Source organism: Microbulbifer marinus, assembly GCF_900107725.1.
Classification (GTDB): domain Bacteria; phylum Pseudomonadota; class Gammaproteobacteria; order Pseudomonadales; family Cellvibrionaceae; genus Microbulbifer; species Microbulbifer marinus.
The window spans coordinates 789,800-905,142 of the sequence record NZ_FNQO01000001.1; the positions used below are offsets into that span (position 1 = coordinate 789,800).

The window sequence follows — 115,343 nt, forward strand, 5'->3', positions numbered from 1 at the left end:
GCATTGCCGCGTCCTGCGTCGAATACAGCCGCGTCTGCCTGCATGAGGCCATCGAGTGGGCACAGCAGCGTGAGACATTCGGCAAGCGGCTGGCGAACCACCAGGTAATCCGCCACAAATTCGCGCAGATGCTGCAGCGCATCAATGCGACCCAGTCGTATCTGGAACTGTGTGCCTGGGCCGAGGAACAGCAGCAGTTGAAAGTCGCGGATGTGGCCCTGCTCAAGGTACAGGCAACCGAGACGCTGGAATTCTGTGCGCGCGAAGCCATGCAAGTCATCGGCGGCGCCAGTTACATGCGCGGTAGCCGCACAGAACGGATTTACCGGGAAGTCAGGGTCAACGCCATCGGCGGCGGCTCAGAGGAAATACTGCGGGATCTGGCAGCGCGGCAGATGGGAATTTAATCAGGCACGCGCTGGAGACCCTCGGTTTCCAAGCGCGGTGCTGGAGGGCGCCATAAACGACGGGCTAAATCAACGGGCGTCCCCATCCCAGACGCCATGCTCTATCCCCTTAATGTCATACTTGCGCGCATCGAACACCGGTTCGACGATCCCTTTCGCCCGCTGCGCCTCGTAATCTCCCAGCACCTTAAAGGCCACGCCCGACAGCAGTAGTATCGCCAACAGGTTTGCCGTGGCCATAAAGCCCATGGACATATCGGCCATATTCCACAGCAGTGCAAAGTTCTCCGAACTGCCACTGTACGCAACCCATGCACCAAACAATATGAACAGGATGTAGAGCGCCCGGTAGCAGAAAATCGAAAATCGCGTGTGCCACAGGTAGAAGATGTTGGTTTCCGCGTAGTAGTAGTTGGCGATGATCGACGTGAATGCAAAAAATATCAGTGCGAGCGCGATAAAGCCGCCGCCCCAGGCGCCCAGCTCACTGGCGAGCGCGTCCTGGGTCAGGGTCACGCCCTCAACATTGCCCACCATATGCACGTCGGCCAGCAGGATAATCGCCGCCGTCGCCGTGCAGATCAGAATGGTATCGAGAAACACCGAGGCCATCTGCACATAGCCCTGTACCACCGGATGTTTCACATCCGCCGCGGCGCCGACGTTCGGGGAAGAGCCCATACCCGCCTCGTTGGAAAACAGGCCGCGCTTGATGCCATTGGCCACCACGGCGCCGAAAGCCCCGGCCCCGGCCTCTTCATAGCCGAACGCGTTACCGAAGATCTGCGCGAAGACCTGCGGCAACTCCCCGAGATTCATCAGCACCACGACAAAAGCGATGGCTAGATAGGCCAGCGCCATAAACGGCACCACGATACCGGCGAAACGGCCGATCGAGTGAATACCACCAAATACAATAATCGCAGCGAGCAATGCGACCACGACACCTACCAGCAACGGGTTGACACCCCAGGCACCGTGAATGGCCGATGCCATCGCATTGGACTGCACCGCGTTGAAGAAGAACCCGAAGCAGATGATCAAAAAGATCGAGAACAATACCGCAAGCCACTTCCACTGCTTGCCGAGCCCCTTCTCGATGTAATAGGCCGGGCCGCCGCGGAAGGTACCGTGCTCTTCGCCACGCTCCTTGAAGGTCTGCGCCAGCGTGTTCTCGATAAAACTGGTAGCCATGCCAACCCAGGCGACGATCCACATCCAGAAAACCGCACCCGGCCCGCCCGCGGTGATCGCAACCGCGACACCGGCGATATTGCCGGTGCCGACACGGGCGGCGGCACTGGTGGCAAACGCCTGAAAGGCGGAAACGGAATCGTAGTGCTCTTTGTGAAAGCTGCGCTTCATCACCATCAGCATGTGGCCGAAATGGCGAAACTGGATAAAGCGGCTGTGCCAGGAGAAGTAGAGCCCCGCCGGCAACAGGCCGGCAATCAATATGCCGAGCCACCAGATGCCGCCGATGCCTCCCCAGGTGATCGAATTACCCCAGCCGACAAAGCTGGCGAGGGTGTCCAGAAAGCCTTGCATCGCCTGCTCCCGCCAATGACTGCACTAGATGCCAGCGCGACTGGCGCAGAAAATTACGTTCTGTATAAAGCCTAGTCGAGAAGCGAAAAAAGGAATGAAATAGGTGTGGCCCGGCGGTCGGCAAAACGCGACCGCCGGAATTGCGCAGGATTAAAGGAAGATTTCGCGGGCCCGCTGTGGGGATACCACCTTGCGCCCGCACTCCTCGGCGACACCGACCAGGGTCTCGATCAGCTGGCCGTTGCCACTGGCGCGCTCGCCACCGGGCAGGTAAAAGGTGTCCTCGACGCCGCTGCGCAGGTGGCCGCCCAGCTCCGCGGTCTTGCGGTGCACCGGCCAGATTTCCTCGCGGCCGATCAGGGTACTCTGCCACAGGGCACCTGGCTTCATATATTTCGGCAGCAGCTGCAGCAATTCCACATCTGCCGGCATACCGGAAGCCACGCCCATCACCAGGTTGTAGTTAGGCTTTTCCACCATGCCAACCTCACTGAACATACCCACCGAGCGCACTATACCCACGTCGAAACACTCGAACTCCGGCCGGGTGCCGGTCTCGCGACAGACCGCCAGCAGCTCCTCCACCTTGTCCACCGGGTTTTCGAACAGCATCGGCGGCCAGGCCCAGGTGCCGTTGGAGCGTACCTTGAGGTAATTGAGACTGCCGGCGTTACAGGCGGCGATTTCCGGGCGCCCGGCGCGAATGCAATCCAGCGCCCCCTGCTGATCGCGGCCGATTGTGCCGGTAGTGAAATTCAGGATGACATCCGGACAGGCCGCGCGAATGGCATCCGCTATCGCCAGCGCCACCTGGGGATCCCAGCTGGGCAGGTGCCCTTTACCCGGCTCCTGCGCGCGAAAATGCACGTGCATCACCGAGGCGCCGGCATCGTAGGCTTCCCGCGCCGACTGCGCCATCTGTTCCGACGTTACCGGCACCGGATGCTGCTCTGGATTCGTGAGTACGCCGGTCAGGGCACAGGTAATCACCACTTCATCCGACATCACTGGCTCTCCTGAATTATCTTTATTGCGATTGCGCTGGCACCGTGCCGGATTATCGTCCGACGCCGATTTGGCACCAAGCGCTTGCTTGGTCAAGTCAGACTAGCACAGGCGACCTAGCAGAGAAAGGCGCCTTGTAACGCCCCACACAGCCCGGCAGAATGCGCGGCAAAATCGAAGAAGGAAGCGAGGCCATGAGTGAATCCCCGGCGGTAACCACAGCCCCCTACGGCAGCTGGAAATCCATCATCGGTGCCGAACTGCTGGTCGAGGGCAGCGTGCGCTTGAGTGAAGCCAGCCTGGTGGATGGGTGCTGTTACTGGCTGGAATCACGCCCGGCAGAAAAAGGTCGCTCGGTGCTGGTGCAGTACTGTCCGCAGCGCGGCCGCCGCGACCTGCTGCCGACCCCGCTCAGCGTTCGCTCCAAGGCCCATGAATATGGCGGTGCCAGCTACCTGGTCAGCGGCAACACCGTTTACTTCGTACTGGCGGAAGACCAGCGTATTTACCGCATGGATCTGGACTCGCAGCTGCCGGAACCGATTACCAGCGAGGGGCACTTTCGCTACGCCGACCTGGTCCTCGACCACAAGCGACAGAGGCTGCTGTGCGTCCAGGAAGACCACACCCCCTGCGACAGCGGCGGCGAAGCCCGTGCGCGCATTCTGGCCATCGACCTGAACAATCCTCTGGCTAACCCGCCGCAGATACTGGCCGAAGGTGCCGATTTCTATTCGAATCCGGCACTGAGCCCGAATGGTGGACGCCTGAGCTTCCTGCGCTGGCACCACCCGAACATGCCCTGGGACGCCACCGAACTCTGTATCGCGGACCTGGATGTCGACGGTATCGCTGTGGAAACCAAAGTCGTCGCCGGCGGTGACAATGAATCCATCTTCCAGCCGCAATGGTCGCCGGAGGGTGAACTCTTCTACGTTTCGGATCGCAACAGCTGGTGGAATATTTATCGCCAGGCCAGCGACGAACCGCTGTGGGACAAACACGCCGAGTTCGCCACACCGCAGTGGGTATTCGGCATGTCCACCTACGGCTTCCTGACCTCGGACGAGATCCTCTGCACCTTTACAGAAGAGGGTCGCTGGCACCTGGCCAAAATTGATATTCACAGCGGTGAACATCGCGTACTCAAGCAGCCTTACTGTGATATCGAGAGCCTGCGCTGTGAGAGCCATCGCGCCGTGATGATCGCCGCCAGCGCCGACAGTTTTCCTGCCGTGGTCACCTACGACAACCACGGCGGCAAGCTGGAAACCATCGCCAGCAGCAACACCAACAAGCTGCCGGAAGACGTGTTTTCCGTGGCACAGGAAATCGAGTTTCCCACTGGCGAGCGCTGCGTCTACGGTTTTTACTACCCGCCGCACAATCCGCAATACACTGGCCCCGATGGGGAAAAACCGCCGCTGATCGTGTTCAGTCACGGCGGCCCCACCGGCGCCACCTCTGCCGGCCTAAATCTGAAGATACAGTACTGGACCAGCCGCGGCTTTGCGATTCTCGACATCAACTATTCCGGCAGCACCGGCTACGGCCGCGACTATCGCGAGCGTCTCAAGGATAGCTGGGGCATCACCGAAGTGGAGGATGTCTGCGCCGGTGCCGAATACCTGGTCGCCAAGGGCCTGGCGGATCCGGAACGGTTACTTATCAAGGGTGGCAGCGCCGGCGGCTATACGGTATTGGCGGCCCTCACCTTCCACAACACTTTCAAGGCCGGCGCGAGCCATTACGGCATCGGCGACCTCACCACGCTGGCGCGCGACACGCATAAGTTCGAGTCCCGCTACCTGGACAAACTGGTTGGGCCATGGCCGGAGTCCGAGTACATTTACCGCGCCCGCTCGCCGATCAATCACGTCGAGCAGCTCAATTGCCCGGTGATATTCTTCCAGGGTCTTGAAGACAAGGTAGTGCCGCCGAACCAGGCCCAGACGATGGTCAACGCACTGAAGCGCCGGGGCATCCCCGTGGCCTATATCACCTTCGCCAGTGAGGGGCACGGCTTCCGCAGCGGCGACAGCATCAAGCTGGCACTGGAGGGAGAGCTGGAGTTTTACAGCCGCATCTTCGATTTCCCGCTGCCGGAACCCGGCCCGGGCATCACCATCGAAAACCTGCAGTAACAGGAAGAACGCATCACTATGGGAAGATGGAGACCACCACGCCCGCGCGGATCCCGCTATATCACCCCGGAAGGGGCACAGCGTATGCGCGCCGAGGTCAAACAGCTGTGGGAAGTGGAGCGTCCGCGGGTAACCCAGGCGGTCAGCGATGCGGCCAAACTCGGGGACCGCTCGGAAAATGCCGACTACATCTACGGCAAGAAACGCCTGCGCGAGATCGACAGTCGCGTGCGCTTCCTCACCAAGCGCCTGGAGGAAGTCACCGTGGTGGACCGCATCCCGGAAGATCGCGACAAGGTCTATTTCGGAGCCTGGGTAACCCTCGAAGACGACGATGGCAAAACCGTGACCTACCGAATCGTCGGCCCCGATGAGTTCGACGTGAAGGCCGGGCTGATCTCCATGGACTCGCCGGTTGCCCGCGCGCTGCTCGGTCGCCGCCTCGATGACGAGGTGGAACTGCGCAGTGGCGACGAATGGGTCACCTATTACGTGGTCGATATCCGCTATCAGGATTAAGCGCGACAAGCATTCACCATTGCCAGCTCTCGCCAGGGCTTTCTCTCTCAGGCAACGCTTCCACCTGGCGCGTCTGTTTCGCAGACACAAATTAAATGCCGCGCCTGCTGTTTATTTTGTAGACATATCGACACCGCACGGACGTTCAGGCCAGGCCATTGTGTCGCCAGGCTTACGACTCGGCTTTGCGCTTGCAGACGTCCACCAGTCCCGCTCCTGTGGTACTTCTGGACCCATCCGCATTACTCGCGCAAGCCACGCACGGACAAAGTGAATAACAAAAGTTAACGCGCCGGCGATCCAACAAATATTCTCCGCATCATGAAAATCACAGTCCGGCGCCGCGGCATATGTACGGGTTGTGAATTCCAATGCGCAATTTACAGCGGTGCCTATGGCACCAATTCCTGGCGCCCGGTTAAAAACCTGGGAAGACAGCATCATGTACGGCCGCCAGTCCGAAGCCTTTGACACCGTGTCGGAGCAGGCGCTGCGCCAGGTACTGCGCTGTTGTGCCTCCTCGGACGACAGCACCGCCCTCTGCGCCAGCTTCCGCAGTGAGTTCGCAACCTTCATGGAAGAATACCAACCCTACAAAAAGTGCTTCGGCTCCTGTGGCATAGGCCGACAGGAAGGCTGAACGCGTCCATTACAACGCCAGATATCCCGCACCCCCGGCGCGGGCGCTGGCCCGCGCGGCGAGCCATACCGCCGTCAACCTTGCCCGGCTGGCTATTCACTAGAATTATTAACCCGGCAACCAAATAGGTTGGCGTGAACCCGTGGAATACCAGTAGATTCGTATATCTGCGCCAGTATTTCGCGGGCGACAATGAAATAGATGAGGATTCATCTATTTCATTGTCACGTAGATAGTGCATAGCGGAACGTAAAACAGGCGCCAGCGGACCAGATACCAATGCAAGACGCCCCCTCGGCCAACGCTGCAGGTGGAATCCCCGACCCCCTGAAAGTCTTCGTCGACCCGGAGAGTGTCGTCGCGCTGGTTATTGCCCTGGGTTTGGGACTGCTGATCGGCCTGCAGCGCGAGCGGACCTCCGATCGCCTCGGCGGCATCCGCACCTATCCGCTGATCGCCATGTTCGGTGCCCTGACCGCGCGTCTCGCCCAACTGGAAGACAACTACTGGCTGGTGGCGGCCGGCCTGCTGTGCCTGACAGTAGTGATCGTGCTCGGCAACATAGAGCGGATGCGCGGCGAACAGGAAAGCACGGGGATCACCACCGAATTGGCGGCACTGTTGATGTACCTGTTGGGCGCCTTCCTGGTACTGGGTGAGCGGACCGTGGCTGTCGCCGTGGGCGGCACCATAGCGCTGCTGCTGCACCTGAAACCCACCATGCACAAATTTGCGAGGCGCCTGCCGGAAAAGGACCTGCATGCAATCATGCAGTTTGCGCTGATCTCCCTGATCATATTACCGGTGCTGCCGAACCGGACTTTCGGGCCCTATGACGTCCTCAATCCGTTCAAGATCTGGCTTTTGGTGGTACTGATCGTCGGCATCGGGCTCGGGGGTTACGGCGCTTACAAGCTGGTGGGCGCGCGCGCCGGCACCCTGCTCAGCGGCCTGATCGGCGGGCTGATTTCCTCGACCGCCACGACCGTCAGCTATGCGCGCCGCGCGCGGGTGGAGAAAGGCGTTGCCAGTATGGCGGCGCTGGTGATACTGATCGCGTCGACCAGTATGTTTATCCGCATGTTTGTGGAGATTGCCGTGGTGGCACCGCGGATGCTGCCGCAGCTGCTGCCACCCCTGGCCGCGGTAATGGCCGTCAGCGCCATTACCTGCGCGGTCGGTTATCGTATGGTGGAACACCGACACAGTGAGATGCCGGAACCGGGCAACCCGGCCGAACTGATCCCGGCGCTGGTATTCGCCGCACTCTACGCCGTGATCCTGCTGGGCATTGCCGCCGCGCGGGAGTATTTCGGCAATCGCGGCATTTACGTGGTCGCGCTCATCTCCGGCTTCACCGACGTAGACGCCATTACCCTGTCCACCGCCAACCTCGCCGACAGCGGTTCACTGGAGGCCAAAGCCGCCTGGCGCGCGATGATCATCGCCACGCTCGCCAACCTGGTCTTCAAGGCCGGTGCCGCCGGTGTGCTGGGCGGCTGGCCACTGTTGCGCAAGATTTTGCTGCTGTTTGCAGTGCCCTTTTTCGCCGGCGTGGCCACCATTCTGCTGTGGCCGTGAGAGCGGCCTATTGGGCTGACGCCAGTTTTCAGCGCTATGGCGCCTCCCCTGTCGATCCGGGCAAGCCGCCGGAACCCTACCCCCAGATCACTTGATTAACGTCATCGCAACAGATACAAATGGGCATGCAGCTGTTAGCCCCTGTATTGCACGGCTCGTGTACAGGCTACAGATCCACTCATTAAACAATCAGAACAATAACAATGAAGAATTGGCATCACGCAGTGATCAGCGGCGGCGGCAGCGGTCTCGGGCTGGGTATCGCCGAGCGCCTGCTCCGCCGCGGCAGCCGCGTCACTATTCTGGATCTCGCCCTTCGCGACGAACCGCGCCAGCTGCTGGATCGCGCCTGCGCTGAGGGCAAGTCGGACTGGCAATTCATTGCTGCGGATGTGACCAGCGCAAGCGAGCTGAAAACTGCCGTCAACGCCGCGGTTGCGAGCTTTGGCGCACCGCAGCTGGCTTTGAATTCCGCCGGTATCATCATCAACAAGGCCTTCGCGGACCTCAGCGCCGAAGAATTCCAGCGGGTGGTCAGTGTCAACCTGAACGGCAGTTTCCACTTCGCCGCTGCAACCCTGCCCCATATCCCGCCCGGCGGGCGCCTCGCCCTTATCGCCTCTATGGCCGGCCTTACCAGTAACTACGGTTACGCCGCTTATGGGGCGTCAAAGTTCGGCGTCGTCGGGCTCGCCACTACCTTACGTTTCGAATATGAACCTCTGAACGTTGGCGTCAGCTGCATCTGTCCGGGGGAAGTGCGCACCCCGATGGTGGCCGGCGAGAACGCCACCGGTAATCCCATTTCACTGGAACTGAAGAAGCTCGCCGGTTCCCTCGACGTGGACACCGCCTGCAACGAAATCCTGGCCGGGTTGGACGCCGGCCGCTGGCAGATTATCCCCGGCAGGCAAAGCAAACTAACTGCATTTCTCAGCCGTCATTTTCCGGGGTTGTTTTACCGGATGTGTCGCGGCTTGCTAACGAAGACGGTCAAGAAGTTTGAGGCCGGCACCTAGGTTTGCGGTGATGTCAGCAAGCCTGGGGCGCGGCACTTGCCTACCTGCAGTTTCGCGAGCGGGAACCCGGCGTAGACACCCTGCTGCGGCCCGCTTCTCCCCGCCGGGAGAGCGCCAGGAATTTTCCGATTCCCCACCTTCCCCCAACCAACACTTTCTGGCATCTATTGTGTCCCCTGCAGCTATTGCGCTTGTGGCGCCGCACTTCCTCAACTAGCTTTGCCGCTGACCAGCCGTCTGCGAACTCACCAGGCTTCCGGGTGATGCGCTGCCATTTGGTCGGGTCGCGCCAACGTTCGCCCCCAAACAATCATTTTTTCGGGTTGGCCGTTAAGGAAAACGGCAACAGCAATGATCGCGACCCAAATCAAACCACAACGAACCCACCCTCTTGGAATCTGGTCATGGATCGACACCTCTCCGTGCGGGCGCTGCTCCCGCTTATCTTCGTCCTCCTCTTCTGTTTATCCGGCAACGCCGCTGCCGCCTGCGGCGGCCTGAACCAGCGCGCCTGCTGTTTTCTCGAGCGCCTGCCATCCTGCGACCCGGGCCTGATCGAGGTGGCTGCCGGCGAGTACCCCGAGGCCTGCGGTATTTTCCCGGCCGGAACCTGCGTATTGCCCACTCCCTGCGGTGGCCCCGGAGAGCGCGGATGCTGCAACGGTCTGGCCGAACTGAGCGATATAGGCGGCGTATGCGACACGCGCAGCCTTGCGCCACTGGAGGGATGTGTTGGCGAGAATTGCTGGTGTGCCGGGGCCGGCGGTTTCTTTGGCGGTAAATCGCTGCACACCTGCGCCCCCGAGCGCGCCCAGGGCTGCGGCGGCGAGGGTCAGCGCGCCTGCTGTGTGATCGAGGGCGGATTGCCCTGCGTGTCCGGAACCACCCAACAGATCGACGGCTGGGCCGACGAGTTCGTGGCGGTAAGCGGCGATGCCACCTGTACCGACGGCATCACCTACAACCGCTCCATTGGCACCTGTGTGAAGTCCAGTCCGGCCGATATCGGTGAACCGTCGAGCGGTTGGAATCCACCAGAACGGCTGAGCGGCAGCCCGATGCGCGGCTACCTGGATTTGCACCTGCACCTGCTGGCAGACAAAGCCCACGGCGGCGGCGTGTTCGTGGGCGAACCGGCGCCGCGGGACGCCAACGGAGAATTTACGCTGAATGCGACTTACAACATCAATAGCGCCCTCTCACCGGAGGGTGATCTCGCGATTCACGAGCATTCCGATCACGGTCTCGGGCGCGACACCATCGGTGACGGCACCAAGGACGGAACGCGCTCCCAGTATGGCGCCCCCTATTTCAGCGGCTGGCCCAAGTGGACCAGCACCACCCATCAGCAGGCCTATTACGCCTGGCTGGAGCGGGCCTGGCGCGGCGGCCTGCGGGCGGTCTCCATGCTGGCGGTGACGAACGAGGCGCTGTGCAAGAGCACCAATGGCATCGATCGCTGGGGGAATTGCGAAAACTCCATGGGGCCCATCATCGAGCAACTGCAGGCGGCGTGGAAATTCCAGGCCTTTATCGATGACCTGGCGGATGGGGAGATCAACAGCAACGGCGCCGGTGAGGGCTGGTTCCGTATCGTCACATCACCGCAACAGGCGCGCGAAGTTATCGCCAGCGGCAAGCTCGCCGTGATACTCGGCATCGAAGTGGACAACCTGTTCAACTGCAAGGAGAGTGGTTGCCCGGAAAATTTCGGCCTGCCGGTTGAAGTGACCGGTATCGCAACACCCACCAGCGTCGAAGAGGCGGTAGACGTGATCTACCAGATGGGCGTGCGGCATGTGTTCCCCGTACACAACTTCGACAACGCCTTTGGCGCCGCGGCGACCTGGCAGGATGCCATCGGTGTCGGCCAGGCCGTTTCAGAGCAGCGCTGGTGGGAGGTGGAGGACTGCGGGAATAACAAGGGCGAATACGGCTACTGGATCGACAATGCAGTGCAGTTTTTCATCAACCTATTCGGATTCGGCGGCGCAACACCGCCGATTCCCACCTATACCAACGGCAACTTTTCCACCGGCTACGCCTCCTGCAACGCGCTTGGCATGCAGTTCGGCGACGAGGAAAACGCGGGCCTCGGCCAGCGTCTCGTCCAGGCTTTGATGCAAAAAGGCATACTGATCGATATCGACCATATGTCACGGAAATCGATCAACGACATGCTCGCGTTGAGCAAGGGCGCCCCCGGCAGCGAAGCGCAGCCCTACCCGCTGATCGCCAGCCATGTGCAATTTTTCGATCGTTATAAAAAAGAGTTTGAAGGAAATAAAGGACGCCATGAGCGCATGCGCACCCGCGCGCAACTGGAAGCGATCCGAGATAGCGGCGGCATGATTGGCGCCATGCTGAAAGACGACGTACAGGACACGGACCTGTTCGGCAAAAGCTTCAACGTCGCCTACGGCAATCCCGAGTACGGCAACGCGATTGCCAACGACTGTCGCTACTCGTCCAAGACCTGGGCGCAGGCCTACCAGTATGCGGTGGACGTAATGGACGGACCGGTAGCAATGGGCAGCGACTTCAACGGAGTAGCCGGACACCTGGGCCCGCGCTTCGGCAGCGATGCCTGTGGCGGCTGGGAAGCGGACAACGGCAGCGAGCGGGCCAAGCAGGAAGTGGCCCGGAATGCGCTGTCCTACCCGTTCGAACTGGCGGGATTCGGCGTCTTCGACAAACAGACCACAGGGTTCAAGCACTTCGATTACAACGTCGACGGGCTGGCCCATATCGGCCTGCTTCCGGACTTTGTCGCGGACCTGCGCGGAATCGGTCTCGACAACCACTACATGGACAAACTGTTCTGCTCTGCCGAAGCCCTGGTCAGGGTTTGGGAACGCGCCGAGGCGCTCGCACAGGGGCAACCGGATCCAGCCAACGAGTGGCAGTGTGATAAGGAGGACGCGGTACCGCCGGTAACGACAGCCACGCTCACCCCGTTCCCATTTGCCAGTGGCTGGCATAACGGACCGGTCGAGGTTGCGCTGCAATCCACAGACATCGGCACCGGCGTCCACTCAATCAGCTATCGCACTTCGCTGGCAATTACACTCAGCAATGAACAGACGACAGATCTGCTCAGCATCACCCTCGGCAGTCAGGGCGTTACCCGCTTTGACTTCTTCGCCACCGACAAAGCCGGCAACGTGGAACCGCTAAATACACTGAACCTGCTGATCGACTCAGTGCCACCGCAGATCGTTGGTTCGCGCGAGCCGGAGGCCAATGAATATGGCTGGAACAATACCGACGTTGCCGTGAGCTTTGTCTGCGACGATCTCGATCCAGACACCGGCATCGCCGGCTCCGGAGTCCCGCTGTCACAGTGCGGGCCGAGCCAGCTGGTCACAGGACTGCCGACGGGCCTCGAGTTCGTCAGTGTCAATGGCCATGCGCAGGATCTCGCTACCAACATAGCGACGACAGCAGTGGGCCCCATCCGCATCGACAAGGTGCCACCAACGGTCAATGCGATGGCATCCCCGAGCGCCAATGCCGCCGGCTGGAACAATACCGACGTGCTGGTGAGCTTTGCCTGCGCGGATGCGCTGTCGGGCATCCAGTCCTGCGCGGAGCCGATTCTCTTGGCGACCGAGGGCAGCGGCCAGTCGGCAACGGGGGCAGCGACAGATCGCGCCGATAACTCTGCCAGCACCACGCTGACACAGATCGCCATCGACAAGACGCCGCCCGAGGTCCAGATTACCGGTGTCAGTGCCGACAGCGTCTATATCCTTGGTGACATACCAAGCGCCGGCTGCTCCACCGCAGACGGCCTCTCCGGCGTCGAGGTGGAGGCCGTACCCATTGTCAGTGGCGGCACTGCCAACGGCGTCGGTCGTTTTACCGCCTTGTGCACCGGCGCACAGGATGTGGCCGGCAACACGGCACAGACCTCACTGCAATATGAGGTGCATTACCTCTTCAGCGGTTTCTTCGCACCGATCGAAAATCTGCCTGTCAACAATAGCGCCAGGGCCGGCCAGACCATACCGATCAAATTCGGCCTCGCCGGTAACCACGGCATGGATATTCTTCCCGGCGGCTCCGCCATGAGCGCGGCTGTCAGCTGCTCTGCAGATCTGGTTAACGAACTGGAAGAGGAAACGTTCACCTCAGGCAGCAGCCAGTTGCAATATGATGCCGCCACTGATTCCTACCAGTACAACTGGAAGACCGATAAAGCCTGGAGAGGCAGCTGCCGACTACTGCGCCTGTCGCTGGATGATGGCACCGTGCATGAGGCTATGTTTGCCTTCAAGTAAGTTGCCCGTAATTCAGACGTAGAGAAAGAGAGATCCGCCGCATCTTTTTCGGCAAATGCTTTCCACGAGAGGTGCGGCTACCTTTAACTAAGCTGACGGGATCACCGATGGATGACCAGATAGGAAATAGGCTAACAATGTACGCACGTATAACCACTTACAAAGTCAAACCGGCCGACTACGAAGCTATCGATAAAAGAATCGAGGTATTAACGCCGGAAATCATGTCGATTCCCGGGTTAAAGCAGTGGATCAGCTGCGGAGATGAAAATGGCGAGCGAGTGATTATCGGCATCTACAAGAGTAAAGAAGACGCCGACCAGGCCACCGGTAAGGTCAAAGAGTTGTTCGCCAAATTCGAAGACTATTACGATGAAGTGCCCAAGCCGCACGGCTACGAAGTACTGCGCCTGGAGTCCAATTAGCCCGGCAAAGCGCGACCGGCACAACGGCTGAACAACCATTGTGCCTACGCAACCCTTTTGCGGCTTAGTATGCCCGCCGACGGTAGTGGCGGTAGTTCGGGGTCCAGAAGTTGCGCTCGATCGCGCGTTCCAGTTTCTGCTGGTCGACTACCGGCGCGACTCCATCTTCCTGGGCCTGCTTGCCCACGGCCAATGCGATACTCTTGCTGACCGCACGGATGTCCGACAGGGATGGCAGCAGTGCCCCCTCGCCGCTTTTCACCACCGGCGACTCCTCCGCCAGGGCGTTTGACGCAGCCATCAGCATATTGTCGGTAACGCGGGAGGCGCCAGCGGCAATCACACCGAGACCGACGCCGGGGAATATATAGACATTGTTGCATTGGGCGATGGGAAAACTCTCGCCCTGCAGCTCCACCGGAGGGAAGGGACTGCCGGTGGCTACCAGGGCCTCGCCGCGGGTCCACTCCAGTATCTCGGCCGGCGTCGCTTCGGCACGCGAAGTGGGGTTCGACAGCGGCAGCACCAACGGGCGCGAACAGCCGGCGTGCAACGCCTCGATGACGGACTGGGTAAACAGGCCGCCCTGCCCCGATACACCGATCAGGACGCTCGGCTTGATGTTGCCAATCAGCGTGGCCAGATCCCATTCACCCACACCCTCGAGCTTCTGCGGATCCTGAGCCAGGCGCGCCTGGAAACCGTGCAGCCCCTTCATGTCCGATGTCACCAGACCGTAGCGATCGAACATAAAGATCCGCTCGCGCGCTTCCACTTCGCTGAGGCCGCCCTCTACCATCGCACAGACGATCTGCTCGGCGATACCGCAGCCGGCAGAGCCGGCCCCGACCACGACCACGCGCTGCTCGGCCAGGGTTTCCTGGCGGGTCTTGCAGGCGGCGAGGATAGTACCAAGGGCGACCGCCGCGGTGCCCTGGATATCGTCATTGAAGCAGCAGAGGTCGTCGCGGTAGCGCTCGAGTAGCGGCATGGCGTTTGTCTGGGCGAAGTCCTCGAATTGCACCAGCACCTTCGGCCAGCGGCGTTTCACTGCGGCGATAAACTCGGCCACGAATTCGTCGTACTCCTCCTGGGAAATACGCTCGTGGCGCCAGCCCATATACATCGGATCGTTCAACAGGGTGCGATTATTGGTGCCGACATCCAGTGTCACCGGCAGCGTGTAGGCCGGGCTGATTCCGCCGCAGGCGGTGTACAGGGACAGCTTGCCGATCGGGATACCCATGCCGCCGATACCCTGGTCGCCGAGGCCGAGGATCCGCTCGCCATCGGTGACAACGATCACCTTCACATTTTCCTTGGTGGCGCTGCGCAGGATATCGTCCATATATTCGCGGTCGGGATAGGACACGAACAGGCCGCGGTGGTTGCGGTAGATATTGGAAAATTCCTCGCAGGCGTCCCCGACCGTCGGCGTGTAGATGATCGGCAGCATCTCCTCGATGTGCTGTTCGATCAGGTGAAAAAACAGGGTCTCGTTGTCATCCTGTATCGCGCGCAGGTAAATATGCCGCTCCAGATCCGTGCGGCACTGCTCGTACTGGTGATAGGCGCGGCGGGTCTGCTCTTCGATGGACTCGACATTGTTCGGCAGCAGTCCGACCAGGTTAAATTCGATACGCTCTTTCAGCGTAAAGGCGCTGCCCTTGTTCAGCAGCGGCATTTCCAGCAGCGAGGGGCCGGCGTGGGGAATATAAAGTGGACGCTTGTCTTTGTTGCTCATAAACCTGCTTACGTCTGATGCAGTGGGATCGCCTGTGCGGCGGAAAAGGCGGTGTAGGCACAGCCGGCATTAATGACCGAAACAGTTAATTTCAGTCATTAATAGCGCACAAGTGCCGGTGCGGCAAAGGCCGGAAGACTAGCGATTGCGCCTCAAGATAACAAGGCCTCGGGATCGTCCAGCTTCGACGACGGCGCTATGCCTTCAACCTCCACCGTCAGATGGAACACCTGCGGGCAGCGCTCCTTCAGCTCCGCTTCCAGCTCGTCGACAATGCGCTCGGTTCGCTCCAGCGTCGCCTGTACCACGGCGCGCGTCTCCGCATACTCGCGCACCCGGTCGTTCAGCCGTTCCTCCGGCACGCGCGCCAACAATGCGCGCTCGTGCGCATCGATACGCACGCGCAGATCGCCCACCAGCCGCTCCTCGCGCACCTCCACCTCGGCCACCACCACCGTATGGGTCTCGTCGACGATGACCGACCGGATATCGTGGTAGCGCTCAATTTCTGGATGGGTGCTACAGATGTCCTTGAATGCGCGCTCGGCCTCCTGGTCGCGAATACTGGTCAGAAAACGCATATTGATCATGCCCAGGAAAATGGCCGTGACGCCGAGCATCGCCGCGATGATCACGGAAAAGCCAATATCCCAGAGTTTGTTGCCGGTCACCTGGGTCATCGCGATGCCGGTGGCGGCGAGGATCACACCGGTGACGGCGATGGTGTCCTCCAGCAACACCGCCAACAGGGTCGGATCGTCGGCCTCGCGCAGATAGCGGAACGGGTTCTTTCTGCCGGCAGCACGCATGCGCAGTGCGAATTCCTTTGCCGCCACGAGCAGTACATAGCCTTCCAGTACCAGGGCGATCGCCAGTACCACTGCCGAGATCCATATCGGCGCTATGTCCAGCCCCAGAACCGCAACGGAGGTCGGCCGCTCAAACACATGTAGTTGATGATAAGCGTGCCAGGCATGGGCCAGGCCGAGTCCACAACCAATCGAGAACAAGCCGATGGCGCTCCAAAGGTTCCACAGGTATTTCTTCTGTCCGTGGCCAAAGGCGTATTCGCGATCTGCCGGTTTCCCACCTCTAATCAGGCCCACCAGCAGAAACACCTGGTTGAGCGTGTCCATGAGGCTGTGCACCGCCTCATTCATCATAGCCGCCGAGTGCGTAGCCAGTGCCGCCATACCCTTCAGAACAGTGACAATCGCATTGACGCAGATTGCGTAAAGAACCGCTTTTTTTGAACCCTGGGCCATAGCTTCTCCTGAAAATCCTGTGCGGCCTGCTGCAACTAGTTGTGTCGGTGGATCATAACGCGAAGTCCGAGGCTATTTCACGCGCCTATTCGAACACAAGAAGAAATGGTAACGGCCTTCTTTCATGAGTGAGGTATCCGGCGAAAGAACTTTACCGCGCCACTGCCGTACGCCTTTGCATAGCCGTCTACAAAGCCAATGACGCACCAGTAATCCGTCACCGCTAGCAAGACACTCCGCTCTGCTATTACTGATAAGCGGATATGCTACGGCCCGCAACCACATCAAGCGAAACCACTTCCCACGGAAGCGCATGAGGCATGCAATGCGACAGTTCTACCCGATCCTACTCCTGGTTTCTTCCCTGGCTGCCTGCGGTGGCGACCGCCACGATCAGGAAGGCACTGTCGAAGACCGCGGCTCTGCGGACGAACAGATTGTCGGCGAGGAGTTCAGCACTGCCACCCCGGACTCGAAGGATATCTCCACCAAAGACAACTCCTATTCCGCCAGCGAATCCGACACCCAGCCTGCTACCGGTTCAGCCACCGATACCGCATCCGCTACTTCCGCCGACTACCCGAACAATGTCTATTTCGGCGATAGCCATGTGCACACCGGCTGGTCCGCCGATGCCGGCATGGATGGCGCCATCGTGACGCCGGAAGACGCCTACCGCTTTGCCCTCGGCCAGGAAGTGAAATCCAATTCCGGCCTCAAGGCAAAACTCAACCGACCCTATGATTGGTTCATGATCACCGACCACTCCGATGGCATGGGCGTCATCAATGAGATTATCGCCGGCAATCCGGAGATGCTGGAAGATGCGACCATCAAGAAATGGAGCGAAGCGCTGAATTCCGGTGACCCGAAAAGGGCCGCCGAAGCCAAGAGCGAACTGATCACGATGCAGTCCGAAGAGCGGCTACCGAAACAGGTGACGGACCCCAAGTGGATGAAGTCGGCCTGGGAGAAAACGGTCGATGCCGCCGAGAAATTTTACGAACCCGGAGAGTTCACCACCTTCATCGCCTTCGAATGGACGGTAAATGCGGACGGCGGCAACAACCTGCACCGCAATGTCATTTTCCGCGACGGTGCCGACCGCACCCGCAGCCTGCTGCCACTGACGACATTCCAGACCCAGGATCCAATGAAACTCTGGGAATGGATGCAGGCGTACGAGCAGAAGACCGGCGGCCGCGTACTAGCCATTCCCCACAACGGCAACCTGTCCAATGGCCGCATGTTCGAGGAGCAGCAGTTCGACGGCTCAGCAATGACCAGCGAGTGGGCTGAAATGCGTGCGAAATACGAGCCGCTATTCGAAGTCACCCAGATCAAGGGCCAGAGTGAGTCTCACCCCTCCCTGTCTCCAGAGGACGAGTTCGCCAACTGGGACCTGTGGGACCGTGGCAACCTGATCATGGTACCGAAGCCCAAAGGCGCAGTAAAAACCGAGTACTGGCGCGAGGCATTGAAATCCGGCATGCGCCTGCAGGACGAACTCGGCACCAATCCGTTCCAGTACGGCGCCAACGCCGCCACCGACACCCACACCGGCCTGTCCACCGCCGATGAAGATAATTTCTTCGGCAAGTTCAAAACGCTGGAACCCAGTAACAAGGAGCGCTGGAACTTTCCACTGATCGAGGGCAAAAGCGGCGATTTTATGGGTTGGGAGCAGGCCGCTTCCGGGATCATGGGGGTCTGGGCGAAAGAGAATACCCGCGAGGCCATCTGGGACGCGATGATGCGCAAGGAAACCTTCGCTACTACCGGTCCGCGCATGAAACTGCGTTTCTTCGGCGGTTTCGACTTCGACGAGCGGGATGCCGAAGGCGATATTGCCGCGTCCGGCTATGAAAAAGGCGTCCCCATGGGCAGCCGATTGAATGGCGCCGAGAGTGGCCAGCGGATGACCTTCCTGGTGGCTGCGATGAAAGACCCCATCGGCGCCAACCTCGATCGCGTACAGATTGTCAAAGGCTGGGTGGATGGCAACGGCGAGACCCACGAAAAGGTTTATAACGTGAAGTGGTCTGGCGATCGCAAGAAGGATGGCCAGGGGCATATTCAGAAAGTCGGCAATACCGTCGACTTGAAAACAGCCAAATACACCAACGATATTGGCGCTCCGCAGCTGATCGGCTATTTCGAAGACGAGGAATTCAACCCGGCACACAAAGCGGTGTATTACGTCCGCGTTCTGGAAATCCCAACACCGCGCTGGACGCTATACGACAAGGTGCGTTTCGGCGTCGACATCGACAAGAAGGTGCCGATGACACATCAGGAGCGCGCCTTCTCCAGCCCGATCTGGTATACGCCCTAACTGCGCATTCAACAGGCACCGGCCCAAAATGCCCGATAGAGTCTGCAGGTTTCGCGGTGGGCGGTTGTTCCGATAAAACTTATCCACTGCCGCGAGGCGAAGCGTGGGGCTTTCGAGAAACGCTCGTGAAATCTCTAGACGGATACCCACTGTACATCTGCATCGCCCTGTTACTTTCTTCGCTTCATGTGTCCTGCGGACAACAGAAGGCTGGTGCCGATAAATTTCTGCGCACAGACACCATAGTGCGACACATGAACGCGGATAATCACGTACGCATCTATGCGAAGAAACGCGATGAAGGAGATTATGTGGTCATAATCCCGTCGCTCGGCCGCGGGGTTGAGGATTACACAGAGCAGTACCATTCCACCATCACCACAAGGCTCGCGGAAGCCGGCTATCAGGTTGTGTTGATCCAACCCCGTGGAGCCGGCAAAAGCAGTGGCGATCTGACACCGGCAAACGCATCGATGAGCATGTTCGCTCAGGATATCAAGGTCGTTCTAGATGACCTAAACATCAACAAGGCGAACTTTATCGGCCACGCCTTCGGCAATCGACTCGCGCGCACCTTTGCCACCCTCTACCCGGAATATGTGGATCACCTGGTACTGATGGCTTCCGGCGGAAATTTTACGATGGATGAGAAGCAGGAGACCTGCCTGAAAAACTCATTCAATCTCAAGCTACCGGACGAGGAACGCGTCGGATATATCGATTGTGCATTTTTCGCTAAAGGCAATGATGCCAGTATCTGGCTTACCGGCTGGTATCCGGAGCTGGCCGCGGCACAGATGCTGGCAGCCAATATGATCAATCCGGACTTCTACAAGAAAGCCGGCGGCAAATCCTTTCTGCTGATCCAGGCGGCCGAGGACTTTATCGCGCCCCCGGAAAACGCTGGCCGCCGTCTCAAACAGGAACTCGGTGATCAAGTCACCTATATCGAAATCCCGGATGCCGGCCACGCACTGAGCTCCGAGCAACCCGATGCGATCGCTACATACATAGTGAATTACTTAAACCAGTGATTCCCGCCAACCTATATATCACTCTGATATCGGCCTGCTATCGTTCTGCATCCAGGCACTGCTCAAGTGCCCGAAGGGTTCGAAATTGGCTTCTCTGCCAACAGCCCGCCGTCTACAACCTCTAGCCAAGCAAAAAGGGCGCCTTGAGCACTTCAAAAAGCATGGGGAGGCAAGTACACGCCCCCGCAGCAACGACTAAAAACCTGGCGCCTGTAGTATCGGATCGACATTTACCACTGGAAAGCCCGCCAAAAGTAACCGATGCCAGATTTACATCTGCCTCTCATTTGCAGGGAATTGGCGAGCTATCATTTCATATCTAACGCTACTCGTTGAGTTTTTCATCGACTTTGAACTGACCAAGAAAGATGCAATTCAATAACTCCAACATGTGAAAAAATGCATCTTCTAGTGAAAGGGGTTTATCTATGCGCCTTTTCTATTCCGCTTTGCTGTTTTCGGCTTTGCTGGCTGCATGTGGCGGTAAGGACGAAGATGCGGGCCAAAAGCAGGAAACTCGGGACCGCGCAGTAACCGCCGAGGCCGCGACCGCACAACAGCCCGCACAGATGCAGGACACGCTGCCAGACTCAAAACCGTCGCCGGCGCCACAGACGACGCCCGAAGCGACCACAACGGCACAATCTCCGCCGGCCCAAAGGCAGGCTCAAGCTGCTAAGCGTGCAGATAGCGCAGGCAGCAAGCCAAATATCCTGGTAATCTTCGGCGATGATATCGGCTGGACGAACCTGACCGCCTATGAACACGGCGTCATGGGCTATCGCACGCCGAACATCGACCGCATCGCCGAAGAAGGCGCCCTGTTTACCGATCACTACGCACAGCCCTCCTGCACGGCCGGGCGCGCGGCGTTCCTTACCGGCCAGTATCCAATTCGATCCGGCATGACTACCGTCGGCCAACCCGGTGACAAACTGGGTTTGCAGCCGGAATCCCCCAGCCTGGCGCGAGTGCTGAAATCCGCCGGCTACCGCACCGGTCACTTTGGCAAGAACCACCTTGGCGACCGTAACGAACACCTGCCGACCGTGCACGGGTTCGACGAATTCTTCGGCAACCTTTATCACCTGAACACCCAGGAAGAATCGGAACAGCGCGACTACCAGAACTTCGGCAAGAAATTCTCCGGGGACTTGGAAAAATACGAGCAGAGTTTCGGCACCCGCGGCGTAATCCATTCACTCGCCACCGACGACATGGACGATACCGAGGACCCGCGCTTCGGCGTCGTCGGCAAACAGAAAATCGAGGACACAGGCCCACTTACCCAGAAACGCATGCATAACTTCGATAGCGAGGAGGTCATCCCGCGCGCGCTGAAGTTCATGGAGGCGTCAAAGAATGAGGGTAAGCCATTTTTCGTGTGGCTAAATACCAGCCGCATGCATCTCTATACCCGTATCGACGACGAATGGCTGCAAAAGGTGGAAAAATACACCAGTGAAGCCGACTACCACGGCGCCGGCATGTTACAGCACGATCACGATATCGGCGTGGTGCTGGACTGGCTCGATAAGCAGGGGCTCGCGGACAACACCATCGTCATCTACAGCACCGACAATGGCCCGGAACACAGCAGCTGGCCCCATGGCGCAACCACGCCATTCCGCGGCGAAAAGATGACGACCTTTGAGGGCGGAGTTCGCGTGCCGATGATGGCGCGCTGGCCGGGACATATCCCCGCGGGCGCGGAACTGAACGGTATCCAAGGCCACCAGGATCTGTTTACCACGCTCGCAGCGGCGGCTGGCGTACAGGATGTGGCCGAGAAAATGATGCAGGAGAAAAAGCAATACATCGACGGGGTCAACAACCTGCCCTACTGGCTGGGTGAATCCAAGCAATCTGCTCGCGACTACATCTTTTACTACTACGAAAGCAAACTGACTGCGGTGCGGATGGGACCGTGGAAATTCCACTTCTCCACAAAGGAGGACTACTACGCAAACCTGGTGCCGCGCACGGTTCCGCTCGTGTTCAACATCCGCATGGACCCCTACGAAAGCTATGACTCACCGGATTCCTACGGCCATCTGATGCAGAAGGTCTCCTGGCTGATCCAGCCGATGGGCGCACTGATGCAGCAGCATCTGCAATCACTGAAGGAGTATCCGCCGGTCCAGGGTGGCAAGAGCTTCGATATGTCGAACGTGGTCGAAGAGTTTATCAACAAGGCGCCACAGTAACGGCGTTTGACGCGGACGAAGCAATCACTTTTGGGGCAAATAGATCGGAACGGCCCCGCGACAGTATACCGACAGGCACGTATTCCCGCGCCCGCTGCAGAATCCTAGCCACTGGTCAGAGCCGGTACGAGCACATGACGAAGGCGCTCGAGGAACAGGGCGTTAACAGTCCAATCGCGACGGGTAACTAGCCCCAAGAGTACCCAGCGGCAGAGCGTAAAAAGGCCTGTGCCGTTTCCGGCACAGGCCTTTGCGTTTGATTACCAGCCGTATTTCAGCCGATATTGACTCTGATAGCACCCCTCTTAGTTACTGCCGCCAGCGCCAGCCTCCAACTGCTTCTGAATTTTCTCCAGATTAAACGAGCCCGGAGTCTGGCTAGGCGGGTAATCTTTCATCGTCTGCAAGAACTCCCCGGCCATCTTCTGTAGAGGCACCAGTACGAAGGCCCGCTCGAGCAGCCAGTCGTAATAGGTGTTGGCATTGTGCTGGGCGCGCTCGAAAGGATCGCGGCGCAGGTTGAAGATCAACGGCACCCGCAGTTCGGTGAAGGGTTCCATCCATACACCAAAGGCTTTTCCCCGGTTCTCCAGGAACACCGCCTTCCACGCGTCGTAACGCATCGCCACAATCTGGCCGTCGTCATTGACGTAGATAAATTCATGCCGGGGTGACTTATCCGTATTGCCACTAAAGTATTCCAGCATGTTGTAGCCGTCGATATAGTTGCGATACTTGCGACCGTTCAGCCGCACACCGTTCAGCAGTTGTTTCTTGATATCGGCATTGCCACCCACTGCCGCGAGCGTCGGCAACCAGTCCTCGTGCGAGACGACTCCATTCAACGTCTTGCCCGCAGGGAACTTGCCCGGCCAGCGGACGAAGGCCGGCACGCGGTAAGCACCTTCCCAGTTCGAATTCTTCTCGCTGCGGAACGGTGTGGTCCCAGCATCGGGCCAGGTATTGAAGTGCGGCCCGTTGTCGGTGGAGTAGAAGACGATGGTGTTGTCTGCAATGTCGAGTTTATCCAGTGTATCCAGCAGTTTACCCACATGCTGGTCGTGCTCCACCATGCCATCCTGATATACGTTGCTGTTAGGTCCGGCGAGATTCTTGTGCTCCTCGCGTACATGGGTGCGGAAGTGCATCCGGGTCGCATTCCACCAGACGAAGAAAGGTTTTCCGTCATTGTGGGCTCGCTCGATAAAATCGATCGCGGCGTTCACGGTTTCGTCGTCGATGGTTTCCATGCGTTTCTTGGTCAATGGACCGGTATCTTCGATAGCCCCACCAGCTTTAGAGCGGATCACGCCGCGCGGACCAAAATTCTTGCGAAATTCCGGATCTTTCGGATAGTCCCGATTCTCCGGCTCCTCCTCCGCGTTCAGGTGGTAGAGGTTGCCGAAGAACTCATCAAAACCGTGGTTGGTCGGCAGGTGCTCGTCGCGGTCGCCCTGGTGATTCTTGCCGAACTGGCCGGTGACATAGCCGAGGCTCTTCATTACCGTGGCAATAGTCACGTCGGATTCCTGCCAACCCTCCTTGGCGCCGGGAAGACCGACTTTGGTCATGCCCGTCCTCACCGGTACGTTGCCGCCGAGGAAGGCCGCGCGTCCGGCAGTACAGGACTGCTGGCCGTAGTAGTCGGTGAACGACAACCCCTCCTTGGCGATGCGGTCGATGTTCGGGGTCTGGTAGCCCATCAGGCCGCGGCTGTTGAAGCTGATATTGGTGATGCCGATATCGTCGCCCCAGATCACGAGAATATTGGGCTTTTCCTGCGCCTGTACGGCGCCGTGGTAAAACAGCAGTAGTGATAATGGGACGAGCAGCAACCCGCGCAGTGAGGACAAATACATCATTTCCTCCCGGAATCCAGCCTGCCCCGGATACGGCCTTCCGGGAGTAGCAGGCGGGCTCCCGGGAAACTTCAAAAAATCCTATTGTCGAGGTGTGCCCTGTCGATCACCCCAGGGGAATATCACCTTCCAGTCGTTCTTCATATCGACGACCGTCCAACCCTCTTTCGATGCAACATCGAGGGCCTTGTTGAGCTGACCGACATGGGACTTGCGATCGTAGGACCACTCGCGCTCCGCATCGGTGTGGTGGAGCAGCAAGCCGAAACGCGGCCCACGGCCGGCGGTGGTCCACTGCAGCATCTCGAAATCCCCATCGGAATTACCGGACGCGAAGATGGGACGGCGGCCGATATTCTGGTAGATGCCGACAGGCTTACCAGCCTTATCGTCGATCAAATCGACCTCGGGAAGCTTGACGATAGCCGGTTTGTCACCGCGCATTTCGTACTTGGCTTTTAGGCTGCTACCGACAACCTGCTCGGGGGGAATGCCATAAGTCGTTTCCGCGAATGCACGCAGAAAATCGATGCCGCCACCAGAAACGATAAACGTCTTGTAGCCATTTGCCCTCAGGTAACTCAATAGTTCCAGCATCGGCTGGTAGATCATCTCGGTGTAGGGTTTGCTGGTTTCCGGATGCCGCGCCGTGGCCAGCCACTTCTTCACGCTTTGCTGGAACTCTTCTCCGGTCATCCCGGAATGGGTTGCAGCAACCAACTGCATCAGGGCCGGTTTGCCGCCTTCGAGTGCCTTCTTGGGATCGCCATTCAATATCGAGGCAAACGGCTCCTGCTGTTTCCACTCCGGGTGCTGTGGGGCGAGCTCCTTAACCTTGTCGATCACATAGAGCAGTTGGAAATAGATCGGCTTCTCGGCCCAAAGGTTGCCGTCATTGTCAAACGTAGCAATGCGCTGTTCGGGTGGCACGAAGTCGGAGGCCCCTTCCTTCGTCGTCTTTTCTACGAAAGAGATAATGGCCTGCTTGGTCTCGCCATCATTCCAAGACGGCAGTGGATCCGCGGCCTGCGCGGCACCAAAGCTCGTGAGCCCGGCAAGGGCGAACCCCAGGGCGAGAACGGTACGTAGCAAGCGCCAAGACTTCATGGTTACAACTCTAATTCGATTGCCGCACGGACGAAGGCGCCACCGGTCCGTGGCACTTAATTTCACCATAGACTGATTTCTGAAAACTGCGTGCCAGAACTGGGATAGGAACCTGACAGTCACCAGAATCAGCCGCATGCCGGCACCACACTACTGATTGAAGTCACGATTATGTGGAAGCTGGCCTGAACCGCGAAAGGCTGGCAGCCGCTACGGCAGGCAGATCTTCACGCCAATTCTCATCCACAGGGACCAGATCCGGCGCCAGTCCGAAAGTGACTGGGCTAACCTTGGATCAAATAAGACGCCACGTCGCCAGACGTGACCACAGGCTCAATAACGAATGCGCCGCAGCGCATCGGCTGCCACGCGCCGCCATGGCACCACCCGGAATGCATATGCCGACACTCACCAGGTTTCTGCTGTTCACACTGCTGCTCGCCGGTTGTGACAAAAACAACCTGCCCGATCAACAGCAGCGTGTGAAGGCGGGGACCGACGCCGTCGCTTCGCTGCAACAGGGCTCTGTCGCTAACCGGGACACGACCAGCACCGACAGCAAGCCGTCCGCCGGATATGTCGGTAGCAAGCAATGCGCATCCTGCCACCAGCAGGAGTTCCAGTCCTGGCGCGGCTCCCACCACGATATGGCCATGAAAGAGGCCAGTGACAGCACTGTCGCGGGCGATTTCAACGATACGCAGTTCGATTATTACGGCACCGTGTCCCTCTTCTTTAAAAAGGACGGCAGATTCTTCGTGCGCACCGATGGCCAGGACGGCGAACTGCACGATTTCCCGGTCGCCTACACCTTTGGCGTCTTTCCCCTGCAGCAGTACCTGGTTGAGTTTCCCAATGGCAAGCTGCAGGCACTGAGTATCGCCTGGGACAGCCGCAGCAAAGCCGAAGGCGGCCAGCGCTGGTTCCATCTGTACCCAAACGAACAGATCAAACCCGGGGACCCGTTGCACTGGACCGGTATCAACCAGAACTGGAATTTCATGTGCGCCGACTGCCACTCCACCAACCTGCAGAAGAACTACGATCTCGGCAACCAGACCTACGACACTGCCTGGTCCGAGATCAATGTCGCCTGTGAGGCCTGCCACGGCCCGGGCTCCAACCACGTGCAGTGGGCAAATCGCCCTGCGCCCGACATCGCCGACAAGGGCCTTGCGGTCTCCTACGCCGGGCGCAGCAAGGCCGCCTGGGCCATGGATGCCGAGAGCGGTATCGCGCGTCTCACTCAGGCCGCCGACACACCAACAGAAATAGAGACCTGCGCCCAGTGCCACTCACGCCGCTCGACCGCGTTCCCCGGTGCCGAGGCGGGAGGTCGCCTGCTGGACCACTTCAATCTGTCACTGCTTGCAGAACCGCTCTATCACGCCGACGGCCAGATCAACGACGAGGTGTACGTCTACGGTTCCTTTCTGCAGAGCAAGATGCACGCGGCCGGCGTGACCTGCAGCAATTGCCACGAGCCGCACAGCCTGCAACTGCGGGTGGCGGGCAACGGCCTGTGTGGCCAGTGCCACCTGCCGGCAAAATTCGACACTGCCGAGCACCACTTCCACCCCGCCGACAGCTCGGGCGCACAGTGTGTCAGCTGTCATATGCCGGCCAAGACGTATATGCAGGTGGACGCGCGCCGCGACCACAGTTTCCGCATTCCGCGCCCGGATCTGTCGAACAAACTGCAAACACCCAATGCCTGCACCGGCTGCCATACAGAGAAAGCGAATGCTTGGGCCACCGCAGTATTGCAAGACAAGTTCGGCGCGCCCCCGCAGAAGCACTATGGCGAGGCACTATACGCCGGCCGCCACGGTCTGCCCGGTGCCGAGAGCAGCCTGATCGGCCTGATTGCCGACGAGTCCCAGCCTGATATTGCCCGTGCGACTGCGGTGAGCCTGCTGCCGCGCTACCTGTCGCAGACTTCATTGCAAATGCTGCAGGCCATCGCCCAGGGCGATGAGCCTCTGCTCAGCCTGGGCCTGGCGCAGTCGCTGGAGTCGGTGCCGGAACAGATCCGCCCGGCACTGGGTATTCCGCTGCTCTATGAAGATGATCGCGTCACCTCGGCCCTGGCTGCCAATGCACTGTTCAGCCTGCCACAGCACAATTATCCAGACGCAGTTCGACAGCAACTCGCCGGTGCACTCAGGGATTACCTGGCCTCGGAAACATTCAATGGCGACCGGCCGGAGTCGCTGACCAATCTGGCGGGACTGCACGCCCAGCGCGGCAATCCACAACAGGCGGAGGCCTTTTACCGGCGGGCGTTGGCTATCGCGCCCTACTACACGCCAGCCTATATCAACCTGTCAGAGCTGTTCCGCACGGCAGGGCGGGAACAGGACGCCGAGGCGCTGCTGCGTGACGCACTCGAAGACGTCTACGACAAGGCGCCCATTTGGCATTCACTGGCGCTGTCCCTTATTCGCCAGCAGCGCAAAGCGGAGGCACTGAACTACCTGCGCCGGGCCGCCGAGAGTTCCAACAGCAGCGCCCGCTTCATTTATGTGTATGCCATAGCGCTCAACTCGGCAGGCAATAGCGCCGCCGCGCTGGCCGCGCTGGAGCGGGGCCGGCAGCGCTTTCCCGGCAGCCGGGAAATCCTTTCGGCCCTCGCCTCCATCAATCGGGAAACTGGCGACCTGCAGACCGCAAACAAATACGAAAAGATGCTGCGCTGAATTCCACCCGCAATCGGCGTCGCGCCCCGGCTTTGGCCGTTCTCTTCCCGCTGAATAACTACGCTTAACGCTAACGGTTGCCATCGGGCACTTTGTCTGCGGGGTTATCCATGCGCCAGTTCAGCCAGTTATTGCTACTCTCACTCCTGCTCGCCGCCTGCGGTGGCGACCGCAACCAACAGCAGCCAGAAAAAGATTCGACGGCGCCAGCACAAACCGATGAGTTAACTGCTACCGAGACGGTTACCAGGAATGGCACCGGTACAGGAACGGCAAGGGAAATGGTGGCGGAGGAAGACGCCGGCGATACTGCCGGGGAAATTGCCGACAACGTCTATTTCGGCAACTTCCACGTCCACACCAGCTACTCGTTCGATGCCGTGACCAATGGGGCCACCACAACACCGGCAGACGCCTACCGCTGGGCCAAGGGAGAGGCCATTTCCGCCGGCGTACTGGGCGGCGAACTGCGTATCAGTCAACCACTGGACTTTTACGCCGTCTCCGACCACGCCGAATATCTCGGTGTGTTCAAGAAAATGTACGACCCCGACAGCCCGGCGAGCAAGCTGCCGCTCGCCAAGGAAATCACTTCCAAAGATCCCAAGGTGGCCTTCGACGCCTATGCCCGGGTACTGGACTCTATGCAACCAGGCCAATCGGATCCGGCCCTTTCAGACCCCACAATCACCAAGCCCATCTGGCAGGAAATTGTCGAGACGGCCGACAAGTTCTACGAGCCCGGCAAGTTCACCACCTTCCCGGCGTTTGAGTGGACCTCAAACCCCGACAAACTAAATCTGCACCGCGTGGTGGTATTCCGCACCTCCGAGGGCGTTCCGGATATGCCCTATTCCGCCCTGGATTCTGAAGACCCGCGCGACCTGTGGAAATGGATGGGAGCTGTCCGTAAAGGTGGCGCGACATTGTTCGCAATACCGCACAACGGTAACGCCAGTGATGGGCTGATGTTCCCTATCGAAATCGACGGCAAACCCCTAACTGCCGAATATATCGAGGCGCGCGTCAGCAATGAGCCTGTGTACGAGGTATCGCAGATCAAGGGCACCTCGGAAACCTTCCCCAGCCTGTCGCCGAACGACGAATTCGCCGATTTTGAGATCTGGGATTACATCCTCTCTTCCACGAAAGTCGAACGTCCGAAAAACAAGAAAGGCGGCTACGCGCGCCAGGCCTATCTCGATGGCCTGTCCATTGCGGCCAACGGCAAGCAGAACCCCTATGTGTTTGGCCTGATCGGCGATTCCGACACACACAATTCAGCATCTGCAGTCGAAGAGGACAATTACACCGGCAAATTCGGAATCGAAGCCAGCCCGGAACACCGCCTCGACGGCCCCGTCCCCGGTGATGAAGTAAACAACCAGCGGGTACGGGAATTCAGCTCCGGCGGTCTCGCCGCGGTGTGGGCCCCGGAAAACACCCGCGAAGCCATCTGGGACGCCGTCAAGCGCAAGGAAACCTACGCGACCTCAGGCTCGCGGATGAAAGTGCGCTTCTTCGGTGGCTGGGACTACGACGACCAGAGCATGCAGGGCGACTGGGCCAAAGCGGCCTACGCCGGCGGCGTGCCCATGGGCGGCAAGTTGAAGCCGGGCGGCGCCGGCAAGAAGCCGGTATTCCTGGTGCAGGCGATGAAGGACGGCGCGGGAGCCAATCTCGATCGCATCCAGATCATCAAGGGCTGGGTCGATGAAGACGGCGTGCAGCATCAGCAGATTTTCAATGTCGCCCTGTCTGACGACCGCAAGCCCGGCACCGACGGCAAGGTTGAGCCGGTCGGCAATACCGTCAACATCAAAAAGGCGACCTATACCAATACGATCGGCGCGGCTCAGCTTTCCGCTGTCTGGACGGACGAAGACTTCGACCCGGAGCAACACGCCTTCTACTACGCCCGCGTCATTGAGATCCCGACACCGCGTTGGTCCACCTACGACGCCATGCGCGTCGGGCGCAAGCCGCGCGACGACCTGCCGGTATCAATTCAGGAGCGCGCCTGGACGTCGCCGATCTGGTATACCCCGGCAGACTGAACAAGACACTCATAGGGGCAGGTCAGGTCTGTAGCCGGCAACGGCATCCGTCCGGTTTCCGGACATCTGGATTCCGGCCTTTGCCGGAATGACGGATCAATGGGAACATCCCAGCCCCCGGCTAGTCATACCAGCGGAGGCCGGTATTCAGTATGGGGGGGCCGGATTGCGACTAGCCGGCAACTAATAACTGGAACCTGTACGGCCGGCCATTGACCGCGGCAAATGCCGGAGGTTTTACCACGCTCCATCACTTTTTATGCGTCGCTCTCCACTACCGTGGCACATCAGTACGATCAGGATTGCCCACAACGATTTGCGCAACAGTCTAATTGGGCCCTGTCCTATCCTTATCGAATCATGAATACACTGATTCGCTCCACAGCCCTGATGGGGTATATCGAGCTGGTGCAGGAAATGGGTGGCGACCCCGAGGCACTGCTGCGCCGATTTTTGATCGACCCGGAAAAGGTTCGTACGCATGAGGGAGTGATCTCTCACGGAGCCATGATAAACCTGCTCGAGGAAACGGCCAGGGTGCTGGGCCGCCCCGACTTTGGACTGCGACTCTCGTACAAGCAGGACCTTATGGTGCTGGGACCGCTGGCGGTCATCGCACTGAATGCACCGACAGTCGGTCGTGCACTTGAGCAGATCATCCGCTACATGCATTACTACGCACCCGGTGTGTTGATGGAACTGCACTGGGATGTAGAACCCGGAATCTCTCGAATGTCCTTCAATCAGGCCACCAGAATCAAAAAGATCGGGCAGATCATGGATCTCACCCTCGGTGTGGCAGACAACTCATTGAAAATGCTCTATGACAAAAGCTTTCGGGCAGAGAGAGTGCTGATTAGAGGCGATTCTCCTGTCAGCTTTCGCGATTATTTTGTCCGCTTTGACGCGCCCATTTTTAAAGAACAGCAGTATTACGCTCTGATGTTGAAAACCGTGGTACTCGAAAAACCGATCCATCAATCCGATCCAAATATTCACGATATGCTCGAGTCCTTTGTGCAGAATGCGCTGAGCGACCAGCCATTGACCATTCCTGCACAAGTGGAGCACCTGATCGCCGAGTTACTGCCGACCAATTGCTGCAACCTCAAAACCATCGCATCACAACTGGGATTCCAGCCGCGTACTCTGCAACGCCATCTGGCGTCCGCCGGCCTATCCTTCGATGAGTTTCTCGACCGCGCTCGCAGGGAGAAAACGCTGCAGTATCTGGCGGAAAGAGATATGCCGATAGCTCAGGTCGCCTGTCTGGTCGGATATGCCGATTCCACCGCTTTCAGTCGCGCCTGCAAACGCTGGTTCGGCATATCCCCGGTCAAGCGGCGACAACAGCTGTTAAGTAAGCTGTAGAAAGGGCCATCACTCCCGCCGCCGTTGTATTGCCATCCACCAACAAGCGCCCAAATAACGTGACCAGCCAGTACCCGTCCGGACTCTCCCTTCAAAAATACAGCAAAAGAGGCGACACTGCGCAGACAAGAATAAAGACGAATCAGCGAGCTCTCCATGCAGTCACAGCATTTCGACGTACTGATCATTGGCGCAGGCCTGTCCGGCATCGGTACCGCCTGCCATTTGACCCGCGAGTGTCCGGGTAAAGACTTCGCCATTCTGGAGCGGCGCGAGGAGCTGGGCGGCACCTGGGATCTGTTCCGCTACCCCGGCATCCGCTCGGATTCCGATATGTTCAGCTTCGGGTTCAGGTTCCGTCCGTGGAACGGGCTCAAAGTACTGGCCGACGGCCCCGCCATTCGACAATACATCGGTGATACGGCAGCGGAGTTCGGCGTTCGTGACAAAATTCACTTCGGTGTGGACCTGGCCGATGCCAACTGGTGTAGTGAACAACGCCGCTGGACACTACAAGCCACGGACACCAAAACCGGCGAGCCGCGCAATTACAGTTGTGATTACCTGATTTCCTGCACCGGTTACTACGACCATCACCAGGGCTATACCCCGGAGTTTCCCGGTATCGAACAGTTCACCGGCCAGTTCATCCACCCACAGCAGTGGCCGGAAGATCTGGACTATCGCGGCAAGCGGGTGGTCGTCATCGGCAGCGGCGCCACTGCCATCACACTGGTGCCGGCCCTGGCGGACGAGGCGGCCCACGTAACCATGCTCCAACGCTCACCCACCTATGTGCTGTCGATTCCGGCCTACGACAAGATCTCCGAGATCCTGCAGAAGTTCCTGCCGGAACGCTGGGTCTTCCGCATGGCCCGCTGGCGCAATATCAAGTTGCAACGCTGGATGTTCAAGGGCTCCAAGCGCTGGCCGAAGCTGATGCGCGGCCTTTATCTGCGCGGTGTGCGCAAGGGACTGGGGGAAGATTTCGATATGCGCCACTTCACCCCGGACTATATGCCCTGGGATCAGCGCCTGTGCGCGATACCGGACGACGACCTGTTTCAGGCGATCAAGTCCGGCAAGGCCTCCGTGGCCACCGATTGCATCGAAACCTTTACCGCGAAGGGCATTCGCCTGCAGTCCGGACGCGAGCTGGAAGCGGATATTGTCATCTCCGCCACCGGCCTGAAACTGCAGGTACTGGGCGGCATGACGCTGAAGCTCGATGGAGAGCCGGTCGAGATCAACCGCAAGCTGACCTACAAGGCCGTGTTGATGGAGGGTGTGCCAAATATGTCGTGGATATTCGGCTACACCAATGCGCCCTGGACCCTCAAGGCGGATATCGCGGCGCGCTATGTCTGTCGCCTGCTGAATCATATGGAGCGCAACCGCCAAAAGGTGTGCGTGGCGGTGGACCGCGAAGGCTGCGCCGAGGACTCATCGGTAATGAGCGCCTTGCAATCCGGCTATGTACAGCGCGGCAATGGCGTGCTGCCCCGCCAGGGCACCAAGTACCCGTGGCGCCTGCTGAACGATTATGAGAAGGATGCGAAAATCCTGCTCGAGTCAACACTGGAGGACGGTATCCTGCAATTCTACGGTGACGCCGAAAGAGACCGAAGCTTTTCCCTCGGCGCGCAAAGTGTCGCCAGTTGATCCTCTAAGGACTGTACCGGATCGCGTTTCCGCAACCGAGCTACACCATCTCGTAGCTCGGGCATGCGCAAGCCCGGCATCCGGCAGAAAAAAGGCACTTCCGCCCCCCTCCAGCCCCTCCCCGGCCTGCTAGGCTAAACACAGCTCTGTTCATTTTTTAGCCACTCAGATATCCCCCGCATACAAAACACATGCAGCTACCGGCTTAAAAGCGGCACCGGTAATCACGTGAGTCATCAACCAGACCGACTATTTCTTTGCACATGCGCCCTGAGTAACAATGAAGGAATCGATGACTCCCAAGCTGAGTGTGCACTTCATATTTTTGTGGACTTTTTCCACTCTCTTTTTGATTTTGTGCGCTGCACTCTTGCTTTCAACCGTATCGACATTCGTACAATTCTTTCTATCGAGCGGTTTTCTCTACAAAGAACACGAACTACCCAATACCGTTTTGAACGGCATCAGTGACCTGATAATCGCTCTTGCCATATTCGAGTTATACGTAATTTTAAAAATTAATGTTCGAGTGAAACCTCACTCGATGCAGAACCTACTCGAGGTAGCACCGAGGTTTCTCGTCATCGTAAGCGTAGCCCTGGCACTGGAAGGCCTGGTTCTGGTAATAAAACTGGTCCAGCAAGATAAAATCCTAGAACTAGCGGCACCAATAGCCTTGATCATCTGTGCTGCATTACTTCTCATTAGCCTGGGTCTATTCCTTAAAATTTGTCGACGCGAGCTACGGTCCGAGGAAGAAACAGACCGCGACACCGGCTCATCTTCATGACGTGACAGTAATCTAACATTCCGCAACTGTCAGTGGCTCTTTATTAACCGGATACCGTTTCCTCACCCATAGCCGGCATTCCCCTGAAGGCCGATCAGGATCAGGAAGCGGATATTTCCTCCCACTGTGTCTGTCGATTGCTGAATGACTTAGCATGAAACTGCAAAGCCCTGCTGACACCCGCATCGTGGATGACATCCAACACTTCCACGATGACACCCAAACCAACCTGTATTTGTCCATCGAGGCAGAAATTGCCGTCAGCCAATGCTATAAAAGTTTACCGATTCGTACCACAGCTCCGGCGGCTGCGGGCCGGCCTTTGAGCAGAGTCAGGAAACCTGTGCGCTTTCCCGCCTATCCAAGGATCTCCAGGCTGAGCTCAGCCGTATTCTGAAGTTGCGTCTGTTGCCCCGAAAGCCCGGAGAAAATTTCCGCTAAAAAGGGAAATCGTAAGGTTCTGGAGAAGCCGACGCGACAAACAACCTATATCATCACTTCTGTCGTTCGCGACACAAGAAATATAAACCGAAAAAAATGACAGAGAACCCAAAGGCAAAGATATCCACACACAGCGTGTTCGCTTGGATTTTTTCACTGCTTTTCCTGATTCTGTGCGCTGCGATATTAATATCCACCATCTCCACATTTGCACAGTTCTTTTTTTCATCCGCCATTTTCTACAGTGAGAATGAAATCCCCGAAGTCATCATCAACGCCATCAGCAATCTTATTATCGCATTGGCGATGTTCGAGCTGTACGTTGTCATCAAAATCAATATCCATGCGGAAGCGCAGCTGACCGCGCTTCACTCTCTACTGGAATCCGCGCCAAGATTTATCATCGTAGTGTGTGCGGCGCTTGCTCTCGAGGGGCTGGTGCTGGTTATTAAACTGATTCAGGACCAAAAGACTGAGGAATTACTCGCGCCAATTGCAGTGATCTTCAGTGCCGCGGCACTGCTCGTCGCACTTGGTATCTTTCTGAAAATCTGTCCGCGCAGAGTAGGTATTACTGATGCGCCGGACGACACTCGCGAGATCTAACAGTTACTCCTAAGCCCTGCCCCACCCAGCAGATGACGGCCGCAGGCAGGGCACTGAACTATTATTGAGCCACGGATTTCCTGAATTGCCACCTACGTGTATGCCGATGCCGTTACCGCGCGCACTTACCGCAGTAATCTGCACCCTGGCCCTCGCTGCCTGTGATAGCCCCATGAATCAGACTGCCAAGGAAAGAAGTGAATCGAGCGCCCTTCCCCCGGCGACGGAGACGCGGTTGGCCACCAGTATCGGCAACGAAGCCGGGCAACACACCGGCGACCAATCAGGCTTTCACCTGATCCATGAAGGCCCGCAGGCGCTGGTCGCCCGCGCCGTACTGATCGACGAGACAAGCGTGTCGGTCGATCTGCAGTACTACATCTTCAGCGATGATACTTCCGGGCGCATACTCACTGACAAGCTGCTGCAAGCCGCGGATCGTGGCGTCCGTGTGCGCCTGTTGGTTGATGATCTGGGCACACGTTTGAACAATCCCTGGGTAACTCCACTGGACAATCACCCGAATATTGAAGTTCGCGTATTCAACCCGGTGGAAGGCCAAAGTAGAATCCGTCGCGGACTGGAACAGTTATTGAACCTGGGCCGCATTAATCACCGCATGCACAACAAGCTGCTGATCGCGGACGGAATCGCAATGATTACCGGTGGGCGCAATATCTCAGACGGTTATTTCACCAGTGCCGATGTGGAGTTTCTCGACGTCGATACTATCGCGATCGGCGCGATACTGCCCGAAGCCGCAAAAACCTTTGACGAATACTGGAATCATCAGGTATCGGTACCGGCATCGGAATTGGTTCTTGAAAACGAAGACGCGCACACACTGACGGAACTGCGCGACCGGCTGCAGCAGCGCCTCCACGAGGAGGAGGCCTCTGAGTTCTTCCAGGCTGTGAAGGACTCCAGCTTGGCGCAAGATCTGGCACAGGGCAAAGTTTCGTTTGAATGGGGTAAGGCAACGTTACTGGCCGATCCGCCGGACAAGGCCGCCGAACCCGACCGCATACCGATTACCGAGTATCCGGGCTACCAGCTGGAACAGATTGTGCGTAAATTGCAGCAACGACTGCAGATTAGCAACGCCTACGTAATTCCCGGCGAACCCGGCATGAACCTGTTTACCGAACTGGAAAAACGCGGCGTGCAGGTCGATGTACTCACCAACGGACTCAGTTCCACCGACACCGCGGCCGCCCACGGTGGCTATTCGCGCTATCGCAAGCCTCTGCTGCGCGCCGGCGTGCGCCTTTGGGAGCTACGCCCCGCCGCGGAACGCGAGCACCGCATGCACTGGTTCAAGGATAAGTCCCGTGCGACCCTCCACGCCAAGACATTTGTCATGGACAGCGACCGGGGCTTCGTCGGTTCCATTAACCTCGACAGCCGCTCCATCATCCTGAATACCGAGATCGGCGTATTGATCGAAAACCGCGAAATCAACCGACAGTTGCAGGAGCTCTTTCAGACCTGGACGGCACCGGATTCCGCCTGGCGTCTCGAATTGGACAGCGAGGGGGATATCCGCTGGCGGCGTACTGACGACGATGGCGAGGAGATCGTCAAAGACAAGGATCCGAACAGCACGCTTTGGCAGCGCTTCCTGACCGGGATTCTCGCCTACCTGCCGATAGAGTCGCAGATCTAGGTTCTGCCGCTACAGACGGCGCAGAGCCCGGAGCCGGGGCTTGGCGATTCATGCCGAAGACAAACGCGTCCTTACTACTATTTCCGAGGTCAGCGTATTGTGTACCGGGCAGCGGTTGGCGATTTGCAGCAGCCGCTCGCGCTGCTCGCCGGTCAGCTCACCCTCGAGGGTAACCTCCCGCACTATCTCGTCGATCTTGCCGTCTTTCGTCTCGCAGTCCGCGCAATCCTCGGCGTGGACTTTGCGGTGCGACAGGATAGTGCGCACCCGCTGCAGTGGGATCTTCTTGTGATCGGCATACATGCGGATCGTCATGTTGGTACAGGCACCCAGCCCCAACAGTACATACTCATAGGGGCCGGGCCCCTTGTTGTCGCCACCGACATCCTCCGGTTCATCGGCGATCAGCTGATGCGGGCCCGAGGTCAGGGTCTGGGTAAACCTGCCCTCCCCCGCTTCCTCAACAGTCACTACCGTCGGTGTCGGTCCGCCCATCGATTCTTCCTCATGATTTGCTCGAGTTATTACAATTCAAACTGTACCGAAGCGCCAAAGAAATTCAGGGAGTAATCGTCATAGCTACCCTGCAGGCGCGGACTGAACGGCGGCTGGCCACTTTGGTCGATCTTCGGGTCTCCGACCCACGCCAGGGTATAACCCACATCGAGCCTGAGCCCCGGGCAGAGTTCCTTGCGGGCGCCCAGGCCCAGGCGCCAGGTCTTGTCGACCACCACATCGGCCGAGCGACTATCCAGGTCCTCCATACTGCTGTCGTAGGCGACACCGGCGGACAGTGACCAGCCCTGCAACGCACCTGCGTTGTATTCATGCCGAACCCCGAGGGCACCGTGCCAGGTATCGTCGTATTCGCGTTTGATCGTAACACTGGTCTGAGCCGGATTATCGATTTCAAAGCCGATAAAACCGAACTGGCTCCATTCCTGCCAGTTCAAGTTGGCGTACATGGTAGTGGCCATAGAGACACGCTGCTGCAGACTGAGTGTGATCGTCTGCGGGATATTCATGTCTATTTTGGTGCGTGCACCATCCAGATTGGCGACCAGTTGCGAGAACAATGGGCCGAAGTTCCGCAGGCGCAGTCTGTCGCTGAACTCCAGATCCACCTCCGACGTATAAGAAAGACCCAGGGTAGTGATTGCCGTCGGCTTGTAGATGACGCCAAGGTTACCGCCGTAGGCGATATCGGTGTCGTCGTATTTTAGCCGCGCGTCGCCACCGGCCAGCCCCGCGCGTGGACGCGATTCGTATTTGTAATAGCTACCCACGATATTCAGGCCGAGGCCAAACGACAGGCAGTCACTCGCCTTCCAGCTCAGCGAGGGCAGCAGGCTCATGCCGATCAGGCTGGTTTCCGTGACAAAGCGGCGCCCCTTCCAGTTGTCGTCGTAGTCGAGCACTCCGCCGAAATTCCCCGCCATCGCGAGCCCCCAGCCGACACTGTCGGTCAGGCGCCCCGCAGCAAAAAAACCACCACCGGGAAACCACTCGATCGCGTTGCCGCCGTCATTGCCGGGCACATTGCTGTCGCCGCCGTCGTTGAAATCGAGGTGGCCGTACATCAGCTGGCCCGACGCCATGATCTCGGTATTGTCACGCCAGACGGTACCAGCCGTATTGGTATAGGCGGTGGCAGCATCTTCCGGCGTCGCCGCCCAGCCGGCGCCGGCGGTACCCAGCGTGGGCGTGCCGATCTCCCATACCATCAGGCCACCGGCATCGGCGCTCGGCGCCATGGCCAATGCGCAGGCTGCGGAGACCAGTGCGAAATGTTTAGGCAGGGACTTGGGAGGATGCATTACCGACTCCATCCGATGGAAATTACGGTTCAATCCCCCTTGGGGAACAGCAAGATGAAATTGAAACGGAAGCCCATATTGTGGGCGCCGCCATCCGGGCTGTCGGAGTAATAACGCGGCCCGGCCTGTATCTGGTAAGTCTGCTGCCCTACTTGGAAAACCTTGGCGACCAGAAAGGCGACCGGCACATTCCACTGTTCGCTCTCCCAGTCGTAAGTCGATTCCGTTTGCAGGGTGTAGGTCCAGGCACTTGGCGTCGTATAGGCAAAAAACGGTTGAATGAAGGTGCTGTTTACGTCCTCGCGCTTACTGTCTCCAACGAAGGACCAGACATGGTTCACCAGTGCACCGATGGTCCAGCCGCCGGTTTGCTTGAGCACTACGCCGGTGGGGCCGGCGCCCCACTTTTCCGTGCCCAGTTCCGGCTCGGTGGCGGTGGGAATCAGGAAGGCGGGACCCAGGCCCCAGGTGATGCCGTTCACCGGCTCCTGCGGCGAGAAAAACAGACTCTGGGAGGTGTCACCGAGCCCGGTTTTTTCCCGGGTCTGCGGAAAAATATCTTCCTGATTGATGACCGGCACAATGGTGCGGCTGATCAGGTTCCACTTTTCGTTCAGCGTAATCGGGATCACCGGCTGGACATTGAGCGTATAGCGGCGCCCTTGATGAAAGGGCCCCACATCGCGATCGAAATTGCTCTGAAAGGGTACGCTGATCAGGCTGGAGACCGGATTTGCCAGCTTCTTGGCCAGATCTTCGCTACTCTGCGCAAACACCAGCACGGCTGGCAGGTATAGCAACAGAAGCGCGAAAACTCTCGACATCCCTTGCTCCTTCCACGGCACCTGAGAAATGTATCGCTCCTGACAGTCTAGAAAGGAAATCATCGCACTGATGTTTATGGAGCCAGCTTTACTTGCCGGGCAATGGCCCTGACATAAAAAAAGCGGGCTGAGCCCGCTTTTGTGTCGACGCCGGAGTTGGCAATCAGCGCACGCCCTCCAGCAGGTGGCGCGCGATGATCAGGCGCTGGATTTCACTGGTGCCTTCGTAAATGGTGGTAATGCGCACATCGCGGGTCATACGCTCCAGCGGGTACTCGCGTGTGTAGCCGACGCCACCGTGCATCTGCAGGGCCACATAGCAGGCCTCATTGGCTTTTTCACTGGCGAAGAGTTTGGCCATGGATGCCGCCGGGCCGAAAGGCATGCCGGCATCCTTCTGCCAAGCCGCCTGTAACAGCAACAAGCGCGCCGCTTCCAGTTCGGTGTACTTGTCCGCCAGCTGCCACTGCAGTCCCTGGAACTGAGCCAGCTTCTTGCCGAACTGTTCGCGCTCCTGCAGGTAGGCGCGGGCACAATCCAGTGCCTCCAGGCCGATACCCAGTGCCAGTGAGCCGATACCGATACGCCCGCCGGCCAGTTCGCCGGCGGCGATGCGGAAACCGCGGTTCTCTTCGCCCAACAAGTTGGCGGCGGGAATACGGCAGTCGTCGAACGCCACCTCGTTGGTGACCGACGCCTTCTGCCCCATTTTCTCCTCGGCCTTGCCGATGATCAGGCCCGGCGTACCCGCCTCCACCAGGAAGCAGGAAATGCCCTTGCCTTTCGAAGCATCGGGGTCGGTTACCGCCCAGACCACGAACACCCCGGCGAACTCGGCGCTGCTGATAAACAGCTTGCTGCCGTTCAGCACGTATTCGTCGCCGTCTTTCACCGCGCGGGTGCGCATGGCGGCGGCATCGGAACCGGAGCCGGGTTCGGTCAGGCAGAAGGAGCCGGCGGCGTATTCGCCGCTGCAGATTTTCGGCAGGTATTTGTCTTTCTGCTCGTCGTTGCCCACCGCCTGAATCACCTCGGCGACCATGTTGGTCACCGAAGTGGTCGTCGCGGTGGACGCGCAACCGCGTGCCAGTTCGGCGATGGCCAGGCTGAACGCAATGGTGCCGGCGCCGGTGCCGCCGTACCCGGGATCGACATTGATACCCATAAAGCCCAGTTCGGCCAGCTGCTTGAGCTTTTCCAGCAGCAACTCGCGATTGCCGGTCTTGTCCAGCTCGGCGGCGACCGGCTTCAGTTCGCTGTCGGCGAACTGGCGCGCGGCTTCCTGGATCATCTGCTGTTCTTCGGTGAGTGAAAAGTCCATACCGTACCTACTTATATTTATCTGCGGTTGTCGTCATCGCTTGAAAATCAGCCGGCGCAGCAGCCCCTGCTGAACCGCCACGCCGAGCATAATCAAAACCAAGCCGACAATGGTTGCCATTTGAATCTTCTCGCCGACCAAAATCGCAATCAAAAGCAACGAAAGTGGCGGGGAAAGATAAATCAGGTTACTGATGCGCGCCGTGTTGTCACAGTGCATCAGCGCCGCCTGCCACAACAGGAAGGCGATGCCCATTTCGAACAGGCCCACGTAGATGGGCCCCAGCCAGCCGGCCAGGGACGGCCACTGCCAGTCGCCCTGTACCAGCACGGCGCCCGCCAGCCACGGCAGGCCACACAGGAAACTGAGCAGCAGGTTGACCGGCGCGCTGCCGCCGATACGGGTGTTGAGCAGCCAGAAACAGCACCAGATCAGCGTACTGAACAGCGCCAGCGCGACGCCCAGCGGTTGCGCGAATTTCAGCCCGAGCAGGTTGCCACCGGTGGCGATCACCAGCACGCCGCCGTAGCAGATCAGTGCCGCCACCAGATCCTGGGTGCGCAGCTGCTGTTTCAGTATCGGCACCGACAGGAGCGCCAGCAGAATGCCCCAAGTGTAATTGAGAGGCAGCACCTGCTGCGCCGGCAGCATGTCGTAGGCGTAAAACAGCACCAGGTAATAGAGGAAGGGATTGCAGAAGCCGAGCGCGACATACCAGCGCCAGTTGCTGCGCCAGGCGGCACGCAGTTCGCCCCAGCGTCCTTCCCGGGTGACTACGATACTCATCACCAGCGTCGACACCAATGCGGCCACGCTGACCAGCTGCAGCGGCGATACATGCTGCAGCGACAGCTTGAAGGCACTGGCTACAGTGGACCAGCAGAGTACTGCCGCTAGTGCTAACAACAGGGCGCGGCGGTTATCGACCGTCGGTGAATTACCCATAGATCGGTACGGCTATCAATTCTGGGGTTAAGCAGCCTGTCGAACTTAGACGTCCCCTCGCGACGAACGCCTGAGCCCGACAGGCTGCTAAGCTTTTAAAGAGTTTTGTGCGCCAACTGCGCTCAGCGCTTGCCGCTTTTGCTCTTGGGTTCCGGGTCCGGCACCGCCACGGCGGTATCCGTCTTGACCTCCTGGATCACGACATAGGTGTGGGTCTCGCGCACCCCGGGGATGGAGGCCAGCTTCTCGCCGAGGAAGCGGCGGTAGCCGAGCATGTCCTTGATGCGAATTTTCACCAGGTAGTCGAAACCACCGGCAACCATATGGCATTCCTGCACTTCTTCCAGGCTGGAAACATGGTCGTTGAACGCCTCGAGGGCCTCGGTAGCCGTGTCGGTCAGGGTGACCTGGATATAGACGACCAGGCCGGCATGTACCTTGAGCGGATCCAGCAGCGCCACATAGTCGCGGATAAAGCCTTCGCGCTCGAGGCGCTTGACCCGTTCCAGGCACGGTGTGGGGCTCAGATTGACCCGCCGCGCCAGTTCCACGTTCGGCAGGCGTCCGTGGCGCTGCAGGATGCGCAGTATCTGGCGGTCGATACGGTCCAGATCTTCCAACTGTCGAGACATAGCAACATACCCTACTGGTAATCAGGCAAACAGGCGTGATATTTAACCACAACCGGCGGCAAAATGGCGATTAATTCTGAGCACTTTCGCACATAATCCGGTTTTTTATTCTGGCCCTAAATTACAGAGCTTGGGAGACATTATGTCGACAAAATTCGCCGGCCAATCCACCGAACAGCTGCACAGCGCCCGCCAGCGTGCCCGCGAGTATCTACACGCCGACGAAAATCAGTGCGTCAGCGAGCTGCTGGCCGCCCCCCGGCCCAGTGACGCGCTGCGACAGAAAATTCTGCATACCTCGCGTGAGCTGGTGCGTCATTCCCGCCAGCACCGCAGCAAGCGGGGCACCCTGGATGCGTTTCTGCAGCAGTTCGGCCTCTCCAATAAGGAAGGCGTGGCGCTGATGTGCCTGGCGGAGTCCCTGCTCCGGGTACCGGATGCGGATACTGCCGACAAACTGATCGCCGAAAAAGTGCATTCCGGCAACTGGTCCAGCCATCGTGGCCAATCTGACTCCCTGTTCGTGAATGCCTCCACCTGGGGTCTGATGCTGACCGGCAATATTGTCGAGCTGGACCCGGACATCACCGAGCAGCCCTCCAACTGGATGAAACGCCTGGTCAGCCGCCTCGGCGAGCCGATGGTGCGCACCTCCATGATGCAGGCGATGAAGATCATGGGCGGCCAGTACGTACTCGGCCGCACCATCGAGGAAGCGCTGAAACGCGGCCCGGCGGAAAACCTGCCCGGCACCCGCTTCTCCTTCGACATGCTCGGCGAGGGCGCCCGCACCATGGCGGACGCCGAGCGCTACTTCGACGCCTATATGATGGCCATCGAGGCTATCGGCAAGGACAACGACAAGCGCGACGTGGTCGAGGCCAACGGCATCTCCATCAAGCTGTCCGCCCTGCATCCGCGCTACAGCGTGCTGCAGCGCGACCGCGTAATGCACGAACTGCTGCCGCAGGTGAAGCGCCTGTGCGTGGCGGCGGCCAAATACGATATGGGCCTGAACATCGACGCCGAGGAGGCCGAGCGCCTGGACGTGTCGCTGGATATCTTCGAAGCCCTGGCGCGCGACCCGGAACTGAAAGACTGGCAGGGTCTCGGCTTCGTGCTGCAGGCCTACCAGAAGCGCGCGCCCCACGTCGCCGACTGGCTGATCGCGCTGGGCCGTGACACCGGCCGCAAGGTGATGGTGCGCCTGGTAAAAGGCGCCTACTGGGATACCGAGATCAAGCACGCCCAGCAGATGGGCCTGTCCGACTATCCGGTGTACACGCGCAAGTGCCACACCGACCTGTCGTACCAGGTATGCGCGCAGAAGCTGCTGGATGCCCGCGACGCCATCTACCCGCAGTTTGCGACCCACAACGCCTATACCGTCGGCCTGATCCTGGAGATGGCCGGCGACAGCAACGACTACGAGTTCCAGCGCCTGCACGGCATGGGCCACCTGCTCTACGCCCAGCTGGAAGAGGTACACGGCAAGCGCGTGCCGGTGCGGGTCTACGCGCCGGTCGGAGCCCACAAGGATCTGCTGCCCTACCTGGTGCGCCGCCTGCTCGAGAACGGCGCCAACAGCTCGTTCGTCAACCGCTTTATGGATGAGAAGACCCCGGTCGAAGAACTGGTGCAGGACACCCTCGAGCAGAGCGAGGCCTGCAATCCCTATCGCCACCCGCAAATCCCGGTCCCGGAGGACATTTATATGGGCGCAGAGGCTCTGCCACGGAAAAACTCACACGGTATCGAACTGACCGATCCCCTGGCGGTGGAGCCGCTGCTGGAAGCCGTGGAAAAAGCGCGCGGCAAGCATTTCCTCGGCGGCCCGATCGTGGATGGCGTGATGGGCAAATCCGAAGTGCCGGTACACAACCCGGCCACCGGCGAGCTGGTGGGCCACACCGCCAACACCGACAAGCACCTGATCGACCAGGCGTACGCCTCTGCGACCGAAGCGCAGATCGCCTGGGATCGCCTGGGTGGCGAAGCGCGGGCCAAGATTCTCGACAAGATCGCCGATCTGTACGAGAAGCATATCAACGACCTGACTGCGCTCATCTGCCTGGAAGCCGGCCGCACCCTGAACGACGGCATCAGTGAAGTGCGTGAAGCGGTGGATTTCTGCCGTTACTACGCCAACGGCGCGCGCAAGCATTTCAGCGCGCCGACCGAACTGCCCGGGCCGACCGGCGAAAGCAACCAGCTGTACCTGAGCGGCCGCGGCGTCTTTGTCGCCATCAGCCCGTGGAACTTCCCGCTGGCGATCTTCACCGGCCAGGTGGTTGCGGCGCTGGCGGCAGGCAACGCGGTGCTGGCGAAGCCGGCCGAACAGACTCCGCTGATCGCGGCACATGCGATTGAACTGATGCACGAGGCGGGCGTACCGAGCAAGGTGCTGCACCTGATCACCGGTACCGGCGCCGCCGTTGGCGCACCGCTGATCGAAGACCCGCGCCTGTCCGGCGTAGTCTTCACCGGCTCCACCGAAACCGCGCGCCTGATCAACAAACAGCTGGCCGACAAGGAGGGACCGATCACCCCGCTGATCGCCGAGACCGGCGGCCAGAACGTGATGATCGTGGACTCCACTGCCCTGCCCGAGCAGGTTGTGGACGACGTCATCCAGTCCGCGTTCCTCAGCGCCGGCCAGCGCTGTTCCGCGCTGCGTATCCTGTGCGTGCAGGACGTGATCGCGGACAACCTGCTAAACATGCTCAAGGGCGCCTGCGAAGAGCTGACCCTCGGCGATCCGTCCAAGTTGGAAACCGATATCGGCCCGGTGATCGACGACAAGGCCCTCGGCATGCTGGAGGCGCACCGCGAGCGCATGCAGCAGAAGGCCAAACCGCTGTTCGCCTTTGACGCAGACAAGAAGCCGGCCAAGGGCACTTTCTTCGGCCCACAGGTAGTCGAGATCGAAGACTTCTCGCTGCTGAAGCGTGAAGTGTTCGGGCCCTTCCTGCATGTGGTCCGTTTCAAGGCGGAAGAGCTGGAGGACGTGATCCGCCGTATCAACGCCACCGGTTACGGCCTGACGTTCGGCCTGCACTCGCGCATCGAGGGTCGCGCACACGCGGTGTTCAAGCGCGTGAACGTGGGCAACTGCTACGTGAACCGGGATATGGTCGGCGCGGTCGTGGGCGTGAACCCGTTCGGCGGCCAGGGCCTGTCCGGCACCGGCCCGAAAGCGGGCGGCCCCCACTACCTGTTCCGCTTCGCCAACGAAAAGACCAAAACGGTCAACGTAGTGGCCACCGGCGGTAACACCCAGCTGTTTACACTGGGCGAGTAACCGCCGGACAATCCGGCCAACAGCGAAAAGGGCGAACCCTCGGGCTCGCCCTTTTTTTGTGCCCGACCCCGGGTAAAAATGTCAGGCAAAAAAAGAGCCGGGGGTTACCCGACTCAAGCCAAGTCCTGTGAGATTGCCGAATATCAGAGGACGATCATATTGCTTTGACCGCACTGATCAAAAAAAGATCAATTCAGCACGCGATATCCGCGACCGCGAAGACAGTTTCTGGTGACGATATCGGCCTCCACATTGGCACTGGTCACCCCGGAGACACCGCCCATCAGCGCACCGGCACCGGCGCCGGCCGCCGCCGCACTGCTGTTGTCACCGATGATCGCACCCAGCGCACCACCGAGCAGCGCGCCACCGGCAGCACGGGTCACGCCCCGACGCCCCTGGTCACTGCGCGCCGCCACCGCCAGCCCTTTGCAGTCAGCCAGGTCCAGCTGGTACTGGCGCATGTTCACACCATAGGTATCAATAATGATGCCGCCGGCACCAGGAACCTGCTCCTGCTGGGTTGCACAGCCGAACAGCAGCGCACTGCTGAGACTGACGGCGGCCATCAATCTGAATTTCATCCGATACTCCTCGCTAACTGCCCGGCCACTCAGCCCGATGCAGTCCACCGAGCGGATGGCGGGCACAATGTCGCCTGGTTCTTCATTAGGTTTAGCTGGAGGTAGAAGAGCGCGCCAGTCATGGCGCCGGGATTTTCTGACTTTCTGGTCGGATCAAACGTTGGCCATCGTCACTCGTAGCGATAGTCAATCTGCAGCCGCTGGCTCTCGGCGCGGCTGTCGAGCAGATTGACCACCCCCTCGAAGAACAGCAGGCGCCGGCTGTCGGCGCCGTATTCCAGGTAAAGGTCGCCGGCGAAGAGACGCAGCAGTGGCTGTGCCAGATCGACACGAAAACACAGCCTGCCACTCTGGCTGTCGCGACAGGCGGCTCTGCGCGCGCGCAGCTCGATCGCGCGCCCGTGCAGCGGAGAAGCGAAGTCGAACGCCAGCGGCTGGCCCGACACCAGCCTGTCCCAGTGCCTGCGCACAAAGGCATCGAAGCCGGCGTCGATCACATCGATCGCGCCGTCCCCCAGCGCCGCAGTTTCCCAGGCGGTGGATCCAGGCGCCCGGTAACGCATTTCCCAGCGATTGCCGCGGCGGCGGACCTGGCGCTGCTCGCCCTGCCGGTAGTCCCGCTGCAATACCTCGGGCCGGGAATTGTTGCGCGGCGAGTCCCCGCCGCTGGCGATCAGGGTCTTCTCGGCAATGCGAAATCCCTGCGGGCTGTAATAGAGCACCCTGGTGCGATCGTTTTCCGCCGGCAGGTGATACTCGCAGTAGGCCAACTCACCGTTTTGCGGATCCCGCGCCAGGCCGGTCACCCGCACTTCTCCGTCGTAACCACAGTGAGCAGCCGCATTCATCGCAACCGCGACCAGCAGGCTAAGCATGTCGCACCTCGGTAAAAACCTTCTGGCGTGCAAGCCAGGTCGTAAATGGCAGAAACAGCGCCCAGATTATTACGAGGACGATCACCGGTAGGATCACCGGCTGCTGGAATTCGACCGTGCCATTCAGCCAGGCACCGGTCCAGTAACTGAAGGGGCCGAACACGCCGCCGAGCACGGCGGCCAGCCAGGCACTCCTCTGCAGGAAAAACATGCTATAGCGCAGCGCGGTGGCAAAATTCACCCACAGCAGCAGCAGCCAGGGTGGTGGGAACGGGGAACCACTGTCATTGATCAACAGCCCGCTGGAGAACACCGCGGTGTCCATGCTGGCACCACAACACCAGATCACAAGCACCCACAGCCATTCGTTCGGCTTGTTAGCGATAAAGCGCAGGTGAATGACAAGATTCACCAGTGTGAACGCAGCGATTACGGCCACGCTGTCAACGAGCACACAGAGTGGCCAGGCAATATCAAACAGTACCGCGTTGGCGGCAAACCGCCACATGTCAGTAAGCGGCGATTCTGCACCGCGGCTTGGCAAAGACAAACTGCGCGGTACTGATGACCCTCTCCAGGAAACCGCCCTCGCAGTAACAGAGATAGAAATCCCACATGCGGATAAAACGCTCGTCGAAGCCCTGTGCCCGCACCTCGGCAATCTCGGCGAAGAAGGCATCGCGCCAGGCGCGCAGGGTCAGGGCGTAATGCGCAGTAATATCCTCGAGACCGACGATCTGCATATCGGTGTCATCGGCGATATGATCGGCCACCACCTGATTCGAGGGCAGGCAGCCACCGGGAAAGATATAGCGCTGAATGAAATCCACCTCGTTGCGATAGCTGTGGTAACGCTGATCCTGCATGGTGATCGCCTGCATCACCATCAGGCCGTCGTCCTTCAGCAGGCGGCTGCAGCGGGAAAAAAACTCGGCGTAATATTCGTGGCCCACCGCCTCGATCATTTCGATGGAGACCAGTTTGTCGTACTGGCCGCTCAGGTCGCGGTAGTCCTGCAGCAACAGGGTAATGCGGTCCTGCAGACCTTCCCTCTCCACCCACTGCTTCGCGTATTCGTATTGTTCGCGGGAAATGGTCGTCGTCGTCACCCGGCAACCGAAATGCTTGGCCGCATAAACCGCCATGCCACCCCAGCCGGTGCCGATTTCGAGCAGGTGATCAGACGGCTGCAACTGTAACTTGCGGCAGATGCGCTCCAGCTTGTTCAGTGACGCCTCGTGCAGGCTGGCATCGGCACGCGGGAAGACCGCGGACGAATAGAGCATGGTGTCGTCGAGGAACAGGCGGAAAAAGTCGTTGCCGAGATCGTAGTGGGCGGCGATATTCTTGCGCGAGCCATTGCGGCTGTTGGCATTCAGGCGGTGCAAAACCCGCAGTACCGCCTTGTGCAGGAAGCTCCAGCGGGAATCCATGTTTTCCAGCAGCGCCATGTTGTTCACCATCAGGCGGATCACATCGACTAGCCGCGGCGAACTCCAGGCCCCCTGCATATAAACCTCACCGGAGCCGATGGTGCCATTCAGCAGGACCTGGATGTAGGTGCTGTCATCATGCACGTTGATCTGGGCGCGGATATCGGCCTCGCCGGCGGGCTGGCCGAACGTCAGGCGCTCGCCACCTTCCTCCACCACCAGGTGGCCCCGTTCGATAGAGGCGAGCTTGCCCAGCACCAGCTTCCGGGCGAGTCCCGCCAGCCAGTTTGGGCGTTCACCAACAGCACCTGCATCTACCGACTGGTCCCGTATTGCTTCGTCGATCGACTTCATCGTCGCTTGTCTCCTACCTGAACTTCAGCGCTGCGACCTGGATGAGGAAAAACAGGAACGCGCTTCAACCACAACTTCAGCGCCTGCCAGTAAATGGCGCCTATCACTTTTACGGTCATCAGCGGATAGCGGATCAGTATCCCGTTGAGCGATCGCGCGCCTATTTCCTGGCGCTGCAGACTCAGCGTGGCGTCAAAGATTTTGTCGCCGCCAGCGAAAGATTGCAGATAGGCGGTCAGTCGCCGTCCCGGCGTCGTACTGCGCCAGTGGTATCCCTGCTCTATCGGCATAAAGGGTGACACGTGAAAGTCCTTCGCAAAGGATGCTTTCTGTACCGGTGATTCGCTGCGGCAATCCAGCAGATAACTGTGCCGTTCATTCCAGGGGGTATTGTGCACATCCAGCAACAACCAGCGGACTTTCGCGCCATCGCGATCGAAGCAGTAGTAGATACTGATCGGATTCATGTTGTAGCCAAAGTAGCGCCAGTTCGCCAACAGCCGGATCGGGCCGTCCGGGCGCTCACCGCCCTCTTCCGCTACGCGGCGACGCACCGCCTCATCGAGACTGAGTTGTGGGTCGCCAAAAAAATCTGCGCGCCGGAAACGCGCCGGCGCCCAGCGCCGCTTCGACCACCAGGGGGACAGCGCGCAGACGCGATCCAGCTCGGCCAGGTCCAGATACATCATGAACACCCGGTAGCGAAACTGGTGCTCGCGCGGCGCGAAACGCCGGTGCTGCACCCAGCCGGTGTAGATGGCGCTTTCCACTAAAGTCCCCTCACCACTTCACTCCCAAACCCTCGGCGACGCGCAGTGCGCTGGTGACGCCGTCCTCGTGAAAGCCATTGGCCCAGTAGGCGCCACAGAACCAGGTGCGGTTGACGCCATTGATACGCCCCCACTGCTCTTGCGCACGCGTTCCCGCCACCGAAAACTGCGGATGGGCGTACTCGAAGCGTCGCAGAATCTTGTCCGGATCGATGCGATGCTCCGCGTTCAGGGTCACGCAGTAGGTTCTCTCGGTCTGCAGGCTTTGCAGGATATTCATGTTGTAGGTCAGCACTGGCAGCTGGTCGTGCTCCTCGCGCAGGCGGTAATTCCAACTCGACCAGCTGCGACGGTGCCGCGGCAGCAGATCGGTGTCTGTGTGCAGCACGACCGAATTCTTGGCATAGGGGATGGCGCCGAGAATGTCCCGCTCTGCGTCGCTGACATCGGCGAGACACTGCAGGGCCTGATCGGAATGGCAGGCAAACACCACCTCGCCAAACAACTGTCGCTCGCCCGAGTCAGTGCACAATTCGACGCCTTCCGCCGTGCGCCGTACCGATCGCACCGGCGTTGCCAGCCGGATTTTGCTGGCGAAGGAGTTCGTCAGCGGGCCGATATATTCCCGCGATCCGCCGCGGATCACCCGCCACTGCGGGCGATTGAAAATATTGAGCAGGCCGTGATTGAAGAAGAAGCGTATGAAGAAACTCACCGAAAACTCGAGCATCTGCGCCATGCTCGCCGACCAGATGGCCGAGCCCATCGGCACCAGGTAGCGGTTGGCGAATTCCGCCGAATAACCATTGGCGGGCAGGTATTCGCCGAGGGTCAGGCCGTCATCCAGCCTGCCCGCCTGCCAGTCTTTCAACGCGTTGCGGTTGAAACGTACTATGTCCCACAACATGCGCCAGTGTTCGGCGCTGACCAGATTGGCGCGCTGGGCAAACAGGCTGTTGAGATTGTTGCCGGCGTATTCGAAGTCCTCTTTGTCACAGCGCACACTGAAACCCATCGATGTGGGCTGGGATTCAATACCCAGTTCATTCATCAGGCGAATAAAGTTTGGATAGGTCCAGTCGTTGTAGACGATAAAACCGGTATCGATCGCCAGCGGGCGGTCGCCCTCTTCCACGTCCACCGTGGCGGTATGTCCCCCCAGCCGATCTTCGGCCTCGAACAGCGTAATGTCGTGTTGTCGATTGAGCAGATAGGCAGCGGTGAGCCCGGCAATGCCGCTGCCGATAATCGCGATGCGCATCAAGTTTTCCTTAGAGATCGAATTCTTGTCATTCTGGGCGCGCAGAAACGGAACCAGAGTGAGCGGAAAAAGCCGAGGAACCGCAGCGGCCAGCTGAGGCGCCGTGGGAAATCGATGGTGTGTTTGCCGGCCGCCAACCCCCGCTCGATGCGCTCGGCGGCCTGCTCCGGTGTCATCAGGAACGGCATATCGAAATCGTTGCGCTCGGTGAGCGGCGTATCGATAAATCCGGGACGGATATGCACCACCCGCAGGTTGGTGCGGCAGGCATCCGCGCGCACGGCATCGAGGAAATAAGCCAGTGCCGCCTTGGAGGCGCCGTAGGCTTCGGCGCGCGGGAAGCCGACCACCGAAGAGAGGCTGCCCACCGCGGCAAATACCGGCGCCCTGCTGTCGGCCAGCAATGGCAGTGCGCAGCGCAGGGTGTTCACGACACCGAAGTAATTGGCATCGAACACCCGCCGGTAGCTGGCGCTATCCAGCTGCAGGTTATCGTCGTATTCACAGGTTCCGGCGCAGGCGATCACCATATCCAGGTGGTCGGTCATCTCGGCCAGGCGCGCGGCAGTTTGTTCCATCTGTTCGTCGGCGCCGACATCGCAATCGAGAATACGGATGCGCTTCGGCGAGGTCTGCTGCAGCTCGGCCAGTGCATCGCGTCCGCGACTGCTGGCAATGACGAAATTATTCTGCTCCGCCAGGCGCAGCGCCAGCGCACGGCCGATACCGGAACTGGCGCCGGTCACCCAGATGGTCTTGTCGCGTATCGTGTCCACGCTCAACTCCCTGATGCCTGCAGACGGGACTTTACGCCGCGTACCAGCGCGCCGAGTAGCGGCACCCGCTCGTAGACCATGGCGCCCAGGTCGTAGAAGTCCTCGTGGTAGTACACCTTTTCAGCGTAACGGATCAGGCTGCAGCCACGCAGCACCAGCGGGCGACCGCCATTCAGCGACCGGTGGGCATAGTGCATATGCCAGGGCAGGCAGGCGCTGCCGTCGGCAACGGAGGGCTCTTCGAACTCAAAGCGACACTCGCTCAAACCCTCACTCATCGCAGCGAAATAGCGCTTCAGGGCCGGCAAGCCTTCGATCCGGTGTAGGGGATCACAGAAGATCACGTCTTCCCGGTAGAGGTGCTCCAGCTGTGCCGGGTCGGCGGCGACATAGTCGCTGTAGTACTGTTGCAGGTCCTGAATCAGCCCGCCCATAGTTTTTTTCCGCTGTTGAACCGAACTGCTGACTCATACGCCAGCGCCGGCGGAACGGATCACAGCTCTGCCCTGCCGCGCGGCCTATGGCCGCAGCAGATTCTGTTGCCGCGACAGAAATCCGTTTCGGTTTCTCGAGAGTAGTAGGGTTTGAAAACGAGGGAAAGATCGCTGAAACGGCGCAGATAATCCGACTCAACAGCAGTAGAGACAGGTCGCCGGCACTTTGGGGGCGGCGATGACAGGATTGGAAGGCCACAAGTGGTCGGCGCGCAGCGTGATCGGCTGTTATTGGAGGGCCTTTCCCAACATCTTGCCCCGCCGACCAATGGTCGCCATCACAGACAGCATCCAACCCTTCAGCGCCGAAGCGGCGGAAGAGCTGGTGCAGGAAGTGTTGTTGCAGGCCCGGCGCAAAGCACCGGGCTCTGATGTCAGCAGGACAAGTGAGTCGTCAGGCTTACTGTGCCAGTACAGGCAGTGAGATCTGTGAAGCCTGCTCACCGCCGGTTTTTACAGACAGCAGTGCATCGGGGAATGGTGGCGCTTCCATGTTGTCTTTATCCGCGCCCATGATCGCAACGCGAAGACGGTTGCCTTTGTTGATACGGTAGACAACGGGCATGATATCGAAGTTGATTTCAACCACTTCTCCGGGCGTCAGCATCTGCTGGTCTTCCTGGTAGGCGCGGTGCCAGGGAATCCCCAGCGCATTCCAGGGTGCTTGGCTTTCCTTGCGTAGGGATACCCTCAGGCTGCCTTCGGTGATGTAGTGGGAGCGGCCGTTACCATCCACCTCCTCCAGAAGGGCGTAAACATCCGCATCCGGGGTAGTGGCTGACAGGTACATTTTCACCAGGGGTACGCCGGCTATCACCATATCCTTATCCACCGGCGGCGTGGTGAAGGTCAGAGAACGGTCATCATTTTCACTCATGTCCGGGTAATTGACCTGTGTACCATAATTGGAATCCCAGCGCGTCGCTGTACCGGTGGTGGTATCCAGGTTGACCTGATACTCAGCAGCGCCTTTTTCAGGTAGCTGAGTCGACAGCAGGTGCCCGGGGTTTGCAGAGCTGGTCGCTTCAAAGTAGAGGCTGACGCGGTCGTTGACCTGCGGGAATCCTGGCAGCGGGATCCACTGCCAGCTTTCACGCATGGTATCCACTTCCGCGACGTGAATTTCAGGCTCGTCCATTACGCCGTTCTGAATGCCCTTCAGCCAGAAGTCAAACCAGCGGAGCATTTCCGTTCCGTAGACTTTATCCCACTCTGCTTTTTCTAAATCGTTATTCACCACATGAGACCAGGGACCGAAGGCCATCTTCTGCGGCCCCTGGTAGTTGTAGTAGTGCAACAGGGTGTCGGTGGTGTAGGGATCGTGCCAGGCACCCAGGTGATAGATGGGCACACCAGACTCGTTGACGGCCGCATTCACGCTGGACGGCATATCCTTGAACCAATCAAATTCAGGGGCTGTTGAGTCGCGGAATTTTGCTGACCCCAGAGGAGAAATGGGATCAAAATTGGTTTCGTGTTCCTTCACGGCGGCCGTAGCCAGGTAGCCACCCTCGTCGGTATCAACGGGCTTGGGCTTGCGGACTTTATCCAGGTATTGCGTGCCCTCGCCCCAGCTCTTCACCTGATCTTCGCGCAGGATACCGCCACGGCGAATGGCATCGTAGAAATCGAAGTAGCCATTTTCAGGGGTGATGGCTTTGAGAGCAGGATGCTTGGTGCTGGCGGCCATGTACTGGGTGATACCCATATAAGACACGCCGTACATGCCCACGTTGCCATCACTGAATTCCTGCTTGGACAGCCAGTCGATCACGTCGTAAGCATCGCGCGTCTCAGGCGCGCTGAACAGGCCTTCGTAGCGGCCAAAAGAAGCGCCGCCACCGCGCACATTGACGCAGACAATCACATAGCCGTGCTTCGCCAGGCGCTGCAAGGCAGCTTCGCCGTCGATATTGGGAACCCCATCTTCCCACTGGCGGTGGTAACGGGAATAGGTCCATAGGACCGGCAGAGCCTCATCAGTCACCACACCGTTGTTGGCAGGGCGGGAAATATCCGCAGCGAGTCGCGTTCCGTCACGGGTTGTGATGTATGTCGAAGTCGTCACCCAGCCATCGAAGCGTTCCTGGGAATAGCCCTCATAATGGCCGAATTCGGATATTTTCTGTGCTTGCTGGGACTGAACCGGCTTATCGGCGGCAGTTTGCCCCGACTCCTGGCCGCAGGCAGCAACGAACAGGGTCGCCGCCACCAGGCAGGCGAACCGGAGTTTATGCAGGTAGCTTTTCAACTTTACTCTCCTCATTATTTTTTTAGCTACCGTAATATTACATGTAGAGCATCCTTACTCAAAGCTCTGTTGCTTTCATAGGCCTTAATCACGCCCTACTGTCTCAGGGCGACTGACTTTTCTTCCTCATAACCCAGCCACTGCAACACCCCCCACTAACTCCCCCCACATAACGTTGAAGAACCCGAATCAGCGCGCAGCCCCAGACTGACAGCTGAGCCTTTTCACGCAGCAGAGATCCGTTTCTGCTGCCCGAGCGTAGAAGGGTTCGACAACAAGGCAAAGATCGCTAAGATGGCGCAGATAACCCAAATCAACAGCGGCGGAGACAGAGTGCAGGCCCCCGAGAGTCGCGACGATGACTGGAGCGAACTGCTGAAGCTGGTTGGCGCCGAGCGCGACCGCGCGGCGTTCGAGCGCCTGTTCCACCATTTCGCCCCGCTGATCAAGGGCTTCCACCACAGCCGCAGCACCCAGGCCTTCAGCGCCGAAGCGGCAGACGAACTGGTGCAGGAAGTGATGTTCCGGGTCTGGCGCAAGGCACCGAGCTTTGATGCCGGCAAGGCATCGGCGAGCACCTGGATCTACACCATCATGCGCAACTGCCGCATCGACATGCTGCGCCGCAACAGCCGCAGGCAGCATGAGGATGGCGGTGTCGACGTGGCCGACATCTGGGATGAGTCGGCGGACAACCAGCCACTGCTGTTTCTGCAGCACAAGCGCAACGAACGGGATATTGCCGAGGGGCTGCGCGCCCTGCCGGCGGAACAGAGCCACGTACTGGAAAAAGCCTACATGGAGGGCAAATCACACAGTGAGATTTCCGCGGAACTGGGGCTGCCACTGGGTACGGTCAAATCCCGTGTGCGGCTGGCACTAAAGAAGTTACAAGCGATATTGAGCAGGTAGTTACAGCATGATTCGCCACCACCCAGATCACAATCTGCTGTTGGAGTACGCCGCGGGCAGCCTGCCCTGGGCCCTGAGCCTGGTGGTCGCCGCCCACGTACAGCTGTGCCCGCAGTGCCGCTCACAGTATCAGACCATGAACCGCGTCGGCGGCTCTCTGCTGCAGGACTCCGAACCGCAGCCGCTGCCCGAAGATGCGCTGCAGCGTCTGATGAGACGTATCGCAACCGCCGAGCAAGGTCCCGACCAGGAACCTGTCGCCGCGAAAAGCGCATCGACCAAGAATGCAGATCCGCTGTTCGCCAAACTGCCGCGGGTCATTCGCAAACTGGTGGACGGCAATGAACCGCTGAAGTGGAAGCGGGTTTCACCGGCGCTGCGGATGTCGCGCCTGTATACCGGCCAGGAACAGTACGAGGTGGCCTTCCACCGCATCCACAGCGGCGGCAAGGTGGCCGAGCACGACCATCGCGGCCGCGAGATCACCCTGGTGCTGTACGGCAGTTTCTCCGATAAGGACGGCGTCTATGGGGAGGGAGATTTCCTGGTGCGCGAGCCCGGTGAAGTCCACCGTCCGATCGCCACCCAGGATCAGGAATGTCTGTGTTTCTCGGTGGTGGAAGCGCCGGTAACGATCACCGGCCCCCTGGGCTGGCTGATCAATCCATTCCTGTCTTTCCGCCCCGGTTGAGGGCGGTTTGCCAGCCGCGGATGCGCCGAGCGCATCCGCGATCTGCAACACTGGTTAACGCGCCGCCAGCGCCGGCTCCTGTCCGTCGTCGCGCACAAACAGGTTCAGCAATTCATTCCAGCGTCCGTGCACCTGCTCGAATTTCTGTTCGCGCACGTGGCCGTAACCGCGCACCTGCAGCGGAATCTCCAACAGCTCCTGCGCAGCGGCCAGATTGTCGGCGCTCAACTGCGTCGCAACCGCACTGACGGCGCGCTCCACCTGCCGCGCCCAGCTGCGCTCGGCGCGTCGCTCGCGGGTATAGCCGAACACATCCAGCACGGTGCCGCGCAGTATCTTGCCCCTGGCGAGCAGCGGCATCAGCCGCCCCATCCACGGGCCGAACTGCATCTTGCGCACACGGCCACTGCTGTCCGGGCGCGCCAGCAGCGGCGGCGCCATATGGAATTTCAGCTTGAAGTTGCCGGAAAAGGTTTCCTGCAGCTGGCGCTGGAAGTCCTCGCCACTGTAGAGTCGCGCCACCTCGTACTCGTCCTTGTAGGCCATCGCCTTGTACAGGCTGTTGGCGGCGGCCCGGGTCAGGCGACCCTCGTAGCGCGGCAGTGCCTTTTCGGCCGCGTGTAGCCTCTCGATAGTGCGGGTGAAATGGCGGGCATAAGCGGCGCTCTGATACTCGGTCAGCTCCGCTGCCAGCCGCGCGACCAATCGCTCGACTGTCTCCTCGGGCTGCACCAGTTTCACCGGCTGTGCCGGCACAGCCAGCTGTTCAACGGCTTCCGGATTCACTGCCAGCAGGCGGCCGGCGCGGAAGGCACGCAGGTTGTTCTCCACTGCAACGCCATTCAGCTCGATGGCACGCTCCAGCGCTGCCTCGCCGATCGGCAGCAGGCCTTTTTGGCAGGCATAGCCCATGATCATCAGGTTACTGGCGACGGTATCGCCGAACAGCGCCTGGGCGTATTTGCTCGCATCGAAGGCGAAGTATTCGGCACACAGGGACTCGATACTCTGCTGGGTCGCGTCGGCCGGGAACGCCAGTTCATTGTCGCGTACGAAGGCAGCCACCGGTACCTCCGCGGTGTTGACCACTGCGCGCATCGCGCCTTCGGCAAATTTCGGTCGCTGGCTCGCGGCCGTGACCATGTCGCAACCGAGCAGCAGTTCCGCCGCACCGTCGCGGATACGGGCGGTGGTGATATTTTCCGGACGCGCGGCCACCTTCACGTGCGCGACCACGGCACCGTTCTTCTGTGACAGCCCGGTAAAGTACAGCGTGGTACTGCCCTTCTCTTCCAGATGCGCCGCCATGCCCAGCAGTGCCGCCACCGTCAGTACACCGCTACCGCCGATACCGGCGACAAGGATGCTGAGCGGTTTATCGAGGCTCGCCATCGGCGCCGCCGGCAGGCCGGCGATCGCCACATCGAGGGAATCCGCCAGAGTTTTCACCGGCGGCTTTTTCAGTTCACCGCCCTCGACGCTGACAAAGCTCGGGCAGAAGCCTTCGGCACAGCGCATGTCCTTGTTACAGCTGGACTGGTTCACCTGGCGCTTGCGGCCAAACTCGGTTTCCAGCGGCTCCACCGCGATACAGCTCGACTGCACGCTGCAGTCGCCGCAGCCTTCACAGACGCGGTGGTTGATCAGCAGGCGGGTGGGCGGATCGATCATCTGCTTCTTTTTGCGGCGGCGGCGCTTCTCCGCCGCGCAGACCTGCTCGTAAATGATCGCCGTAACGCCTTCGGTTTCCCGCAGGCGGCGCTGTACTGCATCGAGTTCCGCGCGCGGCAGTATCTCGACGGCGGCCGGCAGCTCGCGGCGGTGCTGCTGCCAGTAGTCGGGATTCTCGCTCAGCAGCACCACTTCGCCTACGCCCTCGGCGAGCAGCTGCGCGGCCAGGCTCGGCGCGGTCACCTCGCCATCGGCGGGCTGGCCGCCGGTCATCGCCACGGCATCGTTGAGCAGTATCTTGTAGGTAATGTTCACCTTGCTCGCGACCGCCTGGCGGATCGCCAGCAGGCCGGAGTGGTTATAGGTGCCGTCACCCATATTCTGGAAAATATGACCGGCATTGGAGAAGCGGTGGAGCCCGACCCAGTGCGCGCCCTCGCCGCCCATATGGGAGTAGGTGTCGGTGCGCAGCCCCTTGCCCAGCGCCATGATGTGGCAGCCGATGCCGGCACTGCCGAGGCTGCCCTCGGGCAGTTTGGTGGAAGTGTTGTGTGGGCAACCGGCACAGAAAATCGGTTCGCGCGCGAGCAGGCCGCTGGCCTTGGCCGGAATATTGGCCCCCAGCTTTTCCGCCAGCGGATTCAGTCTGGCGGCCAGCTCGGTATCGGCCAGCCAGCGGGCGATTGCCTTGGCTACCTGATCCGGGCCGAAGCCCCAGATCGCCGGCAGTAGGTCGTCGCCGTTCAGGTCCTTCTTGCCCACCACTTTGGGGCGCTTGTTATCGGCCCAGCCGTAGAGCAGCTTTTTCAGCTGATCTTCCACCAGCGGGCGCTTCTCTTCGACCACCAGCAGGCGCTCCATGCCATCGGCAAATTCGCTCATGCCGCGCGGCTCCAGCGGCCAGCTCATCGCCACCTTGTAGATGGAGATACCGGCATTCTCGAGATCCCGCTCAGATAGGTGCAGCAGTTCGAGCGCCTCTAGCAGGTCGCCGTGCGCCTTGCCCACGGTGACGATACCGAATCGCTTCTGGGTTGCCGCGACAACAGTTTTGTCCAGCTTGTTGGCATAGGCGAAGGCCTGGGCCGCCGGCAGGCGCTCCTCGAGCATGCGGCGCTCGTATTCGAGGCGCTCGGCCGGCCAGTTCAGGTGGGGATCGTAATTGAGACCGTGGGTCGGAATCGGGAAATCTGCCGGCACGACAAACTGCGGCAGCTCCGGTACGACGATCGAGGCACCCGCCTCGACGGTCTCGGTAATCGTCTTGAAACCGACCCACAGCCCGGAGAAGCGCGACAGGGCGATACCGGCCAGGCCGAGCGTCAGGTATTCATCGATAGTGGCCGGGAACAGCAGCGGCATCATCACCGACTCGAAGATCTGGTCGGTGTTGTGGGAGAACATCGAGGATTCGGCGGTGTGGTCGTCGCCGCACAGTGCCAGCACGCCGCCGAGCCGGGAAGTGCCCTGAACATTGGCCTGGCGGAAGACGTCGGCACTGCGATCCACGCCGTGGCCCTTGCCGTACCAGATAGAAAAGACGCCGTCACGGGTCGCCTGCTGGCGGTAGTGATCCAGCAGCTGGGTGCCCCAGATATTGGTCGCCCCCAGGTCTTCATTGATACCCGGCTCGAAGTGGATATCCCGTTCGGCGAGCAGTTTCTTGTGCCGCCACAGGGCCTGGTCGTAGCCGCCCAGCGGTGAGCCGCGGTAGCCGGAAATGAAACCGGCAGTGTTGTGCCCGGCGTGTTCGTCGAGGCGCTTCTGCATGATGGGCAGCCGTACCAGAGCATCAATGCCCGTCAGAAACACCCGACCGGCATCGCGGGTAAATGCGGCCTTAAGGGAGTAATCGCGATCGAAGCCCAGCTCCTGATCACCTTCGACCATCGCCATGGGTACCACCTGCGTATAGTTATTGCTTTGGCCGATAAAATTAACACCGGCCAGCGAAGCAGGTCATACCAAAATAGCCCGCCATACGGCATAATATGGGCACAAGTCGCTAAAGACCGATTGGTGCTAGCAACAAATCACTCAAATAGCACCCGTTTTGGGAATACAAGCGATGGAGAGAATGTCGCCCCGGTCCCCCTAACGCCCCCTCGCCGGTGGCCCGCTAAACGGGCGCCTATAGTTATCGGCGAGCCTGGTGCACCCAGCTAATGACGAGAGACGGAACAACACAATGGCTTATATTCTGGACGCCATCGACAAGAAGATCCTGGAGATATTGCAGCAGGATGCGACCATCCCCAATATCGAACTGGCGGAAAAAGTCTGCCTGTCCCCCTCCCCCTGCTCACGACGGGTCAAGAACCTGCACGAACAGGGCTTTATCAAGCGCGCAGTGACCCTGCTGGAGCCGGAGAAGGTCGGCCTGCCGGTCAGTGTGTTTATCCAGGTGACGCTGAACCACCAGGTAAAAAAGGAGCTGCAGGATTTCGAATCGGTAATCGGCCAGTGGCCGGAGGTCATGGAATGCTACCTGATGACCGGTGACTTCGACTACCTGCTGCGCGTGGTAGTACCGAACCTGCAGGCCTACCAGGAATTTCTCGATAAGAAACTGACTGAGCTGCCGGGCATCGACCACATCAAAAGCAGTTTCTCCCTGAAGCAGGTGCGCTATCGCACCGAGCTGCCGCTGGACCAATTGCTGGAAAAGTAAGCACAGCGCAAAACTTTGATTCACTGCGCTTTCGATTTACCGCACTTCCGATTTACCCAAGCCGCGCTGCCAACACAGTGCGGCTTTTTGTTTGCCTTGTTATTTCCACCTGTCATCCGGTGACGCCCCGACCTTAGCGGCGGAAGAAACTGACGATGACACTCAACACGATACTCAGAATAATCATCGACACGATCGGTACGTAAATACGGCTGCGTTCCGATTCGATGCGGATATCTCCGGGCAGGCGCCCAAACCAGTTGAACAGCCAGGGCGCGAAGTACATCAGTACGCCCACCGCGATCAGAATGATTCCGGCAATGATCAGCCAGCGCGCCATGTTCCCTGCCCTCTTCGCCCGAATGCGCCGCGACAAAACGGCGGCTACCTCTCATTGTAAACCCCGCGGCGGAAAGGCGAGCAAACGGGCCATTTGGCAGTCATTTCGATCCGCTGTTACCATCGAGAGCACCTCTCCACAGACGCACCAACAAGGCTAACAACTATGCGCCTTTTTCCGATACTCACATTTCTGACTCTCGCGCTCGCCCCCTGGAGCCTGCAGGCGACGACGCTGATCCACAACTTCAGCGGATACCAGACCACCGAGCAGTCTCTCGAGCAATTCAACACACTGGTATTCGACCAGGGCAAGGTGCTTGCCACCGGCGATTACGCTGCGCTGAGTAAAAAGTACCCGCAGGCCAAGAAAATCGATGCCGGCGGCAAGCTGTTGCTGCCGGGACTGATCGATGCCCACGGCCACGTGCTGGGCCTGGGCCGGCTGCAGCAGCAGCTGGAGCTGCGCGGACTGGATTTCCCGCAGACACTGCGGGCCATCGAAGCCTTTGCGCAGGACCTGCAGGCGGACGAGTGGCTGATTGGCCGCGGCTGGAACCAGGTACTCTGGGAGGGCAAGGAATTTCCCACCCGGCAGCAACTGGATGCACTGGATATCGATCAGCCAATCTGGCTGCGCCGTATCGACGGCCACGCCGGCTGGGCAAATTCGGCCGCCCTCAAGCGCGCCGGCATCGATGCCGGGACACAGTCACCCGCCGGCGGTGAAATTATTCGTGGCGAGGATGGGCAGCCGACCGGCGTGCTGATCGACAATGCCATGGCGCTGCTGGAGAAATCCATCCCGACCCCGAGCCTGGCACAGGACAAGGAATCCCTGAAAACCGCCTTCGATCTCGCGCTGTCTCTGGGACTTACCGGATTACACGATGCAGGGATCGACAACCAGACCCTGCGCGCCTATCGGCAACTGGCCAGCGAAAATGCCATTCCGCTGCGCGTCTACCCGATGATTTCCGTCGATAATGACAATCTCGAAAAACTGTTGCGCCAGGGTCATATTGGCGCCCCGACGGAACGGCTGTATGTGCGCAGTATCAAGCTGTCCGCCGACGGCGCGCTCGGCAGCCGCGGAGCGGCACTGCTGGAACCCTATCACGACCGGCCCGGCGAAAAGGGACTGCTGTTGTATCCGGAAGACAGGATACTGTCACTGTTAAAACTGGCCACCGACAACGACTTTCAGGTGAATGTGCACGCGATTGGCGACCGCGCCAATCATATTGTGCTGAACCACCTGGAAACCCTGGACAAGGCCAGGGACCAGAACGCCTTCCGCCACCGGGTGGAACACGCCCAGGTACTGACACCGGCAGACATCCCGCGCTTCCCGCGCCTGAACCTGGTCGCTTCCATGCAGCCGACCCACGCCACCAGCGACAAGAACATGGCCGGAGATCGCCTCGGCGAGGAACGTCTGATCGGCGCCTATGCCTGGCAGACATTTCTCAAACAGGGCACCCGCATCGCCGGCGGATCCGACTTCCCGGTGGAGCCCGCTAACCCGCTGTTTGGTATTCACGCGGCCGTCACCCGCCGGGATCGCGAGGGCAACCCGACCAAGGGCTGGCGCACCGCCGAATCGATGACCCTGGAACAGGCCCTGCGCGCCTTCACGCTGGACGCCGCCTACGCGAGCCATCAGGAGCAGGTAATCGGCAGTCTGGAACCGGGCAAATTCGCCGACTTCGTCCTCCTCGACCGCAATATTTTCACGATAGACCCGCAGGAAATCTGGAAAGCCCAGGTACTGGAAACCTGGGTGGAAGGAGAAAAGGTTTTCACGCGCAAGCAATAACATTTCGTGCGAAACGGAGATACCGATCGCCCATAAAAAAAGCCGCAACGATTGTTGCGGCTTTTTTTGTTCAGTCAGATCCTAATCAGACGGGCCCGCGGACCCGCCGTCATATCAGTCCTTGACTGCGACAGTGGTCGCTTTCTTTTCCGGCACCGGGAAGCCGCGATCGCGCATCAGTGCATCGATCTTGGCATCGCGGCCGCGGAAAGCGCGATAGGCATCTGCCGGATCTACGGCATTGCGCGGCGCAAACAGGTGCTTCACCAGCTTGTCGGCCACTTCTGCGTCGTAGAAGCCACCCTCGGATTCAGCAAACGCTTCCGCCGCGTCGGAGGTCAGCACGTCGGCCCACAGGTAACCGTAGTAGCCGGTGGCATAGCCCTCGCCGGAGAAGACGTGCCCGAAGTGCGGCGTGCGGTGACGCATTACCAGCTCCTTCGGCATGCCCAGCTCCGCCAGCGTTTCACGCTCGAATGCATCCGGGTCGATGCCTTTCGGATCGGTAGTGTGCAGCTTCATATCGATCAGCGCGGAAGCCAGGTACTCGGTGGTGGCAAAGCCCTGGTTGAACGTGGCCGCTTTCTTGATCTTGGCTACCAGCTCCGCCGGAATCGGCTCGCCGGTCTTGTAGTGCACCAGGTAGTTGTCGATTACCTCATCCGTCGACAGCCAACGCTCCAGCAGCTGTGACTGGAATTCGGTGTAGTCGCGCACACCGCCATTGAGTGTCGGGTAGGACACATTGGAGGCGAGGAAGTGCAGCGCGTGGCCGAACTCGTGGAAAAAGGTTTCCGCATCGTCCCAGCTCACCAGTACCGGCTCGCCCGGCGCACCCTTGATGAAGTTGGAGTTGTTGGAGGCCAGTACCGTCTTCTTGCCGTCAAAGGTAGTGTGATCGCGGTACATGGTCGCCCAGGCACCGGAACGCTTGCCGGCGCGAGCGAACGGATCCAGGTACCACAAGCCGATGTGCTCGCCGCTGGTCTTGTCCTTCACTTCCCAGACTTTCACGTCTTCGTGGAAGACCGGCACCGAACCCTCCTTCACCGGCGTAAAGGTGAAATTGAACAGCTCGCCGGCGACGAAGAACATCGCTTCGCGCAACTTGTCGAGCTGCAGGTACTGCTTCACTTCGTCGGAGTTCAGGTCGTACTTAGCCTTGCGTACTTTCTCCGCGTAGTAGCGGTAGTCCCACGGCTCGATAGTAATGCCGGCCTTCTCCGCATCCGCCACCGCCTGCATATCTGCGACTTCTTCTTTCACGCGCGCAACAGCCGCCGGCCAAACGGCTTCCATCAGCGCCATGGCATTTTCCGGTGTCTTGGCCATGCGGTCCTGCAGGCGCCACTCGGCGTAGTTGTCGAAGCCCAGCAGGCCGACGCGCTCGTCGCGCAGCTTCAGGATCTCGGCGATGATCGCGTTGTTGTCGTGCTCGTCTCCGTTGTCGCCACGGCTGTAGTAGTTTTTCCACACCTGCTCGCGCAGCTCGCGGTTATCGGAGTAGGTCAGGAACGGGTCCATGGACGAGCGGGTATTGGTGATCGCGTAGTTGCCCTTCTGCCCCTTCTCTTCCGCCAGCGCAGCCGCCGCGGCCACGAAGGAATCCGGCAGACCGCTCAGCTGGTCGCTGCGCAGGAAGATATCGTAGCCCTCCTCGTCCGCCAGCACGTTGTTGGCGAATTTGGTGTAAAGCTCGGCCAAGCGCTGGTTGATCGCCGCGTAGCGCTCCTTGGCCTCACCTTTCAGGGTTGCGCCGTTGATCGCAAACTGGTCGTAAGTCAGCTCCACAAGACGCTTCTGCTCCGCATTCAGGTCAGACGTGTCGCGCTGCTCGTAGACGGCCTTGACGCGCTGGAACAGCTTGTCATTCTGGATAATCTTGGACTGGAAGTCCGCCAGCTTCGGCGCCATCTCCTGCTGGATCGCGCGGAATTCCGGCGAGGACATATTCGCGCTCCAGATACCGTAATAGGCAAATACGCGGTTCAGATCACTGCCGCTGCGCTCAAGCTCTTCGATGGTGTTGGCGAAGGTGGGCGCCGCCGGGTTAGCGGCAATCGCGTCGATCTCGGCCAGGTTCTTGCTCATCGCAGCTTCGAGGGCCGGTTTCAGGTCTTCGACGCGCATCTTGTCGAATGCCGGCACGCCGCCGTAGGGACCGGTCCACTCCGCCAGGAGGATATTGCTGGCAACCGTCGCACTGGCGGCCTCGGCAACTGGTTGAGCCTCGACGGGGTTCTTCGCGGCTTGGGCCTGCTCGGCCTCTTTGCTGCAGCCAGCGGCAGCCGCCAGGGCCGCTGCCACGGACAGCGCGATCAGTGTTTGACGCATCGGCAATCTCCTCTCAGATACTTTCTTTTGAAACTATTAAACGCCCGAGTTTAACCCCAGTTACCCCGCTGCTGCCAATCCCGACGCCATAGCAGCGGTGCCGCAGGCGACGGATCGACGTTTTTTCACGACCAACCCCCCGCTTTGGTTAACCAAGGGGTGGGCACGAAAGTTAGTTAGCGGTGGATTATCGGTTATTTGATAACGACTTTTTAAGTGCATTCTTTTAATCAATATAAAGTACCTGAACCCGACCGGCGTCGCGCTGTTCAGCGGCATGGTTGATCTCTCGCCGTGACCGGCGATGGGGACCGGGGCCGGTTACAACACGGCCCGGTGCGGAGCTGGACAGAGAGTTCGCTAGTATTGGGCGGGCCCGGTGCGCGCCAGTTGTCGGGCCCAGTTCGACAGCCAGTTACTGGCGCAGGTCTTCGACGATGGTGCCGGCGCGCTGCAGCTCCTCTTCGTGTCCGGGCTCCCGCCAGGGTTCCTTCAGCGCAGCAGCCAGCCACTCCCGCATCGCCGGCAAATCGAGTATTCGATCGCGGTACTCCGCCGCGGTCGGACTCAGCGGCAGTTGGTAATTTTTGGACCGCACGGCCACCGGGGCAAAGAAAGCATCCACGGCGGTGAACGCATCGCCGGCCAGGAAAGGACCGCCAAAATGTTGCAATCCTTCCAGCCACAACTCTTCGAAGCGGTCGATATTCCTCTGCAGACTGGCCGGTATTTCCGTCAATTGCACTATTACACCGCAGTTCATCGTGCAGATATCCCGCAGCGCAGAAAAGCCGGAATGCATCTCCGCGGCGGCACTGCGGGCCCAGGCGCGTGCGCCCTTATCCCCGGGCCACACCTGCGGATAGCTCTCCGCGGCATATTCGACGATTGCCAGTGAGTCCCACACGGTGGTATCGCCGTCGACCAGACAGGGCACCTGCCCGTTCGGGGAAAAACTGCGGAATTTCTCCCAACTGCCCCCTTCTTCAAAGGTCACCAGTTGCTCGTTGAAAGGAATCTTCAACTGACACAACAGCAGCCACGGGCGCAGGGACCAGGACGAATAGTTCTTGTTGGCAATAAACAACTGATACACGGTCACCCCCAGTGTTGGGAATAGGAATAGATGAGATGAGGTTGTGTAATACAAAAAGGCCGGGCGATTGCCCGGCCTTGACCCTAGATCAGGTAGCCCTGCCGTCGCGCAGCCACTCGGCCACGCAGAATGCCAGCTCCAGAACCTGGTCCGCATTCAGGCGCGGATCGCACTGGGTGCGGTAACAACTGGCCAGGTCCGCCTCGGAAATCTTCCAGGCTCCGCCGGTGCACTCGGTGACATGCTCTCCGGTCATTTCCAGGTGAATGCCGCCGGGATGACTGCCCTCGGCGCGGTGCACGGCGAAGAAATCGCGGATCTCGCGCAGAATCTTGTCGAAATCGCGAGTCTTGTAGCCACTGCTGGCCTTGACCGTGTTGCCATGCATCGGATCGGTACTCCACACCACCGAGCGCCCTTCCCTCTGCACCGCCTGCACCAGTGCCGGCAATTTCTCGCCCAGAGTATCGGCACCCATGCGTGTTATCAGCGTCAGGCGGCCGGCTTCGTTGCGCGGGTTCAGTTTATCGATCAGCCGCAGCAGCTCGTCCGGCTGCATGCTCGGGCCGACTTTGACGCCGATGGGGTTGCAGACGCCGGACAGGAATTCCACATGGGCACCGTCCAGCTGGCGGGTGCGCTCGCCGATCCACAGCATATGGGCAGAGCAGTCATACCACTTGCCGGACAGGCTGTCGGTGCGGGTCAACGCCTGCTCGTAATCCAGCAACAGGGCCTCGTGGGATGTATATAGAACGGTCTCGCGTATCGCCGGTGTATTCGTCGAAGTGACACCGCACACCGCCATAAACTCCAATGCTTCCTGCAGGCGCTCGGCCAACTGCGCGTATTTCTCCCGCTGGGGATTGTTTTCCAGGAAGCTCAGGTTCCAGCCGTGCACCTGGTGCAGATCGGCGAGCCCGCCCTGGGCAAAGGCACGCAGCAGATTCAGCGTGGCTGCCGACTGGTTATAGGCAGTGAGCATGCGCTGCGGGTCCGGTATCCGGGCCTCGGCGGTAAAATCGATGCCGTTGATGATATCGCCGCGGTAGCTCGGCAGTTCCACGCCGCCGATGGTTTCCGTATCCGCAGAGCGCGGCTTGGCATACTGCCCGGCCATACGCGCCACTTTCACTACCGGCAGGTTGCCGGCAAAGGTTAGCACCACTGCCATTTGCAGTAGCACCTTAAAGGTGTCGCGAATGCGGTTGGCATTGAAATCGGCAAAGGACTCGGCGCAATCGCCGCCCTGCAACAGAAATGCCTTGCCTTCCGCCACATCTGCCAGCTGCCGGCGCAGCTCGCGCGCCTCCGCGGCAAAGACCAGCGGCGGATAGCCGGACAACTGCCGGGTAACTTCCTCCACCTGGGTGGCGGATCGATAGTTCGGCTGCTGCTTTGCGTCGAAATTGCGCCAGTGTTGCGGGGTCCAGGTTTGCGCGGCGGGTTCGGACACGGCGGTATCTACCTCAACTTCCATTTTTCGGCTCTTACTTCGGGAGGGAAACTCTGCAGGGGCGAACGCAACGTCCGCCCCTGAGAACACGCTGGGGCGGATTTTACAGGATGCTGGCAACCGCCTTACAGAAATATTCCATATTGGTCTGACTCAGGCCCGCGATACTGATACGGCTGGAGTCGACCATATAGATAGAGTACTCCTTCTGCAGGCGCTGCACCTGCTCCGGGGTAATCCCGAGGAAGGAGAACATGCCCTTCTGACGCTGGATAAAGCTGAAGTCGCCCGCGGCGCCAGCGGCGGCCAGACTCTCGACGACACCGGAACGCAGGCCGTTTATGCGCTCGCGCATTTCGGTCAGCTCCGCCTCCCAGTTGGCTTTCAGGCCGGCGTCGGTGAGGATGGACTCGACGATGGCCGCACCGTGGGACGGCGGCATGGAATAGTTGCCGCGCACCACGTTCAGCATCTGGCTCTGGCCCTTGTCTGCATCGGCGCCATTGTTGTAGATCACCATCGCCAGACCGACGCGCTCGCGGTACAGGCCGAAGTTCTTGGAGCAGGAGGCAGCGACCAGCATTTCCGGCACCGATTCCGCCATCAGGCGCAGGCCCCAGGCGTCGTCGTCGAGGCTATCACCAAAGCCCTGGTAGGCCATATCGATGAACGGCGTGAAGCCCTGCTTCTGCGCCATCTCCGCCAATACCTGCCACTGCTCACGAGACAGGTCCGCACCGCAGGGGTTGTGGCAACAGGCGTGGAACAGCACCAGATCGCCCTCGCCCACATTCTTCAGGGTTTCCACCATGGCATCGAAGCGCAGGCTGCTGGTGGCGCGATCGTAATAGGGATAGCTCTTGATCTGCAGGCCGGCGTTGCCCAGCAGCGGCACATGGTTGGCCCAGGTCGGGTCGCTGACCCAGATGGTGGCGCCCGCCTTGGCACGGTTGGTGAATTCCGCCAGCACGCGCAGCGCGCCGCAGCCACCGGGGGTCTGTGCGGAGCGCACGCGGCCGGCCAGCAGCGCCGGGTGTTCCGCGCCGAGAATCAGCTCCTGCATCGCCGTATTGAATCCGGGCGTACCGGCCGGACCGATATAGGCCTTGGTCTCTTCACTCTGCAGCAGACGGGTTTCCGCTTCTTTAACGGCCTGCAGAACGGCAGTATGGCCCGCCTCGTCCTTGTAGACGCCTACGCCGAGGTCGATCTTATTGGGATTATCATCGGCGCGGTAACTGGCCAGCAGGCCCAGAATCGGGTCCGGCGGAAGACTGCTCAGGTGCTCAAACATCTGGAAACTCCTTTATCTCAATTCACTCTTGGTGGAATCTCTGAAAAAACGTAGCGAGCGGGTGGCTGGTGGTGGCCGCCGGAGCGCAACAAGCGGAGTGTACACAGCGTACATAAGCATTGTGAGCACCGCCGGCCGCCGCTAGGCACACGCGCAGTAGTTTTATAGGGATTCCTTAGTCGATCAGGCCGCGCTCGGCCCAGGCCTGGGCGCGATCCATCAGCTTTTCAATAATGCTGTCCAGCTGCTGGCGCTCCTCGGCCGAGAGCGACCCCATCAGGTCGTTCTCGTACTGCTGCGCCAGCGGCACTATGCGCTCGTAGACGTCGCGACCCAGCTCGGACAGGTTCAGGACCTGGCGCCGGCGATCTGCGGGATCCTCGCTGCGGGTGATGTAGTCATTCTTCAGCAGCGAGGACACGGCGCGGCTGATCGCCACCTTGTCCATCGCGGTCTGCTCCACCAGCTCGGCGGCGGACAGATCCGGGAAGCGCCCCAGAATCGCCATCACCCGCCAGGCGGGAATGGTCAGGTCAAAGCGCGCACCATATGCTTGGGCGATGGCATTGCTGACCCGGTTGGACAGCACCGACAGGCGGTAGGGTAAAAACTTTTCCAGGCGCAAATCGTCGCGCGCCACGTCCACGCTCTCGGCGTTGGAATGGGGCGCTCTGTTATCAATTGTCATGGCTGTTCACACACCTGCTTTCTGCTCGGAGTTGTATCAGGTTACAAATGTAACTAACATTGGTTTCAATTGTAACCACTGCTGCCGGAATTTTTCTCCGGGACAGGCGCAGGTCTTTAGACAAAATCGGTCGCGCATTATACGGCTTTATGCGCCATTTTTGGTATCCAAAACCCGCCGCTGCGCTAAATATTTGCGCACGCACCCGGCAGCTATAAGGCATTTTCTGTCCGGCAATTGCCCTAATGCGAGATAGCCCGATGAAAAACTGGATCAGCTTTCCCCGCGTGGAAGGGGAAACCAGCCGGCAGGCCCATGCAGATCTCCCCGCGAACACCTTTGAGCGCGAGATGGGCAAAGAGGGCTTCTTCGGCCCCGCCACTCATTTCTACCACCGACACCCGCCCACGGGCTGGAGCAATTTCGACGGCCCGCTGCGCCCGCACGCCTTCGACAGCACCAAGATGGTTCACAAGGGCAACAGCCCCTGGGATCAAAAGCTTATTCTGCAGAACAGTGACAGCCTGGTGGCGCTGTGGACCTGCCACGCCGCCATGGACCACCTGGTGCGCAACGCTGACGGCGATCAGCTGCTGTTCGTGCACAACGGCAGTGGCGATCTCTACTGCGACTTTGGCCACCTGCATATTCGCGACGGCGACTACATCATGTTGCCCCGCGGCAGCATGTGGCGACTGGAGCCCTTCGACGACGAACCGTTGGAACTGCTGATGGTGGAAGCCACCGGCAGCCACTTCCAGCTGCCGGATAAGGGGCTGGTCGGCCCTCACGCAATCTTCGACCCGGCAATACTGGATGTGCCGAGTATCGACGACAAATTCCGCGCGCAACAGACCGAGGATCAGTGGCAGGTGAAGGTCAAGGCCCGCCAGCAGATCTCGACGATCACCTACCCGTTCAATCCGCTGGACGCGGTTGGCTGGAAAGGCGATAACCTGGCGGTACGTATCAACTGGCGGGACATACGCCCGCTGATGAGCCACCGCTACCATTTGCCACCATCGGCGCACACCACCTTCGTGGCCCGCGGCTTCGTGGTCTGCACCTTTGCACCGCGCCCGATCGAAAGCGATCCGGGTGCGCTGAAAGTGCCCTTCTTCCACAACAACGATGACTTCGACGAGCTGATCTTCTATCACCGCGGCGACTTCTTCAGTCGCGACAACATCTACCCGGGCATGCTGACGTTGCATCCGATGGGGTTCACCCACGGCCCGCATCCGAAAGCCTTCGCCGCCGGCGCCAAACACGCCAAGAAGGAAACCGACGAAGTCGCGGTGATGCTCGATAGCCGCACGCCCTGGGACATCCTGCCGGATGCCCATGCGGTCGAACTGCCGGAGTATGTCGACAGCTGGGCGCAGCCGCGCGATTAGCGAGCACCGCCCGCTGCGCGGTAGCGCGACCGGCCATGGGCCGAAGGCGCCGCGAGTACCTGGAGCGGCCGGACTGGCGGGGCCGGCATTAGCTCGAGGGATGGCTGCTTGAAATGAAAGATTTTTAGGCAGTAAGAAAAGGATCGTAGAACAGTGAAACTTGCTTCCCTGAAAAAAGGCCGCGACGGCGAGCTGATCGTCGTCTCCCGTGACCTGAGTCGCTACTGTGGCGCCGCCGATATCGCCCCGACCCTGCAGGCGGCGCTGGACGACTGGGAGATTGCACAACCAAAACTGCAGGCGCGCTTCGATGCCCTGCAGAAGGATGAGATCACCAGCTTTCCCTTCACTCCCGCCGAGTGCCACAGCCCCCTGCCCCGCGCCTATCACTGGGCCGACGGTAGTGCCTACGTGAATCACGTGGAACTGGTGCGCAGGGCCCGCGGCGCCGACATGCCTGACTCCTTCTGGACCGATCCGCTGATGTACCAGGGCGGTTCCGATACCTTCCTCGCGCCCACCGAAGACATCGCCATGCCCAGCACTGACTGGGGCATCGATTTCGAGGCGGAAGTGGCGGTGATCACCGGCGACGTGCCGATGGGTACCGGTGCGGAACAGGCCGAAGAAAGTATCCGCCTGCTGATGCTGGTCAACGATGTCTCGCTGCGCGACCTGATTCCGGGCGAACTCGCCAAGGGCTTCGGCTTTTACCAGTCCAAGCCGTCGAGTGCCTTCTCACCGGTTGCGGTGACACCCGATGAGCTGGGCCACCACTGGCGCGGTGGCATGGTGCATCTGCCCCTGCACGCAATCCTGAATGGCCATAAAATCGGCTCCCCCAACGCAGGGGTGGATATGACCTTCAACTTCCCGCAACTGATTGCGCATGCAGCCAAGAGCCGTCCGCTGGGTTCCGGTACCATTATCGGCTCCGGAACCGTGTCCAACGTCGACCGCTCCGCCGGCTCCTGCTGTCTGGCCGAGGTGCGCATGCTGGAGATTATCGCCGACGGCAGGCCGACCACACCGTTCATGCAATTCGGCGATCGTATACAGATCGCCATGTACGATGAAAACGACGGGAATATCTTCGGCACCATCGATCAGCAAGTGGTGCAATACCTAAATCCCCGATAATTCATATCATAAGAAACAGGACAGAGACCATATGGAACTACACGGCTACTTCCGCTCCTCCGCCAGTTATCGCGTGCGTATCGGCCTCAACTTGAAGGGGCTGCAGTACGATTACCACCCGGTAAACCTGCTGAAAGGCGAACAGCGCGAGGGCGAATACCGCAAACTGAATCCGCAGGGCCTGGTGCCGGCCCTGGTGGACGGCGACACCATCCTGACCCAGTCCCTGGCGATCCTGGAGTGGCTCGACGAACAGCACCCGGAACCGGCGCTGCTGCCCAAAGACCCGCTGGCGCGCGCCAGGGTGCGCGCCATGGCGTACAGCGTCGCCTGCGATATACAGCCGGTGCAGAACCTGCGTGTACTCAAGTATCTGCAGTCAGAGTACGGCATCAGCGATGAGGAAAAGGTGGACTGGATCCGTCACTGGATCCACGAAGGCTTCAGTGCACTGGAGCAACAACTCAATCCGGCCCCCTTCGCCGCCGGCGACGAACCGGGCCTGTTCGAGTGCTGCCTGATTCCGCAGATCTACAGTGCCGAACGTTTCGGTATGGATATCGCCGAGTATCCGGCCATTCACCGCATCATGCTCGCCTGCAATGAGATCCCGGCGTTTGTTGATGCGCGGCCGGAAAACCAGCCGGACAGCACTCTTTAATACAGTTTTTAAGCGATGCCCTCATCCTCCTGATGCAGGGTGAGAGGCTCCTTGAAAGTCAGAGTTCGGTACGGGAACGGAATCTCGATACCGGCTTCGTTCAGAGCCTTCTTGACCGCGGTCACCACTTCCCCGGTGGACTCGCGTATTGCCAGCGGGATCGAGCCGGTCCACCAGGTTATCTCGATATCGATACTGCTGTCGCCGAAACCGTGGGGGAAAACCTGAATCGGATCGTCTTGACGCACGGTCTTGCAGGTTTCCACGGCCTTTTCGATTACCTCTACCGAGCGACTCACATCCTCGTGATAGGCCACACCGACGATAATACTGACCCTCCGCTTGATACGATCGGTGAGGATCTCGCACGGGTTCTTGAACAGGAATAGATTGGGCACCACCACCAGCTCGCCTGTCACCTTGCGTATCATGGTGTTGCGCACCTCGACGGCCTCCACCCTACCCAAGATACCCTCGCACTGAATGACATCCCCCTCCTCGAACGGGAAGTTCCACAAAATCAGAATGCCGGCGAAAAAGTTCTCGAAGATATCCTTGAAGGCGAAACCTATCGCCACAGAAAACAGACCCACTGCTCCCAGCACCCTGGCCGGGGTCAACTCGGGAAACAGAACCATCGCGGTGAATAGCAGCCCAATGAGCCAGGTGGCAATAGTAAGCAGCCGGGCGAAGAGGTCCTGCAGGGACTTGCGCGAGGTCGCCCGCTGAAAAAACCTTGCGCCGATTCGACGTAGCACGAAAACTGCAATCCAGGTGACGATCAGCACCATAAAGGCGGCGATGATATAGGGCGTATGGCTGAGGAAATTACTCCAGATCTTTTCCAGCGAGCCCATCACCGTCTCTGCGGCCTTGGAGACCTGTTCCGGAGCAATTTCTTCCAGCGCAGACTCACCTTCGTCTTTCTGCTGCAGCAGCGGGATCAGCCTGAGGGAAACAAGCTCAATAAACGGCGAAAGCGATTCATTCACCGGTGTCATGCCCCTGTCTTCTCGTCAACGTAATCTCGCAGCCGCATCCATTTGGTAGCCACCCATTTTTCTCCGGCAATGACCGGGCTACCACCGTGCAGCGACAGCGGGTCCAGCCCGCCCTGCTCATCGGCGTAGGAGAAAAACAGGCCGTATCCCTTGCGCGGATAGACATTGACGCCAGTACTGGGAAAAACTGTGGAACCGCCGGCTTCGACATCGTTCAGGTAGATGATCAGCGTGGCGCAACGCTGGCCGCCACGCTGCAAATACTTTTTGCTACCGGGGTACTGGGGATCAAAGTAATCGTGGTGGGGTTTGTATTCGGCGCCAGGCGCATAGTTCAGCACCTGCAGTCCCTCGCCGCGACTGACGGGAATGTCAACCAGCTCGCTGATCCGCTGCTCGATGCGCTTGACCAGTGGAAACTCACCGAAGCGGAACACAGCGCCGGAACTGGTGCGCATGGCGTGCTGGCCACTCTGGCCGCTCTGCGAATTGACGACCTTCGAGCGCTTCAGGCGCGGCTGGCTCAGCGCGATCAGCTCATCACACTCCTCGCCTGACAACAGGTTGCCAAACAACACGAGGTTCGGCTTTTGCGCCGTCATCAAAACCTGCACTTCCCGGTCCGAAGTTGTTTTGACGCCACTGTCCCACGGGCTGGGGTTGCGACTCGGTACCGCCACCTTCTCACGTGCGTCCCGCAATGCGGTGATATCTTCCTGAACCGCACTGGAAACGGACGACTCGTACCCCGCCTTCCGCAGGGAATCGACGATCGCCTCGGTCTTGTATCCCTGATTGACCACGCTGCGCAGCCACTGCTGCAGGTCCGGCTGTAACTCTTCGAATAGCATGCCGCCAGCCCTCCATGGCTAGTGCCGGGCGCCGCCCCTTGGCAGCGCAATCCCCGTATCATCCGCTACACGATCCGCAAATCCCTGCCGAGCGAAAAGGAGAGTCGCGCGCCCCGCAGATGCGGGCGCCCCTTCTGTATTTACGTGAGAATCCGGCTGGTAATTATAGCTGCGGCGTAATTCTGCGACGCGTTCCCGGTGACGCAGGCGCCAGCCATTATGCCGGTCCGGTAGTGAATCAAGATCGCGGCAGTTGCAGTTCGATCATCCGATAGCCTCCGTCGCGGAGGCCTACTCTGGTCCGTACCAGTTGTTACTACCCTGTTCGATCCGCGGCAACAGCAGCCATTCGCAGCTGGCGAACAAAACCAGTATCGGGGTGGTCAAAACGACGTGCCGCTTCATCATCGGGGATCGCCGCATTAACATTCATTATTCGCTTCAGCGGAATACCACAGCTGAAGCATTGGAAACAACGCCCGCTTAAAAAGAGATCAAGGACTAATTGTGACAGCACTCTATCGCCCCGCCCTGCTTCTGATACTTGCCATTCTGATCAGTGGTTGCGCTGTACTCTCGCCCAATTTTCAGAAACCGGAGGTGGAAATCACTGCACTGGAGCCGCTGCCGCCGGGGCCCGGGAATGATCTGCGCTTCCGAATCCATCTGCGCGTGTTCAATCCCAACAATTCCGAGCTGGCGCTGTCCGGGCTCTACTACACCCTGAGCCTTGCCGGCCACAAGGTTGTCACCGGCACCTCCAGTAACCTGCCGCCGATTGCCCCTTACGGACAGGACAACATTACGGTGGATGCGACCGCGAGCCTGGTGGGGTCAATATTCGCGGCCGCGGAACTGATCGGCGGCCGCATGGAGACCGTGCCCTATGAACTGGAGGCGAAATTGGGATTGCGCCGGTCGATAGTACCGTCGATCACCGTGCGCAGGAGTGGTGAGGTAAGGCTAACGCAGTACCGCTAAACGCGACCCTGCCCCCCGTTGCTCATTCCAGCGGCTGATCCGGCTCCAGTATCCAGCAGCGCGGATTGCTGCTGTAGCCGAGCCGCGGGTAGTAATCGTTGGCCGCCGGCGCGGCCAGCAGAATCAGTTTACAGCGGGAACCCAGCTGCCGCTGGGTCAGGGCCTGCAGCCTGCGGCCAATGCCGAGCCGTTGAAAATCCCGGTGCACCGCCAGGTCGGACAGATAGCAGCAATAGTGGAAATCGGTTACGGAACGGGCTATGCCCACCAGCTGCTCGCCGCTCCAGGCCGTCACGCTGAGATTGCCGTGGTCGACCATGCCCTGCATGCAATCGAGATCATCGACAGGGCGGCGCTCGGCGAGGGTTGAATGGCGCAGCAGCTCGATAAACTGCTGCGCAGAGATCGGATGGTTGATACGGTATTCGATGGACACCGGCTGGAAATCAGCGTCGCGCAGCGAGGATGCCGCCAGTCATGGCCACCAGCGAGGACAGCACACCCAGCCCCACCAGGCTGTAGAGACTGATGGACTGCTGCACGGCTTCGCTGAGCACCTCCCCGAAGGGGAACTGCCAGACGACGATCGCAGAAGCCGCGACCACAGCCGCATACTGGACGCGGGTGGCGCGGCGCTCGGCCCGCTTGGACGGCGCCGGCAGCTGCTCCATGACACGCTCGCAGAAGCCGTCGTTGTCCAGATAGGGCTCGTTGAACTGCAGCTGCTGACTGAGCCACTGATCAAATTCGGGATCGCCAAAATCCGGATCTTTGCCCTGCAATACTGGATTGTTCAAGCTATTGGAGTTCCGTTGTTCAAACTTATCCACTGACCACCTCCTCGCGCCACGCCTGAAGCATAGTCTGCAACTTGGCCCGCGCGCGATTGACATGGGATTTTACCGTACCGAGCGGCAACTTCATAATACTGGCCGCCTCTTCATGGGAGAAACCCCGTTGCATGCACAGGTGCACCGCCTGGCGCTGGGCATCGCTGAGGGTGCTCATGGCGGAGTTCAGGTCCCGTGCCATGCCCAACTGCTGGGCTTCCTCCACGCTTTCGTCCGCCTGTGCCCGGTCCACCGCTTCCTGGTCGACCTCCGGCGCCTTCTTGCGTTTATAGCTCATGACCAGGTTGTAGGCGATGCGATACAGCCAGGTGCTGAAACGCGCATCCCCACGAAATGCCGGCAGCGCCTTGTAGGCCTTGATAAAGGCCTCCTGGGCCATGTCGTCCGCCAGGGCCTGGTCGCCATCGCACAGCTGACGGAGCGAGAAACGCAGCTGTGACTGATAGCGCCGAACCAGCTGGGCGTAAGCCCGCTGGTCCCCGTCTTCGACGACGCGCCGGATTAAATCCTCGTCATTGAGGTCCATAAACCGCTGTCCTTACGCCTGCTTGTTATCCAGTTTCCAGTTGACAAAGCGGGCGACACCGATGAACAGCGGTATCAGACCGAGACTACCGACTTCCACGCCGGAAGATATGGTCAGCCAGATAAAGATCGCCAGGCCTACTGCAATGAGGGTGAAACCGCGATCCTTCATATTGCGCGGGGATTCGCCCTCCATCGCATCCAGCAGTTCCGGCGGGATATCGCGGCCCTCGGCCACCATGCGATTGATGTTGTCCATCAGCAGTTGTTTCTTGCGGTAGCTGTTGCGGGTCACCAGCCACACAATCAGGATCGGAGTGCCGAACACCGCCAGGATCGAAATGATCGGAATCAGCACCGCGACGTCTCCTTTAAACGGAAAGTCGTCGTGATCGTGGGCGTTGTGGTGTCCGCGCGGCTCGTCGATGTCACCGGAGATGCCGATATTGATATTCTTCGGCACACCTTCCAGCGCCTCTTCGACGATCAGGCCCTTCTCGTCGAGGATGCCCTTGTTCTCCAGCTTCTCGATGATGCGCCGGCTCAGTGCGCCACCGAACTCCTGGCCCAGGTCGACCTGCACCTCGCTGCGCTCGCCGTTCTCATCGCGGGTCCTGATGCGCAGGTTGCCTCGCTCATCGCGGGTAATGCGCACCTGCTTCTCTACCCTCTCCTGCTGCGGCGCCTCAGCGGCGGCCGGCGGCGGGGGGGGCTCCGATATGACCGGGTCCTCGCCAGGAGTTTCCTGGGCCCAGCTGCCGGCGACACTCAGTGCCGCCACCAGGGCCAACAGCCAGCGGGCGCCGGCCCGCACGGGGTGAAGATTTCTCGCTCTCATTATGTGCTCTCGATTTGTGTCTTATTTCAACAATTCCAAATTCAGGGGAAAACTTACATTACCGTCAGGTGCGCGCCCGGAAACGGACTCGTTGCGCCGCTGCGCACCGGCGTCTCCTCGGCGATACGCACCGGGTAGCGGGAGCCGCTGCTCTCTTTGCGGGCATTGTCCCGACATTCCTGCAGTTTGCGCGAAAAGGCCTCTTCGGTCTTCTGCGTCAGTCCCTGCTGCACTTCCGCCAGGGGAAGTTTCAGCTCCGTAGCGCCGGACTCCATCGCTGCCAGCATCAGTGCCAGCACGGCGTAGAATTGTACCTTCTTCAGTGATCCTGCGGTTACCATCGTCGCCTCCAGGTAGAATTTCCTTGTACACCCTAAAGACCGCGCCAGTGCCGCGTTTGGATGCAGCCTCGCGAAAAAATTTTTACAAGTCCAGTCTGCGGCCGCCTGACAGCCTTAATTTCGCGAAGCCGAGCGCAGCTCTGGACCCTCAGACAGGAAAGTCGCGATAATCCCCATATCGAACAAGGATCAACAGCAAGATGCCAGAACCCAGAGAAATACTGACATTCTGGTTCGGTCAGCCGCAGCTGGATGCGGTACCGGACGATAAGCACCGCCAGCGCTGGTTCGCCGGCGGCGAGGACCTGGATCGCAAGATCGATAAGTACTTCGGTTCCACCGTGGAAGCGGCCCTGGATGGCGATCTGGCACAGTGGCGTGAGACGCTCGAGGGAGAGATGGCGCTGGTGCTGCTGTGTGACCAGTTCACCCGCAATATCTACCGCGACAGCGACCGGGCCTATGCCGGCGACCCGCTGGCGCTCGACATCGCCCAGGCCGTCATCGCCAGGGGCGACGACCGGGATATGGGTCTCTACCAGCGGGCATTCCTCGGCATGCCACTGGAGCACAGCGAAGAACCGGCAATGCAGCGGCGTTCGGTGGACTACTTCAACCAGCTGCGGATGGACTATCTGGACGGCGCCGAAGGCGCCGCCCAGGCCGAGAGTTTCTATCAATATGCTGTCGCCCACCGTAAAGTTATCGACGAGTTCGGCCGCTACCCGCACCGCAACGCCGCCCTAGGGCGCGAGTCGACGCCGGCAGAGCAGAAATGGCTGGACCAGGGCGGGGGCTTCTAATGGATCTGCTCAATTGGTTATCGCTGGCCGGGATCTGTGCCCTCGGCGCCATGTCGCCGGGACCCAGTCTGCTGATCGTATTGCGCAGTGCCGCCTCCGGACTGCGCCAGGGGCTCGCCTGTGCACTGGCACACGGGGCGGCAATAGCCGTCTACGCGGGCCTGACCGCCTTCGGCTTGGCAGTCTTGATTACCCGCTCGCCGCTGCTGTTCAACATACTGCAGTGGGCCGGCGCGGCCATGCTGGTGTACCTGGGCTGGAAGGCATTGCGTGCGCCGGCGCCGAATACCGCCGCAGCCAATATCCCGGCACCACACCAGTCGGTCGGTCGCGCCGCACTGCAGGGGTTCGGTGTGGCCTTCTTCAATCCCAAGGTGGCGGTTTTCTTTACCGCCCTGTTCAGTCAGTTCGTCGCCCAGCAGCAGGCTCTCGAGACCAAACTGGGCATGGCGGCGCTGGCCGCCGGCATCGATGCCGGCTGGTATTGCCTGATCGCCCTCGCCGTCTACGCCGGCCACAATCGCAGCTGGGTCAGCAAGTCTGCTGGCCACCGCATGCAGCAGCTGTTTGGCGTTTTACTGATCGGGCTGGCGGCGAGACTGGTACTGACGCTTTAGCCGCACCGAAATTTTTTCACGCATAAAAAAAGGCCCGCGCTACGGGCCTTAAACGTCTTACTGCGGGGTCGGAGCTAACTGTCACATGGGGGGTAGACAGACAGCCAGCTACCAGATTCATTATGACAGCGCCGCTCTCGCCGTGCAGACGAGCCACCGCAATGCCGGCTCCACTTATCGCATCAGCCGCCACAAACCACGACTGCGTCACAATCGCTCCCTTTAGCGTTGACACTGAACATCCATACAGATACTGTATGTGCATACAGACTCATTAAATGCCGCAAAATAACCGGAGGCACAATATGGCCGTAGTAGCTGTTTGGAAATGCGATAGAGACGGAGCAATGTTCGACAACAAGAAAGACGCCGAAGAACACGACAAGATGCTGGAACTGGCCGCCAATATCACTTCATTGATTGAGCGCCATATCGACGGTATTTCCGAACAGGCCGGAGAAGAAATCGGCCTGCTGCTGGCCAAGCGCCGTGAGGATCTGGCCAAAGCCTGTAAGGGCAAGCCGGAAATTCTGCTGGAAGAGAAAGAAGAAAAAGCAGAGACAGAAACGGAAACTGCGCAAGACTCTGACGACGACCGCGTCACGCCTTTTGTCGCCAACCAGTAAGTTTATATTTCCATCCCTGTACTATGCGCCCGGCTTTGCCGGGCTTTTTTATTGCTGTTTGCCACGGATGGCGAAAATACCGATCAGGTAGCGCTGAAATACTTGGTGATATCGACGACCGCCAGCACCAGGATTACCGTCCAACTGATGGCCGTGCCCCAGAAGCGCCCCAGATGGTAGCCCCCCTTCCCCGCGGTTAGACCGAACGCATGCAGCAACCGTGCGAACAGGAACAGTGCACCCAGGATGTGCAACCAAAGAATACCCAGCCCGTTGAGCTCCGCGATCAGCAATAACAGCAGTGCGATGGGCATATATTCGGTGGCATTGGCATGCACCCGGATCCGGACCTCATCCAATCGATCCTTACCGCTGCCGATCCCGACTTTTTTCGAGCGGCGAAACAGCACCACGCGCGATGCCAGCGCGATAAGGAGAATTGCACAGAGGCCTGCATAGAGTGCTGTTACTGTAGGCATAAGGTATTTCCTCAGAAAAGCGGGCTAATGCCCGCTGATTATTATCTGCTTGGGAACAGGCGGAGCATTGCCTGCTCTACAGGATCAGTACTTGTAGCCGAATCCATGGCCCTGTTCGGGCTTGAGGTAACGGTCGCGCAGGCGTGTCGACCGGGTGACCAGCGACTGGGGCTCACCTTCGATCAGTACCTGCTCCGGATAGCTGGTGACTTCCAGGGGATCGCCACTCCATACGACGACGTCGGCCACCGCACCTGGCTTAAGGCTACCGCCCTCGAGACCGAAAATCTGCGCCACGTTGGCGCTGATCGCCTTGAGTCCATCCTCGTAAGGGAGGCCACTGGCGACGGCATTGCCGGCAGACTGACGCGACAGGTACACATTGTGAGTCGAGGCGTATTCCGGACCGCTGATCGCCACAGTGACGCCGGCCTTGGTCAGCAGCGCCGCATTGTCCAGGCGCGCGCCAAGGCTGGAGAAGGACAGCGGCAGGTTGTTGATCGCATCGATGACCACCGGCACCTTGGCCGCGGCCAGCTGATCGGCCACCATCCAGCCCTCGGCAGCACCGGCAATCACCAGCTGCAGACTGAACTCTTTGGCCAGCTCAATCGCCCACAGAATATCGCTGGCGCGATCCGCGGTGACCAGCAGCGGCTGTTCACCGTCGATCAGCGGCTGCAGCGCCTCCAGATCGGCGATGCTGTGGTTCATCTCACGCCAGTCTCCGCGGCGAATCGAAGCCCGGTTGGAGCGGTATTCCCGCGCTTCCTCGAGGGCATTTTTGATTTTCGCATAGGCGCTCGCACGGCTGCCGCCGGCCAGCTGGCCACCGGCCTCGCCCAGGTACGCTTTCTGCGCGACATCCCTGGCCACCACGCTGTCGAAATCGCCGTTCAACTTGATCGCAAAGCCGCGGCCGGCAAACACTCGCTGCGGATCGCCGACACTGTCCCCCCAGAGGCTGATACCCGGGAACACCACTGCACGGGTCACACCGCCGGCGCGGTTGAATGGAATCAGCGTGGATTTCGGGTTGTACGCCGGCAGCGGGTCGAAGCTGCTGCCGATACTGTCTCCGGTCACCGCGTTGTCGTTGGTCGCGCTGGCCGCGCCAATTTCCACCAGGCCGAGCTCGGATACCGGCGCGATCACGCCCGGCGTGACCACCTTGCCGCGCGCGTCGATCACCCGATCTGCCCTGACATTCATGTCGAGCCCTATCTCCTGTACGCGTCCATCGACCACCAGTACATCCGCGGACTCGAAACTGCCGCGATCGGACAGGGTGTGCACCTTACCGCCCTTGATCAGTATCGTTTCCGCCTGCGCGGTGCCCGTCGCCAACCCGAATATCAGGGTGCAAATCACCAGTAGTTTTTTATTCAACAAGCCGTTCACAGCCGCTCCCCCTCTGCATCGAGAATGCCCAGCTCAAAATCGCTGTGCGGTTGGCGCGCCTTGTCCGCGCGGTCATACATCAGCTCACCGTCAATAAAGACTTTGTCCGCCTTGCTATAAACGCTGAACGGATTACCGGACCAGACCACTACGTCGGCCATCTTGCCCTTCTCCAGGCTGCCGGTCTGCTCGTCGATGCCGAGCGCCTTGGCCGGATTCATGGTCATCCACACCACGGCGTCTTTTGGCTGAATATCAAAGCCGGCGCGCTGTCCCGCCGTCATCGCTTTGGCCACTTCCTCGTTCAGATGCTGGATACCCACGGCAGAATCGGAGTGAATCATCGCGCAAGCCTCGGCCTGATCGACGATGGCGATATTCGCCTCGGTCATGTCGAAAGCTTCGTGTTTAAAGCCCCACCAGTCGGCCCACATGGCCGCGCAGACATTGTTTTCCGCCAGCAGGTCGGCCACCTTGTAGGCTTCGACAGCGTGGTGGAAAGTGGAGATCTGGAAACCGAACTCCTTGGCGATATCCATCATGATCGCCATTTCCTCGCCGCGGTAGCAGTGGTTATGCACCAGAATCTCGCCATCGAGTACACCGGCGAGGGTTTCCATCTGCAGATCGCGCTCCGGCTCGTCGCCGCCGTTGTCGCGATACTTTTCCCACTTTTCCTTGTATTCGCTGGCAGCGATCCAGGCACTGCGATAACCGGCCACATTACCCATGCGGGTAGAGGGCGCGGTGCCCTTGCCGCCGTAAACGCGCTTCGGGTTTTCGCCGCAAGCCATCTTCAGGCCGTAGGGAGCGCCGGGGAATTTCATGTCCTGGACGCGGCGTCCTGGTACATTTTTCAGCGTCACACTGCGGCCGCCAAACAGGTTGGCGGAACCCGGCAATATCTGCAGCGTGGTCACGCCGCCCGCCAGCGCCAGCGCGAACTGCGGGTCCTGGGTCCACACCGAGTGTTCCGCCCATACCTCTGCGGTATTCGGCGCAGTCATTTCGTTGCCATCCTGGGAGGATTCAATGGCTGGCGCCGGATAATCGCCCAGGTGCGAGTGGACATCGATAATGCCCGGCGTCACCCACTTGCCCTTGCCATCGACCACCAGCGCGTCTTTCGGCGCTTTCAGGCCCTCGCCAATTTTCGCAATCTTGCCTTCTTTCAGCAGTAGATCGGTGTTTTCCAGCTGTTCGCCAGTACCGGTCAGCAGGGTGGCCCCCTGAATCAGAACCGGTTGGGACTGGGTCATGGAATAAGTGGAGGGAAAGGCGTCCTGGCGGGCGAAATCCTTGGATTTCTTGTCAGCGCCCGCCTTCTCGTCGCCCCCGCAACCGGACAGCAGTAGCGCGGTACAAAAAACGGCCGCGATACAGCGCCCGAAGGTTCGAGAATGCTGCTGCATAGTGGATCATCCAGTGTTATTAGTTATCGCGATGCATGCTAACAGGACGCTGACCTATCGCCATTACAAAATCTGCCAAAGCGCTGTTTTTTACGATAGCCGGTGATTATTTACGCAAACGTGATCAGGGCGACGGCAGAATCTGCCACTGCTCGACTATTTCCGGCGTGTAATGCCCGCGCCACCAAAATATCAGCCCCTATACTCGCAGCAGCGCCTGCAAAGGAAATAATTCAGTGGGCAGATTTGTGTCACGACATGGAGGCTGAAATGCATTCAACAAGAACTGCCACTCTGCTACTGGCCTTGTGGCTCACTACTTTAGCGAACCTTTCCTTCGCAGCCCCGTTTGCCCTCCCCTTATCCAACGCGCCTCGCTTCGCACCGGACAAAGTACTGGTCAAATTCCAGCCGGGTACCGCGTCATCCGAAATAGCCGCAGCCCACAGCCAGGCCGGCGGGCGGCTACTCAAAACCATTGACGCGATCGGTGTACAGGTGGTGGGAGTGCCCGCGGGCACGGTGCCGGACAAAGTCGCCCTGTACCGGCGCAATCCCAACGTGGCCTACGTTGAACCCGACTACTACCGCCTGATGGTGGTGCCAAAGGAGGAGCCCGGCCCCACCCCTGCCGGAGGCAGTGACTATTTCACCGAGCAGTGGTACCTGAACAATACCGGCCAGCAGCATACCAAAGTGGTATACGACATCTTCGGGACGCCGTCGCTGGAAACTACACAAGGCACTAGCGGCGCGGATATCAACGGGCCGGAAGCCTGGGACATCGCCAAGGGGCTTGCCGCCAGTAACGGCGCCGATAACAGCGCTCCCAAGATTGCGGTTCTGGACAGCGGCGTGGACTGCGGCACCGTGGAACTGCAGAGCAAGTGTATAGAGCAGATGAATTTTGTCGGCCTGAATCCGGGCTTTTTTGGTCTCGACCCCTGCTCCGACACCAACCCTGCCTGCGACAATTTCGGCCACGGCACCTTTGTCGCGTCAGAGGCCGCCGCCGCTACCGATAACGGCGAAGGGATCGCCGGTGTAGGCTGGAACACCCGTGTGGGTGCCTACAAAGTCTGTTATATGGAACTTGTCACCGACGGCATCAATGTCTTTCAGGTGGGGTTGTGCCCGCTGTCCGCGTCGGCGGAAGCCATCACCGTGGCCGCAACTGACCAGCACGACGCTCAGGGCCAGCTGGTACGCAGCCAGTACCACATCATCACCATGAGCTACGGCAGCGACCTGATAGAAGAGGACGGAACCCTATTGCCGTCAAGCCCGCCAAATACAGAGTGCGATGCGGTGCTGTATGCCTGGAATCGCGGCACTTTACTAGTCGCCGGCGCGGGCAACAATGGCGATACCAGCCGCTTCTACCCGGCGGCCTGTACCGATGCGCCGGCTACTGGCGATGGCCAGTCCACTGTGATGGCCGTGGCGGCTTCCGACCACAATGACAACCGCGCGTCCTTCTCCACCTACAGCCTGGACGGGGACGACTGGGTATCGCTGTCGGCACCGGGCGAGTCGATTCTGGGAGTACTACCGGATGCCCAGTGCAGTCTGGCCGCCGGCACCGACACCTGTGTCAACTGGTGGGATGGAACCTCGATGGCAACGCCACTGGTCGCCGGCGCCGCATCTCTGGTGTGGTCACAGCTGTACCAAAATGGCGTCGACGGCTTGCCGGCCCCTGCTAGCTGCACCGTCGATGGCATACCCTGTAACCGGGTCGTACGCAATCGCCTGGAGACGAGCGCCGACAAGGTTGGCGCCAGCGGCGCCGACATGACCCAGTGGACGCGCCATGGGCGCCTCAATGTCGCCGCGGCCCTTAGCAGTCAGCCGGCAATTAGCCACCTGCTGAGTGTCGGCACGGCTGGCGACGGCAGTGGTGCAGTGGCCAGCGGCGCCGGGGGCATCGACTGTGGATCGGACTGCACAGAGTCCTACCCAGAGCTGACGTCGGTGTCTCTGACCGCGTCGGCGGATGTGGATTCTTCTTTTGTCGGCTGGTCGGGGGACTGCAGCGGAACCGCTGACACTGTTTCGGTAACCATGGACAGCGACAAGAACTGCGTGGCAACTTTCGATCAGAACCCGGCGGCCGACTCACCGCCAACGGCAGCCTTCACCTTCTCCTGTAGCGCCCTGCAGTGCGATTTCGACGGCAATTCGAGCAGCGATGACGACGCAGTAGTGAGTTTCGAATGGAATTTCGGCGATGGCACGCCTACCGCAACAGGCGCCCGCGTATCCTACACATTCGGTACAGCCGGCAGCTATCCGGTCACGCTGACGGTAACCGATTCCAGCAACCAGAGCGACGATGTTGCGACCACCATCCAGATCAAAAGCAAGGGCAAAACCAAGGGCGGCAGCGGCAATGACAGTGACGGCGATGGCAACTCATGCCCCCGAGGAAAAGCAGCGCAGGGCAAATGCTGATCGCCCGTCGATCGCAAAGAGAGCATTCGTTAAATCGCCGGAAAGCCGGCTAACCGGGCTGCCGGCGGCGATTCGATGCTCTCTTGCGAGCATCGCCGCCGGCGAGGGCGGTATGGCCGTCGGACGCAGACAAGCGCGCAAAAAAACTTTCCAAATCGTTGAGACAACCTAAAGCTTCCAGCAGCTGTACCAGCGCCATCAGGTTACAACCGCGGCCATTCTCCAGGCGCTTCAGGGTACTGAGACCCACGCCGGATTCGTTGGCAAGGGTTTCCTGGGAAACATTGCGGGCAAGGCGCAAGCGGCGGAAGTGATCGCCCAGTTGCTCCAGCACTTTTTGTGGCTCGGTCGACTCCATACTCAGCCTGTTCCTGCATGCATGAACGAAAATTATAAATCGATTCCTAACGCGTAAGCATGTCGAAGCTGTTCGGGAAAAGTGAGACTTGGCGGAATGTCATTCATAGTCGGCCGCTGCGTTTTCTCCGACGATAAAACACCCAAACCAAAAGACACCGGGACGCACGTGCGGCGGCTGGCCAGGCTGGCAGCGGCGCCCTGCCCTCACGATGAGACGAGTATCAACGGCAACAGGGAGTCGTTGCCGGCAGAATGTGGGAGAGTAGGATTGAACTGTTCAGTAGTGGAACAGTTTTATGATCGGCTCGCCATTATCGCACTCACCGACCACTTCCGGCTCGGAGATCTTCGAGCCCGCCTGCAGAATCTTGTCGTTGGGATAGCTGATAAAGCAGGCGTACCTGAAATTCACCGCCCAGTTGCAGTACAGGCGGCCGTCATCTTCCTCGTAGAAGCGCAGCTGACAGAAACTCAGGTAGGGGCTCTGCCCGCCTTCCGCTTCCGGACCGACATTAATGGTGGTCTCCCCGTAGCAAGTAACGGATAGAAGCAGGCCAAACGCGAGTAACCACCGCCACATAACCTCACCCGCCATCTGTGTATCTGACTCCAGATAAGCGTAGCAGCCGCCGGCGCGCTTTTCCTCCTGACCGGATGGGCTGTCACAGCGCCTCAGCGCCCGGCGGCCAGCGTGCTCAAGCTGTCGGACTCGGCCAGGGTCAACTGCAGGTCATATTTCTGCACTATCGCCATAAAGCGCTGTACATAAACCGTGGCCACCGGCGCGTAGGGGGGCATCCACTCGTCCGGGCCCTTGTCTCCCTTGCTCTGGTTGCGGCCATCGTCCACCAGCCACAGGTTGTCCGGATCCTCGGCAAAGCGGCGCTTGCGCTCACGGCTCCAGTGGGCACCGCCGTGATCGTGGGCCCACTTCAGCGGCACTATATGCTCCACATCCAGATCAGACGCCTTGAAATAGAAATTGCCGGTATAGGGATCCAGCCACAGTCCGGTCGCGACCTTGCAGTTGTCGCTGCGGGTATAGGTGACCGGAGCCAGGGAATAGCGGATCAGCAGCTCGTGCCGGGTGTCCTGGCAATCGCGGTCGAAATCCGACCAGCGCGGCAGCCACTCCGCCCGCTCGTAGGAAGCCGCCACGACCGGTACACCGGCGAGCAGGGAGAACAACAGTACAGCGTGAAAAGAAATTGATCGAATACACATACGACGACTACCAACCAATGCTTGGCACCATCGTACATAAAATTATCCGTGCGAAATATCGATCAAGTCACTGTCGCAGCGAGCCGCGTGCAGACGGCGCCGTGGCTCTATTCTGGAGGCGGGGAAATTATTCGAAGGCGCGCTCGCGCGGCTGCAAACAGAGCAAATGTTTTTCACGTAAGCGGCGGCTGCCGCCAGTTATTCTGAAATGGCCTGTTGCCCGCCGCTGTCACGCCGGGACGGCCGCAGGTTACCACCGACGCCCGCCCCGCTCTACGCTCCGTGAACGCCTATGCCGGCTCCGGGGACTCCTGCCGGACTCGGCCCAGTTGCCGGGCACCCGCCCCCGCTGCCACTTCGTCCGTGCGGACCTTGTGGAAAATCGCATAGAGCACCGGCACTGCGATCAGCGTCAGCACCGTTGCGAAGCCGAGGCCGCCCATAATGGTCACCGCCATATCGGCAAAGAACGCATCGAACAACAGCGGCGACATGCCGAGAATGGTGGTCACCGCGGCGAGGAATACCGGGCGCAAACGGCTGACACTGGCCTGCTGAATCGCGGTCAGTCGCGGCAGGCCGGCGTGGGTCTGCGCCTCGATTTCATCAACGAGAACCACCGCATTCTTGATCAGCATGCCCGACAGGCTGAGCACCCCCAGCAGCGACATAAAGCCAAACGGCAGGCCGGAAACCAGCAGGCCAATCACTACGCCCACCAGCGACATGGGCACCACCAACCAGATAATTACCGGCTCCTTTACGGTACCGAACAGCAATACCGAGATCAGGATCATCATCAGGAAGCCAAGCGGCAGGCCCTTGCCCAGCGCCTTCTGCGCGTCGGAGGAGCGTTCGTACTCGCCGCCGAATTCCAGCCGGTAACCGGGGGGCAGCGACAGCTGTTCGGCTTCCGCTCGAATGCGTGCGAAGGCCGCCATTGCCGTAACCCCTTCCGGGGCATCACCGCTGATGGTGATGGTCGGCACGCGGTTGCGACGCTGGATCAGCCCCTCTTCCGCCGTGGTTTCGAATTTTTCCACCAGCTGTCCGGCGGGGATATAACCGCGTTCGTTCGGGCTCCACACCAGGCGATCCTGCAGCGAGCCCACCTGATTGCGATCGCCCTGCGGCAGGCGCGCGACGATGGGAATAATGCGATCGCCACTCTCGAAGCCGCCGACCCGGTAGCCGGCTGTGGCGAACTGCAGCGTGCGGCTGATATCGGCACCGGTTACACCCGCCACCCGCGCCCGCTCGTCGTCGAGATGCGCACGGATGGTTGGCTCGCGCCCGCGCCAGTCGTGGCGAATATCTTCCAGTCCCTTGTTGCGGAACAGGTCTTCCACATCACCGGCCATAGCGCGCAGCGTATTGAAGTCAGGGCCGGAAATTCGAACTTCCACATCCGCCCCGCCGCCAGGGCCGAATACCAATCGCTTGAAAGTGATCAGCGCTTCCGGCTGCGCGTTGCGCAGTTCCTTTTCCGCCCGCTCGATCAGCGCCACGATCTGTTCGCGGTTTTCCGTGCGTACGATCAACTGGCCATAGGAAGGGTTCGGTGGCTCCGGTGCGTAGGTCAGCATAAAGCGATCGGCGCCGCGCCCCGCCACCGAGGTTACCGAGACCACCTCTTGCTGCGCCTGCATGAATTGCGTCGCCTGTTGCAAGGCGCTCTCCGTGCGGTGAATGTCGCTGCCCTGGGGCATGAAGTAATTCACGTAAAACAGCGGCGCATTGGAATTCGGGAAGAAGCCCTGTTTGACAAAGCCGAAGCCAAAGTAGCTGAGCAGGGTCACCGCCACCAGCAATGCAACTGTGCGACCGCGGTGATTCAGCGCCCCGGAAAGTGCGCGCCCATACATCCGGTAAAAGCGCCCACCGTACGGATCGTCAGATTCCGCGTCCTTGGCCGGCTTGAACAGGTGGTAGCCGAGATACGGCGTGACGGTAATGGCCAGCACCCAGCTCAGCAGCAGGGAAATGCCAATCACCGCGAACAGCGAAAACAGGAACTCACCGGTAGCGTCACTCGACAGACCGATGCCCGAGAATGCCATGATGCCGATAATGGTCGCGCCCAGCAGCGGCCAGAAAGTCTGGCGCACCACGCGGCCGGCAGCACGCTGCGGTGACTCTTTTTTCTGCACCCCCATCAGCATGCCCTCGGCAACCACGATGGCGTTGTCCACCAGCATACCCATGGCAATAATCAGTGCGCCGAGGGAAATCCGCTGCAGGTTAAAACCGAGCAGGTTCATGATCAGTACCGTGCCCAGCACCGTCAGGCCGAGCACTGTGCCGACGACAACCCCGGAACGCCAGCCCATAAACGCGCACAGCACCAGAGTGACGATCACTATTGAGGAGACCAGGTTGAACAGGAAGCCGTCGACACTTCCCTCGACTACGCGATGCTGTTCATAGACCGGATGAATCTCGATACCCAGTGGCAGGCCCTGCGCCAGCTCGGCGAGCTTCGCCTCGACTGCCTTGCCCACATCCACGATATTGGTGTTCTGGGCGCCGGCAACACCGATCAGGATCGCAGGCTTGCCATTGAAGCGAGCGATAAAGTTCGGGTTTTCGTCGTAACCGAGGGAGACCTCGGCAATGTCCCGCACCGCCAGCATCGCGGTGGAGCCGGGCACACCGACCAGGATGTTGCGGATCGACTCCAGGTCACTGGCCTGGTTGTTCAGCACGATCCGGGTGCGCAGATCCCGCCCCTCGATCTCGCCAACCTGCTGGGTAGCGCTTTCCGACTGCAGTACCTGCGCCAGATCGTCGAGAGAAAAGCCGAAATGCGCGAGGCGCGCCTCATCGATATCGAGATAGGCGACCTCATCGATAACCCCGGAACGGGATACCTTGGCGACACCATCCACAGTCAGCAGCTCACGGCGGATCGCCTTGGTGATGTCACGCATCTCGGTCAGGGAAAAGCCGTCACCGGTCACGGCGTAGTAGATACCGAAGACCTCACCGAAATCGTCATTGACCACGGATTCCATCGCGCCGCGGGGCAGCCGCGCCTGCGCATCGCGCACCTTGCGGCGCAGCTCGTCCCACACCTGCGCCAGTTCGGCGGAAGCGTAATGGTCGTCGATCAGCACACGGATTTCCGACATGCCCGGGCGGGACGTCGATGAAATGCGCTTCAGCTGCCCCATTTGCTGAATGGCAACCTCGAGCTTTTCGGTCACCTCCTCTTCCACCTGCCGCGCGCTAGCGCCCGGGTAGGCGGTAAAGACGCGGGCTTCCTTGATGGTAAAGGCCGGATCCTCGAGGCGGCCGATATCGGCCAACCCCCAGAGGCCACCGACCAGGCAGATCAGCATCAGCAGCCAGCTGTAGACCGGTCGCTCGATAAATACATCAGAAATCTTCACGATACTTCCCCACTCTTATCAGTGGCCGGCAAATTTACTGTACGGACTGCTGCGCATAATTGCGCACTTTGGCCCCTTCATAGAGGTGCTGGCCACCGGCGGCAACCATTTTCATCGACGGCTGCAGGCCTGCGGTGATCTGCACCACGCTGCCATCGGTACGCCCCAGCTCAACCGGCGTTCTGGATACCGACTGATCGTCGTTGATCAGCCAGACGAAAGGAGAGCCGTCCGCGCTGTTCTGAACCGCGGACAGGGGCACCCACAGGTCGCCCTGTGCATGGTTGAGTTTCAGATTCACGCGCGCCGTCATGCCCGGTAGTATCTGCACATTCTCCGGGCGCGGCATACCCAGCTCGACGATATAGGTCTGGGTTACGCTGTCCGCTTCCGCCTGGTGCTCGCGGTATTCCAGCGGGAATTCATGGCCGGGCAGGAATTCAAATGTTGCGGTGATGGACTGCACCCGTTCCCGGCTCGCCGTTGCCAGCAGTTTTTCCGGCACCGAAACCTGAATTCGCACTTCGGAAACATTCTGCAGACGGACGATGCCCTGACCGGGCAGCACGTTGGTGTAGTTCTCCACCAGCTGACGCGTTGCCAGCGCGTCGAAGGGCACGCGCAGTTTCGTGTAGGCGAGATCCTGCTCCGCCTTTTCCAGCGTCACCTTGGCCAGGTTGTAACTGGTCTCGGTCTCATCCAGCTGCTGTTGGGAAATCACACTGCGCTCCGCCAGGGACCGCTGGCGCGCCAGGGTCTTCTCCAGCAGTTCGAGATTGACGCGCGCCTCCTTGACCCGGCGACGGAAGTCGCGGTCGTCCAGTGTCGCGATCAACTTGCCCTTGGGGATTATCTCGCCCTCGCGAAACTGCAGCTGGTCCAGCTTGCCGCCGACCTGGAAGGACAGGTCAACGGTCTGCACCGCCTTGACCCGCCCGGCAAACTGACGCTGGCTGATTTCTCCATCGCTGGACACAGTGGCGATTTTTACCGGCCACTGCCGCTCTGACTGCTCCTCGCCAGCCCCGGAATCGGAGCAACCGGCGACGGCCGCGGCAACCGCCAGCAGCGCAATTAAGGGGAAACGGACATTAGCGGACAATTTCATATTCACTTCCCAGAAACTCGAATTTGGGATTACAGGAATCGACAGGAGAGTCAGTCGAGATCCGCTGAGAGTTCCAGCAGACGTTTGCGCAGGCGCTCGAAAATAGGGTCACCGGGCTCCATCACGCCGAGTACACGACCGAGGAACAGGCCGCGGGTGGCGAACAACAGCAGCAGCGCCAGGTCCGGATCACTGCACTTCCCGCCCAGTTCGTCGCGGATTTTGGCCTCCTTGGCCTTGATCGGCTCCAGCAGTGCCGGATCCTCGGCCACCGCGGCGATCAAGGCACGCGGCAGGGTTTCCTCGTCCTCCATCAGGGCGAACATGGAATGAATGCGGGATGCCAGAGGGCCGCCGCTGTCGCCGCCCTTGGCCGCATATTCCGCGGCCAACTCCGATTCGCAGGCGATAGACGATTCCAGCATCGCCTGCAGCAGCGCCTGCTTGGTGCGAAAGTGGTGCAACAGCCCCCCCTTGCTCAGGCCGCACTGCGCCGCCACCGCATCGAGCGTGAGCTTGCGCGCGCCCTTTTCCCGCACCACCTCTTCGGCGGCACGGATGATGGCCTCCTTATCGACCTTGGACATCTGACCTCCCGGACATTTATGGTCAAAACCAACCAACTAGACGGTATGTTAGCGATTTGGGGAACGGGGTCAAGAAAATGGCCTGAGATGACAGGGAAAAAAAGCGACCATACGGTCGGGACGGTGCCTCCGCGGCGACTACCCGTTGCCCTCGAGCAGCATGGGGCTGACACAGCCACGCCCGACAGAAAGCGATAGCCTTGGGCGGCACAGGTGCAGAACGAGCTATACAAAGACTCCCGCAAACCCGGGAGCGGAAGTAAAATGCCGCCAAAGCCCGTAATCAACAAAGCAACCATGCCTGAACAAAACTGCCCCTGCGGCTCCGGCAAATCCTTCGAGAAATGCTGCAACCTGTATCTGTCCGGCCAGGCCTATCCCAACACTGCCGAGGCATTGATGCGCAGTCGTTTCAGCGCTTTCGCCACCGGCAACCTGCCCTATCTGCGCAAGACCTGGGATCCGGCCACCTGCCCGGAGCTGGATGCCGACGACCTGCAGAACCAGTGGACCCGGCTGGAAGTCATCCGGAGCAAGCAGGGGCTTAAGAAATCGATCGTGGAATTCAAGGCGTGGTATCTGCAAAACGATATCGAACACGAGATGCACGAGGTTTCGCTGTTCAAGCTGCACAAGAAGCGATGGGTCTACATCGAGCCACTACCGGGCTGGCCCTAACCCGGAATATGTGCCGTAGGGTGCACCGTGCGCACCACATCAGGGTCGATGCGGATTAATGCCCCTTTTGGGGCGCGCGGCACACCCTACGGGCACCATTGTAAGAACCGCAAAAAATCGCGGGAGCCTTTCCACTCCCGCGCTGCCTTTAACATTTTCTGTTTCGTGGCGAACCGCTCGCCGGACTTGGCCCTGACATGGACGCCCCCCTTGCGAAGAAGAGGGTTAAGCGCAATACGATTGCGCGGTTTGTTGCTTTTCATTGCTAGGGAGCTCCTCAGTAAAATCCAATAAATACCACTGCTGATTACCTATCTTTCTCATCTTCCTCCTCGAAGATTTGTCGTCGTACAGAAATTGTGGGCCACTGGAAACGCGCCGGAAACAAAACTTTTCCGGCAGCGTCGAATAAACGGACCTTGGCGGACGGCAGTTTTTCACCTTACAACCGGTCTCCCAGCTGTGGTAGAAGATCCTGTGAATGCCTATCTCCGTCAGTAAAAACTCGACCGTTGCCGCGAGCATTGCTTCCGACCAGTGCCCCAGGTGAGGAGCTATGGCTTTCTCGAAATATTCCACCGTCTGTTCCGGTGAGAAAGTCTCGCACCAGCGCCGCCTACGCGGGCCTGGCTTTGCAGCCAGGCACTGTTTCGCGTGTCTGAACAGCCAGGATGCTTCCCGCAGCCAGTCGTTCTGGACCTCTTCAATCAGCGCCGTATCCGACTCCAGGTCCAGGTCGATCCGGGACCAGGCCAGGGTATTACGTAACTTGCTGGTCGGGTGGCCGGCGAAACCAAACGGCGAAGCGTCGGCGTCGACTTTCAATTTACGGTAGAGCCTGTCGTGCTCATTGGAAAAGTTCAGCTGCAGAACCAGGTTGCGCCCCGCCCTCGATGTCTGGTACCAGCTGCTCTTGCGCTCACTGCCCCAGAGGCCCAGGCTCAGGGTGTAGCAGTGGAAACGCTCCGGCCAATAGCTGGACAACACTTCCGGGCGCGCTATCCCATCACCACAGGAACCCAGTAGTTCCCGTACCAGCGGTTTGTCGAGCAGGCGCCGCATATGGCTCTGACGCAGCGCACCAACGGGCCTGCCACTGTTGCAGTAGTGCCCCAACAACGTCAGGGCATACCTGTCCTTAAAGTAGAAGTACTTGATGCGTCCCTGCGGCAAGCACGCGATGATTTCTTCTGCCAGTTTGACGTCCATGTTTGAAATCCACGCCCATGCGCGGCTCCTCCTTAACCTTTTATACAAATAACCTGGCGCAGCGTATGCACAACGTCCACCAGATCGGACTGGTTTTGCATCACCTGATCGATATCCTTGTAGGCAGCGGGGATCTCGTCGATCACGCCGCTGTCCTTCCGACACTGGATACCTCTGGTCTGCTCCTCCAGATCCCCGCGAGTAAAGCGCTTGCGGGCGGCGGTGCGGCTCATCTTCCGTCCGGCGCCGTGGGCGCAGGAGCAGAAGGAGTCGGCGTTGCCGCGGCCGCGCACGATAAACGACTTGGCGCCCATGGAGCCGGGGATGATTCCCAGCTGGTCCCGCTGTGCGCTAATCGCTCCCTTGCGTGTCACGAACACATCGCGACCGAAGTGCTGCTCCCGCACCACATAGTTGTGGTGGCAGTTGATTGCCTCGGACGTCAGGGTGAACTCGGGCAGATGCTCGCGTAGGCAGCCAAGCACCAGCTTAATCATCTCCTGGCGGTTTACTCGCGCGTACTCCTGGGCCCAGTTGACTGCCTCGATATAATCATCGAAGTGGCTATTGCCTTCGCTGAAATAAGCGAGATCCCGGTCCGGCAGGTTGTGCATGTGCCCGGCCATATCCTTGCGCGCCAGCTGAATAAAGTGCTGGCCGATGGCGTTGCCAATGCCGCGGCTGCCGGAGTGCAGCATCACCCAGACCGCATTGCTCTCATCAATACAGATCTCGATAAAGTGGTTGCCGCCGCCGAGTGTTCCCAGCTGCGTCACCCAGGTCTGCTGCGGCTGGCGCAGCTTTTTCAGCAACTCCGGATGCTTGTCGAACAACCTCTCCGCACCGGGAGCAAGATGTTTGCAGGCAGCTTCCCGGGCGTTAATCATCTTGTGACGACCAAAGCCCACGGGGACTTTCACCTCAATGGCATCCCGCAGCGGCTTCAGGTTGTCCGGCAACTGGTTTGCGTGCAGCGACGTACGCACCGCGTTCATGCCACAGCCGATATCCACTCCCACCGCAGCGGGAATAATCGCACTGACGGTGGGGATCACGGATCCCACGGTAGCCCCCTTGCCGAGATGCACATCGGGCATGGCCGCCACGTGCGAGTGAACTATCGGAAGCTGGGCGATATTTTTCAGTTGTTGCAATGCCGCCGGCTCCACCTCTTCGGTGTAAATTTTTACCGGCACGGTTCCTGGCGGCGCATTGCTGTTCAGTACCATTTTTACAGGCATAACGAATCCCTGGATTACTCCACGTTTTTATAAGAGTCGCCTTCCAAGGCCGGAAATAAAAAAGCCCTGGCATTAGCCAGGGCTTCAAAGAGTTCTGGCTTGAAAGGCGTTGCTACCTTTCAAGCGCGAGCACATGAAAGGTGTTTAGATAAACCGACTTTTTACTGGTTGATACCGCATTTTATGACTCCTTTTTCATGTGCTGCCGTGGTTGCGGACCACAGCGAATTGGAGAGTTATTGAAAGTTGTGGCGAGTCTAAACAGAGCCCAACAAATGTCAACAAAAAAATAGTGGATTGACGTGATTTTTCTTTTTCCTGTTTCAACCTCTTGAAAAACATCCGTGAACGGAAGTCGAACGCACCATATAATATTTTCAGCCTTAGATTAGCCGTCGAAACGGAAGAGCATGCACCCTGAAATCATTTTTGAAGACGACTACCTCATTGCGGCCTTCAAGCCCGAGGGCTGGCTAGTGCACCGCTCCGAAATCGATCGTCACGAAAGTCGTATATTGCTGCAGTACCTGCGCGACCTGGTCGGCTGCCACCTGTACCCAATCCACCGGCTCGACAAACCCACTTCCGGCGTCATCGTCTTCGGCAAGAGTGGTGAAATCGCCGCACAAGTGCAGGCACAGCTGGAAAGCGACGAATCGGTAAAAAAATATATCGCCGTCTGCCGCGGCTACTGTCCGGAGGAAGGGGTTATCGATTATCCATTGCCGCCGGTCGCCGACTTCAAGCACCAGCGCAAACGCCCCAAGGCCGACCTGCCACGCCAGGACGCAGTTACGATTTTTCGCCGTCTGGGCACAGTCGAGCTGCCCTACGCCGTCGACCGCTATCCGACCAGCCGCTACTCGCTGGTGGAAATTCAGCTGAAGACTGGCCGCCGCCACCAGATACGCCGTCACTTCAAGCATATTCACCACCCGCTGATCGGCTGCCCCAAGTACGGCAAGTCAAGCCACAACCATTTCTTTGCCGAGCACTACCAATGCGGCAGGTTACTGCTGCACGCACTGCGCCTGGAGATCGACCACCCGGTGACCGGTGAACGGCTGAAGCTGGTCGCAGAACCGCGGGGGTGCTTCCTGTCATTGATAGAAACTTTTGGCTGGCATCTGCCCGAGTAGGCTTCACCTTTGCGCTTGTGTCCTCTCACCGGGCGCCACTTACCCAATCGGGATCCGCGCGTGCTGGAGCGGGGCAACATCATTGTCTAGGCTTTATACATCACTTCGCCCAGTGCAATACTGCTGCCATATCCGCTCAGTCATCGAAATGAACGATCCTTTCAATCTCCAGCGCTTCCTCGACGCCCAGAGCGAGAGCTATGAATACGCACTGACGGAACTAGCCGCAGGAAAGAAACGCTCGCACTGGATCTGGTATATCTTTCCTCAGGTCGCGGGGCTGCGGGACAACGATATGGCGCTGCGCTACGCGATTACCGGGCTGAACGAGGCGCGGGCCTATCTCGCGCACCCGGTTCTCGGCGAGCGGCTCAGGGGGTGCTGTCGGCAATTATTGCAGTTGCAAGGTCTGACAGCATTCGATATTTTCGATGGTCCGGACGATATGAAAGTCAAATCATCGATGACCCTGTTTTCCGTCGCCGAAGGCGGTCACAGTATCTTCAACCAGGTGCTGGAAAAGTACTTTCAGGGCAAGGTGGACACCCGCACGCTGGAAATTCTCGAGAGCCAACGGAAATGAGCGACCCATTTAACCTGCAACGCTTTGTCGACGCCCAGAGTCACAACTACGATGCCGCGCTGGCGGAGCTGAGCGCCGGGCGAAAGCGCTCGCACTGGATGTGGTACATCTTCCCGCAGATCGCCGGCCTCGGGCACAGTGCCATGGCGCAGCGCTATGCGATACAGAACCTCGACGAGGCGCGGGCCTACCTGCAGCACCCGCTACTCGGCCGCCGGCTCAAAGAATGCTGCGCGCAACTGCTGCAGGTGGAAGGCAGATCGGCGCATGAAATCATGGGCAGCCCCGACGATATCAAGCTCAGATCCTCGATGACCCTGTTTTCCGCCGCAGAAGATGAAAACAGCGTATTTGATCGGGTGCTGGAAAAATATTACGACGGACAGCCGGATTCGCGCTCGCTCGACATACTCAGCGACCTGGGTCAATCCTGAAATTCATTAGTTCGATTGGGCGTCCTTCGCACGGCAAGTGGCGCCCGCGCCATCTGGGAGCCGGGCACTCGCTCCAGACCCCGCCACTTCGCCTCTATATCGGCGCTCCCCCTTCCAAAGCTCTGCCGAATTCTCAGCAAAAACTGACGCCAATTTTTCACGCTGCGCCGGTCTCTTTTCTGGACCCGCCACGCTCACTGGCTCAAGCTGACTCACATCACAGAGAGGTTGGAAGCCATGAGCGAAAATTCTGCAAGATGCAAATCCTATCCCGACAGGTTGAAGAGTTTCGAGAAGCTGTCCGCCAACCTGTCTTCCGCAAGCCCTCCTGTGATGAAGGCGTTTTGGCAGCTGCATACAGCATCCATGGCCTCGGGCGCTCTCGACGCCAAAACAAAGGAACTTATCGCGCTGGCAATCAGTGTTGCCACACATTGCGACGACTGTATTGCACACCATACAAATGATGCCCTTGAAGCCGGCGCCACAGCAGAGGAGATTACCGATGCCTTGGCAGTGGCCGTGCTGATGGGTGGTGGTACCAGTGTCGTCTATGCATGCCACGCTATCGAAGCACTCGAACAGTTTTCCGAAGGTCCCGAGCAATAGCGGCTGCCCCCCGGCGCTCTCTTTGAAAGAAACTGGGAAAACAGGTAATGCCCAAGGACGTCTCCGAGACGGTTTCGTAATCGGAGTGCTGTCAGTAAAGAATGCGATGCTGCACAGGGATACGCTATTGATGCGCTGCATGCGTAATTTCAATATCATGCAGCTGCTTAAGCTTTAAGATTTGTTACCCGCTGTATTCTGGAAACGATCCTTCATGATAAAAAGAATTAAGTGCGCAAGCTCTCCCCTCTTCTCCCAGTGTATGCTGGCCACCGCGATTTTGGTCTCGCAGTCAGCTTATAGTGCCGCGCAGTTACAGGCCCCATTGCCAAAACTGATTCCCTGGCAGGGAGAGTCCGAGCAGCTGATTGTGCGCGACGGTGACTGGGTGACGCCGGCGGAGGGCAGTGGTTTTCGCACCACACCGGATTACCAGCAGACCCGCGCTTTCATCAATCGCCTGGCCGCAGCCAGCCCGGATATCAAAACCAAAGATATCGGCACTTCGGCCGGCGGGCGCAAAGTGCAGCTGGTGACCCTGACCGCAGACGGCAGCGATCCCGAGACCAACGGCAAACCGACACTGCTGGTGCAGGCGGGCATTCATTCCGGCGAGATCGACGGCAAGGACGCGAGCCTGATGCTGCTGCGCGATTATGTGAACGGCGATCAGGCGCTGCGCCAACTGATCGAGCGCGCGAACCTGCTGCTTATCCCGATCCTCAATGTTGACGGCCACGAGCGCGCCGGGCCCTATACCCGCATGAACCAGCGCGGCCCGGACAATGCCGGCTGGCGCACCAACAGCAACAACCTGAACATCAATCGCGACTACGCCAAGCTCGATACCCCGGAGCTGCGCGCGGTGATGGAGGTGATCAACACTTATCAGCCGGAGCTGTATCTGGATATCCACGTGACCGATGGCGAGGATTACCAGTACGACATCACCTTCGGCTACAACGGCGCTTTCGCCAGCGACTCACCGGCCATCGCCCGGTGGCTGGAGTCCAGCCTGCAGAACAGGCTCGACGGTGCTATTAGCGCCGCCGGCCATATTCCCGGGCCGCTGATCTTCGGCGTGAACTCGCAGAACTTTGCCGACGGCATCAGCCACTGGACTGCCAGCCCGCGTTTCTCCAACGGCCTCGGCGATCTGCGCCACACCCCCACAGTGCTGGTGGAAAACCATTCGCTGAAACCCTATCGGCAGCGGGTGCTGGGTACCTACGTATTGATTGAGGCCGCACTCAAGGCACTGGCGGAGGACGGAGAGAAGATCAGCAATGCCATCGCCAGCGATCGGCAGCGCCGTCCGCAAAACCAGGTACTTGCGTGGCAAGCCAATGAAAAGCCCGATCTTTCCGTATATGCTGAAGAGCCCTTCAAGGGCATTGCCTACAGGAAAGAAAAGAACCCGATCACCGGCGCCGAGCGGGTCGTCTGGCTCGGTGAAGCCAAGGACTACCCCGCGTTGCCAGTGTTTGTCGATAACGTGAAAGCGGTGGAAGTACGAGTGCCCGAGGCGTTCTACCTGCCGAAAAGCGAAACACTGGTGCTGGAGCGCCTGAAAGCCCACGGCATCGAAGTCGGCGAGCCACAGCGGAAGGCAGCCAAGCTGACCCGGTTTACCGTCGACAACCACGAATTTGCGGACAGCCCGTTCGAGGGCCACTTCCGCGTCAGTGGCGAATTCAACGAGGACCAGGTCGAGGTACCGCTCGACAACTATGTGAAGATCAGTACTGACCAGCCCCTGGGGCGCCTGGCCGTGGCCCTGCTGGATCCGCGCGGACCGGATTCTTTCTTCCAGTGGGGATTCTTCAACCAGATATTCCAGCGCACCGAATACTACGAACCCTATGCGCTGGTACCGCTGGCTGAGCAGATGCTGAAGCAGGATCCCGCGCTAAAGCAAGATTTTGAGAAGCGCCTGCAGGACAAGACATTTGCCGAGGATCCCCGCGCGCGTTTGGATTTCTTCTACCAGCGCAGCCCCTATTACGACCAGGCGTATTTGAAATATCCGGTGCTGATGAAGTATTGACGGCCCTTTCCGTCAGACCCGGTCGGACAACCGGCCGGGAACCTACCGACTATTCTCCGACCAGACTCTGGATCCGCAGATGCTCCCGACCATCCTCGCTGAACAGCCTTGCCAGAGGCGGCAGTAGCCCTTCCATGGTAGCGCGCAGTGTCCAGGGCGGGTTTACCACGATCATGCCGGAGGAGGTCATGCCGAGACCATTGGTATCGGCGCGGATGCCCAATTCGAACTGCTCGACGCAGCGAATACCCGAAGCGATGATCTGCTGCTCCAGCTGGTCGATACGCTTGCGCTCGACCACCGGATACCAGAGTGCCACGGTGGCGGCAGGCATTTTCCGATGAATAAGCTTGAGCGCGTCGACCACGCGCCGGTAATCGTGTTTCAGCTCATAGGGCGGATCGATGAGCACCAGCGCGCGGCGGGACTGTGTCGGCAGTAGCGCCGCAAGTCCCTTGAAGCCGTCCTCACCGCGGACATACACATTCCGGCCAGCACAGGCCCGACGGAGGTGTTCGATATCGGTCGGATGCAGCTCGTATAACCAGGCCTTATCCTGCGGACGCAGCAGTCCACAGGCGATGGCCGGCGAGCCCGGATATATCTGCAAGCGGCCATCCCCGTTGTGCGCCAGGACCCGCTCCAGGTACGGCCGCAATGCCGGCAGGTCGGGACCATTTGGCAGCAGGCGGCCAATGCCATTGGCATATTCGCAGTTCTTTACCGCCAAACCGTCGCGCAGGCGGTAAAGGCCGGCCCCGGCGTGGGTGTCGATATAGTCGAGGGGTTTGTCTTTCAGTTGCAGGTAGAGAAGGATTTCCACCTGCGCAAGGTGCTTCAGCACGTCGGCAAAATTGCCGGCATGAAAACCGTGGCGATAGCTGAGCATGTGACCCGTCTGGATGATCTCAGGATGTCAATCGGGCCTGCGGCCCGGACGGGCCAACGCGGCTGTGGGGAGTAGCCTTGGGGGGACGGGCCGCAAACAGGCCCACCAGGGATCTCGCGCGTAATTTATTCCGCTCCTGGGGTGGTGTAAACAAAAATTTGCGGCCTCCAGCACACCCGGCCGGACAGACCCAAATAGGCCCGCGACGCATGACATTTTTCCACTGCGCGGCTGCCTTGGCGAAACGCGGGCCTACCTAGACTATCGGCCGCCGAGCGGGTATTGACCCAGTACCGAGCAGCCTTCGATAACGGCTCCGCCTAGGCCTGTGCCTCGCCGAGAAACTCCCTTTCTGCCGCACGGGGAAATCCATCATGAACACCCAGCTCATTGCCCAGCGAGTGGAGCCTGTCTGCGCTGATCTCGCCCTGCTCACACAGTGCCGCCAGCGCGGCGTAGGCGATACTGGAGGCGTCCACCTCGAAGTACTTGCGCAGGTGGTGCCGGGATTCGCAAACCCCGAAGCCGTCGGTCCCGAGCACTACATAGGATCCCGGCACCCAACGCGCGATGCTCGCCGGCAGTGCGCGCATGTAATCGGTACATGCCACTATCGGGCCGGCCACTGAACCGAGCACCTGCTGCAGATAGGAGGTGTGTTCTTCTTCGGGCTGCAGCCGCCTCAGGCGCTCTGCCCTCTCCGCATCCCGCGCCAGCTCCGTGTAGCTGGTCACGCTCCACACATCCGCAGAGATACCGCGATCGGCGAGCAGTGCCTGGGCTTCCAGCACCTGCTGCATGATGCTGCCGCTGCCGAAAAGCTGCACCGACGGCTGTTCGCTTTCGGCATCGTCCGCCGGGCGGAACAGGTAAATGCCCTTCTTCACTCCCTCCTCGATGCGCGCCTGCTCCCCTGCAGGGAACGCCGGCATCGGGTAGTTCTCGTTGTAGACGGTGATGTAGTAGAAGACCGGCTCGCCCCGCTCGTACATCACCTCGATACCGTCGCGCAGCAGTATCGCCAGTTCGTAGGCAAAGGCCGGGTCGTAGCTGCGCATATTCGGCACCGTCGACGCCAGTATGTGGGAGTGGCCGTCCTGGTGCTGCAGGCCCTCGCCGTTCAGCGTGGTGCGGCCGGCCGTGCCGCCAAGCAGGAAGCCACGGCACATGCTGTCGGCACAGCCCCAGATCATGTCTCCCACCCGCTGGAAACCGAACATGCTGTAGAAGATATACAGCGGTATCGTCGGTACCCCGTGGTTCGCATAGGCGGTGCCGGCGGCCAGGAAGGAAGCCATGGCACCCGCCTCGCAGATGCCCTCCTGCAGGATCTGCCCGTCCGCCGCCTCGCGATACGGCAACAGGCTGTCGGCGTCCACCGGCAGGTACTTCTGCCCACCGGGGGCATAGATGCCGGCCTCGCGGAACAGCGCCTCCATGCCGAAAGTGCGCGCCTCATCCGGGACAATCGGCACTATGTACTTGCCGACGCCCTTGTCCTTGATCAGCTTGGCCGTCATGCGCACCACCGCCATAGTGGTGGAAAGGGCGCGATCGCCGCTGCCGTTATAGAATTCGTCAAACAGTGCACTGTCCGGCGCCTTCAGCGGTACACAGTCCACCCGCCGGTACGGCATACCGCCACCGAGCGTTCGGCGCTTTTCCCGCAGGTAGCGCATTTCCTCTGAGTCCTCCGCCGGGCGATAGAAACCGGCCTGCGCCAAGTCGTCGTCCGCGAGTGGAATGCCGAGCCTCCTGCCGATACCGATACGCTCGTCGGCGGAAAACTGCTTCTTCTGGTGGGCGGTATTCTTGCCCTGGGTCGATTCGCCCAGGCCGTCCCCTTTGACCGTCTTGACCAGAATCACCGTCGGCTTGCCGGTGCTTTGCGCGGCCCGGGCAAAAGCGGCGTAGATCTTTTTCGGGTCCTGGCCACCGCGCTTGATCTCGCGGACCTCGTCATCGGTCAGGCTGCTCATCAGCGCCTGCAGTTCCGGCGAGTTTTCCACCCAGTGCTCGCGCTGGGCGCCGCCGGGCCTGGTGGAGTACAGCTGGTAGTCGCCGTCCAGGGTTTCGTCCATGCGTTTCTGCAACACGCCGTTGCGATCATTCTGCAGCAGCGTGTCCCAGCCGCTGCCCCACACCACCTTGATCACCTGCCAGTCGGCACCGCGGAAACTGCGCTCCAGTTCCTGGATGATTTTTCCATTGCCGCGCACCGGGCCATCGAGGCGCTGCAGGTTGCAGTTCACCACCAGCACCAGGTTGTCGAGGTTTTCCCGCGCGGCGATATTGATGGTACCCAGCACTTCCGGCTCGTCCGCCTCACCGTCACCAATAAAGTTCCAGATCTTGCCGCCGTTGGTCGGTTTCAGTCCCCGGGATTCGAGGTATTTGGCGAAGCGGGCCTGGTAAATGGCGGAGGGTGTAGAGAGCCCCATGGAAGCGGTGGGCGCCTGCCAGAATTCCGGCATCTGCCGCGGATGCGGGTAGGACGACAGGCCGCCACCCGGCTGCAACTGGCGGCGGAAATTCCGCAACTGCTGTTCGCTGAGCCGCCCCTCCAGAAACGCGCGCGCGTAAATGCCGGGGGCCGCGTGGGCCTGCACATTGAGCAGATCACCACCGTAGTCCGCGTCGCGGCAGCGGAAGAAATGATTAAAACCCACTTCGAGCATAGTGGCGGCCGAGGCGTAGGTGGCGATATGACCACCGACACCGGTACCGCTATCGGCGGCCTGCAGCACCATGGCGATGGCATTCCAGCGAATCATATTTTCGATCCGCTGCTCCATATCAAGATTGCCTGGATAAGCCGGCTGTTCGGAAAGCGGTATCGTGTTTCTATAGGGCGTATTCAGCGGTGCCTGATCCAGTTGCACACCGCGCCTGACCAGGCGCTCCTGTAGCGACCGCAATATCTCCTGGGCACGATCAGCGCCCTGGTAGCGCAGGATGTCGTCCAGCGATTCCAGCCATTCCTGCAGCTCTAAATCCTGATCCCCAATGAAGTCCTGCGGACTGACTTGCATATTCACAATGCGCAATTACCGGTTCAGTTTTTATCGGAAAAGCCGCATCGCAGTCGGCACCCGGGCACCACTGAACTCGTGTCCAATGCAGCCCAAGGCTCCCTGCGATGGCGATCTCTTTATTATCAGAAGTAATCCGGCTGGCGATCAGAGGATACTGGCCAGGGCCTGATCCAGGTCCGCCATGATGTCCTCGGCATTCTCCAGGCCTACTGCGAGCCGAATCAGCGTGCGGGAAATGCCCGCTTCCGCCAGCTCCTCGGGTGCATAGGTGGAATGCGTCATGGATGCCGGGTGCTGGATCAGCGTCTCGGCGTCGCCAAGGCTGACCGCGCGCTTGCACATCTTCAGCTGGTTGATAAACGCCACCGCCTGCTCAAAGCTGCACTTCAGCTCAAAGGCCATCACGCCACCGGCGCCGTGCATCTGCGTGCCGAGCAGGCGGTATCCGGGATGATCCGGCAGACCGGGGTAATAGACCTTTTCGATCGCGCTGTGGCCCTGCAGGTGCTCGGCCACCACCTGCGCATTCTCGCAGTGGCGCTGCACGCGCAGGTGCAGGGTTTTCAGGCCGCGGATCACCAGCCACGCATCGTGAGGGCTCATCACCGCACCCATGTCCTTGCGCGTGGTCATCTTGATATGGTCGATCAATTCACGGGGGCCGCACAGGATGCCGGCCACCACGTCGCCGTGGCCGTTCAGGTACTTGGTCGCGGAGTGCAGCACCAGGTCGATGCCGTGGGTTGCCGGGCGCTGCAGGATCGGCGACATAAACGTGTTATCGATCACGGTGATGATGCCGTGCTCCTGGCCGATCGCCGCGATGCTATTCAGGTCGATCACTGTCAGGCACGGGTTGATCGGCGTCTCGCCGTAAATCACCTTGGTATTCGGCTGGATGGCCGCGCGCACCGCCTGCTCGTCGGCCAGGTCCACGAAGCTGACTTCGATACCAAACGCCGGGAGCTGATGGTTGAACAGCGCAAAGGTGCAACCGTACAGGCGGTGGGAAGTGATCAGGTGGTCGCCGGCTTTCAGCAGGCCGAAAATCGCCGCGGAAACCGCGCCCATTCCGGAGCCGAAAGCGGCCGCCGTTTCGGTTTCCTCGAGCACGGCCATGCGGGCTTCGAGCTCATCGACGGTCGGGTTGCCCAGGCGGGAATAGATATGGCCCTGGGCGTCGCCGGCAAAACGGTCCGCGCCCTGCTGTACGTCGTCGAAGACGAAAGTTGAAGTCTGGTAGATCGGCGTCGACAGCGGTCCGTGTTCGCCCTGGGATTTCTTACCACCGTGGATGGTATTGGTTTCGATGTTCTTAGATTCCCACATATGTGCCTCTTTTATCGTTATTAATCCGATGAGCCACATATGTGCGACCCATCTAGGGTTCCGGCAAGTCCAGCTGCGTTGTCTGCTTCAGGGCCTTCAACACGATGCTGGTATGGATCCGGGCAATGCCCGGCAGAGGTATCAACCGCGTGGCGATGAAGTGGTCGAGTGCGCGGTTGTTCACGGTGGAGACCTTGATCATGTAGTCGTACTCACCGGTAACGTGATAGCACTCGAGGACTTCCGGCATGGCCACCAGACGATCCAGTACCTCGGCGATGCGTTCGTGCTGGTGCAGCTCCAGCGCAATCTCGATCAGGGCCAGGTTGTCGTGGCCCAGCTTTTCCCGATTGAGCATCGCGGCGTAACCGCTGATATAGCCCTCCTCTTCCAGCCGCCTGACCCGCGCCAGCGTGGCCGGCGGTGACAGGTGCACGCGATCAGACAATTCCACATTGCTGATCCGCCCCTCGGCCTGGAGGACCCGCAGGATGGTGATATCCGTGCGATCCAGCGACGAAACTGAGTTTAACATTGGGCAACCTTTTCGGATTTAAATTAGGTAAATCAGACATTATTACGAATATTATTAATTCGCAAGTCACTTCCGCCGGGGAGATTGAAGAATATTCGGCTCCGAACTGAGCGGGCTTGCCGAATGTTAGGCGGGGTCAGGATTTGCCGAGGGCCGCTTCGGGAGAGAGACTCGCGGTTGGCCACCCCGCCCGCTTCTGCCGTTACCGCCTAAAGGGACCTGAGTTGGAACCGAGTGGCAACCGCACCGCTACCTTGTCGCCACGCCAGACTTTTGCCGATCGATACAAACGATTACCCTGACCGGAACCAGTGGAAAAGAACAAAAACGATGGGAGCAGCGATGCGCCAGCAATTGCCCTACGGATTGGACCAGTACGGAATCCGGTTCCGCCGCGTAGCCACCAACGGCATCCACCTGAATGTGGCCGAGGCCGGCGAAGGCCCGCTGGTATTCCTGCTGCACGGCTTTCCCGAGTGCTGGGCCAGCTGGGGCCCGCAGATCAAGTTCCTGGTCGACCAGGGCTACAAGGTCGTAGCACCGGAGATGCGCGGCTACGGCGACAGCGATGCCCCCGAGGACGTGGCCGCCTACGACACGGTGGAGCTGGCGGCAGACGTGATCGGCCTGCTCGATGCCTACGACCAGGAGCGGGGTGTGATCATCGGCCACGACTGGGGCTGTATCGTCGCCTGGCATACCGCCTGGCTGCACCCGGAGCGCATCAAGGGTGTCGGCGGCCTCAGCGTGCCCTGGTTCGGGCGCGGGCAGACCGATACCCTGAGCGCACTGAAACGGCAGATGGGCGATAACTATTTCTACATTCTCGATTTCCAGAACGCCGCCGCCCACGAGGCCCTGAACCGCGACAAGGCCAAATCACTGGAAGCCATCCTCACCGGCCACTTCGATCTGCTCGGGCAAAAGGCCGGCGACCAGGGCCTGCTGGAGCGGATCACCATGCCGGAACGGCGCCCGGACTATATGCCGCAGGAATTCCTCGATTACATTACCAGCCGCTACCAGCGCCACGGCTTCGAGCCGGTACTCAATTGGTACCGCAACTTCGAACGCACCTGGCAGCGCACCGCCGATCAAGATGGCCACACTATCACCGTACCGGCGATGTACCTGACCGGCAGCAAGGACTGGACCAACCGCTACGCCGACAGCATCGGCCTGGACATGCACGAGCGCTGCAGTGACTTGCGTATCAATGAAGTGCTCAAGGCCGGACACTGGCTCGGGCAAGAAGAGCCGGAATTGCTCAATCGCAAGATTGCCGAGTTTCTCGCGATGCTCGGTCACTGACTGCTGGTCTGATTGACTCCAGAGGATACGCCTGTAATTTGGCTAACTGGTCTGAGCACTTTCAAAAGGTAACCACTGGGTATAACAAGTTGGCCGTCGCTGCCAACGTTACAGGTACTTTTATATGTGGATACGGTGATTCGTTTCATCGCACTCGTTCGGCACATAACCAGGCCAGGCTGTACCAGTTGGCATCGCCATGTGTGAGTCACGGATGCAATTAGTCATGACATCAAAGGAAGGGTGGACAAATGAAGGATTCGAAAGCGTTTTGGGACAAGACCGCACCTCGTTACGCCAAAAGCAAGATTCAGGATGAGAAAACCTACCAAAAGAAATTAGCAATCACACAGGAGTACTTCCGCCCAGATTGGTCTGTCCTGGAGTTCGGCTGCGGCACCGGCAGTACGGCAATGATTCACGCACCCCACGTCAAGCATATTGTCGCCACCGATATATCGGACAAGATGCTGGATATTGCTGATCGGAAGAGGAAAGCTGCCGGGATTGAAAATATCAGTTTCCACCAAGGCACACTGGATAGCCTCGATCTGCAAGCAGAAAGCTTTGATGCCGTTTTGGGCCTCAACGTCCTCCATCTCCTAGAGGATGTGGATGTCACAATCACACGCGTGCACGAACTGTTAAGGCCGGGAGGCATTTTCGTATCCAGCACCGCGCTGATCGATGAAATCAGCGTCCTCTGGAGATGGTTGATTCCCGTTATGCAGCTCGTGAACCTCGCACCTTATGTGAATCGTTTCAGCCGGCAGGGTTTCGTATCGAAACTGGTCGATGCAGGCTTTAACCTTGATCTAGAGTGGCAGCCGCGGAAAGGATCGATTTTTATCGTTGCCCGGAAAGCCACATAATCAGGACCGCCACTAGGGAAAGGGCCAGGAAAGTAGGGAAATCGTATCTGAGATCCAGACCAGGCCCGTCAAGTCCGCGACTGCGGAGCCAGACACCATATAGTCACCGCGTGTGATTACCGCGGTCGGTGCCACAATTCACTTGATCGAGATCAATACAACCGCGGCGATGAGGACTATGCTTGCCGCGAGTCAAATAGCGGGGAAGCCCATGCAATCCAACTTCCAGAAACTAATCAGTGCCGCCCAGAACCAGCCCCAGCCGCAGAGACTGCTGTTCCTGCTGGCAAAGGCAGAGCGCAACAACAACCCGAAGAAATCCACCGCCAAGGGAGCCATCACCCCGGTGATGTGTGTAGACAAGCTGCCGGAGGAGCTCACCAGTTTTGCCGACTTCGTCACCGAAGCCGATGGGATCGACACAAGCTGGAACATGATCCTGATCGCCGGCCTAAACGGGGAGAACGGCCAAGCGCCGACCACCGAAGAGGCCGAGCCGCTGCTGAACAAGATGGCGAATGACCTGATGCAGGGGCAGGATCTCTCCCGTTACCTGATTCTGGACCGGGAAGAAAACCAGATTGAAATGATGCCGCGCTAACCGCGAGCAGCCCGCCTGACCTCCACGCGCCGGCTTATGCATACCGGCGCGCGCGGTCATCGGCCCTGCCCTCAATTTCCTCAGGCAGCAGGCCTCACACCACCGTAATCAGCGCCGACGCACCGTCCTGTGGCAGCAGTTCACCGATCGGTTCGGTGCCGAAGCCGTCGCGGCGCAACAGTGCCTGCACCCGGGCCTCCGCCTCCGGAGCGACTGCCAGCAACAGGCCGCCGCTGGTCTGCGGGTCGCACAACAGCTGCTGCTGTTCTTCCCCGAGCGGCCCCACCTTGTGGCCGTAGCTATCAAAGTTGCGCCCGGTGCCTCCCGGCACGCAGCCCAGCGCGCGGTAATGCCGCGCCGCCTCGATCACCGGCACCGCGGAAAATTCGATCCGGGCGCGGAGGCCGCTGCCCTCGCACATTTCCGTCAAGTGCCCCAGCAGACCAAAGCCGGTGACATCGGTCATCGCGCGCACGCCGTCGATCTGCGCCAGTTCAGCACCGATGCTATTCATCAGGCACATGCTGTCGCGGGCCAGGTGGCCGTGTTCCGGCTGCAGCCTCTTTTGTTTCTGCGCGGTGCTCAGCACCCCCACGCCCAGGGGCTTGGTCAGGTAGAGCCGGTTGCCCGCTTGGGCAGTGTCGTTGCGCTTGAGCTGATCGATTGCCACCGCGCCGGTCACCGCCAGGCCGAAGATCGGTTCCGGCGCGTCGATGCTATGGCCCCCCGCCAGCGGAATACCGGCCTCGCGGCAGGCCTGACGGCCGCCGTCCACCACCTGGCGGGCGACCTCAGCCGGCAGCACATTGATCGGCCACCCCAGAATGGCAATGGCCATCAGCGGCCTGCCACCCATGGCATAGATATCACTGATGGCGTTGGTCGCGGCGATGCGGCCAAAATCGAACGGATCGTCCACGATCGGCATAAAGAAATCGGTGGTACTGATCACCGCCTGCCCACCGCCGATATCGTATACGGCGGCATCGTCGCGGGAGCCGTTGCCCACCAGCAGGCGCTCACCGGCCGCGCACGGCTCGGTGGGCAGCTGGCTCTGCAGGATCACATCCAGCACGGCAGGAGAAATCTTACAGCCGCAACCGGCGCCGTGACTGTATTCGGTAAGCTTGACGGTCTCGCTCATAACCGCAGTGGACCCTCGATTGGGATTGGGATTCGGATTGGGGCCGCCATCATACGAATTCCCCCGCCAATACAAAAGGTGGTCATTGGCACAGGCCATCACGACAGAGGTCTGGGGTTGCACGAGTCCTGCGGAGACTTGCGAAACTGCGCGGCGATACAGGCTGGACTTTCACCAAAGTCTAATCGTCCCGACCTTTCCAATCGCGTAGCATGGCCGTAAAAGTGTGCGAGGAGGAGCCCCGCCCATGAATGCAGATCCCAACCTGCCGGAAATCCAGTCGGTGGCGGCGTTCCTGCGCGAGTGCCTGCCTTTCGGCGACCTGCCGGAGGCGACGCAGCAGGACACGGCGCGCAGAATCCAGATCACCTACCTGCGCAAGGGTGAGCAGATCCGCGCCAGTTCCGCCCCCTATGCGCTGCGTATCGTGCGTAGTGGGGCCGTCGAACTCCGCAGTGGCGACCAGCAGTTGCTGGATCGGCTGGGCGAGGGGGAAAGCTTCAATATCCACGGGCTCGATGTCGGGTCGGAGGGTGTGGTGGCCGAAACCATCGAAGATACCCTGCTCTACCAGTTGCCGCGGGCCTCCTACGAGGCGCTGCGGGCACAGTTCCGCGACTTCGACCGCCATTTCCACAGCCAACGCAATCGCCGCCTGCGCCGGGCCGCCCGCTATCGCCCGGACAGCAACCTGCTGGCGCAACCGCTGGCCAACCACGTCACCCGCAATCCGCTGTCGCTGCCGCCGCACACCTCGCTGCAGGAGGCGGCGCGGGCAATGACCGAGTGGCGGGTCTCCTCGCTGCTGGTCAAAGACGGCGAACACCTGCTCGGCATCGTCACAGACCGCGACCTGCGCAGCCGCGCCCTGGCCCAGGGACTGCCGCTGCAAAACGCCATCCGCGACATCATGAGCCCCCAGCCCAAGCGCATCGAGCTCGATGCCAGCGTCTTCGATGCCGTGCTGATGATGACCCGCGAGGGCATCCACCACCTGCCCGTGCAGGAACAGGGGAAGGTGGTCGGCATCATCACCTCCTCGGACCTGATGCTGGCGCGGCAGAATGACCCGGTTTACCTGGTGCAGCACCTATCCCGCCAGCAGGACCTGCAGAGCCTCGCGGCGATCACCGCCTCACTGCCTGCCCTGATGGTGCAGGCGATCCAGGGCGGCATGCGCGCGCACCAGTTGAGCCGCGTGCTCACGGCGATCAGTGACGCGGTGACCTGCCGGCTCATCGAGCTGGCCATCGAGCGGCTCGGGCCGGCTCCGGTGCCCTTCTGCTGGCTCGGCTTCGGCTCCCAGGGGCGCGGGGAACAGCTGATCGGCGCCGACCAGGACAATGGCCTGCTGATCGACAACCGCGCCAGCGCGGCGGATTTGGACTGGTTTCGCCAGCTGGCCACCTTTGTCTGCGACGGGCTCAATGCCTGCGGTTACCCCTACTGCAATGGCAAGGTGATGGCCACCACCGAACGCTGGCGCCAGCCTCTGTCAGAGTGGCGCCGCACCGTGGACGACTGGGCTTTCTCCCCGACGCCGGAGGCCGTGATGCGCGTGTCGATCTTTTTCGACTTGCGCAGCGTCTACGGGGACGCCCGCCTCTGCGACCAGCTGCAGCGCCATATGCTGGCGCGGACCCGGCGGGACTCCATCTTCCAGGCGGCACTGGCAGCCAACGTGCTGGAACAGACGCCACCGCTCGGGATATTTCGCCGCTTTCTTGTCGAGCGCAACGGCGAGCACCGCGACGAATTCGATATCAAGAAACGGGGGGTAATGCCGCTCGTCGACCTGGCCCGCGTCCACGCGCTGGCCCACGGCATTCCCGCGGTGAACACGCGCGAGCGGCTGCAGCAACTGGTGGATGCCCGCGTGCTCACCATCGGTGACGGTCGCAACCTGCAGGACGCCTACGACACCATCCAGCAGATTCGCGTCGAGAACCAGTGCCGGCAGGTTTCCGCCGGTCATAGCGCCAACAATTATCTGAATCCCGACGAGTTGCCAGACCTGGAGCGCAAGCACCTGAAGGACGCCTTTACGGTGGTACACGATGCGCAGGAGGCACTGCGCAGCCATTTCCGGCAGGGATTCTGAGCCGTGTACGGACCCCGGTACCTGTGGCTGGCGCTGCAACGCTGGTGGTGGCGGGATCGCGCCCGTCACCCGGCCCTGTGCCGGGCGCTCGCAGCACCCCTGCCCGCCAACGGCCTCGCGGACACGCGCTACGTCGTTGTGGACCTGGAAACCACCGGCCTATCTCCCGAGCAGGATGAAATTGCCAGCATCGGCTGGGTCGCCATCGAACACGGGGCCATTCTGCTGGCAACAGCCCGCCACTATAAGGTCCGGCTGGAAAAAGATGTCGGGCAAAGTGCGATCTATCACCAGCTGACAGACAGCGAGCTGCAACAGGGCGAACCACTGGCAACAGTACTCCCCCGCCTGCTGGAAGCAATCGCCGGCAGTGTGCTCGTATTCCACAACGCGCAGCTGGATATGGGCTTCCTCAATCGCGCCTGCAAATCACTCTGGGGCGCTCCCCTCCTGATGCCCGTTGAAGACACCATGCAGCTGGAATCGCGACGGCTGCTCAATTCCCACCAGGCCATTCCCACCGGCGCCCTGCGCCTGTTCCAGTGCCGGCGCCGCTACGGCCTCCCGGACGTTGCCGCCCACGATGCCTTGGGGGATGCGATCGCCACGGCGGAACTGTGGCTCGCCATCAATGCTGGAGAGTGGTCGCAGTGCGCGGAGCAGTAGGCCGCGATTTACTCAACACAGCGCCGGGAAGTACAACATTCAATCAGAGTGAGGCGCCAAAATTTCACCCTGCCAGCATGTGTCCGCGGATATCCACTAAGCCGCTGATTTATCTAGATATTTTTACAAAAACATTGACTGGAGCGCGCCGTTTCCCTAAAGTTCGACGCCACAACGCGCTCGTAGCTCAGCTGGATAGAGTACCTGGCTACGAACCAGGCGGTCGGAGGTTCGAATCCTCCCGAGCGCGCCAAATAAAAAAGCCCCATCCAAAAGGATGGGGCTTTTTTATTTGTGGTGTTCGGGCGGTGGACGAACCTCCCAGGTTCGATCAACTCGCGCCAGCGAGTTGAGACCGAACGCAGTGAGCCCGCAGGGTCAAAACACGCTAAAGCGTGTTTTGAGTCCATCCTCCCCTTCCGGTTACTACCATACCAGTCTCTCCAAGAAACCATCACGAGTACGACTTCTGCGTTCGACACGGAAATTAGTACTCAAATAAAGAACATTAAAAACTATTCACCCTAAACTCTCTGCCCACACAACTCGCATATCGAGGCGCCAACTTTGATTCCGCACCGAAGCTATCTATGCAGAAAACTCAACACAAAAGACAACGCAATCAACAACTTAGATTACACTGCTATAGCCCCTGTACAGCACTTGCTGTACTGTAGAATCTTTCAGCATTATTTGAGGGTTGTATGACTACGGATCGTATCGATGCACAAGTGTCACCAACCGGGCAGTTCGATATTCTATCCAAGTACGAAATCCACAAGCTCAGCCGTGAAAGCCGCGGCCCTCAATACCAGACATTCCGCAACTGTTCCCTGGCCGTGCTCAGTAGCGGCGGCCACATGGATGACGGCAAGGAGCTGCTGGAGACCTATGCCAACTTCGATATCTCCGTCATCCCGACGGAGCGCAGCGTAAAGCTCCATGTCGAAAACGCCCCTGCCATTGCCTTTGTAGACGGCAAGATGATTCGCGGTATCGCCGAGCACCTTTTTGCCGTGCTCCGCGACATTATTTATGTGAACAGCGAAATCACCGGCGACCCGCGCTACGACCTGGTATCCGCGCAGGGTATTACTGACGCGGTGTTCCATATCCTCCGCAATGCCGGCACTTTTGACCGCACCCGCGAGCCAAGATTGGTAGTGTGCTGGGGCGGGCACTCCATCTCGGGGGAGGAATACGATTACACCAAGGACGTGGGTTACGAGCTGGCGTTACGACATCTCGATATCTGCACCGGTTGCGGTCCGGGTGCAATGAAAGGCCCGATGAAAGGCGCCACTATCGGTCATGCCAAGCAGCGCGAACGGCGCGGTCAGTACCTCGGCATTTCCGAGCCGGGTATCATCGCCGCAGAAGCGCCGAACCCGATTGTCAACCAGCTCGTTATCATGCCGGACATCGAGAAACGGCTGGAGGCGTTCGTGCGCACCGGCCACGGCATTATCGTGTTTCCTGGCGGCGCCGGTACCGCCGAGGAAATCCTCTACCTGATGGGCATACTGCTGCATGAAGAAAACCGGGAACAACCCTTCCCGGTGATTTTTACCGGCCCCGCCAGCGCCGCCGATTACTTTAATCGAATCGACGAATTCATTGCCTCGACCCTGGGCGAAGAAGCCAGATCCAGGTACCAGATCATTATTGATGACCCGCAGGAAGTGGCACGACAAATGGCCGCAGGCATCGAACAGGTGCGGCAACACCGCAAGGAGACAGGAGATGCCTATTACTTCAACTGGCAACTGAAGGTTTCAACAGAGTTCCAGCGGCCGTTTACTCCCACTCACGAGAATATGCATAACCTCGCTTTACACAAAAAACAGGAACCATACCTGCTGGCCGCCAACCTGCGCCGCGCGTTCTCCGGCATCGTGTCCGGTAACGTAAAAGACGAGGGGATTCGTATCGTGGAGAAACATGGTCCCTATGAATTGCGCGGCGACCCGGCAATCATGCACAGCATCGATACCCTGCTGGAGTCTTTTGTGAAGCAGCAGAGAATGAAACTGCCGGGCAAGGAATATATTCCCTGTTACCGGATCAGTGCAGGCTAACGGTTTGTATCAATGCAGTCAGATCGACACCTTGGTATGAATTAGGAGCAAATAAGAAAGTCCCGCAAGGTTGATCTGCCCCCATTTATTATTTATTCCAGTTCGTCGTGACCGGAACGCAATGGACGAAACACTGTGCCGGATCTACCGGGCCCGGCAATCAAAAAAGGCCAGCCCGATGTCGGGCTGACCTTGGCATGGCCCCGCTGCCTACCGGGGCCCCTTTCCCACTCCCTCCCCAACCGGGGAGGACCAGGTCAATCCAGGGACTTCAGGATCTCCACGTGGTTCAGGTACATCGGGTTGATATCCTTCAGGGTAAACATCCCGGTTACATCCACGTGGTCCCAGCCGGACTTCTTGCCCATGTGCTGCCACACACCTGGCACCGGCAATCCGTTGTAGTCCTGATAGGGAGCCCCCGTCGGCGCCACCATGCTGTTGGTGTTCACCACACTGTCATTGGCGAACCAGCTGGCATCCACGCCCAGGTTGCTGTTCTTGTACTGCCCCATGAACAGGGACTGGGGCATGAACGGCAGGAAGGTGGAAGCCGTGGGGTAATGCTTCTGCGTGAACAGCCCCTTGTAGGTGGATTGGTTCGAAAACGAGAAATAGTAAACATCCGGGTAGGTGATAGCACCGCCGTAGATATAGGGCGCCCCCTCCGCACTCAGGTCATAGAGTGACGTATCCACCGATTCGTCCCACAGGCTGTGGTCCTTGACGCGCTGGAAGTAGGCATCCCAGCTCTCCCCGGATTGGCGCGT

General features: G+C 59.7%; 95 protein-coding genes and 1 tRNA gene (2 of these 96 running past the window's edge). 43 read left to right on the forward strand and 53 right to left on the reverse strand.

Annotated elements, in window-relative coordinates; translation table 11 throughout:
- On the forward strand, nt 1-407 hold the final stretch of the coding sequence (locus tag BLW36_RS03465; protein ID WP_091385192.1) for an acyl-CoA dehydrogenase family protein. Its footprint begins 757 nt before the window's first position; 407 of the gene's 1,164 nt are visible here — the last part of the coding sequence; its start codon lies off the left edge, out of view; it ends in the stop codon at nt 405-407.
- A gap of 69 nt (nt 408-476) precedes the next feature.
- Here the strand turns inward: BLW36_RS03465 and BLW36_RS03470 are convergent, their stop codons facing one another.
- Nucleotides 477-1,955, reverse strand: a complete 1,479-nt coding sequence (locus BLW36_RS03470) for an alanine/glycine:cation symporter family protein (RefSeq protein ID WP_091385194.1) — start codon at nt 1,953-1,955, stop codon at nt 477-479.
- Nucleotides 1,956-2,105: 150 nt separating this feature from the next.
- Nucleotides 2,106-2,960 (reverse strand): beta-keto acid cleavage family enzyme, encoded by an 855-nt coding sequence (locus BLW36_RS03475; RefSeq protein ID WP_091385196.1) that lies wholly within the window; start codon nt 2,958-2,960, stop codon nt 2,106-2,108.
- 194 nt (nt 2,961-3,154) lie between these two features.
- On the opposite strand from BLW36_RS03475, the gene BLW36_RS03480 reads away from it, so the two are divergent.
- The 7 genes from BLW36_RS03480 (at nt 3,155) to BLW36_RS03510 (ending at nt 13,571) form a co-directional block, all read left to right on the forward strand.
- Nucleotides 3,155-5,104 carry a S9 family peptidase gene (locus tag BLW36_RS03480; protein ID WP_091386917.1) on the forward strand — a complete coding sequence of 650 codons (1,950 nt, stop codon included), beginning with the start codon at nt 3,155-3,157 and terminating at the stop codon, nt 5,102-5,104.
- A gap of 18 nt (nt 5,105-5,122) precedes the next feature.
- Nucleotides 5,123-5,623: a transcription elongation factor GreB gene (greB, locus tag BLW36_RS03485; RefSeq protein WP_091385198.1), complete on the forward strand. Its 501-nt coding sequence runs from the start codon at nt 5,123-5,125 to the stop codon at nt 5,621-5,623.
- Between the two features lie 394 nt (nt 5,624-6,017).
- Entirely contained in the window at nt 6,018-6,263 is a 246-nt protein-coding gene (locus BLW36_RS03490; protein ID WP_139304806.1) for a hypothetical protein, read from the forward strand.
- A 279-nt stretch (nt 6,264-6,542) separates the two neighbouring features.
- Complete coding sequence (locus BLW36_RS03495) at nt 6,543-7,844, forward strand: MgtC/SapB family protein (RefSeq protein ID WP_091385204.1); 1,302 nt, start codon at nt 6,543-6,545, stop codon at nt 7,842-7,844.
- Between the two features lie 203 nt (nt 7,845-8,047).
- Nucleotides 8,048-8,863: an SDR family NAD(P)-dependent oxidoreductase gene (locus BLW36_RS03500; RefSeq protein WP_091385207.1), complete on the forward strand. Its 816-nt coding sequence runs from the start codon at nt 8,048-8,050 to the stop codon at nt 8,861-8,863.
- Between the two features lie 404 nt (nt 8,864-9,267).
- The gene (locus tag BLW36_RS03505) at nt 9,268-13,146 is read left to right on the forward strand and encodes a PxKF domain-containing protein (protein ID WP_170833101.1); all 3,879 of its coding nucleotides are present in this window, start codon (nt 9,268-9,270) and stop codon (nt 13,144-13,146) included.
- A gap of 137 nt (nt 13,147-13,283) precedes the next feature.
- Nucleotides 13,284-13,571, forward strand: a complete 288-nt coding sequence (locus BLW36_RS03510) for a hypothetical protein (RefSeq protein WP_091385213.1) — start codon at nt 13,284-13,286, stop codon at nt 13,569-13,571.
- 64 nt (nt 13,572-13,635) lie between these two features.
- Here BLW36_RS03510 and BLW36_RS03515 read toward each other — a convergent pair whose 3' ends face one another.
- Both BLW36_RS03515 and BLW36_RS03520 read right to left on the reverse strand, forming a co-directional pair.
- Nucleotides 13,636-15,315 carry an NAD-dependent malic enzyme gene (locus tag BLW36_RS03515; RefSeq protein WP_091385214.1) on the reverse strand — a complete coding sequence of 560 codons (1,680 nt, stop codon included), beginning with the start codon at nt 15,313-15,315 and terminating at the stop codon, nt 13,636-13,638.
- Nucleotides 15,316-15,467: 152 nt separating this feature from the next.
- Nucleotides 15,468-16,580, reverse strand: a complete 1,113-nt coding sequence (locus BLW36_RS03520; RefSeq protein ID WP_091385216.1) for a cation diffusion facilitator family transporter — start codon at nt 16,578-16,580, stop codon at nt 15,468-15,470.
- Nucleotides 16,581-16,905: 325 nt separating this feature from the next.
- Here BLW36_RS03520 and BLW36_RS03525 point away from each other — a divergent pair, with 325 nt between their 5' ends.
- The 3 genes from BLW36_RS03525 (at nt 16,906) to BLW36_RS03535 (ending at nt 22,156) form a co-directional block, all read left to right on the forward strand.
- Nucleotides 16,906-18,915 (forward strand): DUF3604 domain-containing protein, encoded by a 2,010-nt coding sequence (locus BLW36_RS03525; RefSeq protein WP_244506114.1) that lies wholly within the window; start codon nt 16,906-16,908, stop codon nt 18,913-18,915.
- A 254-nt stretch (nt 18,916-19,169) separates the two neighbouring features.
- Nucleotides 19,170-19,949, forward strand: coding sequence for an alpha/beta fold hydrolase (locus BLW36_RS03530; RefSeq protein ID WP_091385220.1), 780 nt, complete (start codon nt 19,170-19,172; stop codon nt 19,947-19,949).
- Between the two features lie 428 nt (nt 19,950-20,377).
- Nucleotides 20,378-22,156 carry an arylsulfatase gene (locus tag BLW36_RS03535; RefSeq protein ID WP_211567125.1) on the forward strand — a complete coding sequence of 593 codons (1,779 nt, stop codon included), beginning with the start codon at nt 20,378-20,380 and terminating at the stop codon, nt 22,154-22,156.
- A gap of 305 nt (nt 22,157-22,461) precedes the next feature.
- On the opposite strand, the gene BLW36_RS03540 is transcribed toward BLW36_RS03535, so the two are convergent.
- Complete coding sequence (locus BLW36_RS03540; protein ID WP_170833102.1) at nt 22,462-24,015, reverse strand: arylsulfatase; 1,554 nt, start codon at nt 24,013-24,015, stop codon at nt 22,462-22,464.
- An 81-nt stretch (nt 24,016-24,096) separates the two neighbouring features.
- Entirely contained in the window at nt 24,097-25,122 is a 1,026-nt protein-coding gene (locus BLW36_RS03545; RefSeq protein WP_091385224.1) for an HAD family hydrolase, read from the reverse strand.
- Between the two features lie 398 nt (nt 25,123-25,520).
- On the opposite strand from BLW36_RS03545, the gene BLW36_RS03550 reads away from it, so the two are divergent.
- The 6 genes from BLW36_RS03550 to BLW36_RS03580 all read left to right on the forward strand — a co-directional run bounded on the left by BLW36_RS03550 (nt 25,521) and on the right by BLW36_RS03580 (nt 36,414).
- Nucleotides 25,521-27,821, forward strand: a complete 2,301-nt coding sequence (locus BLW36_RS03550) for a tetratricopeptide repeat protein (RefSeq protein WP_244506115.1) — start codon at nt 25,521-25,523, stop codon at nt 27,819-27,821.
- Nucleotides 27,822-27,931: 110 nt separating this feature from the next.
- Entirely contained in the window at nt 27,932-29,878 is a 1,947-nt protein-coding gene (locus BLW36_RS03555) for a DUF3604 domain-containing protein (protein WP_091385228.1), read from the forward strand.
- Between the two features lie 360 nt (nt 29,879-30,238).
- Nucleotides 30,239-31,249: an AraC family transcriptional regulator gene (locus BLW36_RS03560; protein WP_170833103.1), complete on the forward strand. Its 1,011-nt coding sequence runs from the start codon at nt 30,239-30,241 to the stop codon at nt 31,247-31,249.
- Between the two features lie 156 nt (nt 31,250-31,405).
- A complete protein-coding gene (locus BLW36_RS03565) occupies nt 31,406-32,911 on the forward strand; it encodes a flavin-containing monooxygenase (RefSeq protein ID WP_091385232.1) in 1,506 nt (501 codons plus the stop codon).
- A gap of 1,327 nt (nt 32,912-34,238) precedes the next feature.
- On the forward strand, nt 34,239-34,748 hold the full coding sequence (locus BLW36_RS03575; protein WP_091385236.1) for a hypothetical protein: 510 nt from the start codon (nt 34,239-34,241) through the stop codon (nt 34,746-34,748).
- Between the two features lie 235 nt (nt 34,749-34,983).
- A complete protein-coding gene (locus BLW36_RS03580; RefSeq protein ID WP_244506116.1) occupies nt 34,984-36,414 on the forward strand; it encodes a phospholipase D family protein in 1,431 nt (476 codons plus the stop codon).
- A gap of 48 nt (nt 36,415-36,462) precedes the next feature.
- On the opposite strand, the gene BLW36_RS03585 is transcribed toward BLW36_RS03580, so the two are convergent.
- The 6 genes from BLW36_RS03585 to BLW36_RS03610 all read right to left on the reverse strand — a co-directional run bounded on the left by BLW36_RS03585 (nt 36,463) and on the right by BLW36_RS03610 (nt 41,953).
- A complete protein-coding gene (locus BLW36_RS03585) occupies nt 36,463-36,909 on the reverse strand; it encodes an OsmC family protein (RefSeq protein ID WP_091385241.1) in 447 nt (148 codons plus the stop codon).
- A 29-nt stretch (nt 36,910-36,938) separates the two neighbouring features.
- On the reverse strand, nt 36,939-38,231 hold the full coding sequence (locus tag BLW36_RS03590) for an OmpP1/FadL family transporter (RefSeq protein WP_170833104.1): 1,293 nt from the start codon (nt 38,229-38,231) through the stop codon (nt 36,939-36,941).
- 29 nt (nt 38,232-38,260) lie between these two features.
- A complete protein-coding gene (locus BLW36_RS03595) occupies nt 38,261-39,055 on the reverse strand; it encodes a hypothetical protein (RefSeq protein ID WP_091385245.1) in 795 nt (264 codons plus the stop codon).
- A gap of 163 nt (nt 39,056-39,218) precedes the next feature.
- A complete protein-coding gene (locus tag BLW36_RS03600) occupies nt 39,219-40,376 on the reverse strand; it encodes an acyl-CoA dehydrogenase family protein (protein WP_091385247.1) in 1,158 nt (385 codons plus the stop codon).
- A 33-nt stretch (nt 40,377-40,409) separates the two neighbouring features.
- Nucleotides 40,410-41,321, reverse strand: a complete 912-nt coding sequence (locus tag BLW36_RS03605; RefSeq protein ID WP_091385249.1) for a DMT family transporter — start codon at nt 41,319-41,321, stop codon at nt 40,410-40,412.
- 122 nt (nt 41,322-41,443) lie between these two features.
- Nucleotides 41,444-41,953 carry an Lrp/AsnC ligand binding domain-containing protein gene (locus BLW36_RS03610; protein WP_091385250.1) on the reverse strand — a complete coding sequence of 170 codons (510 nt, stop codon included), beginning with the start codon at nt 41,951-41,953 and terminating at the stop codon, nt 41,444-41,446.
- A 142-nt stretch (nt 41,954-42,095) separates the two neighbouring features.
- Between BLW36_RS03610 and putA the strand changes: the two genes are divergently transcribed.
- Nucleotides 42,096-45,254, forward strand: coding sequence for a bifunctional proline dehydrogenase/L-glutamate gamma-semialdehyde dehydrogenase PutA (gene putA / locus BLW36_RS03615; RefSeq protein WP_091385252.1), 3,159 nt, complete (start codon nt 42,096-42,098; stop codon nt 45,252-45,254).
- 188 nt (nt 45,255-45,442) lie between these two features.
- Here the strand turns inward: putA and BLW36_RS03620 are convergent, their stop codons facing one another.
- From BLW36_RS03620 to BLW36_RS03665, 9 genes are all read right to left on the reverse strand, one after another.
- A complete protein-coding gene (locus BLW36_RS03620) occupies nt 45,443-45,838 on the reverse strand; it encodes a glycine zipper family protein (protein WP_091385255.1) in 396 nt (131 codons plus the stop codon).
- A gap of 170 nt (nt 45,839-46,008) precedes the next feature.
- Nucleotides 46,009-46,713, reverse strand: a complete 705-nt coding sequence (locus BLW36_RS03625; RefSeq protein WP_091385257.1) for a hypothetical protein — start codon at nt 46,711-46,713, stop codon at nt 46,009-46,011.
- A complete protein-coding gene (locus BLW36_RS03630) occupies nt 46,706-47,221 on the reverse strand; it encodes a DUF2878 domain-containing protein (RefSeq protein ID WP_091385259.1) in 516 nt (171 codons plus the stop codon). The genes BLW36_RS03625 and BLW36_RS03630 overlap by 8 nt, the downstream gene beginning before the upstream one ends.
- A 1-nt stretch (nt 47,222) precedes the next feature.
- Nucleotides 47,223-48,500: an SAM-dependent methyltransferase gene (locus BLW36_RS03635; RefSeq protein WP_091385261.1), complete on the reverse strand. Its 1,278-nt coding sequence runs from the start codon at nt 48,498-48,500 to the stop codon at nt 47,223-47,225.
- A complete protein-coding gene (locus BLW36_RS03640; protein ID WP_091385264.1) occupies nt 48,497-49,270 on the reverse strand; it encodes a DUF1365 domain-containing protein in 774 nt (257 codons plus the stop codon). The genes BLW36_RS03635 and BLW36_RS03640 overlap by 4 nt, the downstream gene beginning before the upstream one ends.
- Nucleotides 49,271-49,280: 10 nt before the next feature.
- Complete coding sequence (locus tag BLW36_RS03645) at nt 49,281-50,531, reverse strand: NAD(P)/FAD-dependent oxidoreductase (RefSeq protein WP_091385267.1); 1,251 nt, start codon at nt 50,529-50,531, stop codon at nt 49,281-49,283.
- Nucleotides 50,531-51,307 (reverse strand): SDR family NAD(P)-dependent oxidoreductase, encoded by a 777-nt coding sequence (locus BLW36_RS03650; RefSeq protein ID WP_091385269.1) that lies wholly within the window; start codon nt 51,305-51,307, stop codon nt 50,531-50,533. Before BLW36_RS03650 ends, BLW36_RS03645 begins: the two co-directional genes overlap by 1 nt.
- 2 nt (nt 51,308-51,309) lie before the next feature.
- Nucleotides 51,310-51,741, reverse strand: a complete 432-nt coding sequence (locus tag BLW36_RS03655) for a nuclear transport factor 2 family protein (RefSeq protein ID WP_091385271.1) — start codon at nt 51,739-51,741, stop codon at nt 51,310-51,312.
- Between the two features lie 460 nt (nt 51,742-52,201).
- Complete coding sequence (locus BLW36_RS03665; protein WP_170833105.1) at nt 52,202-54,052, reverse strand: CocE/NonD family hydrolase; 1,851 nt, start codon at nt 54,050-54,052, stop codon at nt 52,202-52,204.
- A gap of 294 nt (nt 54,053-54,346) precedes the next feature.
- Here BLW36_RS03665 and BLW36_RS03670 point away from each other — a divergent pair, with 294 nt between their 5' ends.
- Both BLW36_RS03670 and BLW36_RS03675 read left to right on the forward strand, forming a co-directional pair.
- A complete protein-coding gene (locus BLW36_RS03670; protein ID WP_091385276.1) occupies nt 54,347-54,964 on the forward strand; it encodes a sigma-70 family RNA polymerase sigma factor in 618 nt (205 codons plus the stop codon).
- 7 nt (nt 54,965-54,971) lie between these two features.
- Complete coding sequence (locus tag BLW36_RS03675; protein WP_091385278.1) at nt 54,972-55,655, forward strand: ChrR family anti-sigma-E factor; 684 nt, start codon at nt 54,972-54,974, stop codon at nt 55,653-55,655.
- 54 nt (nt 55,656-55,709) lie between these two features.
- Here BLW36_RS03675 and BLW36_RS03680 read toward each other — a convergent pair whose 3' ends face one another.
- A complete protein-coding gene (locus BLW36_RS03680) occupies nt 55,710-59,222 on the reverse strand; it encodes an indolepyruvate ferredoxin oxidoreductase family protein (protein WP_091385280.1) in 3,513 nt (1,170 codons plus the stop codon).
- 292 nt (nt 59,223-59,514) lie between these two features.
- Between BLW36_RS03680 and BLW36_RS03685 the strand changes: the two genes are divergently transcribed.
- Nucleotides 59,515-59,997 (forward strand): Lrp/AsnC family transcriptional regulator, encoded by a 483-nt coding sequence (locus BLW36_RS03685; protein WP_091385282.1) that lies wholly within the window; start codon nt 59,515-59,517, stop codon nt 59,995-59,997.
- Nucleotides 59,998-60,130: 133 nt separating this feature from the next.
- Here the strand turns inward: BLW36_RS03685 and BLW36_RS03690 are convergent, their stop codons facing one another.
- A complete protein-coding gene (locus BLW36_RS03690) occupies nt 60,131-60,337 on the reverse strand; it encodes a DUF2905 domain-containing protein (RefSeq protein ID WP_091385284.1) in 207 nt (68 codons plus the stop codon).
- Between the two features lie 165 nt (nt 60,338-60,502).
- On the opposite strand from BLW36_RS03690, the gene BLW36_RS03695 reads away from it, so the two are divergent.
- A complete protein-coding gene (locus BLW36_RS03695; protein WP_091385286.1) occupies nt 60,503-62,155 on the forward strand; it encodes an amidohydrolase in 1,653 nt (550 codons plus the stop codon).
- Nucleotides 62,156-62,269: 114 nt separating this feature from the next.
- On the opposite strand, the gene BLW36_RS03700 is transcribed toward BLW36_RS03695, so the two are convergent.
- From BLW36_RS03700 to BLW36_RS03720, 5 genes are all read right to left on the reverse strand, one after another.
- Complete coding sequence (locus BLW36_RS03700) at nt 62,270-64,489, reverse strand: M3 family metallopeptidase (RefSeq protein WP_091385288.1); 2,220 nt, start codon at nt 64,487-64,489, stop codon at nt 62,270-62,272.
- A 415-nt stretch (nt 64,490-64,904) separates the two neighbouring features.
- Nucleotides 64,905-65,585, reverse strand: a complete 681-nt coding sequence (locus BLW36_RS03705; RefSeq protein ID WP_091386921.1) for a glutathione S-transferase family protein — start codon at nt 65,583-65,585, stop codon at nt 64,905-64,907.
- Between the two features lie 88 nt (nt 65,586-65,673).
- On the reverse strand, nt 65,674-67,065 hold the full coding sequence (locus BLW36_RS03710) for a class II 3-deoxy-7-phosphoheptulonate synthase (RefSeq protein WP_091385289.1): 1,392 nt from the start codon (nt 67,063-67,065) through the stop codon (nt 65,674-65,676).
- Nucleotides 67,066-67,144: 79 nt separating this feature from the next.
- Nucleotides 67,145-68,335: an amino acid aminotransferase gene (locus BLW36_RS03715; protein WP_091385291.1), complete on the reverse strand. Its 1,191-nt coding sequence runs from the start codon at nt 68,333-68,335 to the stop codon at nt 67,145-67,147.
- A gap of 175 nt (nt 68,336-68,510) precedes the next feature.
- Nucleotides 68,511-69,023, reverse strand: a complete 513-nt coding sequence (locus BLW36_RS03720; RefSeq protein WP_211567126.1) for a MarR family winged helix-turn-helix transcriptional regulator — start codon at nt 69,021-69,023, stop codon at nt 68,511-68,513.
- Between the two features lie 260 nt (nt 69,024-69,283).
- Here BLW36_RS03720 and BLW36_RS03725 point away from each other — a divergent pair, with 260 nt between their 5' ends.
- From BLW36_RS03725 to maiA, 3 genes are all read left to right on the forward strand, one after another.
- Nucleotides 69,284-70,420 (forward strand): homogentisate 1,2-dioxygenase, encoded by a 1,137-nt coding sequence (locus BLW36_RS03725; protein WP_091385293.1) that lies wholly within the window; start codon nt 69,284-69,286, stop codon nt 70,418-70,420.
- 153 nt (nt 70,421-70,573) lie between these two features.
- Nucleotides 70,574-71,560, forward strand: a complete 987-nt coding sequence (locus tag BLW36_RS03730) for a fumarylacetoacetate hydrolase family protein (protein ID WP_091385295.1) — start codon at nt 70,574-70,576, stop codon at nt 71,558-71,560.
- Between the two features lie 31 nt (nt 71,561-71,591).
- A complete protein-coding gene (gene maiA / locus BLW36_RS03735) occupies nt 71,592-72,221 on the forward strand; it encodes a maleylacetoacetate isomerase (protein ID WP_091385299.1) in 630 nt (209 codons plus the stop codon).
- An 8-nt stretch (nt 72,222-72,229) separates the two neighbouring features.
- On the opposite strand, the gene BLW36_RS03740 is transcribed toward maiA, so the two are convergent.
- The 3 genes from BLW36_RS03740 to BLW36_RS17080 all read right to left on the reverse strand — a co-directional run bounded on the left by BLW36_RS03740 (nt 72,230) and on the right by BLW36_RS17080 (nt 74,590).
- Nucleotides 72,230-73,213 (reverse strand): mechanosensitive ion channel family protein, encoded by a 984-nt coding sequence (locus BLW36_RS03740; RefSeq protein ID WP_211567127.1) that lies wholly within the window; start codon nt 73,211-73,213, stop codon nt 72,230-72,232.
- A gap of 5 nt (nt 73,214-73,218) precedes the next feature.
- Entirely contained in the window at nt 73,219-74,073 is an 855-nt protein-coding gene (locus BLW36_RS03745; RefSeq protein WP_091385302.1) for a 2OG-Fe(II) oxygenase, read from the reverse strand.
- 316 nt (nt 74,074-74,389) lie between these two features.
- Nucleotides 74,390-74,590, reverse strand: coding sequence for a hypothetical protein (locus BLW36_RS17080; protein ID WP_139304807.1), 201 nt, complete (start codon nt 74,588-74,590; stop codon nt 74,390-74,392).
- A gap of 83 nt (nt 74,591-74,673) precedes the next feature.
- Here BLW36_RS17080 and BLW36_RS03750 point away from each other — a divergent pair, with 83 nt between their 5' ends.
- The gene (locus BLW36_RS03750) at nt 74,674-75,054 is read left to right on the forward strand and encodes an LEA/WHy family protein (protein WP_170833106.1); all 381 of its coding nucleotides are present in this window, start codon (nt 74,674-74,676) and stop codon (nt 75,052-75,054) included.
- A 22-nt stretch (nt 75,055-75,076) separates the two neighbouring features.
- On the opposite strand, the gene BLW36_RS03755 is transcribed toward BLW36_RS03750, so the two are convergent.
- From BLW36_RS03755 to BLW36_RS03775, 5 genes are read right to left on the reverse strand one after another with little or no spacing between them, the layout of a single operon-like run.
- Nucleotides 75,077-75,490, reverse strand: coding sequence for a GNAT family N-acetyltransferase (locus BLW36_RS03755; protein WP_091385304.1), 414 nt, complete (start codon nt 75,488-75,490; stop codon nt 75,077-75,079).
- 10 nt (nt 75,491-75,500) lie between these two features.
- Nucleotides 75,501-75,884 carry a hypothetical protein gene (locus BLW36_RS03760; protein ID WP_091385305.1) on the reverse strand — a complete coding sequence of 128 codons (384 nt, stop codon included), beginning with the start codon at nt 75,882-75,884 and terminating at the stop codon, nt 75,501-75,503.
- Nucleotides 75,877-76,431: a sigma-70 family RNA polymerase sigma factor gene (locus BLW36_RS03765; RefSeq protein WP_091385306.1), complete on the reverse strand. Its 555-nt coding sequence runs from the start codon at nt 76,429-76,431 to the stop codon at nt 75,877-75,879. The genes BLW36_RS03760 and BLW36_RS03765 overlap by 8 nt, the downstream gene beginning before the upstream one ends.
- A 12-nt stretch (nt 76,432-76,443) precedes the next feature.
- Entirely contained in the window at nt 76,444-77,268 is an 825-nt protein-coding gene (locus BLW36_RS03770) for a DUF6249 domain-containing protein (protein ID WP_244506118.1), read from the reverse strand.
- Between the two features lie 53 nt (nt 77,269-77,321).
- On the reverse strand, nt 77,322-77,609 hold the full coding sequence (locus tag BLW36_RS03775; RefSeq protein ID WP_091385308.1) for a hypothetical protein: 288 nt from the start codon (nt 77,607-77,609) through the stop codon (nt 77,322-77,324).
- 200 nt (nt 77,610-77,809) lie between these two features.
- On the opposite strand from BLW36_RS03775, the gene BLW36_RS03780 reads away from it, so the two are divergent.
- The 3 genes from BLW36_RS03780 to BLW36_RS03790 all read left to right on the forward strand — a co-directional run bounded on the left by BLW36_RS03780 (nt 77,810) and on the right by BLW36_RS03790 (nt 79,655).
- The gene (locus BLW36_RS03780; RefSeq protein WP_091385309.1) at nt 77,810-78,412 is read left to right on the forward strand and encodes a DUF924 family protein; all 603 of its coding nucleotides are present in this window, start codon (nt 77,810-77,812) and stop codon (nt 78,410-78,412) included.
- On the forward strand, nt 78,412-79,029 hold the full coding sequence (locus tag BLW36_RS03785) for a LysE family translocator (protein WP_170833107.1): 618 nt from the start codon (nt 78,412-78,414) through the stop codon (nt 79,027-79,029). Before BLW36_RS03780 ends, BLW36_RS03785 begins: the two co-directional genes overlap by 1 nt.
- A gap of 305 nt (nt 79,030-79,334) precedes the next feature.
- Nucleotides 79,335-79,655 (forward strand): YebG family protein, encoded by a 321-nt coding sequence (locus tag BLW36_RS03790; RefSeq protein ID WP_091385311.1) that lies wholly within the window; start codon nt 79,335-79,337, stop codon nt 79,653-79,655.
- A gap of 83 nt (nt 79,656-79,738) precedes the next feature.
- Here BLW36_RS03790 and BLW36_RS03795 read toward each other — a convergent pair whose 3' ends face one another.
- The 3 genes from BLW36_RS03795 to BLW36_RS03805 form a co-directional block, all read right to left on the reverse strand.
- Nucleotides 79,739-80,134 (reverse strand): MAPEG family protein, encoded by a 396-nt coding sequence (locus BLW36_RS03795; protein WP_091385312.1) that lies wholly within the window; start codon nt 80,132-80,134, stop codon nt 79,739-79,741.
- Nucleotides 80,135-80,218: 84 nt separating this feature from the next.
- Nucleotides 80,219-81,523, reverse strand: a complete 1,305-nt coding sequence (locus BLW36_RS03800) for an amidohydrolase family protein (RefSeq protein ID WP_091386924.1) — start codon at nt 81,521-81,523, stop codon at nt 80,219-80,221.
- A gap of 8 nt (nt 81,524-81,531) precedes the next feature.
- Nucleotides 81,532-82,947, reverse strand: coding sequence for an amidohydrolase (locus tag BLW36_RS03805; RefSeq protein WP_091385313.1), 1,416 nt, complete (start codon nt 82,945-82,947; stop codon nt 81,532-81,534).
- A 270-nt stretch (nt 82,948-83,217) separates the two neighbouring features.
- On the opposite strand from BLW36_RS03805, the gene BLW36_RS03810 reads away from it, so the two are divergent.
- Complete coding sequence (locus BLW36_RS03810; protein WP_170833108.1) at nt 83,218-85,401, forward strand: S8 family serine peptidase; 2,184 nt, start codon at nt 83,218-83,220, stop codon at nt 85,399-85,401.
- A 49-nt stretch (nt 85,402-85,450) separates the two neighbouring features.
- On the opposite strand, the gene BLW36_RS03815 is transcribed toward BLW36_RS03810, so the two are convergent.
- From BLW36_RS03815 to BLW36_RS03840, 6 genes are all read right to left on the reverse strand, one after another.
- Nucleotides 85,451-85,759: a helix-turn-helix domain-containing protein gene (locus BLW36_RS03815; protein ID WP_091385318.1), complete on the reverse strand. Its 309-nt coding sequence runs from the start codon at nt 85,757-85,759 to the stop codon at nt 85,451-85,453.
- Nucleotides 85,760-86,038: 279 nt separating this feature from the next.
- The gene (locus BLW36_RS03820) at nt 86,039-86,341 is read right to left on the reverse strand and encodes a hypothetical protein (RefSeq protein WP_139304808.1); all 303 of its coding nucleotides are present in this window, start codon (nt 86,339-86,341) and stop codon (nt 86,039-86,041) included.
- A gap of 92 nt (nt 86,342-86,433) precedes the next feature.
- Nucleotides 86,434-86,985 carry an HNH endonuclease family protein gene (locus BLW36_RS03825; protein ID WP_091385324.1) on the reverse strand — a complete coding sequence of 184 codons (552 nt, stop codon included), beginning with the start codon at nt 86,983-86,985 and terminating at the stop codon, nt 86,434-86,436.
- Nucleotides 86,986-87,275: 290 nt separating this feature from the next.
- Nucleotides 87,276-90,377 carry an efflux RND transporter permease subunit gene (locus BLW36_RS03830; RefSeq protein WP_091385327.1) on the reverse strand — a complete coding sequence of 1,034 codons (3,102 nt, stop codon included), beginning with the start codon at nt 90,375-90,377 and terminating at the stop codon, nt 87,276-87,278.
- A 34-nt stretch (nt 90,378-90,411) separates the two neighbouring features.
- On the reverse strand, nt 90,412-91,485 hold the full coding sequence (locus BLW36_RS03835; protein WP_091385330.1) for an efflux RND transporter periplasmic adaptor subunit: 1,074 nt from the start codon (nt 91,483-91,485) through the stop codon (nt 90,412-90,414).
- A gap of 50 nt (nt 91,486-91,535) precedes the next feature.
- On the reverse strand, nt 91,536-92,072 hold the full coding sequence (locus BLW36_RS03840) for a TetR/AcrR family transcriptional regulator (RefSeq protein WP_091385333.1): 537 nt from the start codon (nt 92,070-92,072) through the stop codon (nt 91,536-91,538).
- A gap of 297 nt (nt 92,073-92,369) precedes the next feature.
- On the opposite strand from BLW36_RS03840, the gene BLW36_RS03845 reads away from it, so the two are divergent.
- A complete protein-coding gene (locus BLW36_RS03845) occupies nt 92,370-92,750 on the forward strand; it encodes a YchJ family protein (protein ID WP_091386926.1) in 381 nt (126 codons plus the stop codon).
- A gap of 225 nt (nt 92,751-92,975) precedes the next feature.
- Here BLW36_RS03845 and BLW36_RS03850 read toward each other — a convergent pair whose 3' ends face one another.
- Entirely contained in the window at nt 92,976-93,959 is a 984-nt protein-coding gene (locus BLW36_RS03850; RefSeq protein WP_091385335.1) for a hypothetical protein, read from the reverse strand.
- 32 nt (nt 93,960-93,991) lie between these two features.
- On the reverse strand, nt 93,992-95,200 hold the full coding sequence (locus BLW36_RS03855) for an RtcB family protein (protein WP_091385337.1): 1,209 nt from the start codon (nt 95,198-95,200) through the stop codon (nt 93,992-93,994).
- Nucleotides 95,201-95,610: 410 nt separating this feature from the next.
- On the opposite strand from BLW36_RS03855, the gene BLW36_RS03860 reads away from it, so the two are divergent.
- From BLW36_RS03860 to BLW36_RS03880, 5 genes are all read left to right on the forward strand, one after another.
- Nucleotides 95,611-96,339: a pseudouridine synthase gene (locus BLW36_RS03860; protein WP_091385339.1), complete on the forward strand. Its 729-nt coding sequence runs from the start codon at nt 95,611-95,613 to the stop codon at nt 96,337-96,339.
- A gap of 148 nt (nt 96,340-96,487) precedes the next feature.
- Nucleotides 96,488-96,922 carry a DUF1810 domain-containing protein gene (locus BLW36_RS03865; RefSeq protein WP_091385341.1) on the forward strand — a complete coding sequence of 145 codons (435 nt, stop codon included), beginning with the start codon at nt 96,488-96,490 and terminating at the stop codon, nt 96,920-96,922.
- Complete coding sequence (locus BLW36_RS03870) at nt 96,919-97,356, forward strand: DUF1810 domain-containing protein (RefSeq protein WP_091385343.1); 438 nt, start codon at nt 96,919-96,921, stop codon at nt 97,354-97,356. The genes BLW36_RS03865 and BLW36_RS03870 overlap by 4 nt, the downstream gene beginning before the upstream one ends.
- 237 nt (nt 97,357-97,593) lie before the next feature.
- Nucleotides 97,594-97,965 carry a carboxymuconolactone decarboxylase family protein gene (locus BLW36_RS03875; protein ID WP_211567128.1) on the forward strand — a complete coding sequence of 124 codons (372 nt, stop codon included), beginning with the start codon at nt 97,594-97,596 and terminating at the stop codon, nt 97,963-97,965.
- A 325-nt stretch (nt 97,966-98,290) separates the two neighbouring features.
- Nucleotides 98,291-100,012 (forward strand): M14 family metallopeptidase, encoded by a 1,722-nt coding sequence (locus tag BLW36_RS03880; protein WP_211567129.1) that lies wholly within the window; start codon nt 98,291-98,293, stop codon nt 100,010-100,012.
- Nucleotides 100,013-100,061: 49 nt separating this feature from the next.
- Here BLW36_RS03880 and BLW36_RS03885 read toward each other — a convergent pair whose 3' ends face one another.
- The 4 genes from BLW36_RS03885 to BLW36_RS03900 all read right to left on the reverse strand — a co-directional run bounded on the left by BLW36_RS03885 (nt 100,062) and on the right by BLW36_RS03900 (nt 105,800).
- A complete protein-coding gene (locus BLW36_RS03885) occupies nt 100,062-100,901 on the reverse strand; it encodes a 23S rRNA (adenine(2030)-N(6))-methyltransferase RlmJ (RefSeq protein ID WP_091385347.1) in 840 nt (279 codons plus the stop codon).
- Between the two features lie 320 nt (nt 100,902-101,221).
- Nucleotides 101,222-103,933 (reverse strand): pyruvate dehydrogenase (acetyl-transferring), homodimeric type, encoded by a 2,712-nt coding sequence (gene aceE / locus BLW36_RS03890; RefSeq protein WP_091386929.1) that lies wholly within the window; start codon nt 103,931-103,933, stop codon nt 101,222-101,224.
- A 147-nt stretch (nt 103,934-104,080) separates the two neighbouring features.
- Nucleotides 104,081-105,265: a methionine gamma-lyase gene (gene megL / locus BLW36_RS03895; protein ID WP_091385349.1), complete on the reverse strand. Its 1,185-nt coding sequence runs from the start codon at nt 105,263-105,265 to the stop codon at nt 104,081-104,083.
- Nucleotides 105,266-105,317: 52 nt separating this feature from the next.
- Entirely contained in the window at nt 105,318-105,800 is a 483-nt protein-coding gene (locus BLW36_RS03900; protein WP_091385351.1) for an Lrp/AsnC family transcriptional regulator, read from the reverse strand.
- A 342-nt stretch (nt 105,801-106,142) separates the two neighbouring features.
- On the opposite strand from BLW36_RS03900, the gene BLW36_RS03905 reads away from it, so the two are divergent.
- The 3 genes from BLW36_RS03905 (at nt 106,143) to BLW36_RS03915 (ending at nt 108,584) form a co-directional block, all read left to right on the forward strand.
- On the forward strand, nt 106,143-107,111 hold the full coding sequence (locus BLW36_RS03905) for an alpha/beta fold hydrolase (RefSeq protein ID WP_170833109.1): 969 nt from the start codon (nt 106,143-106,145) through the stop codon (nt 107,109-107,111).
- A gap of 251 nt (nt 107,112-107,362) precedes the next feature.
- Entirely contained in the window at nt 107,363-107,983 is a 621-nt protein-coding gene (locus BLW36_RS03910; protein WP_091385355.1) for a class I SAM-dependent methyltransferase, read from the forward strand.
- A gap of 211 nt (nt 107,984-108,194) precedes the next feature.
- Complete coding sequence (locus BLW36_RS03915; RefSeq protein WP_091385357.1) at nt 108,195-108,584, forward strand: ribonucleotide reductase subunit alpha; 390 nt, start codon at nt 108,195-108,197, stop codon at nt 108,582-108,584.
- Between the two features lie 94 nt (nt 108,585-108,678).
- On the opposite strand, the gene selD is transcribed toward BLW36_RS03915, so the two are convergent.
- A complete protein-coding gene (gene selD / locus BLW36_RS03920; protein WP_091385360.1) occupies nt 108,679-109,728 on the reverse strand; it encodes a selenide, water dikinase SelD in 1,050 nt (349 codons plus the stop codon).
- Nucleotides 109,729-109,975: 247 nt separating this feature from the next.
- On the opposite strand from selD, the gene BLW36_RS03925 reads away from it, so the two are divergent.
- The 4 genes from BLW36_RS03925 to ppnN all read left to right on the forward strand — a co-directional run bounded on the left by BLW36_RS03925 (nt 109,976) and on the right by ppnN (nt 114,573).
- Nucleotides 109,976-111,829, forward strand: a complete 1,854-nt coding sequence (locus BLW36_RS03925; RefSeq protein WP_091385362.1) for a putative nucleotidyltransferase substrate binding domain-containing protein — start codon at nt 109,976-109,978, stop codon at nt 111,827-111,829.
- 3 nt (nt 111,830-111,832) lie between these two features.
- Complete coding sequence (locus tag BLW36_RS03930; protein ID WP_091385364.1) at nt 111,833-112,495, forward strand: exonuclease domain-containing protein; 663 nt, start codon at nt 111,833-111,835, stop codon at nt 112,493-112,495.
- Between the two features lie 176 nt (nt 112,496-112,671).
- Nucleotides 112,672-112,748, forward strand: a tRNA-Arg gene (locus tag BLW36_RS03935).
- A 451-nt stretch (nt 112,749-113,199) separates the two neighbouring features.
- Nucleotides 113,200-114,573, forward strand: a complete 1,374-nt coding sequence (ppnN, locus tag BLW36_RS03940) for a nucleotide 5'-monophosphate nucleosidase PpnN (protein ID WP_091385367.1) — start codon at nt 113,200-113,202, stop codon at nt 114,571-114,573.
- Nucleotides 114,574-114,830: 257 nt separating this feature from the next.
- On the opposite strand, the gene BLW36_RS03945 is transcribed toward ppnN, so the two are convergent.
- Nucleotides 114,831-115,343, reverse strand: partial view of a lipase-like domain-containing protein gene (locus BLW36_RS03945; protein WP_170833110.1) — the 3' end only. It continues 1,971 nt past the right edge of the window; 513 of the gene's 2,484 nt are visible here — the last part of the coding sequence; its start codon lies off the right edge, out of view — the gene reads right to left on this strand; its stop codon occupies nt 114,831-114,833.

Excerpts from the sequence above, each read along its gene's own strand:
- BLW36_RS03470 (WP_091385194.1), bottom strand. The coding sequence starts at position 1,955 with ATGCAAGGCTTTCTGGACACCCTCGCCAGCTTTGTCGGCTGGGGTAAT.
- BLW36_RS03475 (WP_091385196.1), bottom strand. The coding sequence starts at position 2,960 with ATGTCGGATGAAGTGGTGATTACCTGTGCCCTGACCGGCGTACTCACG.
- BLW36_RS03480 (WP_091386917.1), top strand. The coding sequence starts at position 3,155 with ATGAGTGAATCCCCGGCGGTAACCACAGCCCCCTACGGCAGCTGGAAA.
- greB (WP_091385198.1), top strand. The coding sequence starts at position 5,123 with ATGGGAAGATGGAGACCACCACGCCCGCGCGGATCCCGCTATATCACC.
- BLW36_RS03490 (WP_139304806.1), top strand. The coding sequence starts at position 6,018 with ATGGCACCAATTCCTGGCGCCCGGTTAAAAACCTGGGAAGACAGCATC.
- BLW36_RS03495 (WP_091385204.1), top strand. The coding sequence starts at position 6,543 with ATGCAAGACGCCCCCTCGGCCAACGCTGCAGGTGGAATCCCCGACCCC.
- BLW36_RS03500 (WP_091385207.1), top strand. The coding sequence starts at position 8,048 with ATGAAGAATTGGCATCACGCAGTGATCAGCGGCGGCGGCAGCGGTCTC.
- BLW36_RS03505 (WP_170833101.1), top strand. The coding sequence starts at position 9,268 with ATGGATCGACACCTCTCCGTGCGGGCGCTGCTCCCGCTTATCTTCGTC.
- BLW36_RS03510 (WP_091385213.1), top strand. The coding sequence starts at position 13,284 with ATGTACGCACGTATAACCACTTACAAAGTCAAACCGGCCGACTACGAA.
- BLW36_RS03515 (WP_091385214.1), bottom strand. The coding sequence starts at position 15,315 with ATGAGCAACAAAGACAAGCGTCCACTTTATATTCCCCACGCCGGCCCC.
- BLW36_RS03520 (WP_091385216.1), bottom strand. The coding sequence starts at position 16,580 with ATGGCCCAGGGTTCAAAAAAAGCGGTTCTTTACGCAATCTGCGTCAAT.
- BLW36_RS03525 (WP_244506114.1), top strand. The coding sequence starts at position 16,906 with ATGCGACAGTTCTACCCGATCCTACTCCTGGTTTCTTCCCTGGCTGCC.
- BLW36_RS03530 (WP_091385220.1), top strand. The coding sequence starts at position 19,170 with ATGAACGCGGATAATCACGTACGCATCTATGCGAAGAAACGCGATGAA.
- BLW36_RS03535 (WP_211567125.1), top strand. The coding sequence starts at position 20,378 with ATGCGCCTTTTCTATTCCGCTTTGCTGTTTTCGGCTTTGCTGGCTGCA.
- BLW36_RS03540 (WP_170833102.1), bottom strand. The coding sequence starts at position 24,015 with ATGTATTTGTCCTCACTGCGCGGGTTGCTGCTCGTCCCATTATCACTA.
- BLW36_RS03545 (WP_091385224.1), bottom strand. The coding sequence starts at position 25,122 with ATGAAGTCTTGGCGCTTGCTACGTACCGTTCTCGCCCTGGGGTTCGCC.
- BLW36_RS03550 (WP_244506115.1), top strand. The coding sequence starts at position 25,521 with ATGCCGACACTCACCAGGTTTCTGCTGTTCACACTGCTGCTCGCCGGT.
- BLW36_RS03555 (WP_091385228.1), top strand. The coding sequence starts at position 27,932 with ATGCGCCAGTTCAGCCAGTTATTGCTACTCTCACTCCTGCTCGCCGCC.
- BLW36_RS03560 (WP_170833103.1), top strand. The coding sequence starts at position 30,239 with ATGAATACACTGATTCGCTCCACAGCCCTGATGGGGTATATCGAGCTG.
- BLW36_RS03565 (WP_091385232.1), top strand. The coding sequence starts at position 31,406 with ATGCAGTCACAGCATTTCGACGTACTGATCATTGGCGCAGGCCTGTCC.
- BLW36_RS03575 (WP_091385236.1), top strand. The coding sequence starts at position 34,239 with ATGACAGAGAACCCAAAGGCAAAGATATCCACACACAGCGTGTTCGCT.
- BLW36_RS03585 (WP_091385241.1), bottom strand. The coding sequence starts at position 36,909 with ATGGGCGGACCGACACCGACGGTAGTGACTGTTGAGGAAGCGGGGGAG.
- BLW36_RS03590 (WP_170833104.1), bottom strand. The coding sequence starts at position 38,231 with ATGCATCCTCCCAAGTCCCTGCCTAAACATTTCGCACTGGTCTCCGCA.
- BLW36_RS03595 (WP_091385245.1), bottom strand. The coding sequence starts at position 39,055 with ATGTCGAGAGTTTTCGCGCTTCTGTTGCTATACCTGCCAGCCGTGCTG.
- BLW36_RS03600 (WP_091385247.1), bottom strand. The coding sequence starts at position 40,376 with ATGGACTTTTCACTCACCGAAGAACAGCAGATGATCCAGGAAGCCGCG.
- BLW36_RS03605 (WP_091385249.1), bottom strand. The coding sequence starts at position 41,321 with ATGGGTAATTCACCGACGGTCGATAACCGCCGCGCCCTGTTGTTAGCA.
- BLW36_RS03610 (WP_091385250.1), bottom strand. The coding sequence starts at position 41,953 with ATGTCTCGACAGTTGGAAGATCTGGACCGTATCGACCGCCAGATACTG.
- putA (WP_091385252.1), top strand. The coding sequence starts at position 42,096 with ATGTCGACAAAATTCGCCGGCCAATCCACCGAACAGCTGCACAGCGCC.
- BLW36_RS03620 (WP_091385255.1), bottom strand. The coding sequence starts at position 45,838 with ATGAAATTCAGATTGATGGCCGCCGTCAGTCTCAGCAGTGCGCTGCTG.
- BLW36_RS03625 (WP_091385257.1), bottom strand. The coding sequence starts at position 46,713 with ATGCTTAGCCTGCTGGTCGCGGTTGCGATGAATGCGGCTGCTCACTGT.
- BLW36_RS03630 (WP_091385259.1), bottom strand. The coding sequence starts at position 47,221 with ATGTGGCGGTTTGCCGCCAACGCGGTACTGTTTGATATTGCCTGGCCA.
- BLW36_RS03635 (WP_091385261.1), bottom strand. The coding sequence starts at position 48,500 with ATGAAGTCGATCGACGAAGCAATACGGGACCAGTCGGTAGATGCAGGT.
- BLW36_RS03645 (WP_091385267.1), bottom strand. The coding sequence starts at position 50,531 with ATGCGCATCGCGATTATCGGCAGCGGCATTGCCGGGCTCACCGCTGCC.
- BLW36_RS03655 (WP_091385271.1), bottom strand. The coding sequence starts at position 51,741 with ATGGGCGGGCTGATTCAGGACCTGCAACAGTACTACAGCGACTATGTC.
- BLW36_RS03670 (WP_091385276.1), top strand. The coding sequence starts at position 54,347 with ATGGCGCAGATAACCCAAATCAACAGCGGCGGAGACAGAGTGCAGGCC.
- BLW36_RS03675 (WP_091385278.1), top strand. The coding sequence starts at position 54,972 with ATGATTCGCCACCACCCAGATCACAATCTGCTGTTGGAGTACGCCGCG.
- BLW36_RS03680 (WP_091385280.1), bottom strand. The coding sequence starts at position 59,222 with ATGGCGATGGTCGAAGGTGATCAGGAGCTGGGCTTCGATCGCGATTAC.
- BLW36_RS03685 (WP_091385282.1), top strand. The coding sequence starts at position 59,515 with ATGGCTTATATTCTGGACGCCATCGACAAGAAGATCCTGGAGATATTG.
- BLW36_RS03690 (WP_091385284.1), bottom strand. The coding sequence starts at position 60,337 with ATGGCGCGCTGGCTGATCATTGCCGGAATCATTCTGATCGCGGTGGGC.
- BLW36_RS03695 (WP_091385286.1), top strand. The coding sequence starts at position 60,503 with ATGCGCCTTTTTCCGATACTCACATTTCTGACTCTCGCGCTCGCCCCC.
- BLW36_RS03700 (WP_091385288.1), bottom strand. The coding sequence starts at position 64,489 with ATGCGTCAAACACTGATCGCGCTGTCCGTGGCAGCGGCCCTGGCGGCT.
- BLW36_RS03710 (WP_091385289.1), bottom strand. The coding sequence starts at position 67,065 with ATGGAAGTTGAGGTAGATACCGCCGTGTCCGAACCCGCCGCGCAAACC.
- BLW36_RS03715 (WP_091385291.1), bottom strand. The coding sequence starts at position 68,335 with ATGTTTGAGCACCTGAGCAGTCTTCCGCCGGACCCGATTCTGGGCCTG.
- BLW36_RS03720 (WP_211567126.1), bottom strand. The coding sequence starts at position 69,023 with ATGACAATTGATAACAGAGCGCCCCATTCCAACGCCGAGAGCGTGGAC.
- BLW36_RS03725 (WP_091385293.1), top strand. The coding sequence starts at position 69,284 with ATGAAAAACTGGATCAGCTTTCCCCGCGTGGAAGGGGAAACCAGCCGG.
- maiA (WP_091385299.1), top strand. The coding sequence starts at position 71,592 with ATGGAACTACACGGCTACTTCCGCTCCTCCGCCAGTTATCGCGTGCGT.
- BLW36_RS03745 (WP_091385302.1), bottom strand. The coding sequence starts at position 74,073 with ATGCTATTCGAAGAGTTACAGCCGGACCTGCAGCAGTGGCTGCGCAGC.
- BLW36_RS03765 (WP_091385306.1), bottom strand. The coding sequence starts at position 76,431 with ATGGACCTCAATGACGAGGATTTAATCCGGCGCGTCGTCGAAGACGGG.
- BLW36_RS03770 (WP_244506118.1), bottom strand. The coding sequence starts at position 77,268 with ATGAGAGCGAGAAATCTTCACCCCGTGCGGGCCGGCGCCCGCTGGCTG.
- BLW36_RS03775 (WP_091385308.1), bottom strand. The coding sequence starts at position 77,609 with ATGGTAACCGCAGGATCACTGAAGAAGGTACAATTCTACGCCGTGCTG.
- BLW36_RS03780 (WP_091385309.1), top strand. The coding sequence starts at position 77,810 with ATGCCAGAACCCAGAGAAATACTGACATTCTGGTTCGGTCAGCCGCAG.
- BLW36_RS03785 (WP_170833107.1), top strand. The coding sequence starts at position 78,412 with ATGGATCTGCTCAATTGGTTATCGCTGGCCGGGATCTGTGCCCTCGGC.
- BLW36_RS03790 (WP_091385311.1), top strand. The coding sequence starts at position 79,335 with ATGGCCGTAGTAGCTGTTTGGAAATGCGATAGAGACGGAGCAATGTTC.
- BLW36_RS03795 (WP_091385312.1), bottom strand. The coding sequence starts at position 80,134 with ATGCCTACAGTAACAGCACTCTATGCAGGCCTCTGTGCAATTCTCCTT.
- BLW36_RS03805 (WP_091385313.1), bottom strand. The coding sequence starts at position 82,947 with ATGCAGCAGCATTCTCGAACCTTCGGGCGCTGTATCGCGGCCGTTTTT.
- BLW36_RS03810 (WP_170833108.1), top strand. The coding sequence starts at position 83,218 with ATGCATTCAACAAGAACTGCCACTCTGCTACTGGCCTTGTGGCTCACT.
- BLW36_RS03815 (WP_091385318.1), bottom strand. The coding sequence starts at position 85,759 with ATGGAGTCGACCGAGCCACAAAAAGTGCTGGAGCAACTGGGCGATCAC.
- BLW36_RS03820 (WP_139304808.1), bottom strand. The coding sequence starts at position 86,341 with ATGTGGCGGTGGTTACTCGCGTTTGGCCTGCTTCTATCCGTTACTTGC.
- BLW36_RS03825 (WP_091385324.1), bottom strand. The coding sequence starts at position 86,985 with ATGTGTATTCGATCAATTTCTTTTCACGCTGTACTGTTGTTCTCCCTG.
- BLW36_RS03835 (WP_091385330.1), bottom strand. The coding sequence starts at position 91,485 with ATGAAATTGTCCGCTAATGTCCGTTTCCCCTTAATTGCGCTGCTGGCG.
- BLW36_RS03840 (WP_091385333.1), bottom strand. The coding sequence starts at position 92,072 with ATGTCCAAGGTCGATAAGGAGGCCATCATCCGTGCCGCCGAAGAGGTG.
- BLW36_RS03845 (WP_091386926.1), top strand. The coding sequence starts at position 92,370 with ATGCCTGAACAAAACTGCCCCTGCGGCTCCGGCAAATCCTTCGAGAAA.
- BLW36_RS03850 (WP_091385335.1), bottom strand. The coding sequence starts at position 93,959 with ATGGACGTCAAACTGGCAGAAGAAATCATCGCGTGCTTGCCGCAGGGA.
- BLW36_RS03855 (WP_091385337.1), bottom strand. The coding sequence starts at position 95,200 with ATGCCTGTAAAAATGGTACTGAACAGCAATGCGCCGCCAGGAACCGTG.
- BLW36_RS03860 (WP_091385339.1), top strand. The coding sequence starts at position 95,611 with ATGCACCCTGAAATCATTTTTGAAGACGACTACCTCATTGCGGCCTTC.
- BLW36_RS03865 (WP_091385341.1), top strand. The coding sequence starts at position 96,488 with ATGAACGATCCTTTCAATCTCCAGCGCTTCCTCGACGCCCAGAGCGAG.
- BLW36_RS03870 (WP_091385343.1), top strand. The coding sequence starts at position 96,919 with ATGAGCGACCCATTTAACCTGCAACGCTTTGTCGACGCCCAGAGTCAC.
- BLW36_RS03875 (WP_211567128.1), top strand. The coding sequence starts at position 97,594 with ATGAGCGAAAATTCTGCAAGATGCAAATCCTATCCCGACAGGTTGAAG.
- BLW36_RS03885 (WP_091385347.1), bottom strand. The coding sequence starts at position 100,901 with ATGCTCAGCTATCGCCACGGTTTTCATGCCGGCAATTTTGCCGACGTG.
- aceE (WP_091386929.1), bottom strand. The coding sequence starts at position 103,933 with ATGCAAGTCAGTCCGCAGGACTTCATTGGGGATCAGGATTTAGAGCTG.
- megL (WP_091385349.1), bottom strand. The coding sequence starts at position 105,265 with ATGTGGGAATCTAAGAACATCGAAACCAATACCATCCACGGTGGTAAG.
- BLW36_RS03900 (WP_091385351.1), bottom strand. The coding sequence starts at position 105,800 with ATGTTAAACTCAGTTTCGTCGCTGGATCGCACGGATATCACCATCCTG.
- BLW36_RS03905 (WP_170833109.1), top strand. The coding sequence starts at position 106,143 with ATGCGCCAGCAATTGCCCTACGGATTGGACCAGTACGGAATCCGGTTC.
- BLW36_RS03910 (WP_091385355.1), top strand. The coding sequence starts at position 107,363 with ATGAAGGATTCGAAAGCGTTTTGGGACAAGACCGCACCTCGTTACGCC.
- BLW36_RS03915 (WP_091385357.1), top strand. The coding sequence starts at position 108,195 with ATGCAATCCAACTTCCAGAAACTAATCAGTGCCGCCCAGAACCAGCCC.
- selD (WP_091385360.1), bottom strand. The coding sequence starts at position 109,728 with ATGAGCGAGACCGTCAAGCTTACCGAATACAGTCACGGCGCCGGTTGC.
- BLW36_RS03925 (WP_091385362.1), top strand. The coding sequence starts at position 109,976 with ATGAATGCAGATCCCAACCTGCCGGAAATCCAGTCGGTGGCGGCGTTC.
- ppnN (WP_091385367.1), top strand. The coding sequence starts at position 113,200 with ATGACTACGGATCGTATCGATGCACAAGTGTCACCAACCGGGCAGTTC.